The sequence below is a fragment of the Microbispora sp. NPDC046933 genome (assembly GCF_040644635.1).
Taxonomy (GTDB): domain Bacteria; phylum Actinomycetota; class Actinomycetes; order Streptosporangiales; family Streptosporangiaceae; genus Microbispora.
Genome location: NZ_JBEYWW010000008.1, coordinates 1 through 111,025 on the forward strand (window position 1 = coordinate 1; position 111,025 = coordinate 111,025).

The window sequence follows — 111,025 nt, forward strand, 5'->3', positions numbered from 1 at the left end:
CAGGCCGCGAGGAAGGACCCGCTGGCGGCGCTGTCGGACCAGGAGCGGCAGATCCTGGAGCTGATCGGCGAGGGCCTGACCAACCGCCAGATCGGCGAGCGGATGTTCCTGGCCGAGAAGACGGTCAAGAACTACGTGTCCAACCTGCTGAGCAAGCTCGACATGCAGCGCCGCACCCAGGCCGCCGCGCTCGCCGCCCGCCTCAAGGCCGGACGGGAGCCCGGATGGGAGCCCGGACAGGAGCACTGAGCCGGGTCGATCGACGTCGACGACGGGACCTTCGTCCCTAACCCGCGTGGCGGTCGATCCCTCAGGCTTGCAGACATGAAGCTCGACTCGGCCGGCCTGGAGATCCTCAGCGGAGGGGAATGCCTGGACCTGCTGGCCTCCGCCCCCATCGGCAGGATCGTCTTCACCGATCGTGCCCTCCCCGCCGTCCAGCCGGTCAACTTCTGCCTGTTCGACGGGAACATCGTCATCCGCACCGCCCCCGGTTCCAAGCTCGCCGCCGCGGCGCGCAACGCCATCGTGGCCTTCGAGGCCGACGACTTCGACGCGGCGTTCCGTACGGGCTGGTCGGTGACCGCCGTGGGCCGCGCCCGCGCGGTCTCCGAACCGGAGGAGATCGCCCGCCTGTCGGCGCTGCCGCTCACCCCGTGGGTGCCCGGCACCCGCGACCACTTCATCGTGATGGCCCCCGAGCAGATCTCCGGCCGCAGGCTCAACCGCTGACCGTCAGGCGGCGGCGGAACACCCAGTACGTCCACGCCTGGTAGGCGAGGACCACGGGAGTGAAGATCGCCGCGACCCAGGTCATGACGCCCAGCGTGTACGGCGTGGACGCCGCGTTGTGGACGGTCAGGCTGTTGGCGGGGTCGAGCGCGGGCATGACGTCCGGCCACAGGCCGCCGAAGAGCGTGACGGTGACCGCGACGATGGCGGCGGCGTTGGCCGCGAAGGCCCAGCCGTCCCGGCCGCGCAGCGTCGCGACCAGCGCGCCGGCGATCCCGGCCGCGGCGACCGCCACGCTCGCCCAGGTGCCCGCGGTGCCGGTCATGAGCTGCGTGACCAGCAGGAACGCGCCGCCCAGCACGAGGGCGGCCAGACCGGTCCACCGGGCGGCCGTCCTGGCCCGTTCCCTCAGCTCGCCGGTGGTCTTGAGCGCGGTGAACACGGCGCCGTGCAGGGTGAACACCGCCAGCGTGGCCACGCCGCCCAGCAGCGCGTACGGGTTGAGCAGGTCGAGCAGGCCTCCGGTGTACTCGTGCCGGGCGTCCAGGGGGACGCCGCGCACGATGTTGGCGAAGGCCACGCCCCACAGGAAGGCCGGGCCGAGCGAACCCCAGAAGAACGCGCGGTCCCAGCCCCGGGTGCTGTCGCTCTTCGAGCGATACTCCAGCGCCACCCCGCGCACGATCAGGGCCAGCAGGATCAGGAAGAGCGGCAGGTAGAAGCCGCTGAACAGGGTGGCGTACCACTCGGGGAAGGCGGCGAACGTGGCGCCGCCCGCGACCAGCAGCCAGACCTCGTTGCCGTCCCAGACCGGGCCGATGGCGCGCACGAGCGTGCCGCGCTCGGCCTCGTCGCGGCCGAGGAACGGCAGCAGGACGCCGACGCCGAAGTCGAACCCCTCCAGCACGAAGTAGCCCGTCCACAGGACGGCGATGAGCAGGAACCAGACGGTGGTGAGTTCCATGACGGCGTTCCTCTAGTAGGAGAGAGCGGGGAGAGCGGGCTCGTCCTGGTGGACCGCGTCCTCGGGCTCCGGCCCCTTGCGGATGAACTTCAGCAGCAGGCGGACCTCGATGACCGCCAGCACGGCGTAGACCAGCGTGAACCCGGCCAGGGTGGTGGCGACCTCGCCGACGTCGGAGCCGGGCGAGACGGCCGCGGCGGTCCGCATGATGCCGAACACGGTCCACGGCTGGCGGCCCATCTCGGTGAAGATCCACCCGAGCGTGTTGGCCAGGAACGGCAGCCCGATGCCGAGCACGCCGATCCGGTAGAACCAGGGGTTGGCCGGCAGCCTGCGGCGGCGGGTCAGCCACAGCCCGGCCAGCGCCAGCAGCCCGGCCAGCGCGCCGAAGCCGATCATCAGACGGAACGACCAGTACGCGAGGCCGACGACGGGCCGGTAGTCGCCGGGACCGTACGTCTTCTCGTACCGCGCCTGGATGTCGTTGATGCCCTCGACCTTCCCGTCCAGGGTGTTGGTGGACAGCAGGCTCAGGCCGTAGGGGATCTGGATGTTGAGGTGGTTGCGGCCGTTCTCCACGTCGCCCACCGCGAAGATCGAGAAGCCCGCGGAGGTCTCGTCCTCCCACAGGGCCTCGGCGGCGGCCATCTTCATCGGCTGCTGCCGTGTCATCAGCTGCGCCTGCCAGTGGCCGCTCAGCATCACCCCGGCCGACGCGACCAGCGTGACCGCCAGGGCGGCGCGGGCCGAGGCGCGGAACAGGTCCACCTCACGCCCGCGCGCGAGCTGCCAGGCGCTCACGCCGATGACGAACGCCCCGGCCGTCACGAACGCGCCGAAGATGACGTGGGGAAACGCCGCGAGCGTGGTCGAGTTGGTCAGCACGGCCCAGATGTCGGTGAGCTCGGCTCGGCCGGTGAGCGGGTTGAGCCGGTAGCCGACCGGGTGCTGCATCCAGGAGTTGGCGGCGAGGATGAAGTACGCCGAGATGTTCGTGCCGATCGCGGCCAGCCAGATGGTCGCCAGGTGGACCTTCGGCGGGAGCCTGTCCCAGCCGAATATCCACAGGCCAAGGAAGGTGGACTCCAGGAAGAAGGCCATCAGTCCCTCCATCGCGAGCGGCGCGCCGAACACGTCGCCGACGAACCGCGAGTAGGCGCTCCAGTTCATCCCGAACTGGAACTCCTGGACGATGCCGGTGACCACGCCCATCGCGAAGTTGATCAGGAACAGGCGGCCCCAGAACCTCGTCATCCGCAGGTACGCCGCGTCGCCCGTACGGTGCCAGGCCGTCTGGAACCCGGCCACGAGAACCGACAGGCCGATCGTGAGCGGCACGAACAGGAAGTGGTAGACGGTCGTGATGCCGAACTGCCACCGGGACAGATCCAGGACGTCCATGGGGGCTCCACACGCTGATGAGGGACGTCTGAAGCCTGGCCCAGCCCGGATCACGGTCCCAGGGCTACCTGACCCGCCCCGAAGGGACCTTGGTCACTCGGTGGTCACTCGGTGGGAAATGATGGGGGCGTGCGTGCCCGTCCCGTCTCCCCGTCCCTGCTCGTGGAGGAACTCGCCGACCTGATCGCCGATCGGCCGCGCGACGCGTGGGCGCGCGTGGCCGTGGACGGCGCCCCGGCCGCCGAACCGGGACGGCTGGCCGACGACCTGGTGGAGCCGCTGCGCCTGCGCGGCCGGGAGGTCCTGCGGGTGCCCGCGGCCGGGTTCCTGCGCCCGGCCTCGCTCCGGCTGGAGTTCGGCCGGACCGATCCCGACGTGTTCCACGACGAGTGGCTGGACGTGGGCGGCCTCATCCGCGAGGTGCTCGGGCCGCTGGAGCCGGGCCGTACGGGCAGGCGTACGGGCAGGGTGCTGCCCTCGCTGTGGGACAGCGTGCGCGACCGGGCCACCCGCGCGGACTACGTGACGCTGAAGCCGGGCGGGGTCGTGCTGCTCGACGGCGCGCTGCTGCTCGGGCGCGGCCTGCCGTTCGACCTGACCGTCCACCTGTCCATGTCGGCCGCGGCGCTGGCCCGCCGTACGCCGCCGGAGGAGCGGTGGACGCTGCCCGCCTACGAACGGTACGAGCGCGAGACCGGACCGGTGCGGGCCGCCGACGTGGCCGTCCGCGTCGAGGACCCGCGCCACCCGGCGGTGATCAGCCTCTAGAGCCCGTACGCCTCCAGGAGGCGCAGCCACACCTCGCTGACGGTCGGGTACGAGGGAACGGCGTGCCACAGGTCGTCCAGGGTCACCCCGGCGGTGACCGCGATCGTCGCGGCGTGCAGCAGCTCGGCCGCCCCGGGCGCCACGAAGGTCACGCCCAGCAGCACCCGGCGGCGCTCGTCGACCACGGCCTTGGCCCTGCCGCCGTAGCCGTCGCCGAGCAGGTAGCCGCCCGCCACCTGGCCCATGTCGTACTCGACGACCCGCACGTCGAAGCCCTCGGCGCGGGCCTGTGCCTCCGTACGGCCCACCGCACACACCTGCGGATCGGTGAAGATGACCTGCGGCACGCCGGCGGCGTCCGCGCGGTCGCGCATCGAGGGCCGGTCGTCCGCCTCGCCCCGGGCACGGGCGGCGATCACGTCCGAGGCCACCCGCGCCTGGTATTTGCCCATGTGCGTGAGGAGGGCGAGCCCGTTGACGTCACCCACCGCGTAGAGCCAGCCGTCCGCCACGCCGGTGGCCCGCATGCTCTCGTCCACCCGCACCGGGCCGGTCTCCGGCAGGCCGACCGACACCAGGCCGAGGTCGTCGACGGCGGCCCGGCGACCGGCGGCGACCAGGATCTCGTCGGCCGTGACCGTCCCCCCGCTCGCGAGCCGCACCGTGACCTCGCCGCCCGGCTCCGGCCGCTCGACCTTCTCCGCGCTCTCGTGCGTGCGGATGTCGATCCCCTGGTCCGTCAGCGACCGGGCGACCATCTCCCCGGCGAAGGGCTCCAGCCTCGTCAGCAGCTCGCCGCCCCGGACGAGCATCGTGACCTCCCGGGCGCCGAGCCCGCGCATGGCCTGGGCCATCTCGCACGCGACCACGCCGCCGCCGATCACCACGAGCCGGTCCGGTACGGCACGCACGCCGGTCGCCTCACGGTTCGTCCACGGTTCGGCCGCGGCGAGACCGGCCACGGGCGGGATCACCGGGCGGCTTCCGGTGGCCAGCACGACGGCGTGGTTCGCGGTGAGCGTGCGGGTCCCGCCGTCGGCCGTCGCGACCTCGACCCGCCGGGGGCCGGTGAGCCGGCCCGCGCCGCGCACGAGCGTCACCCCCGCCGAGTCGAGCCACCGGGCCTGCCCGCTGTCGTCGTAGTTCGAGACCATGGAGTCGCGCCACGCCAGCACCGCGGCGGCGTCGACCGGCCCGCCCTCGGCTGTGCCGTCGAGCCGCAGCCCCGGCACCCGGCCCACCTCTCCCACGAGGTCCACGGGCCGCAGCAGCGCCTTGCTCGGCATGCAGGCCCAGTAGGAGCACTCCCCTCCCGCCAGCTCGCTCTCCACGATGACGGTGCTCAGACCGGCCGCCGCCACCCGCCCGGCGACGACCTCCCCGGCCGGGCCCGCCCCCACCACGATCACGTCGAAGACTTCCACGGGCTCCACCCTGTCACGGGTGCGGCCGTGACGTGGAGACGAGCCCCCCTTCGTAGGCGGCGATGACCAGCTGGGCCCGGTCGCGCGCGCCGAGCTTGGCGAGCAGGTGGCCGATGTGGGTCTTCACGGTGGCCGTGCTGACGTGCAGGCTCGCGGCGATCTCCTGGTTGGACAGGCCGCGTGCGACGAGCGTGAGCACCTCGCGCTCCCGGGCGGTGAGGCCGTCGAGCATGGGGCCGGATCGAGGCCGGTCCGTGGCGGTCGGGGCGAACTGTGTGAACTGGGCGAACTGGGCGATCAGCCGCCGCGTCACGCTCGGCGCCAGCAGCCCCTCGCCCGCGGCGATGACGCGGATCGCCGCCAGCAGGTCCGCGGGCGGCGTGTTCTTCAGCAGGAACCCGCTCGCCCCGGCCCGCAGTCCCGCGTAGACGTACTCGTCGAGGTCGAACGTGGTGAGGATCAGCACCTTCACGCCGCACGGCTCGCCACAGATCCTCCGGGTCGCCTCGATGCCGTCCATGCCGGGCATCCGCACGTCCATCAGCACGACGTCGGGACGCTCGGAGCGGGCCAGTTCGACGGCCCGCGCCCCGGTGCCCGCCTCACCGACCGCGACCAGCCCCGGCGTGCTGTCGACCAGCAGGCGCAGGCTGCCGCGCAGCAGTTCCTGGTCGTCGGCGAGCAGCACCCGGATCGGATCGGGCTCGTTCACGTCCCCTCCCCTTCCAGCGGCAGGCGGGCGAGCACGCGGAAACCACCGCCGGGCAGCGGACCGGCCGTGAAGACCCCGCCGTACGCGGTGACGCGCTCACGCATGCCGATCAGACCGTGCCCAACCCCACTGTGCCCGACCCCACTGTGCCCGACCCCACCGTGTCCGGGCGGGCCGGTGGGCAGGACCCGGCGGCCGGGCCCGTCGTCGGTCACCTCGATCCGCACCTGTCCTCCCTTGCCTCCCCGCTCGCCTGCCTCCTCGTGGGCCACCACGACCCGGCAGGCCGCCGGGGCCGCGTGCCTGACCACGTTGGTGACGGCCTCCTGGACGATCCGGTGGACCGCCAGTTCGAGCCCCTCGGACAGTCCGCCCGTCACCCGCACGTCCAGATCCACCCGTATGCCCGCGGCCGCCGCCCGCTCGGCGATGTCCGGCAGCGCCGCGAGGCCGGGCGCCGGGGACAACGCGCCGGTGACAGCTCCGGTGTCAGCTCCGGTGACAGCTCCGGTGTCAGCTCCGGGTGCCGTACGCAGCACGCCGAGCATGTGCCGCATCTCGGTCAGCGCCTGCCTGCTCGTGGTCTCGATGACCCGCAGCGCCTCCAGCGCCTCCTCCGGCCGCCGGTCCGCCAGATGCACGGCGACCCCGGCCTTGACCCCGATGAGGCTGAGCGTGTGGGAGACCACGTCGTGCATCTCCCGCGCGATGCGCAGCCGCTCCTCGGTGACGGCGTGCTCGGCGGCCTGCTCGGCCCGGCGCGCGGCGTACGCCCGGCGCTCCCGCACCGCCCGGCCGATCGTCCAGGCCCCGCCCAGCGCGAGCGAGCCGAGCACGACGGTCTCCACGATCCGCCTGACCTCCGGTTCGGCCGCCACGCCGCCGAACGCCGCCAGCAGCAGCGCACCGACGGTCAGGGCGCCGATCGCCGCCGTCGGCTCCCACCGGCGCCGCCGCGTCGTGAGCGCGACCGGGTAGAGCGCGTACGCCGCGGCGGCCAGCGGTTCCCGCACGACGCCGAGCCCCATGGCCGCCACGGACGCGACAGAGACGACGCAGAAGACCGGCAGCGGCCACCGGCGCCTGGCCGCGAGCGGCAGCGTCATCGCGGCGATCAGGGCCCAACCCCCCACGCTGTGCCGTTCTGCGGAGTTGACGACCAGCACGAACGCGTAACCCAGCCCGGCCAGCACGTCGAGCGCGACCAGCTCACGGGGGCGCAGCGGCCGGGGGAACAACGGCCGCACGTCCGGATCGTCCACGCGCCCCACGCTAGCCATAGGTGGTCGCGTTCGCCTCCTGCCCCGGTCTGTCATGCCACGGTCGGAGATGTGTCCGGCGAATCGCACTGCGCTCCGACGCGGGGAACGGGCGGCCCGCGAGACCGTCGAGACATGATCGAAGTCAGAGAGCTGACCAAGCGCTTCGGGCGCACGGTCGCCGTGGACGGGCTGACGTTCCACGTGAAACCAGGCCTGGTGACCGGGTTCCTCGGGCCGAACGGCGCGGGCAAGTCCACGACCATGCGGATCATCCTCGGCCTGGACCGCCCGGCGAGCGGCGAGGCGCTGGTGGGCGGCCGCCGCTACGACCGCCTCCGCCATCCCATGCGGGAGGTGGGCGCGCTCCTGGACGCCGGCGCCGTCCAGGGCGGCCGTACGCCTCTCGGCCACCTGAGCTGGATGGCCCGCGCCAACCGCATCGGCGGGGACCGGGTCGTGTCCGTCATCGAGCAGGTGGGCCTGGCCGGAGTGGCCCGCAAGCGGATCGGGGGCTTCTCGCTCGGCATGCGCCAGCGTCTCGGGATCGCCGCCGCGCTCCTCGGCGACCCCGGCGTGCTGCTGCTCGACGAGCCGGTCAACGGCCTCGACCCGGACGGCGTGCGCTGGATCCGCGAACTGCTCCGCGGCCTCGCCGCCGAGGGACGCACGGTGCTCCTGTCGAGCCATCTGATGAGCGAGATGGAACTCACCGCCGACCACCTGGTCATCATCGGCCGGGGGCGGCTCATCGCGGACACCCCGATGCGAGAGCTGACCGCCGTACGGGACGTGTTCGTCCGCAGCAGCCGCGCCGGTGACCTCGCCGCCGCACTGTCGGCCGCGGGCGGGACGGTCACCGCCGAGAACGGCGGGGGCCTCTCGGTGCGCGGCCTCGATCCGGCGGAGATCGGCGACCTCGCCGCCCGGCACGCGATCCCCCTCCACGAGGTCACCCCGCGCGGCGCCTCCCTGGAGGAGACCTACATGCGGCTCACGGCCGAGCTCACGGGTGGGGGTGCGGACCGGTGATCGACGCCCTCGCCGCCGAATGGCTCAAGCTGCGCACGCTCCGGTCCACCTCCCTCGTCCTCGGCGTCGTCGGCGTCGTCGTCGGTCTCATGGCCCTGCTGGCCTGGTACGCCGCCCACCTGTGGGACGGCCTGCCGCCCGGCCAACGTGATCGCCTCGAGGTGTCGTCGCTGCCGGAGCTGACCAACTGGCTCGCCTCGCTGTGCCTGGCCGTGCTGGGCGTGCTCGCCTTCTCCGGCGAGTACGGCACCGGCATGATCCGCACGACGTTCACCGTGCTGCCGTCGCGCGGGCGGGTGCTCGCGGCCAAGGCGGGCGTCGTCGCGGTCGCCGCCTTCTGCGCGGGGCTCGCGGCGGTGCTCGCGACGTACGCAGTGGGACGGCTGATCATCGGCGACCGCCTGATCCGGGGCCAGTCGACCGAGGCGCTGAGCCGGCAGCTTCCGCTCTTCCTCGCGATGAGCCTGTCCATCGCGATGTTCGCGCTGCTCGGCCTGTGCCTGGCCGCGATCACCCGGTCGGCCGTCGCGGCCGTCGCCGTCCTCATGGCGGTCTGGTATGTGGTCCCGATCATCGTCAACAACATCCCGGCGCCCTGGAACGAGCGCATCGGCTCGATCCTCCCGGGCGCCCTCGCGGGCCAGCTGGCCGGCACCGGCAACCCCCAGTCGGTCGGCGGCGCGCTCCTGTCGCCGCCCGCCGCGCTCGCGGTGATGGTCGCCTGGGTGGCGGTGCCGTACGCGGCGGCCGCCGTCCTGCTGGCCCGCAGGGACGCCTGAGGCTCAGCCGGCGGTCAGCGGCAGGCAGGCACCGGTGGTCGCGGTGGCCGGCTTCGCGGCCGTGCCCACGTTCGCGTCCGCCGCGAGGGACACCTTGGCCGTGAGCGAGAGGGTCAGGGGCAGGGTGAGACCGGGTGAGCAGGCGGGAGCGCACGTCGCGGGCGCCGGCTTCTCGACCGGCTTCGGCGCGGGTGCGGGTGCGGGCTTCACGACGGGCTTCGGCGCAGGCGCCGGGGCCGGGGCCGGGGCGGGCTGCACGACCGGCTTCACGACCGGCTTCACGACCGGCTTGTCGACCGGCTTCACGACGGGCGCGGGCACCGGCTTCTCCACCGGCTTCGGCGCGGGTGCGGGTGCGGGCTTCACAACCGGCTTCACAACCGGCGTCGCGTCGGGCTTCGGCGCGGGCGTGGTGGCCCCGGGGGCATCGGCGAGCCGGTTGCCGGGATCCACGTGTGGCCGGGGCTCCGGTGCGTCCGCCTTCTTCTCCTCCGCCTTGGTCTTCTCCTTGACCTTTTCCTTCGCCTTGATGTCCGCGTCGACGTCGAGATCCAGGTCGCGCTTCTTCACCTGCGGCGCCACCTCCGTCTTGGCGGCGTCCTCCGGTCCCGCGTCGCTGATCTCGACCGACTCGGGCATGTCCTGCAGCGCGGCCAGCTGGTCCTGGTTGGCGTACTGCAGGGCGAAGTTGCTGTCGTTCTGCCAGTTGTACGGCAGCGCGGCGGCGCCCGTCATCTCCTTCTGGAACGGGGTGAGGACCAGCGTGAAGTCACGCAGCAGGAACTGGTGCTGGCGCTGCTGCTCCCGCAGCCGCTGATTGTGCCGGGGCCCGTTCTTGTGGCGGTTGCGCTGACCCCGGGAGTGCGGATGGCCGAGCCTTGTGAGGCCGTGCTGCGCGGACATCGTGGCGGCCCCCGCCGGAGTCGCGACGAGAGGAGCAGCCGCGATCGCGGCGCCCCCGGCGAGGACTGCCCCGATCGCGAGGATCCCGGCGACTCTCGTGCTGTTTGCCATTTCGTTTTCCCCCTAGAACAACCACAGAGCAACCACCGTGCTTACCGATCTCGGGGTTTCCGCCCCGATCATTGGACAAACGGGCTAAGACCCGGTTTTTCCCTTCCCCTGCGCATTGTTGAGGCCGCCGCAGGTTTAAATGTCCGCCTTATGACAGAAATGTCGTGACACCACCCAATGTCACCCGCCATACCGCCGCGAGTGAGGGTGAGGCGGGTCAGGGTACGGCTCAGGCATGACCTCTGCACGGGACGAACTGGCGGGGCTCGACCCCTTCGACATCTTCGACACCGAGGCGGCACGGCTCGACCGCTTCTTCTCCTCCCTCGACGAGGACGGCTGGAACCGCCCCTCCCGGTGCGACGGCTGGACGGTGCGCGACGTGCTCGCCCATCTGGCCGGCGAGGAGCTGTACAACCACGCGTGCCTGGACGACGACATCGACGGGTTCTTCGAGATGCTCGAACACGAGGGCGTGCGCGGCGGCTTCGACGGCTTCAACGAGTGGTGTGTGCGCAAGCGGCACGGCCTGCCGGTGGAGCAGGTGCTCGACGAGTGGCGGACCAAGAACGGGGAGACCCGGAGGCGGATGCGCGCCCTCGGCCGCGACGGCACGCTCCACACGTCGGCCGGCCCCTACCCGGCCGGTCTCCAGACCTTCCACTACGACTCGGAGTACGCCACGCACGCCGACGACGTCGGGGCGCCGGTGACACCGGACGAGACCGGCGACCGCCTCGACTGGCGGGTCCGGGTCGGCATGTTCGTGCTGGAGGAGCAGGGATCCAAGGCGCGGGTCGAACGCGCCTGCGAGCGGTTGCAGGTGCAGGTGGACGACGGCCTGACCGCCGATCTCTCCCCCGAGGAGTTCGTCGAGGCGACGGTCGGCCGTCTGCCCGCCGGGCATCCTCTCGACGCCCACGTCCGGGGCGCCCTGCGCTGCCTCGCCTGAGCTCCGGCTGAGTTTCCGGCTGAGCTCCGGCTGAGTTTCCGGCACAAGGACACGCCGGGCGCCCCTGCGGGCGCCCGGCGTGCGGGACATAACGGGTCGGACCGTGCCCTCGGCACCGGTGGTAATAAGACGGTCGTCTTCCGCCTCGGCGGGACCACCGTCCGCGACCCGGTGCGCCCGGGAGCGGGCCGTACGGGTACGGGCAGGGCCGCACACACGGTCACGGCACTCGTGGTGACGGGCACGGCGGAGCGGCGGCTTCCTGCCCCGCCTCCCACACGGCACCGGTGCGGCAGGCTGACCGGACGCCCGCGGCCGGGCGGCCGGGTGGGCCCTCCGGGACGGCGGTCGACGGCGGCGCGACGGCGCGCCGGATATGGAATGCGTGTCGATAAACGCCTCATGCGAATTCCCCGAATGAAAAATGCGGCCAGGACAGGCCGGTTTTGCCCGGGGGGATCCAGACGTGCGGCGGCCCGTCAACGATGCACCGGGATCGGGCCCAAATCAATCAGGCGCGCCGGAGAGAACGCATTCCGCCCGATTAGACAGGAGATCAGGGCAGTATCAGGGCAGTATCAGGGCAGCCAGGAGACACGGCCGCGCAGCACGCCGTACCCGACGAAGGCGACCACGTCGATCAGCGTGTGCGCGACGATCAGCGGCATGGTCCGCCCCCAGCGCTGGTAGAGCCGGCCGAAGACCACGCCCATCGCGATGTTGCCGACGAAGCCGCCGAAGCCCTGGTAGAGGTGGTAGGAGCCGCGCAGGACGGCCGACACACCCACCGCGCGCCACGGCGACCAGCCGCGCTGCCGCAGCCGGTGCAGCAGGTAACCGGCGACCAGCACCTCCTCCAGCACGCCGTTCTGGGCGGCCTCGGCGACCAGGACCGGGATCCGCCACCAGGTGTCCGGCAGGCTGTCGGGCACGACGTTCAGGTTGAACCCGGACCGGAAGGCGAACAGGTAGAACACCAGCCCGGTGCCGCCGATCACCGCCGCCAGCACGGCGCCGCGCAGCGTGTCGCGGCCCGGCTCGCGCCAGTCGGCCCCGATCGTGCGCATGGACTCGCCCGATCGGGCCAGCAGGTAGGCGACGAGCCCCACCGGCGCCACGTTCACCGCGATCCCCGCGAGGTGCAGCGAGAGATCCAGCCACGGGCGGCCGGGGGCCAGCGAGCCGACGAGCACAGCGTGCTGGTCGCCCAGGTCCTTCGGCGCGGTCAGTGCGCCGATGAGGCGGATGAGCGACAGCAGGGCGCTGGCCCCGAGCGAGACCGCGAAGACCGCGATGATCTCCGGGCCGATCAGCCGCGGCGTGAGACCGCGCAGGGCGGTGGCGTCGGCGGTGGCGTCGTCCATGCAGGCAGGGTAGCCGCCCCCGCACGGTCATCCTCATCCCGTCACTACGTCCATCCCGTCAGTACGGCAGCGCACGGGACGTGAAGGACGGTGCGACGAAGGCCGCCTTGAACTTCGGGAAGGCCACCGTGTTGGGGTTGCCGTCCGAGGTGTAGCGGTCGGTCGGATTGGCCTTCAGCCAGTCGAGCCACGCCATCGAGCAGAACTGCTTGCAGTCGCCGACCTTCTCCTTCGACCTGATCCGCGGGATGCCGACGGGGTCGAAGTCCTTGGTGTACGGCGACGGCGCCGGGGTGTAGCCCGCGAGGAACACGCCCTTGTAGTCGTAGCGGGTGCCGCCCGACGCCCCCTGCAGCGCCCACTTCTTCTCGTGCGGCTGGTTGCCGTACGGCAGGGCGAGCGTGACCGGCGGCGTCTTGATCAGCGAGGTGATCAGCGTCTGCCCGGCCGCGATCTGGTTCTCGACCTGGTCCTTCGGCTTGCCGAGCAGGTTGAGGTGGTCGCGGGTGTGGTTGCCGATGTCGAAGTTGTGGTCCTTGAGCCACTGCAGGACCTGCATCTGCTCTTCCTGGCGGGCCTTGCCGAACAGGTCCTTGATCACATACATGGTCGCCACCGGCCGGAAGCCCGGATGCTTCTTCGCGACGTCCATCAGGATGCCGATCGCGCAGTCCGGCGCCGGATTACCCATGCCGTCGAGCGTGAGCTGGGAGGGCGAGGAGTCGTCGAAGGTCAGCACCACCGGGTGCTTGCCCGCCGGAATGTCGATCTTGCCGGTGACGTACTCCGCCGCGGTGACCGGCACGTAGTCCTCCGCCGCGAGCCGCTCCAGCTCGTCGCGGAAGTCCTTCGGGCTGCGGTCGTCGCCCGGCGGCGGGTTCTTGACGATCCGGTGATACATGAGCACCGGGATCTGGCCCAGCTCGTTGGCCTTCACCTGGGCGGCGGCGGCCGTCTCGGACTTGCGCAGCGCCGCCCCGGCGGCCACGTTGTTCTGCTTGTGACCGGCCGGGCTCGCGTGCGTGACCTGCTTGCCCCCGCCGCTCGCGCAGGCGGAGAGCGCGACCGCCCCCAACGACGCCGCGGCGATGCCGGCAACCCTGAAGCGCCCCATGGATCCCCCTCATCGGGCCGCGCTTGACGATGAGGGGCTCCTACCCGCGGGACGTGTTCACTTCACGCGGCGTAGGACAAACATCACGCTAAGTGAGTCACAGGTGAGGCTCGGCGCAGAAGGCGACACCGTCCCCGCCGATCTCGACGGGTCCCTCGGACGCGGCGGCGAACACCGACTCGCCGGGGCGCAGCTTGATCTCGGATCCGTCGGCGGTGCTCGCGTTCACGACGCCTTCGGTACACAGCACGATCCTGGGCAGGCCTCCAGGGAGCGCATCTCCCCCGCCGGGCGCGATCCTGCGGAGCAGGAACTCCGGGACCGGCGGCACGTACGCGCCGCCGACCGGCTCCACCGGCAGGGGCTGCGCCGCGGGGTCGGTGATCCGCAGCAGCTCCTCCACGTCGATGTGCTTGCCGGTCAGGCCCGCCCGCAGCACGTTGTCGGAGCAGGCCATGATCTCCACGGCGAAGCCGTCGAGGTAGCAGTGCGGCACCCCGGCCCCGAGGAACAGCGCCTCGCCGGGGGCGAGCGTGTGACGGCGCATCAGCAGCGGCGCCAGCACGGCCGGGTCCTCCGGATAACGCCGCGCCAGCCGTCCGATCAGCGCGTAGTCGGGCGTGTGGCAGGCGGAGGCCGCCCACACCACCGACTCGACCAGCTCCCGCCTGGAGCCCGGCCACTCCAGCAGCAGCCGCAGCGCGCCGAGCACGTCACCGTCGCGCAGCGCCGCGACCACCGGCCGCAGCGCGTTCACGTGCAGCCGCTCGACCAGCATGGCCGACTGCTCGGGCGCCCGGAACCCGGCCAGCCCGGTGAACGGCGTGAGCGCGCAGACCAGCTCCGGCTTGTGCCAGGGGTCGGTGTAGTTCGCGTCCCCCCGGGCGTGGCCGTCGGCGGCCTGCTCGGCGTCGGGGTGGACCTGCAGCGACAGCGGCGCGTCCACCGCGATCAGCTTCATCAGGTACGGCAGCCGCCCCCCGAACCGCCCGGCGACCGCCTCCCCGAGCGTCCCCGCCGGGTCGGCCGCGACCGCGTCGGCGAGCGTGGTCTCGACCCCGTCCCTGGTCAGCCGCGAGGACGCGGCCGGGTGGGCGCCCAGCCACATCTCGGCCTCCGGCCCGGAGGCGGGCCGCCCGGTCAGCTCGGCGATGGCCGTACGGGAGCCCCAGGGGTAGTCCTTGATGACATTGGTGAGTAGATCCACGTGGGTCCTTCAGGCGTCGGACGGGGGTGATCCGAGACTAACGGGGTTCGTTGACGCATCGGAGCACCGGGTGACGGACGAGCGCGCCGGGATCCACATCACCACCCGTGACGTGGAAGACCGCGGTCTCCCCCGGCAGCAGCGTGACGAGCTGGTCGTCCACGGTGGCGCGGGGGTCGAGCCGGTCGGGGAAGATCGCCAGCTCGCGCACGATCGTCCGCGCGGTCACCCGCACCCGCAGCCCGCCCTCGATCTCCTCGACCACCGTGTCCATCTCCGCCGGCGGGTAGTCCATGGCCGGGTCCTCGCCCGGGAACCGCAGCGCGCGTACGTCGCCGAGGGTGGCCACCAGCACCTCGCCCGCCGGATTCCCGAACCGCGCCACCCCCTCGGGCAGCTCCACCGACGCCGTGCCGCGCGCCGGAGCCGTCACGTCGATGCGCTCCTTGGCCAGGATCTCCCCGGCCAGGCTGAGCCGTTCGACGGCGAGCTCGCCCGACCACGGCTCGCCGGTGTCGTTCACCACCGCCAGCGCGTCTCCCTGGAAGGTCAGCAACCGCTCGGCGTACGCCCGGCGCAGCGCGTACCACAGCGGCTTGCGCCGCCCGCCGCCGTCCACCGCCGCCCAGGAGGTGACCGGCCAGCAGTCGTTGAGCTGCCACACGATCGTGCCCATGCAGTGGGGCGCGAGCGCCCGGAACCGCTCGATGCCGAACGCCATCGCCCTGGCCTGGTTGACCTGGGTGTAGTAGTGCCAGTCGTCGAACCCGTCCGGCTGGGGCAGGTGCTCGCCGAGGCCGCGCAGCAGCTTGAGGTTGCCGTCGATGGCCTTCTGGTGGTGGGTCACCCCCGGGGAGACCGGCGTCAGCGGGTCGTCGGAGACCGCGGCGCGCAGCGTCGCGTACGTCGGCGGGCCCTGGAAGCCGAACTCGGCCACGAACCTCGGCGTGTAGGTCGCGTAGTGGGTGTAGTCCTGATGGTTCCAGACGGTCCAGATGTGGACCGTGCCCTTGGACGGGTCGTTCGGCGGCAGGTCGGGGGCCCCGGAGTAGGGGCTGCCCGGCCAGTACGGCCGGGTCGGGTCGAGTTCGGCGACGACCCGGGGCAGCACGTCGTAGTAGAAGCCGCCGCCCCAGCTGCGGCCCTCCAGCTCGTCCTGCCAGCCCCAGTCGGCGTGCCCCTCGATGTTCTCGTTGTTGCCGCACCACAGCACGAGGCTCGCGTGGCGGGTCAGGCGGGCGACGTGCTCGCGGGCCTCGGCCTCGACCTCCGCCGTGAAACGGCCCTCCTCCGGGTAGGCCGCGCAGGCGAACGGGAAGTCCTGCCAGACGAGCAGACCCATCTCGTCGGCGAGGTCGTAGAAGTCCTCGCTCTCGTACATTCCGCCGCCCCACACGCGCAGGCAGTTGGCCCCCGCGGCGGCCGCCTGGGCGAACCGCTCGGCCAGCCGCTCCCGGGTGATCCGGCTGGGGAAGCAGTCGTCGGGGATCCAGTTGAAGCCCTTGACGAAGACCGGCTTCCCGTTGACCACGAACGTGAACGCGTCGTCGGTGCGGTCGAGTTCCACCGAGCGGAACCCGATCCTGCCGGTCCATTCGTCGTCTTCGAGCCGGACGGTGAGGTCGTACAGCGGCTGCTCGCCGTACCCGCGCGGCCACCACAGGTCGGCGTCAGGCACGGTCAGCGTGACGACGGCACGGCGCTGCCCGGCGCCGACGATGACGGTCTCGGTCACTCCCCCCACCGAGGCGGTGAGCGTGAGCGGCCGCTCGACGGCCCGCTCGACCGCCACGTGCACCTCGACGGTGCCGTCCGCCGAGGCGAAGGGGCGCACCTCGGCGATCCGTGCGGTGCTCCAGGTCTCGATGCCGATGGGCCGCCAGATCCCGGCGGTGACCACCGTCGGCCCCCAGTCCCAGCCGAAGTTGCAGGCCATCTTCCTGATGAACTGGTACGGCTCGGCGTAGGCGCCGGGACGGTCGCCGAGGGCCGCCTTCCGCGCCTCCGCGTACTCGTACGGCGGGTCGAACAGGATCTTGAGCGTGTTCTCGCCCGCGCGCAGCAGGTGCCGTACGGGGAAGCGGTACGACCGGTGCATGTTGGCCGTCGCGCCGATCTCGACGCCGTTGAGCACGAGCGTGGCGGCCGTGTCGAGTCCCTCACAGACGAGGTCGGCCCGGTCGTCGTCGGCGCCGTCCCCCTTGGGCTCCCACGTGAAGACGGTCTCGTACGACCACGCCGTGCGCCCGATCCAGGTCAGCCGGTCCTCGTTGTCGTCCAGGTACGGGTCCTCGATCAGCCCGGCGGCGAGGAGGTCGGTGTGGACGCAACCGGGAACGGACGCGGGCAGGCCCGCGACCACCGGCCGGAGCTGCCCGGTCGACGACACGGCGGTGACGGTCCACCCGTCGTGCAGGGGACGGTGAGAGCTCACGCTTTCTCCTTAATCTTCTTCTCCTCGATCCCCGAGGCCCCGCAACCGGCGCACGCCACGTAGTGGTCGTCTTCGACCTCGGCCAGCCCCGGACGGGTCCGGCTGTCCTCAGAAGCCTCGTGGTAGGCGCAGGGCACGTCCTCGACCATGTCCTCAGGCACGGCGTCCGTCCATTTGGCGTGCAGCCGGGGGACCGAGGCCAGCAGCGAGCGCGTGTAGGGATGCGCCGGGTTGCCGAAGACGAGGTCCGTCCGCCCCATCTCCACGATCTCCCCGTGCCGCAGCACCACGGTCCGGTCGCTGACGTAGTTGCCGAGCGACAGGTCGTGCGTGACGAACAGGATGCCGAGGCCGCGCGCCCGCAGGTCCGCGAGCAGGTTGAGCACGTCGATGCGGGTGGACGCGTCGAGCATGCTGATGATCTCGTCGGCGACCAGCAGCCGGATGTCGAGGAGCACGGCCCTGGCGATCAGCATGCGCTGGAGCTGGCCGCCGCTGAGCTGGTGGGGATACTTGCCGAGGACGTTGCCGGGGTCGAGCCGCACGCTCTCCAGCGCGCCCTCCACCCGCGTGCGCCACTCGTCCGCACCGACCTGGGGGAAGTACTGCTCCTTGATCATCGCGAACACGCGGTCGGCCCGGAAGACGGGGTTGTAGCAGCTGAAGGGGTCCTGGAAGACGCCCTGCACCTGCCGGTAGTACTCCTTGCGGTCCTTGATCGAGGTGATGTCCCTGCCGTCCAGGGTGATCCGGCCGCCGCTGACCGAGGCGAGGCGCAGGATCATCCGGCCGAGCGTGCTCTTGCCGCTGCCGCTCTCGCCGATGAGCGAGACCACCTCTCCCTCGCCGACCTCGAAGCTGACGTCGGAGACGGCCTTGAACTCGCGCCCACCGAAGGCGCCGACGCGGTAGACCTTGGAGACGCTATCGAGTTTCAGCATTCACTCGGCCTTCCAGCAGGCGACGAAGTGGCCGGGGGCCACCTCGGCGAACGGCGGCTGCTCGGCGCACTGGTCGAACGCGAGCGGGCAGCGGTCCCGGAACCGGCATCCCCCGGGCGGCTTGAGCAGGGACGGCGGATTGCCGGGGATTCCCGTCAGCCGGCGGTCCTCGTAACGCACCCCCACCTCGGGCAGCGCGGAGATGAGCTGCTTGGTGTACGGATGCCTCGGGGCGGTGACGAGCACCTCGGCGGGGGCCTTCTCGGCCAGCCGCCCGGCGTACATCACCATGATCGTGTCGGCGATCTGGTAGACGAGCGAGATGTCGTGGGTGACCACCATCATGCTCGTGACCAGGCCGCGGTCGCGGAACCCGAGCAGCGTCGTGGCCACGGCCTTCTGGCTCGACACGTCGAGCGCGGAGGTGACCTCGTCGGCGATCAGCAGCGAGGGGTTCAGCAGCGTGGAGACGACCATGACCACCCGCTGCTTCATGCCGCCGGACAGCTCGATCGGGTAGCGGTCGAGCACGTCCTTCGACAGGCCCACCAGTTCGAGCCGCCGCTCCAGCTCGGCCCGCTCCAGCCGCTCGCCGCGCGAGTCCAGCAGCTCGCCGACCATCTTGCCGATCTTCCTGGTCGGGTTGAGCGCGCTCATCGAGTACTGCGGGATGAGCGACACCTCGCGGAAGCGGAACCGGTCCATCCCGGCGTCGTCCGACAGCGGCATCGCCTTGCCGTCCAGCTCCACGGTCCCGCCGGCGTGCCGCATGCGGCCGTCCAGCCGGATCAGGCTCTTGGCGAGCGTGGACTTGCCCGAGCCGGACTCCCCCGCCAGGCCCATGATCTCGCCGTCCGCGACGGAGAACGTGACGCCGTCGAGCGCCTTCACCTCGCCGCGCAGCGTCCGGTAGTAGACCCGGAGGTCGGTGACACTCAGCGCCACGTCACATCTCCCTCAGCTTCGGGTTGAACACCTCGTCCAGCCCGACGTTCATGACGTAGAGCGCGCCGACGATCGCCGTGATGCCGGCCCCCGGAGGGATGAACCACCACCACAGGCCGAGCTGGAGCGCGCTCCACCGGGCGGCGTTGTTCAGCATCAGGCCGAGGGAGACGCCCTGGGTCGGGCCGAGGCCGATGAAGTCGAGCGAGGCGGCGATCAGGATCGCGCTGCCGAACAGCAGGATGAACGTCAGGAACAGGTACGAGCTCATGTTCGGCGCGATCTCCCGAAGGATGATCTTCGGGGTGCGCACTCCGCTCAGCCGGGCGAGGTCGACGAAGTCGCGCGAGCGCAGCGAGAACGTCTGCGCCCTGATCGCCCGCGCGGCCCACGGCCACGAGGTCAGCCCGATGAACAGCGCCTGCACGCCGATGCTGCGCACGCCCAGGTAGGCGTTGACGATCAGCAGCACCACCAGCGCGGGCAGCACGAGCACGATGTTGGTGAGCATGTTGAGCAGCTCGTCGACCCACCCGCCGCGGTAGCCCGCGACGAACCCCACGACCATGCCGACGATCGCCGCCAGCACGCCGCCGAGCACGCCCACGAGGAACGTCGAGCGCAGGCCGTACACGAACTGGGCGAAGACGTCCTGGCCGAACGTCGTGGTGCCGAACCAGAACTCCCCGGACGGCGGCGCCATGGCCGGCCCGACGTAGTCGTTCGGCCCATGGTCGAACAGCAGCGGCCCGGCCAGGCCGGCCACGAGGAACACGGCGACGATGACCGTGCCGACGACCAGCTTGCGGTTGCGCAGCGCGAAGTGCAGCGCCTCGCGCCGCGCGGTGGGCACGGCTGTCATGCCGCTCCTCCCATCCCGGTCCTGGTGCGCGGGTCCACCAGGACGTACGCGATGTCGATGACGAAGTTGGCGATCAGCACGCCGATGACGATGAACAGGAAGGTGCCCTGCAGCAGGAAGAAGTCCTGGTTCTGGATGGCCTGGAGGATCAGGTGCCCCAGCCCGGGGTAGCTGAAGACGATTTCGGTGACCAGCGCGCCGGCCACGAGCACGCCGAGTTGCAGGGCCAGGCCGGTCACCTGCGGCAGGATCGCGTTCCTGAAGGCGTAGCGCCGCACCAGCCGCATCGGCGCGCCGAGCGCCCGCAGGTAGTTGACGTAGTCCGCCTCCAGCTCATAGATGATCATGTTGCGCATGCCGATGGCCCAGCCGCCGAACGCGACCAGGAACAGCGAGGCGAACGGGAGGAACCAGTGCTGGGCGAGGCTGCCGAGGAACTCCCACGACCAGGACGGCTGCAGGTCGAAGCCGTAGGCCCCGGCGACCGGGAAGATCCCCGCGACGATGCCGAGCGCCCAGGCCAGCAGGATCGCCAGCCACATGTACGGCGTCGCGGTCAGCACGTAGCCGACGGGAAGCACGCTGTTGTCGAGCCACTTGCGCCGCGCGGCGAAGGCGCCGAACCGGTTGCCCGCGAACCAGCTCAGCAGGATGGACGGGATCAGCAGGCCCAGCGTGTACGGGACCGCCCGGATGATCACGTCGGACACCGGCGTCGGGAACAGCCAGATGCTGATGCCGAGGTCGCCCTTCAGCAGTGAGCCCCAGAAGTTGAGGTACTGCTGCCACAGCGGCAGGTCGAAGCCGAACATCGCGGTGTAGTGCGCCCGCATGGCCTCGACGGCCGCCGGCTGCGCGACGTTGGCCCGCGAGAGCATGCTCTGCACGGGGTCGCCCGGCATGAAGCGCGGGATCATCCAGTTGATGGTCACGGCCACGAAGAACGTCAGGCCGTAGATGAGAAGCTTTCTGCCGAAATAGCGGCGCAATTCGACCTCCCGGTCGCGGAACGGCGCCCCCCTCCCGTACGCAGGGTGGAAGGGGGGCGCGAGAAGATCAGCCTCCGGAGGCCGGCTGGAGTTCGGTGAGCATGAGCGTGCCGCCCATCTCCAGCCAGTTGCGCCACACCGTCGGCGGATACTTCGGCGTGTTCGGCGCGCTGCTGGGCCAGTTCTTCCAGACCGAGTCGGTGGTCTGGGACCACAGGCCGTTGTACCAGAGCGGGATGACCGGCATGTCCTCGAGCTGGATCTTCTGCAGCTGCGAGGTGATCTTCTTCATGCCCTCGACGTCCTCGGGCTTGACCTGGTCGAGCTGCTGCGTGAGCTCCCACGCCCGCTTGTTCTCGTACCGGCCGAAGTTCGTCGTGGTCTGCAGCTTCTGCACCGGCAGGCGGAACAGGTAGTCGTAGTACAGCCACGGGGTGTTCGCGAGCTGCTTGTCGTTGTTGATGACCATGTCGTACTTGCCGGAGTTGCGGACGTCGACAAGCGCGTTGTAGTCGGGGAAGTCGGCCTCGATGTCGATGCCGACGGCCTTGGCGCTGGAGCTGATGACCCGGGCCGCCTCCATCCAGTCGGTCCACCCGGCGGGCACGATCAGCTTCAGCGAGATCTTGGCGCCGCTCGGCGACTCCACCAGCCCGTCGCCGTTGCGGTCCTTGTATCCGGCGTCGGCGAGCAACTGCTTGGCCTTGTCCGGGTTGTAGGAGAAGCCGAGCGTGGAGGTGACGTTCTTGTCGACGTACTTGTCCCACTGCGGCAGCAGGCCGGTCGGGTCGGACGCCTTGACCAGGTTGCCGTACACGCCCTCGACGATCTTCTTGGTGTCGATGGAGTAGGCGACCGCCTTGCGGAACTCCTTGTCGTCCATCGGCTTCTTGGTCGTGTTGAGCCACAGCCACGCCGTGTTCGCCGACAGCATGTACGGCGGCTGGTCGTAGTAGGTCTTGATGCCGAAGGTGCCCTTGACGAGGTTGGCGATGCCCGGCAGGAAGTTCGTGCTGAGGTCGAGGCCCTTCTGCAGCAGCAGGCCCATCGCGACCTCGTTGCTGGAGTTGACGATGTCGACGATGTACTTGGGCTTCACGTCCTTGCCGAGCGCCTTGGTGGCCCACCAGCCGTCGCGCTTGACCCAGACCATGCGGTCCTGGTCGTGCGACTGGTAGGCGTACGGGCCGGTGCCGACGGGCTTCTCGTTGACCCCGTTCATCACCTCGTCCTCGGACCGCCCCTCCCACAGGTGCTTGGGGACGATGGCCCGGCTGTAGAGGTGGTTGGCCCACTCCTGGTGGTTCGCGGTGGTGAAGGTGAACTTGATCGTCTGGTCGTCGACCTTCTCGGCGCTCTTCATCCAGTCCCACAGCGGGTGGTAGGGGACGGTCTCCATCTTGCCGAGCTCGAAGGTGAAGATCACGTCGTCGGCCGTGAACGGCTTGCCGTCCGACCAGGTGATGTCCTTGCGCAGCTTGAGCGTGTATTCCAGGTCACCGGTCCAGTCGCCGCTCTCCGCCAGCCACGGCGTGAACTTGTCGGTGTTCGGGTCGTACATGAACAGCGTCTCGTAGACCAGGCCCTTGGTGCCGGTGGCGAAGTCCCACTCGCGCAGCGGGTTCCAGTTCGCCGGCGGTCCCCACTGGGTGCCGCTGGTGTAGAGGGTCTCGTTGCGCGGGAAGGCCCCGCCGCTGCCGCCCGCCGGGGCGGCCGCGCCGCCTCCCGCCGCGCCGCCCCCGGCCGGGCCGGTCGGCGTGGACGACCCCCCGCCTCCCGAGCAGGCCGCGCTTAACAGGCCGGCTGCCAGCACCGGTATAAGAAACCGCTTTCGGTTTCGCATGGTGACTCTCCTTCCCCCACGCGACACCGCGCGGGGTCCGCACTCCTGCCAGGCCCCGATGATCAGCGGTCCGCACCGCTCGCCTCGCTGCGCCGTAGGTGCTGAACCGGATAAGTACCGAGACCGTAAAATCCGGATGTCGCTGGTGTCAATAGGGGAAGATGTAGGCAAAGTAACGGTAGTAAGGTGAGGTTCACTGGACCGGTTCAGCCGAGGGGACACGTGAGAAGACCGACCATCGCGGACATCGCACGGCAGGCGGGGGTCTCCAAGGGCGCGGTCTCGTACGCCCTGAACGGCCAGCCGGGGGTGTCCGAAGCGACCAGGGCCCGCATCCTGGCCATCGCCAACGAGATCGGCTGGCGGCCGAACATCGCGGCCCGCGCGCTCAACGGCGCCCGCGCGCACGCCGTGGGCCTCGCCCTGTGCCGGCCCGCCCGGTTCCTCGGCGTCGAGCCGTTCTTCATGGAGCTGATCAGCGGCATCGAGGCGGAGCTGTCCGCCCGCTCCTACGCGCTGCTGCTGCAGGTCGTCGGCGACCACGAGGCCGAGATGGGCGTCTACCGCCGCTGGTGGGGGGAGGGCCGGGTGGACGGCGCGATCCTCGTCGACCTCCACCTCGACGACCCCCGCGTGCCGCAGGTGGAGGAGCTGGGCATGCCCGTCGTCGTCCTCGGGCACCCCTCGGCCGCCGGATCGCTCGTGCCGGTCTGGGCCGACGACAGCGCGGCCGTACGCGAGACCGTGGAGTATCTCGTCGCGCTCGGGCACCGGCGGATCGCCCGCGTCGCCGGACTGCCGCGGCTGTCGCACACGGCGATCCGCGACCGGGCGTTCGGCGACGTCTGCGCCGGTCTCGGGCTGGACGCCTGCCCGATCGTGCACACCGACTACACCGGCGAGGAGGGCGCGCGGGCCACGCGGCGGCTGCTCAGCTCACCCGAGCGGCCTACGGCGATCGTCTTCGACAACGACATCATGGCCGTGGCCGGCCTGTCGGTCGCCCAGGAGATGCGGCTCGACGTGCCGGCCGACCTGTCCGTCGTCGCCTGGGACGACTCCCCGCTCTGCCAGGTCGTCCGGCCGCCGCTGACCGTGCTCACCCGGGACATCCCGGCGTACGGCGCGCACGCGGCCCAGCGGCTGCTCGCGCTGATCGACGGCGTGGAGGCCAGGCCGCTGGAGGACGAGGCCCCGCGCCTGACCACCCGCGGCAGCACGGCGCCGCCCGCGTAGCCGCTCAGACCTGCGTGGGGAGCGCGGACCAGTCGATCACCAGGCGCTGCGGGTCCGCGGGGTCGGTCCACACCTGGACCGTCCGGCCCGGCAGGACGGCGCCCGTCAGCAGCCGGGGGAGGATCTGCCGGTGCGCGACCACGTACGGCGCGCCGGAGGCGGGCTGCACCCGCAGGTCGAAGGCCACGACGAGCTGGTCGTTCACCATGGTGCCCGTGTCCCGCATGCTCGCGATCAGGGCGGTGGCCGGCAGGCCGGTACCGACGAGGTCCTGGTTGCCGGTGCCCAGGAAGCTCTTCATCTGACCGAAGACGCCGCCGGACGGCCCGCCGCCGCCGACCAGCCTGGTGGCCAGGATGACGACGTCGCCGATCAGCAGGAACATCCCGACGATGAAGGCGGGCAACCCCCACGACATCGTGGAGATCGAGCCCATCCCGTAGATCCCGGCGAACAGCAGGACGATGCCGGCGCTGGCGCCGACGACGAAGACGTTACGCGACATTGCTCTCAACCCTTCCGATTCCTCGTACGTCCAAAGGGATAGGCGGACGGGCTTGATCAGCACTTGCACAGTGCTTACGGGGTGTTGGAAACGACGCTTACTCGCGCCTCCGGCGCGGTGGTTACCGCGTTTGAAAGGTGACGTTCAGGGGAGATCGCTACACTTGGCCCCGTTTGCCGCTACTGGCTTTCGACCCGGTGCAAAACGCCTGGTCCGACCCTCAGGAGCACGACAGTGGGTCACGTCGACGTCCGTCCCGCGCCCCCGGCGGAGGACCTCCCGGCGCCGCCGCCCCGGACGCCCCCAAAGTGGCGGGCCTGGGTGTGGGTCACGCTGTCGGGAGCGCTGGGCGTGCTCACCGGCGCCGCCACGTTCGCCGTCGGCGGGTACGTCAAGCTGACCGGCAACGTCAAGCACGAGACGGTGACCCAGAAGGATCTCGGGGGCGAGAAGCGCCCACAGAAGATCAGCAAGGCGCTCAACGTGCTGATCGTCGGCTCGGACCAGCGCAACGGCGCCAACGCCAAATACGGCAAGTTCCCCGGCGAGCGTACCGACACGATCATCCTGGCGCACATCTCCCCGAACCGGGACGGCGCGGTCCTGATCAGCTTCCCGCGCGACTCGCTCGTCCGCCTTCCCGCCTGTCCGGCCAAGGGCAACCTGCCGGGCCAGCGGCCACACGTCGGGATGATCAACGAGTCGTTCAACTCCGGCGGCATCGCCTGCACCTGGAGGACGATCGAGGGACTCACCGACATCCGCATCGACCACTTCGTGAAGGTCGACTTCACCGGCTTCAAGGCGATGGTGAACGCGCTGGGCGGCGTGCAGGTCTGCCTGCCGCAGGCCGTCCACGACAAGAAGGCGCTGCTCAACCTGCCCGCCGGCAAGCAGATCCTGAAGGGCGAGCAGGCGCTCGGATACGTCCGTGCCCGCTACTCGCTCGGCGACGGCTCCGACATCGGCCGGATCCAGCGGCAGCAGATGTTCCTCGCCTCGATGGCGAAGAAGGCCATGAGCGGCGAGACGCTGACCAATCCCGCGACGCTGTTCGGGTTCCTCGACGCGGTGACCAAGTCGATCACCACCGACCCCGACCTCACGATCGGCGTCATGAAGGACCTCGCGGTGAGCGCGCAGGGCCTGACCGCCGGGCAGATCCGCTTCGTCACCACGCCCTGGCGCTACTCGATCACCAACCCCGGCCGCGTCGAGTGGGTGCAGCCGCAGGCCGACCGCCTGTTCAGGATGGTCGCCGCCGACCAGATCGCCAAGAACGTCAAGAGCGGCGAGCAGAAGATCCCCAAGTCGCAGATCCACATCCTGGTCCGCAACGGCAGCGGGCAGCAGGGGCTCGGCACGCAGGTGGCCGCCGAACTGGAACAGCGCGGCTACCACATCGTCAAGGTCGAGCAGGCGCCCAAGCCGTACGCCAAGACCGTCATCGCGTATTCGGAGAACGGCGAGAGCCGGGCGTCCCGGCTCTACCGCGAACTCAAGAAGTCGCGCTCCCGCCTGGTGCGCACGGCCACCACGCAGACCCTCGTGCTGGGGATCGGGGCCGACTGGCAGGGGATGAAGCCCCCCAGGACGCTCGACGACGTGGAGGGCTTCGACGCCACCCAGGACAGCTGCACGGCCTCCTGACGGAGAATCAGAGCCGAGGAGCAGAACCGAGAATCAGAACAGCCAGCCGAGCAGGCCGCCGCCGCGGCGCGGCGACTCCTGGGTGGGGGCGGGCGCGCTGGTCGGCTGCCCGGTGTCCGGATCGGAGGTGGGGGCCGTGGCCGCCTGCTCCTCGGACGTCGCGGTGTCTGTCCCTCTGTCCGTCCCCGAGGTCTGCTCGTCGGACCGCTCGTCGGCGGGCGGCCGCTGCTGCGTGTCGACCGGCACGCGGGTCCGCGACGGGCGCGGGGAGGCGGTGCTCCGGGGGCCGGAGTCCCGCGCGCGGGACCGGGGCGTGTGTGTGGGCGCGGACGCGCCGGGCCGGGTCCATGTGGGTTCGGCCGTGGGTTCGGCCGTGGGTCCCGCTGTGGGTTCGGCCCTGGGGGCCTCGCTCGGCACGGCCCCGCTGGGCACGGCGTCAGTGGGCACGGCGTCGGTGGGCACGGCGTCGGTGGGCTCGTCGGTGGGAACCGGCGAGACGGGCGCCGTCGCGGCGGCGCAGCCCGCCCCTCCCTCGCACTCCGCGCCACCGGGGTGCCCGACCCACAGCGCCAGCGCCCAGATCGCGCCCAGGACCCCGGCGGCGATCAGACCGGTCCGCAACAGCATCCCGCCGCGCCGCGAACGCTCGTCCTCGTCCTCGTCGGGGTCGGTGCTGTTGCGCCAGCCCGAGCCGAGGAAGCCGCGCGGATCGGTGTCGCCGTCGCTCACCGGGAGCCGAGCGGTGCGTCCGGCGGCGTAGTCGGCCTGCTCGGCGTGGTCGGCGGGGGTCTGCGCGGGCTGGTCCGGCCGCCAGTCCTCCGAGAGCACGTCGCCCTGGCCGCTCGGCCTGGCGCCGAGAGCTTGCTCGTCCTGGTCCTCGGACCAGAACCGGTCTCCCTCCCCGCCGTGCTGGCCTTCGCCCGCGATGTACGGCCGGATGAACGAGCCGTCCTGCTCGTAGGCGTCCTGCTCGTAGGCGTCCTCGGTGACCGGGTCGCGCATAAAGGTCCTTCCTCAGTGAGCCCTGGGTCGTGTCCCAATAGCGAACGTTCCTAGCACTGGTCGACACGTCCTGTCTGGAAATTTCACAACAATCACAAAAACCCATCAGGGTTGACGGGATTCCTAGAACGGTCTTTAATATCGACTAAACCGACTGACTTGGTAGGAATCTTCCGGAATAGAGGACAGGCATGAGAGTGCGCAGGCTCGGGGCCATCGCAGCCGCCGTCATGGCGACGACCACCCTGGTCACCGCCTGCGGGGGCGACAGCAACGCCGGCGGGGGCGACGGCGGCGGAGACAAGGTCCAGTTGGCGCTGGTCGCCTACTCCACCCCCCAGGCGGCGTTCGAGGACATCATCAAGGCGTTCCAGAAGACGCCCGAGGGCAAGAACATCACCTTCACCCAGTCGTTCGGCGCGTCCGGCGACCAGAGCCGCGCCGTGGCGAACGGCCTCAAGGCGGACATCGTCGAGTTCTCCCTGGAGACCGACATCACCCGGCTCGTGAAGGCCGGCATCGTCGCGCCGGACTGGAACTCCGGCCCCACCAAGGGAATCCTCACCAAGTCCGTCGTGGTGATCGGCACCCGCAAGGGCAACCCGAAGGGCCTCAAGACCTGGGACGACCTCGTCAAGCCCGGCGTCGAGGTCATCACGCCGAACCCCTTCACCTCCGGCGGCGCCCGCTGGAACCTGCTCGCGGGCTACGGCGCCAAGTCGAACAAGGGCGCCGACCAGGCCGCCGGGCTCGCCTACCTGGACGCGCTGCTCAAGAACGTGCCGGTCCAGGACGACAGCGGCCGCAAGTCGCTGCAGACCTTCACCGGCGGCAAGGGCGACGCGATCCTCACGTACGAGAACGAGGCGATCTTCGCTCAGCAGAACAACCAGGAGATCGACTACACGGTCCCGGACTCGACACTCCTCATCGAGAACCCGGTCGCCGTGACGAAGAACACCGCCCACCCCACGGAGGCCGCGGCCTTCCTGAAGTACCTCTACTCGGTCGAGGCCCAGACGATCTTCGCCAAGAACGGCTACCGCCCGGTCGCCGACGGCGTGACCGGCTTCAACTGGCCCGCCCCGCCGCAGCTGTTCACGATCCAGGACCTCGGCGGCTGGGACAAGATCACGACTGACTTCTTCGACTCGAAGACCGGCAAGGTCGCGGAGATCGAGCGCAAGCTCGGCGTGGCGACCGAGAAGTGACGAGAGAAGTGACGCGGAAGTGACCGCGATCACCGTACGCCCCTCCTCGCGCGTGGCCGGCGGCACCGCCGCCGGCCTCGGCACCGCGGTGCTGTACCTGAGCCTGATCGTGCTGATCCCGCTGGCCGCCGTGGTCTGGCGCTCGGCCGACGAGGGGCCCGGGTACTTCTGGCGCTCGGTCACCACCCCCGACGCCTGGGCGGCGCTCACCCTGACCGTGGGCGCCTCGGCGCTCGTCGCCCTGGTCAACCTGGTCGTGGGCACGGTCATCGCCTGGGTGCTGGTCCGCGACCGCTTCCCCGGCCGGGCGGTGCTCGACACGATCATCGACCTGCCGTTCGCGCTGCCGACCATCGTCGCCGGTCTCGTCCTGCTCGCGCTGTACGGCCCGCAGTCCCCGCTCGGGGTCAACCTGGCCTACAGCAGGGCCGGAGTCGTGCTGGCGCTGCTGTTCGTCACGCTGCCGTTCGTCGTCCGTACGGTGCAGCCGGTCCTGCTGGAACTCGACACGGAGATGGAGCAGGCGGCGGCCTCCCTCGGCGCGAGCCCGTTCCAGACCTTCCGCCGGGTCATCCTGCCGAACCTGATCCCCGCGATGCTGTCCGGCACCGCCCTCGCCTTCACCCGGGCGATCGCCGAGTTCGGCTCGACCGTGCTCATCTCGGGCAACCTGCCGTTCAAGACGCAGGTCGCGGCGGTGAACATCTTCAGCCAGATCGAGGGAGACAACACCACCGGCGCGGCCGCGATCTCGACGGTCCTGCTCGTGGTGGCCCTGGTCGCGCTGATCACGCTCGACGTCCTGCAGCGCTGGGGGAGCCGCCGTGGCTAAGCACGTCCTGCGCGTGGTCGCCGTCGTCTACGTCATGCTCCTGCTGGTGCTGCCCGTGGCGCTGATCGTCTGGCGGACCTTCGGAGACGGGCTCGGGCCGTTCGCCGAGGCCCTGACCTCTCCGTCGGCCCTGCACGCGTTCAAGGTCACGGTCGTCGTCGCCGGCTGGGCGGTCCTGGCCAACACGGTCTTCGGGGTCGGCGCCGCACTCCTGCTCGTCCGGCACGAGTTCCCCGGCAAACGGCTGCTGGGGGCGTTCATCGACCTGCCGATGGCCGTCTCGCCGGTCGTCGTCGGGCTCGCGCTCATCCTCGTGTACGGCCGGTTCGCCCCCCTCGGCGGCCTGCTGGAGAGCTGGGGAATCCAAGTGATCTTCTCCACCCCCGGCATGGTGCTGGCCACGGTGTTCGTGTCGCTGCCGCTCGTCGTGCGGGCCGTCGTACCGGTCCTGGAGGAGCTCGGCGACGAGCAGGAGCAGGCCGCGCACACGCTGGGCGCGAGCCGCGTCCAGACGTTCGTCCGCATCACGCTCCCCGGCATCCGCTGGGCTCTCGGCTACGGCGTCGTGCTCTGCCTGGCCCGTTCGCTCGGCGAGTACGGCGCGGTCGCGGTGGTCTCCGGCCGCCTCGTGGACCAGACCCAGACGATGACGCTGTTCGTCGAGGAGCGGTTCCAGAACTTCGACCAGCCGGCCGCGTTCGCCGCCGCCACGGCCCTCGCCCTGATCGCCGTGGTCACCCTGCTGCTCACCAAGCTCCTGCGCCCGAAGGATCGGTCTGATGGCAATTGAGGTACGCGACGTGAACAAGTCGTTCGGGACGACCCCCGTCCTGCGCGACGTTTCGCTTGACGTCGCCGCGGGGTCGCTGACCGCCCTGCTCGGCCCGAGCGGCGGGGGGAAGTCGACGCTGCTGCGGGTGATCGCCGGCCTGGAGCGGCCCGACACCGGCACGGTCCTGATCTCCGGCGCCGACGCCACCCGGCTGTCCCCGCAGCGGCGCAACGTCGGCTTCGTGTTCCAGCACTACGCCGCCTTCAAGCACCTCACGGTCTTCCGCAACGTGGCCTTCGGCCTGGAGATCCGCAAGCGGCCCAAGGACGAGATCCGCAAACGCGTCATGGAACTGCTGGAGCTGGTCCACCTGGAGAAACTGGCCGACCGCTACCCGTCCCAGCTGTCGGGCGGCCAGCGCCAGCGCATGGCCCTGGCCAGGGCCCTCGCGGTGGAGCCCCAGGTGCTGCTGCTGGACGAGCCGTTCGGCGCCCTGGACGCACAGGTGCGCAAGGAGCTGCGGACGTGGCTGCGCCGGCTGCACGACGAGGTCCACGTCACCACCGTGTTCGTCACCCACGACCAGGAGGAGGCCATCGAGGTCGCCGACACGATCGTGGTGCTGGCCGGGGGCGAGGTCGTGCAGGCCGGCAGCCCCGGCGAGGTGTACGACAACCCGGCCAACCCGTTCGTGATGCGCTTCCTCGGCCCGGTCACCGAAATCGGCGGCAGTCTGGTCCGCCCGCACGACCTCGAGCTCAGCCAGGACCCGGTCGAGGGCGGCTCACCCGCCGTGGTCTCCCGCGTCGTACGGCTCGGCTTCGAGGTGCGCGTGGAGGTGGAGATCGGCGGGCACGAGGCGTGGGTCCAGGTGACGCGGGAGCAGGCCGACCGGCTCGGTCTCGGACCGGGCGACACCGTGCACGTCAGGCCCGCACCGGGCGCCCGATCCCTGGCACTCGCGCTGTGACCGACACAGTGACGGACGCAGTTTAAGAAGATGCGGCTTTCCGTACGGACCCAGTACGCCCTGCGCGCCGCCGCCGAACTGGCCGCGGCGGCGCCGGGGCCGGTCCCGGCCGAGCGGATCGCGGCCGCCCAGCGCATTCCCCGGCGGTTCCTCGACAACATCCTGCTGCAGATGCGGCGGGCCGGCCTCATCCACAGCCAGCGCGGGCCTGACGGCGGCTACTGGCTCGCGCGCCCCGCCGAGCAGATCACGCTCGCCGACGTCGTCCTCATCATGGAGGGGGCGCCCCAGGACAGCGAGGGTTTCCACGGGGTCGCCGAGCCGCTCGGCGACGTCTGGACGGCGCTGCGCGACCACGAGCAGGCGACGCTCACCGAGGTCACGCTCGCCCACATCGCGACCGGTTCACTGCCACCCCTCTAATCACCCTTTTGATCCCGGTACTTGATCCCGGTACTTGTGGAAGACTCCACGTTCAGGTGGAACGTGCCGGGGCGTAGAGGCAGGCGGGATGGGTACTGCTGGGCAGCTCATCGTCAGGCGATACCGGCTGGTCCGCGCCCTCGGCCACGGCCGCACCGGGCTGGTGTGGGAGGGCCGCGACACGCTGCTCGACCGGCCCGTCGCGATCCGCGAGGTCCTGCTGCCCCCGAACCTGGGCGAGACCACGCGGCTGCGGCTCGTCCAGCGGATCTCCCGCGAGGTCCACCAGGCCGAGCGGCTGCGCCACCCCCACATCGCCGCCGTCTACGACGTCGCCGAGGAGGGCGACACCCCGTACGTCGTGACGGAGCTGGTCCCCTCGCGCTCGCTCGACGGGATGGTCTCCGGCGACGGACCACTGCCCCCGGCCGAGGCCGCGCGGATCGCCCGCGCGGTGCTGTCCGCGCTCACGCACGCCCACGCCGCCGGCGTACGGCACGGCGACGTCCGGCCCGCCAACGTGCTCCTCGCGCACGACGGGCGGGTGCTGCTCGCCGACTTCGGCGTGTCGGTGCTGGCCGCCGATCCGGCGTACGCCCGCGATCCTGTACCGAGCAGCCCTCCCGTCGGCCGTGGCACCGAGACGTACCTCGCCCCGGAACGGGCCGCCGGCGGGCCGCGTACGGTCGCCGCCGACCTGTGGTCGCTCGGTGCCACCCTCCACCTGGCCGTCACCGGCAGGCCGCCCACGGGCCAGGGGGCGCCGGAGGAGGTGCCCGGGGAGCTCCGCGCGGTGCTCGCCGGGCTGCTGGCCCGGGAGCCCAGGCGGCGGATCGACGCGGAGACCGCCGACCGCCTGCTCGCCGAGATCGAGCCGCCCGCCCCGCCTCGGCCGGTACGCCGGGGCCCCGGCCGCACCCGTCTCGTGATCGGGATCGCGGCGGCCGTGCTGGTCGCCTGTGCTGTGGGAGGTTGGGCTGTCGGAGGTTGGGCGGTGCTGCGGACCGGCGGGGAAAGCCGGGCCGTGGCCCTGGTGGCCTCCCCGTCGGCCCCGGTGTCAGCGTCCCCGTCGGCCTCCTCGTCATCCTCCCCGTCGGCCCCGGTGTCGGCCCCGGTGTCGGCTTCTGCGCAGCCCGCGCGGCGGCTGAAGCTGAAGTGGCACACATCCGACGCCGGCTGGCGGGCCGGCGCGCCCCGGGACTGGACCCGCGAGGAGAGGCCGTACTCGACCTCGTGGCGCTCGCGGGACGGCGGGGCGGCGTTCACGGTCGAGGTGACCGCGCAGCGCGGCACCGATCCCCTGGCGGCTCTCGGCGAGGCGGAGGCGTTCCTCCGCCCTGCCGCCACGACCTATCGCAAGCTTCGGCTCAGGGCCGTGACCGGCGAGCACGGCCCATCGGCCGACTGGGAGTTCATCTGGACCCCGCGCAAGGCGTCGGCTCGAGACCACCTGGCCAAGGGAGTGGAGTATCACCAGTACCGCCGTGTGATCTCCACAGGCACGACGACGAGCGTGCTCACCTGGACCACCCCCGCCGCCGACTGGGACGCCCTGCGGCCCACGCTCGTCAAGGTGCTCTCGCTCTTCCAGCCGCCCTCGGCCGTCCCGACGCCTTCCGCGGCCTGAAATCCACCCCGTGCCCTCCTCGCGTGTGCCATGATGGCGCACAAGTGAAAGTGACAACGGTTTTCATTTCGCCGTTTCGGTGCGGTTTCGTTTTGGTGCGGTTTCGTTTTGGTTTGGGGGCCTTCATGCGAGTGGCGTTCGTCGGCAAGGGCGGAAGCGGCAAGACCACGCTGTCGTCACTGTTCGCGAGGTACGCGGCGCGGAGAGGGCCGGTCGTCGCCATCGACGCCGACATCAACCAGCACCTCGGCCTGGCCCTGGGCCTGCCGGCGGATGCGGATACAGACGCGGCCGAGCACCCGCCCCCGCTGGGCGGGATGCTGACCGAGATCAAGGACTACCTGCGGGGCGAAAACCCGCTGATCCGCGACGCGGCGTCCATGGTCAAGACCACCCCGCCCGGGCGCGGCTCGCGGCTTGTCCGGCTGGACGACCCGTTCTTCCCGTCCCGTCCCGTCGAGGGCGTCTCGCTCATGGTCACCGGCCCGTTCGAGGAGGACGATCTCGGCGTCGCCTGCTACCACTCGAAACTCGGCGCGGTCGAGCTCTACCTCAACCACCTGGTCGACGGCCCCGGTGAGTACGTCGTGGTGGACATGACCGCCGGGGCGGACTCCTTCGCCTCCGGCTTGTTCACCCGCTTCGACCTCACCTTCCTGGTCGCCGAGCCGACCCGTCAGGGCGTGGGCGTCTACCGGCAGTACCGCGACCACGCCGCCGGGTTCGACGTCGAGATCGCTGTCGTGGGCAACAAGGTCCACTCGCCGGAGGACGTCGACTTCCTCCGCGAGCACGTCGGCGACGACCTGCTGACCTGGTTCGGCCACTCCCCCGCCATCCGCGGGATGGAGCAGGGCCGGCCGTTCACGCTCGACGACCTGGAGCCCGCCGGCCACCTGGCCCTCGCCACCATGCTCGACCGGCTCGACGCGCAGCCCAAGGACTGGTCGAAGTTCGGCAGGCAGGCGGCCGAGTTCCACGTCAGGAACGCCCGCGCGTGGGCCAACCGGGCCACGGGACAGGACCTGGTCGCGCAGATCGACCCCGGCTTCGTGTACGGCCCGGCCGTCGCCGCTCCATGAACGTGTCGCCTCCGCGCCAGATGGAGGCCCGGCGCGTTCGATCTACCGTCAACTGCGTTCCCCCTTGTGTGAGACATGCCGGGGAGACGCCGTCGAGAGGAGAACAGCTCATGTCGCTGTCCGTGTCCAACGACCTGCTCGACCAGGCTCGCGCCGGCGAGGTGGACGACGCGGCCTTCGTCGCCTGCGTCCGCGACTCGCTGCCGTACGCCTGGGCGACGATCACCGCGCTGGTCGAGCGGCGGGACCGGTCCGGCGCCGACTTCGCCGACAACCAGGTGCCGCCGCCCGACGAGGCCGCTCGCGGTCAGTTGCTGCGCTGCCTGGCCAGCGACGCGATGCGCGGCGCCCTCGAAAGGCACTTCGGCGTACGCCTGGCCTTCCAGAACTGCCACCGCGTCGCGGTGTTCCGCCCGGAGGCCACCGAGGCCTACCGGGAGTTCGTCACCCCCCGCGCGCAGATCCTGAACCAGAGCCCGGAACTGGTCGACTGCTGACCTGATGTTCGGCTGGGGGGGCGGCGCTCGGTTCACGCCGTCCCCCTTCCCGTCCCCCTCCCGTCGCCATTCCGCCGCACTGCCGGAAGCACCTCCGCGCCGAGGCGTGCGATGTTCTCCAGCGTCCGCGCGCGGTCTCCGGCGCCCTCGACCATCAGGATGAGGTGCCGCAGCCCGGTCCGCGCCGCCGTGGTCGTGATCTTCTCCACACAGTGCTCCGCCGAGCCCACCGGATGGATCCGGCACAGCAGGTCCACGTACTCCGGAATGTTCCGCCGCGGCGGCGGCCGGCCGTCCACGGGGATGTACCCGGCGAGTCCCGGCCCGAGCCAGCGCGGCAGCGACTCCCGCATCTCCCGTACGGCCTGCTCGGTGGTGTCCGCCACGTAACCGAGCGCGGCCCCGATGTGCGCCGCCGGGGCCGCGGCGTACGTCTCGTAGGCGGCAATCATCTTCGCCTTCTCGTCGTCGCCGATGTGCATGCCGAGGAGCATGGGCAGCCCCCGTTCGGCGGCGAGCCGGACCGTGCCGTCCGACGTGCAGGCGACGACCGGCGACATACGGGCCTGCGGGACCATCGTGACCTCCCGGAAGCGGAAGAACTCGCCGTCCGCCGCCACCTGCCCGCTGTCTGTCTCACTGGCCAGTGCCGAGCACAGCAGATCGAGCGATTCGGGGAATCCCCGCTCGAACCTCTCCGTCCCGGTGCCGAAGACCTCCAGTTCCAGCCACGGCCCCCCACGCCCCACGCCAAGCCGGAACCTGCCGTCCGACACGTGATGGAGGATCGCCGCCTGCTCCGCCAGCGCGACCGGATGCTGCGCGGACAGCACGCTGACCGCCGTCCCCACCGTGATCCGCGAGGTCCGGCCCAGCGCGACGGCCGCCAGCGTCACCGCCGACGGGCAGACGCCGTACGACATGAAGTGGTGCTCGGCGATCCAGGCGTCGTCGAATCCGGCCCGCTCGGCGGCCTCGATCGCCTCCACCGTGCCACGCAGCACGTCCCCGGGCGCCATGCCCGGGAACCCTGCCGCGACGAGGAAGATTCCGATCCTCATGCGTGCGGCCGCGCCCCTACCGAGGGCCGCCGTTGACGTAGAGCGTCTGGCCGGTGACGTACGACGCGTCGTCGGAGGCGAAGAAGGCCACCACTGACGCGATCTCGGTCGGCTGGCCGACACGCCGCAACGGCACGGCCTGCGCCATGGTGGCCTGGTGCTCCTCCGGGGTCACCCCCAGCCGAACGGCCGTCGCCTCGGTCATCGGCGTCGCGACGTAGCCGGGCGCGACCGCGTTCACCCGGACGCCGAACGGGCCCAACTCGATCGCCATGGTCGCGGTGAGCCCCTGGATCCCCGCCTTGGCCGCCGAGTAGTTGGCCTGCCCCCGGTTTCCCAGCGCCGACCGGCTCGACAGGTTGACGATCGCCCCCGACCGCTGCTCCACCATGTGCTTCTGGACGGCCCGGCTCACGAGGAAGACGCCCTTGAGGTTCACATCGACGACCTTGTCCCAGTCTTCCTCCGACATACGGAACAGCAGGTTGTCGCGGGTCAGCCCGGCGTTGTTCACCAGCACGTCGATCCGCCCGAACTCCGCCATCACCCCCGGCACCAGCGCCTCGACCTGACCGCTGTCGGAGACGTCACAGCCGAACGCGACCGCCCTGCCCCCGGTGACGGTGATCTCGTCCACGATCGAGGCGCATCGGTCCGCGGTGAGGTCCACGCAGGCCACCGCCGCACCTTCCGCCGACAACCGGCGTGCGATCGCCGCACCGATCCCCCGTGCCGCGCCGGTGACGACCGCGAACTTTCCGATGAACCGTGACATCGCAAGCCTCCTCACCCGGATTCGATCACAGCAACTTACTCCGAGTCATTCTCCCGGCCACACCACAAACCGCCGTCACCCCGGTCATGCGGCGCGTCGGCACGTGCTCGCCTAGATCTGCAGTCGTCTGGCTCCCGGGAGCCGGTGGTAGGTGAAGGCCCAGCGGTCGGTGCCTTCCTTGCGGCGGGTGTAGCGGCCGGGGTGGCGGTAGCGGTCGCGGTTGTGGAACTGGCAGGCCGGGCCGAGCAGTTTCAGGTCGGTCAGGCCGCCGCTGCTCCAGTTGTCGGCGTGGTCGATCTGGCACATCGCGGCGGGCAGGGGGCAGCCGTCGATCCAGCAGGTGGCGTAGCGGGCGAAGATCGCCCGCCGCTGGGTGGGGGTGGCCAGGCGGACCTTGCGGCCCATGTCCAGCACCTGCCCCTCGGCGTCCATCACCAGCCGCACCAGGGCGCTGGTGCGCGCCAGGCGGTGCACGCCGGAGACCGGCAGCACCTGCCCGGTCACCAGCAACAACCCCGGCGCCGTCCCCAACAGCGCCCCCGACAGCACTCCCGGCGGCGCTCCCTGCGCCGTTCCGGGCGCTGTTCCCAGTGGCGTCCCCGGTGGTGTCTCCGGCTCCGGTACCGGCACGTCCGGCGTCCCTGGCGCTGCGGACGAGCACCACGCTTCCCCGCCGCACTCGCATGCGCCCTCGCCGCACCCCCGGTGCTCGTGGCCGTGGTCCTCACGCGTGCCCTGCCCATACCGGCAGTCCCCCGCAGGCCGATGCCTCGCGTGGGTGTGCTGCCCAGGTGGGTCCTCGGGAGGAGGATCCAGCTGCGCTGCATGCGGAGGCGCTGTGTGCGGAGGCGCTGTGTGCGGAGGCGCTGTGTGCGGAGGCGCGCCACCGCCGCCGGGGAACTCGGCGTCGGCCGTCTGGTCAGGACACCCAGGGCCGGTGCCTTCCGCCTCACCAGCGACGCTGTCCTCCACCTCGGCAAAGGCGCCGTCGTCCCCCGTCACGGGCGCCCGGTTCTGCCCCTCGGCACGGGCGCAGTCCTCGCCCTTTGCGCGTGCGGTGTCGCCGCACTCGGCAGAGGCCGTGCTCACGGCGTCGCCCGGCCCGCGCCCACCAGCCCGCTGCTGACCGGCCCCGCAGCCGCCGGCCTTCTCACCGCACAGGCTGGTGGCAGCAAGGTCGGCACTCTCGGCAGCCGCGTCCACGGCCGCACCGGCCCCGGACTCTGCACCGGCACCGCCCGGGTCGTCGGCGCTTCCGGTGTCGCGGAGGGCGCAGTCACCGTTGTCTTCGGGGGCGCTGGCGCCGTTGTCCTCGGTATCGCCGCTGTCCTTGATGTCGCCGGGATCGGCGTCGCCTGGGTCGCTGGTGTCGGCGTGGGTGCTGTCGGCGGGAGTGACGTCCTCGGGATCGGCGGGGAGGGATTCGGCGTTGACCAGCACCAGAAGCTCGGCGGCGATCTTCTGCTCCAGCAGCGCGATCAGCGCGTCGGCCTGGCGGACCTGCAACGACCGGTCATCCCCCTCGGCCCTGGGTTTGGCGTAGGCGTCCAACAGGGCACGCAGCCGGGCGGCCGCCTCACGGGGCAGGTAGAACTCCCCCTCCAGCCCACCCCCCTTGCCCGGGCGGACCCTCAAAAACCGCCGCCCGTAATCGGCCTGCTCATCACGCTCCTCCCCATCCGGGTCCAGCACCGCACGCAGATAACGGCCCGCTTTGGCCACCTCCGCCGGGCCCGCCCTCCCAGCCAGCTCCAGCAAAATCGGCTCAACCAACCCGGCCTGCTCATCAGTCAGGTCGGCGGTGGCGGTGCAGATCGCCTCCACCACCCCCGCGGACAATCTCCCGGCCGCGAACGCCTCCCGCACCCCCGGCAGACGGGCCAACTCCACCCCCAGGGTCAGCAGGCGCCCCGCCCCCGCCCCACTCATCCCCCCGGCCGTACGCAGCCAACTACGGGTAGAGGCATGCCCATGCTGCCTGGCCTGCCCCGCCCGATGCACCCGCCCCACCCGCTCCGCCAACGCACACGTGATCCGATCCCGCGCGAACATCAACTCCTCAGCCTCGCCCAGACAGACGTCCACATCCTCCGGAAGCGGCGTCAGCGCCAGCGCCTGCGCCGACTCACGAAGAGAACCCACCAGCACCCACGACGACCGGCCCCGACCAGCCCCGCCGGAACGCACCCCATCGGCACCGGCCCTCGCAGCGCTGTCGCCGGCAGCACCCTCGCCGGCAGCGCTGCCGGCACTGCCACTCGCGGCACAGCCACTCGCGGCACAGCTGTCACTGGCCCCGTCATTCTGCGCATCGGCTGGACCGTCATCGCCTGAGCCGTCATTGCCTGAGCGGTCATTAACTGGGCCGTCATTGCCAACCGGGAAAGACCCAATGGCGCAATCGTCGCGGGCGAGCGAACCTTCGGAGGCCCACAAAGGGGAATCGGCGATCAACCGATCCCACCAGTCGCCGTCGGCATTATTCGAACGACGAGGGTGCTCAGCATCTGATCCGAACAGATCCATCACACCCCCTCAAGTGATTCGAAAACCTGTATGAATTCTGTCACCCCACGATCAGCCCCAGCAACCGCCGGAAGCGAATAGTTGGAGCAGCAGGTCAACCCGAAAAGGGGCGATAAGGGTTATTCAGAAGGCGGCGACGGCGCGTTCGACGGCTTCCAAAGCGCGGTCGAGCAGGGCGATGCGGTCGGCGAGCACGTCCTGCATGGGATCACCGGCGCGGATCCTGTCGATGCTGGTGATGTACACGGCACGGTAGGCGGCGACCACCAGGGCGGCCGCGAGCCTCGGGGCCGGCTCGGCCCGGCCGGTTCCGGCCGCCTCGGCGAACAGGCCGGCGAGCACTCCCTCGAACTCCTCGACCAGTTCCCTCGCCCGGGCCCTGAGCGCGGGCGAGTCCAGGATCACCTGCCAGAACACCTGATATCCGGGGGCGATCCCGCCGAGCGGGTGGCCTTCCCGGAGCATGCCGAGGAACAGCCGACGCAGCGCGGCGAGCGGGGTCTCCCCTTCGGCGCGTTCCCGTACGGCCCGGGTGACCAGCTCGACCGCCTCGGGAAAGCGGTCGAGGAACAGGTCCTCCTTGCGGGGGAAGTAGTTGAAGACGGTCTTGGTCGAGACGCCGGCCGCCTCGGCGACCTCGGCGACCGTGACGTTGTCGAACCCACGCTGCATGAACAGGCCCGAGGCCACGTCCGAGATCAGCGACCGGGTCTGCCGCTTCTTCCGCTCCCGCAGTCCCAACCTCTCCGTCACCCGCCTCACTCTAGTTGCTAAAAACTTATAGTGACAGTAAGTTTTTAGCGACAGTAACAACGGGGGAGGGTGCATGTCGTACGACGTCGTGGTGGTCGGCGGGGGACCGGTCGGCCTGATGCTGGCCTGCGAACTGCGGCTGGGCGGAGCGTCGGTCGTGGTGCTCGAACGGCTGACCGAGATCGACCCGACGCTCAAAGCGGGCTCGCTCAACACGCCCAGCGTGGAGGCGCTCTACCGGCGGGGCCTGCTGCCCGCGCTGAGGGAGGCGCAGGAGCGGGCGATGGAGCTCGTGAAGGCCTTCATGCGCGGACAGGCCGCCGCGGAAGGGCCGCGCCGGACTCCGCCCAGGTTCGCCGGCCACTTCGCCGGGATGATGCTGAGCGCCGAGCGGATGGACGCCGACGACCCGGACCTGGCCGACCGGGGACCGGCCGCCGAGATCGGCCTGGTGTCCCAGCAGCAGCTCGAACAGATCCTCGCCGTACGCGCGGCCGAGCTGGGGATCGAGGTGCGGCGCGGGGTGGAGGTGACCGGCTTCACCGACGACGGCGAGCGGGTCACGGTCACCACGACCGGCGGCCCGGTGCACGGCCGCTGGCTGGTCGGCTGTGACGGCGGCAGGAGCACGGTACGCAAACTGGCCGGCTTCGAGTTTCCCGGGACGCATCCGGAGATCACGGCCTACCAGGCCGTCGCGGAGATGGAGGGCACCGAGCACCTGGGCGTGGGCTGGCAGGCCACCCCGACCGGGGTCTACTCCCACGGGCCGGTGCCGGGCCGCGTCCTCGTCGCGCGCTTCGACAGCGGCCCACGCGGCAGAGCCGACAGGACCACGCCGGTGACCGCCGAGGAGCTGCAGGACGCGGTCAGGCACGTCACGGGCTCCGACGTGGTCGTCAAGGAGATCACATCGGTCACCCGGTTCACGGACAACGCCCGGCAGGCGACGACCTACCGGCTCGGCCGGGTGCTGCTGGCCGGCGACGCCGCGCACGTCCACTCGCCGTTCGGCGGCCAGGGGCTGAACCTGGGGCTTGGCGACGCCGTGAACCTCGGCTGGAAGCTCGCGGCCGTCGTACGAGGCCAGGCACCGGAAGATCTTCTCGACACCTACACGCGGGAGCGGCACCCGATCGGCGCCTGGGTGCTCGACTGGACGCGCGCCCAGATCGCCCTGATGCGTCCCGACGCCCACGCGCGGGCGGCACGGGCGGTGGTCGCCGACCTGATCGAGACGGTCGCCGGCACCACCTACTTCGTGAAGAAGATCTCGGGCGTCTGGCAGCGGTATGACATGCCCGGCGACAGCGGGCACCCGCTGGTGGGACGCAGCGTGCCCGACTACGAGTTCGAGGACGGCTCACGGCTCGCCGATCACCTTCACGACGCACGGGGCCTGCTCGTCCGCCAGAGCGGATCCCGGCTCGGCGGCACGGCGGCGGACGGCTACGGAGACCGGGTCACCACCGTCACGACGGCGATACGCGACCCGCACGCTCCCGGCGCGCTTCTCGTGCGGCCGGACGGGTTCGTCGCCTGGACGGAGGACCCGGACGACACCGATCCGAACACCGATCCGAACACCGATGCCGAGGGGCTCGCGGACGCGCTGGAGACCTGGTTCGGCACGCCCGCGGACGTCCCCGCCGCCCTCCGCTGAACCGTTCGCCGGACGCCGTGGATCTTTGGCCAAATCTTTACCCTGGGTGCCCGCCACACGAGACCCGGATCAAGGCTCTGACCTGCGGTTTCTCCTCCGGGCACACCCCTTAACCCATCCCCCGCCAAGATGTCTCGTGTCATTTGGTATCAGCCGTGGTCAGCAGCCCCCATCATGTGCTCATGCCCGCTTTTGTCACCCTGTCCGGGCGCTTCGTGCGCCTGGAACCGCTCAGCCTCGCGGTGCTCGACGACCTCGTCGCCGCGGCGAGTGAAGACCGTTCGACGTACGCCTTCACTCGCGTTCCCGCTGGCCGGGATGAGATGGTCTCCTACGTGGAGGCCGCCTTGGCTGAGCAGGCGGAGGGCCGCACGATGCCCTTCGCCATCCGGTGGCTGCACACCGACCGCGTGGTCGGTGCCACCCGTCTGATGAACCTGGAGTACTGGCAGGGCCCGATGCCCTGGCCGCCGGGTACGAAGGGCGCGGTGGGCGAGGTCCCGTCCGTCGCGGACATCGGGTACACCTGGCTCGCCGCGTCGGCCCAGGGCACCGGTGTCAACAGGGAGAGCAAGTATCTGATGCTCTCCCTGGCCTTCGAGACCTGGCAGGTTCACCGGATCACCCTCAAGGCAGACGTACGCAACACCCGATCCCGGGCCGCCATCGAGGCCCTCGGCGCACACCTCGACGGTGTGCGACGAGCGGACAGCCGAGGCGCCGACGACACGGTCCGAGATACCGCGTACTACTCGATCCTGAGTCCCGAGTGGCCCGCCGTACGCGATCGTCTCCGCGCGCGGCTGGGCCTCCTGGAAACGGCGTCGGAAGCAGCGTGATCAAGCCATAGGAAAACGGCCCGTCCCGGAAGGGACGGGCCGCGTCATGCCCGGGGGACAGACGGTCAGGCGTCGTAGCCGAAGTCGTCCTCGTAGGCGTTGTAGAGGTCGCGCCAGTAGCCGCACTTGACCGGCTGGTTGCTGTACAGACCGATCTGGCAGACCCTCGCCTGCACCTGGGCGACGTCGTAGCGCCAGAAGTTGATCTGCTTGTAGCCGCCGGCGCCGCAGTACTTGTACGACTTGAAGCTGGAGGACCAGTCGTCCTCGCCGTCGTCCCAGGACGACACGCGGAACTGGATGAACGCGCACTTGCCGCCCTCACGGTAGGTGCGGTGGTCGTTGTCCCAGAGCTTGCCGGTGATGTGGACCCGGTTCGACTCCTCGTCGTCGTAGTTCACGTCGACGTAGCCCTTGGCCTTGGCCAGGTGGTTCGACGACCAGTAGGTGCCCCACCAGCCGTCGTAGTCCCAGTCGTCGTGGTGGGAGGCGGAGGCGGCGGAGGTGGCGGAGGCGGGGGCGGCGTTGGCGGCGGTCGCGAGGGCCGGCAGCCCGAGGGCGGCGACGGTGGTGGCTGCGGCGAGACCGAGGGTGATGGAGCGTCGCATTTCGGTTCTCCTGTTCGAGGACGATCCCCCGATGCGGGGTGCTGTCGGGGTTGCACCTCAGTGATAGGCCCGCCCGCCTGCAACCCGCTTTCAGCGCTCTCACCGTGGTTTGCAGGCCGCTTTCAAGCACCTGAACGCACACTGAACCAGCGCGCTCGGTCCTACTGCCACCGCGCGACACGATCTATCATTTGGTCGAAAATCTTGCCATTGGGGGACAGGGCACATGCCTGATCACGCCGCCGCGGACGGCCTGCGCTTCGCCGTGCTGGGACCCGTCCTGGCGTGGTGCGACGGCGTCGAACTCGACCTCGGCACCCCCTTGCAACGCTCCATCCTCGCGATGCTCCTGCTCCGGGAGGGGCACGCGGTCACCCCGGACGAGATGATCGACGGCGTGTGGGGCGAGGACGCGCCCCCACGCGCGCTCGGCGCGCTGCGCACCTATGTCTCCCGGCTGCGCACCGTCCTGGAACCGGACCGCTCCCCGAGGACGCCGCCGCGGCTGCTGACCTCAGTGGGCCGGGGATACGCGCTGCGGCTCGACCCCGCCCGCTTCGACCTCGCCGTGTTCGAGCGCGAGTGCGCCGCCGCCGAGTCCGACCGCCGTACGGGCCGGGCCGGGGAGGCCGCCCGGCGGCTGCGCGGGGCCCTGCGCCTGTGGTCGGGCGAGCCGCTGGCCGGCGCGGTCGGCCCGTATGCCGAGCACCAGCGCGACCGGCTGGCCGAGCGCCGGATGAGCGCGGTCGAGACGCTCATGGAGCTCGACCTGGAGCTGGGCCGGCACGCGGAGATCGTCTCCGAGCTGGTCGCGCTCGCCGCCGAACACCCGCTGCGCGAGCGGTTGCGCGCCCAGCTCATGCTGGCCTACTACCGGTGCGGCAGGCAGGCCGAGGCGCTGTCGGTCTTCACCGACACCCGGCAGGCGCTCGTGGAGGAGCTCGGCATCGAGCCCGGGGCCGAGCTGGCCGACCTGCACCGGCGGATCCTCGCCGCCGACCCCTCCCTCGCCCCCGCACCCCCTCCCGTACGGCTCTCGCATCCGGACGTCCACGATGACGCCGCGACGGCCGAGCCCGGACCGGCGATCGAGATGCCGAGACCGGCGCAACTCCCGGCGGCCGTCTCCGACTTCACCGGACGTACCGGCCTGGTGCGGAGGCTGCTCGCGCTGCTCCGCGGAGAAGGGGCGGGAGAGGGCGTGCCGGTCGCGGCGATGTCGGGCATCGGCGGCGTGGGCAAGACGACTCTGGCCGTCCATGTGGCCCACCTCGCCGAGGACCTTTTCCCCGACGGGCAGCTCTACGCCGACCTGCGGGGGTACGGCGCCGAGCCCACCGCGCCCGAGACGGCGCTGGTCGCGTTCCTGCGCGCCCTCGGCATCCCGATGGACGTGATCCCCGACGGCCTGGCCGAGCGCTCCGCGCTGTTCCGTTCGCTGCTCGCCGACCGCAGGATGCTGGTGCTGCTCGACAACGCCCGCGACGCCGAGCAGGTCGAGCACCTGCTGCCGGGCTCGGCCGGCTGCGCCGCGATCATCACCAGCAGGGGCAAGCTGGCCGACCTGCCCGCGGCCCGGCTCGTCGATCTCGACGTGATGGAGCCCGAGGAGGCGCTGTCGCTGCTCGCGGCGGTCGCGGGACCCGAGCGGGTGGCGGCGGAGCGGGCCGCCGCCATGGACGTGGTCGCCGCCTGCGGCTTCCTGCCGCTGGCGGTGCGGATCGTCGCGGCCAGGCTCGCCTCCCGCCCGTCGTGGACGGTGGCCTCGCTCGTCCCCCGGCTCGCCGACGAGCGCCGCCGCCTCGACGAGATGAAGATCGGCAACCTGGCGGTCTCGGCCACGTTCGCCCTCGGGTACGGCCAGCTCGACGCCCGGCAGGCGCGGGCGTTCCGGCTGCTGTCGCTGCCGGCGGGCTCGGGCATCTCGGTCTTCGCGGCGGCGGCCGTGCTCGACCTCACCCCGGCCGAGGCCGAGGACGTGATCGAGTCGCTGGTCGACGCCAGCCTGATGGAGGCCCCCGCGCCGGGCCGCTACCGCTTCCACGACCTGCTCAAGCTGTTCGCCCGGCGGCAGGCGGAGGACGGTGAGGAGCCCGTCGCCCGCGCGCTCGCCCTGCGGCGGCTGCTGGGCTTCTACCTCGCGTCGGCGGGCGCGGCCCACCGGCTGGCGTACGAGGGCAGCGCGATCGCCGACACCCTCACCGACCTGGGCGTGCGCGGCCATTCCTTCTCCTCGGCCGACGCGGCGGTGGCCTGGTTGTCGGCGGAGGCCGAGGACATGTTCGGAGCGGTCGCCCAGGTGGCCGTGGCTCAGGATGCGTCCGGCGAGGACCTGCTCGCGGCGGCCGACCTGCTGCTGGCGATGGAGCCGCTGCTGGAGTCGGGCACCAACCAGCGTGACTTCGAGCAGCGCACCTCGGCCCTGCTGACGGCGACACGCCGGGCCGGGGAACGGCGCGGCGAGATGCGCTGCGGCTACGTCCTGGGCCGGGTCCTGTTCGGCGCGAACCGGCTGGCCGAGGCCGAGGCCCATTTCCTTACCGCGCGGACGCTGGGCGAGGAGACCGGCGACCACATCGTGCTGGGCGAGACGTGCAACGCGCTGGCGGTCGTCGCCGGCCGGCGGCGCCGCCACACCGAGGCGCTCGAATGGTTCGACCGGGCGACGGCGGTCCACCGGGAGACGGGCAATCCCGCGGGCGAGGCGCTGGCGTCGTGCTACTCCGCCCGCGACCACCTGGGCCTCGGACGGCCGGACGACGCCATCGCCGCGGCCGAGCGCGGGCTGGCGGTCTTCTCCGAGATCGGCAGCGGCGCGGGGATGGCCCGGGCCCGCTATCACCTCGGCAACGTGCTGTCCCATGTCGGGCGGCTCAACGAGGCCGTCGTCCACCACGCCGAGTGCCTGGCCTTCTTCCGCGCGAGCAACCAGCGGGTCTGGGAGCAGCGGGTCTGCTACCGGCTGGCCGCCACCTTCATCGCCGCCGGGCGGTTCGCCGAGGCGGCCCGGCACGCCGAGCAGGCGCTGACCGTGAGCCGCGAGATCACCCACCCGTACGGCGAGGCGCAGTCACTGGCCGCCCTCGGCAAGGCCCTCGGCGGCCTCGGGGAGACCGGCCGGGGCAGGGATGCCCTGGTCAAGTCCCTCGACATCTTTACCCGGCTCGGCTCGCCCGAGGCCGACGACATCCGCGCGCTCCTGCGCGAACAGGTCGAGACGTAGGTCGAGTCGCAAGTCGTCGTCCAGCCGGCTCATCCGGACGTGGTTGATCACATCGATCACCGATTCTCACTGAAGGAGGGCGTGAACCGCCCGGCCGGCCGCCCGTCGCCCTTGGGGCGCGCAGGGGCCCGGATCCTTCCGGTGCGCTCCGTGGCGACTCGCCGCCTCACGATGACGACCGGCCGGGCTTCCGCGCGGGCTTCGAACCCCCCCGAAGCCCGCGCAGGACCACTGTCGCCCGGCCCGTTCAAACTCCGATCAACGGAGACTTGCAACCGTGCTTGTGACGCTCAGGAAACCGTCCGCGATCAGCGGGCGCAGCGCCGCGGGGGCGTCGCGGAGCACCGCGGCCGGGTCCTCACCGGTCAGCTCGGCGATCGCGGCGAGCAGCGGGCGCGTGGGCAGGTCGCCGTCGCACACCCCCGCCAGGGCCGCCTCCACCGTCCCCACGGCGACCGTACGGCGGGCGCCCCGGGTCTGCCGCAGGGTGATGCGGGAGGGGTCGTCGGCGCCGGGCGGGCCGACGCGCTCCTCCACGACGCCCTCGGCCACCTTCAGCCGCGCGTCGAGCAGGTCCTCGTCGGACAGCTCGTGGGCGGTGCGCGCCGCGCGCAGGACCTCCTCGACCAGCGCGCCGGCCGGCGGCTCGACCGGCTGCGTCATCTCCTCCACCCGCACGAGCGGGCTCAGCGAACCGGAGTCGTGCAGGGCGATCCAGCCGAATCCGACGCCGGTCACGTTCATCGACTCGAACCAGCCGAGCCACTCGTCGTAGCGCTCCCGGTAGGCCGACGTGCCGTGTTCCGCGGAGTCCCGCAGCCACAGCTCGACGTACTCGGCGGGGTCCTGCACGTCGCGCTGCACGGCCCAGCCGTCGCAGCCGGTCTCGGCGAGCCAGCCGCCCACTCTGTCCTGCCAGTCCTCGCCCTTGACGTGCAGCCAGTTGGCGAGGAAACGCGCCTGGCCGCCCTGGGCGAGGTGCCGGGGCGTGCGCCGTACGAGGTCGCGGCAGAACTCGTCGCCGCGCCGCCCGGCCTCCCGGTAGGTGTACCTGGCCTCGGGCGCGATGACGAACGGCGGGTTGGACACCACGAGGTCGAACCGCTCGCCGTCCACCGGGTCGTACATCGAGCCCTCGCGTGCCTCTACCCCGGTCACGCCGGAAAGGCCCCAGCTGAGGCGGGCCAGCCGCAGGGCCCTGCGGTTCACGTCGGTCGCGACCACGTGCTCCGCCCTGGGCGCCAGGTGCAGCACCTGCACGCCGCAGCCGGTGCCGAGGTCGAGCGCCCGGCCGACCGGGGCGGCCCAGCCGAGCTGGGCGAGGTTGGCCGACGCGCCACCCGCTCCCACCACGTGATCGGGCCGCAGGGAGGGGTCGCCGGGCCGCACCTTGCGGTCGGACACGACGTACGCCGGGTCGCCCGTTCCTGTAGCCCCCGTCCCTATATCCCAGGGCTGGAGGTGCACGGTGGCCTGCACGGAGTCGCCCAGGCGCACCAGCAGCCCGGCCTCGATGAGGTCCTGCAACGGGAGGTCGGCGGCGGCCATGCTGACCGGGGCGCCCAGCCACCACAGGCGGATCAGCACGGCGAGGGGGTCGGCGTCCCTGGTGGCGCGCAGCGCGGGCACGATCTCCTCGCGGGCCAGGGCGGAGGCGGCCATGTCGCCCAGCCGGTCGCGCACGCCGTCGATCGTGTATCCGGTCTCCACGAATCTGTCGCGAAGCCGCCGGACCAGGTCAGAAGGGGCGTCCACAGATCGAATCTATCGCGGGACTACGGCATCTTGAGGCTGTTCCAGGCGGCCTCGCCCAGCTCGCGGATCTCCTCCTGGGTGGGCTGGTGCGCGCCGCTGAACCACAGGCGGCACATCTCCTGCGCCGGGCCGAGCCACAGCACGTAGCACATGGTGGCGGGGACGGGGCGGAGCACGCCGTCCTTCATGTGCGGCCGCCACCAGTCGGCGACCTTCCGGAAGAACTCGCGCCTCGACTCGGCGACCTCCGGCCCGCCGGGCTCGTTGCGCCGGGGCGGGCGCTCGCTGATCAGCAGGCGGGCGCGCTCGGGGTGCTCGCCGCACCACGCCATGTGCATCGCGACGATGGCCTCGATGCCGGCCCGGGCGTCCTCGTGGCGGACGAGCTCCCCGACGAAGGCGTCCTGGTACATGTCCAGGATCTCGGCGTAGAGCACGCCGAAGACGTGTTCCTTGCTCGTGAAGTGGTGATAGAAGCTGCCGACGCTGACGCCGCTCTCCTGCCGGAGACTGGCCAGCGTGGTGGCCGACACCCCGCTCTGGCTGAACCTGCGCAGGGCGCCCTCGATGATCCTGGCCCTGCCGTCTCGTCCGCTCTTCGCGTTCTTCACATAGTCAATGGTGAACCAACAGAACCTTGTTCTGCAAATGCGAGGGGCGCTTTGATCTCGACGGATGTGCCGTGTGTGTCGATTGTGGCAGAGGGCCAGGCCCTGCGCACCATGGCCAGAACGCGCCGGTTCTCGGTCATGACATCCATGCCGACGACGACCGCGCCGCGTACGGACGCCCGCCGCAGGAGGGTGCGCACGAGCCGCGAGCCCACGCCGAGGTTCTGCCACCGGTCGTCAACCACGACCGCGATCTCCACCTCGCCCTCCGCCAGGTGACCCATGGCGTGCCCGATCACGGTGTCGCCGCGCACGGCGAGCAGCGCGTCCCTCCTGTCGTCGCACGCGACCATCGCGCGGATCAGGCTCGCACTCGGGCGGCCGAGGCCGACGAAGAAGCGGTGCGTCAGCGTCGCCTGCGACAGGCCCTCCACGAAGAGCCGCACCCGTTCCTCGTCGTCGCCCGGACGCGCCACACGGATGTCCACAGCAGGCCTGGCCTGAGTTCCCAACATGGACTCAGCCTTCCCTGAGCCTGCTGAGTCTGTCAAGTAGACTTAGATGCCGGGAGGATGTTGTGGTTACGATGCGCGACATGCGGCGTTATCGGGTGGACAACTGCTCCATCGAGCGAACCCTCGCCGTGCTCGGCGAGAAGTGGACGTTCCTGGTCCTCCGGGAGGCGTTCAACGGCGTCCGGCGGTTCGCCGACCTCCAGACGCGCACCGGCGCGCCCCGGCAGGTGCTGAGCGCGCGGCTGTCCCGGCTCGTCGACGAGGGCCTGCTGCGCAAGGTGCCCTACCAGGAGCCCGGTCAGCGGCAGCGCGACGAGTACCGGCTCACCCAGAAGGGCCTCGACCTCTACCCGATCATGATCGCGCTCATGCACTGGGGCGACCGCTATCAGGCCGACCCCGAGGGGCCGCCTGTCGTGGTGACCCACCGCGACTGCGGCGCGCCCGTCGCGCTGCACCTGGTGTGCGAGGAGGGCCACGAGGTCGGCGGGCCGCGCGAGGTGACCCCCCGCCCCGGCCCCGGCGCCCGCCTCAGCACCCCTGCTTGAAACACAGCCTGAAGGTAAGACCGGTCATGGCGCTGCCTAGGCTGGTGACGTGTACCGGTTCCTCCTCTCGCGCCGCTGGGTCGGGCTGCACCTGCTCGTGCTCGTGCTGATCCCCGCCTTCTTCTTCCTCGGGAAGTGGCAGTGGGGGCGGTTCGAGGAGCGGTCGGCCGACAGCGCGAGGATCACCGCCAACCTCGCCGCCGCCCCCGTGCCGCTCGACCGGCTGGACCGGACCGGCGCGTCGGTGCCGGAGAGGGACAGGTATCGCCGCGTCACCGCCACCGGACGGTACGACGCCGCGCACGAGCTCGTGGTGCGCCGGCGCACCCTCAACAGCCGCTTCGGGTTCTACGTGGTCACCCCGCTCGTCACGCCCCAGGGCGCCGTGCTGGTGAACCGGGGCTGGGTTCCGGCCGGGGCGAGCGCGGACGCGCCGCCACAGGTGCCCGCGCCGCCCACGGGAGAGGTGACGATCACCGGACGGCTCCGCCCGGCAGAGACGCAGGACAACACCGGCATCAGGAACCGGTCCGGGCTGCCGTCCGGCCAGATCCTGCTGATCGACACGCCCGGCATCGCCAAGGGCCTGCCGTACGCCGTCTTCGGCGGGTTCGTGGAGCTCACCGCGCAGCAGCCGCAGGGCGGCCCGGCGCCCGAACTCCTGCCCCCGCCCGACGTTGGCGCCGGAGGCGGGCTCAACCTGGCGTACGCCGTGCAGTGGTGGCTGTTCATCGGGATCGCGGTGGGCGGCTGGGTGCTGCTGGTGCGCAGGGAGGCCCGCGACCTCCGGGCGGACCAGACGTCACCCGGCGTGACCGTACGCGCCGCAAGGTGAGCGAACGGATACCAACCGGAGACCTCGCAGCTTGTACGGTGTTATCCCTTGGCCCTACCGTTTACTACCGTGACTACGCCGCTGCATCCCGACCCAGAGCCGAGGCGGCGGGACTACGTGATCATCTCGGTCGATGATCACCTGATCGAGCCGGCCGACCTCTTCGAAGACCGCCTCCCGGAGAAGTACAAGGACCTCGCGCCCAAGGTCGTGGAGACCGACTCGGGCCACCAGGTGTGGCGGTACGGCGGCGCCACCTATCCCTGCGCGGGGCTGGACGTGGGCGCCGGCCTCCCCAAGGAGCAGTGGACGCTCGACCCCGTCCGTTTCGAGGACATGCGGCCGGGCTGCTACGACATCGAGGCCCGGATCGGCGACATGGACCGGGCCGGGATCTGGGCGGCCCTGTGCTTCCCCGGCATGCTGGCGAGCCAGGCGGGGGTGGCGTTCGGCCGCACGCGCGACCAGGACCTCGGGCTCGCGCTCGTACGGGCCTGGAACGACTGGCACGTCGACGTGTGGGCCGGCACCTATCCCGAGCGCATGATCGCGCTCCAGCTTCCCTGGCTCCCCGACCCCGAGATCGCGGCGAAGGAGATCAGGGCCAACGCGTCACGCGGTTTCAAGGCCGTCGTGTTCCCCGAGTTCCCCACCCGGCTGCGGCTGCCGTCCATCCACAGCCGCCACTGGGACCCGTTCTTCGCCGCCTGCGAGGAGACCGGGACGGTCGTGTGCCTGCACACCGGCGCGTCCTCATGGGCGCCCGTGCCCTCGCCGGACACCCCGGTCGAGGCGATCACCACGCTGATCCCGGCGAGCGCGATGTTCGCCTGCGCCGACTGGCTGTGGTCGGGTGTCGCGCTGCGCTTCCCCAAGCTGCGCATCCTCATCGTGGAGGGCGGCGTCGGGTGGCTGCCGATGCTGGCAGAGCGGGCCGACTACGCGCTCGATCACCCGGTCGCCGGCGAGCCGAGCTGGGAGGGCGGCCTGAAGCCCAGCGAGGTGCTGCGGCGCAACTTCTTCTTCGGCACGCTCGACGACAGCGCGCTGAGCTCGGTGCGGCTCGCCGTCGGCATGGAGCGCGTGCTGCTGGAGACCGGCTACCCGCGCGCCGAGTCCACCTGGCCCGACACCCAGCGCGCGGTGGCCCGCAACCTCGGCAGCCTGCCGCCGGCCGACATCGCCAGGGTCTCGTACGGCAACGCCGCCCGCCTGTTCGGCCACCCCCTGCCCTCGCGGGCGTGGCTGCGCCAGGAGCAGCTCTAGGGTCGGGGCGTCAGGAGTTCGACGAGGATGTCCACCAGTTCGGGCCGGTTGAACGGGCCGACGTGAGGGGCGGCGACGCTGCGTACGTCGGTCGGGTTGCCGGGGGGTGAGGCGGTCGGCCTCGGCGATGAAGCGGTCCTGCAGGGCCGGCGGGATCAGCCGGTCCTGCGTGAAGCGGATGTAGGTGCGGGGGATCCGGCCCCACGTGTGCGCTTCGCCCCGGGCGTCGGCCATAGGGATGCTGACGGGTTCGTCCGGCTGGAACGTGTTGAGCAGCCGGGTCATGGCCTCGTCGGTGAAGTCACCGGCCAGGCACTCCCTGATGCCGTCGATGAGCGCCGGATCGGCCGTGCGCCAGTTGACCCTGGCCACCCCCAGGACCGCAGGATCGCCGACCATCGCGGCGGTCACCTGCGGGAGCAGGCTGCCGGCGTTCTCCTGGGTGGAGAGGTAGGCGCTCAGGTTGGGCAGGTCCACGCAGCAGTACGCGGCGGTGTAGATCACGCGGTCGAGCAGGTCGGGGATCGCGTTGCCGACTCTGCTCACCACGACGCCGCCCTGGCTGGCGCCGGCCAGGATCACGGGGCCGTGGCGGCGGGCGCGGCGCACCACGTCCACGGCGCGTTCGACGTAGTCGTCGATGGTGAGCTTGGCGAGCGGGGACGGCTCGGTGGCCAGGGCCTCCAGATCCTGCGGGGCCTGGTAGGCGCGGGGGTAGAACGCGTCGTCACCGTGTCCGGGGAGATCGACGGCCACCGCGCGGTGTCCGCGCAGGGTGAGCTCGGTGATCAAACCGGAGGCGAGGTACGACGACGAGTGGGTGCCGTGGACGAACACCAGGGTCAGCTGTGCTTCACGCGTCCGCACGGTTGCGTACGCCGTATCAACTGTCATGCGTACAGCGTATGGAGAATGGCTGATGAAATGCCGCTATGGCCGGAAGAAGTGTACTGGCCGACATCGAAAGTGAACTAGTACACTTTACTCTCATGCCGTCCGCGATCCCGCCCTATCAGCACATCGTCACCGAGATCCGCACCCGGATCCTGACCGGCGAGCTGCGTCCCGGCGAACGCATGCCCTCCATCCGTCAGATCGCCGCGCGTTGGGGCGTGGCGGTCGCGACCGCGACGAAGGTGATGGCGGCCCTTCGCGACGAAGGGCTGGTAGAAACGAAGGTCGGCGCCGGCGCGGTCGTCACCGCCGGCCGCGGGCAACCGGCCGCGCGGCAGCGGCAGGCGGGCGCCGGCATCCCCAAGCAGGCGCTGAACCGCAAGCACACTCTCCGCACCGCCATCGCGATCGCCGACAGAGAGGGGCTCGACGCCGTCTCCATGCGCCGGATCGCCGCCGAGATGGGCGTCGGCCCGATGTCGCTGTACCGGCATGTGGCGGGCAAGGACGAGCTGGTCATGCAGATGACCGACGAGGTGTTCGGCGAGGCGGAACTGCCCGACCCGGGGCCGGACGGCTGGCGGGCCAAGCTCGAACTGATCTCCCGCCGGCAGTGGGAGCTGTGCCGCAGGCACCTCTGGCTGCCCAGGGCGGTCTCGTTCACGCGCCCGCTGCTGGCGCCCAACATCATGGAGCACACAGAGTGGACGCTGCGCGCCCTCGACGGACTCGGGCTGCCCATGACGACCCGGATCCGCGAAGCGCTCGCCCTGCACGCCCTGGTCGTCTCCGCCGCGCTGTCCATGGCGCAGGAGGCCGAAGCCGAGCAGGAGACCGGCGTGACGCTCGACCGGTGGTGGCTGGCCCAGCAGGAGCGAGCCGACGCGCTCCTCGGCACCGGGCGGTTCCCGCTGCTGGCCGCCATCCCGGAGGAGACGGTGACGGACATGGACGGACTGTTCGAGTACAGCCTGGCCCGCCATCTCGACGGGTTCGCCGTCATGCTGCGAAACAGACCTTAGGGCCGGGGCAGCCGGGGGACGCTGTCGATCAGCCGTCGCGTGTAGGCGTGCCGGGGCGCGCCGAGCACCTGCGCGGCGTCTCCCCGCTCGACGATCCGGCCCCGCTCCAGCACGGCCACCTCGTGGCAGAGGGCGGCCACCACGGCCAGGTCGTGCGACACCATCACGACCGTCAGCGCGCGGGTCTCCCGAAGCTCGTGCAGCAGGTCGACGACGCGTACGCGGGTGGAGACGTCGAGCGCGCTGACCGGCTCGTCCGCGAGCAGCACGCGGGGCTCGCACACGATCGCCCGCGCGATGGCGATGCGCTGCCGCTGCCCTCCCGAGAACTCCTGTGGATAGCGGCTCGCGGCGTCCTCCGGCAGCCCGACGGCGTCCAGGGCGGCCGCGACACGCGCGGTCATGTCCTCCCTGAGGCCCAGCGAGCGGAGGGGTTCCGACACGATCCTGCCCACCCGCTGCCGGGGGTCGAGCGACGAGTACGGGTCCTGGAACACCGTCTGCACGCTGCGCCGGAAGTCCCGCATCAGGGCCCGGTCACGCGGCGCGAGGTCCTTCCCCTCGAAGAGAACCCGTCCGCTCGTCGGCCGGACCAGCCCGAGCAGCAGGCGCAGCAGCGTGGTCTTGCCCGCACCCGACTCTCCCACCAGCGCGAGGCTGCGTCCGGGAGTGACGGAGACCGAGACGTCCGTGAGCACGGGGGCCGAGCGGCCGTAGGCGAAGCCGGCGCTCCGCACCTCCAGAACGGGCCGGGTCATGGCGTCCTCCCGTCGAGCAGACTGTCGAGGACGCTGTCGAGGCGTCGCGCGCTGCCCACCAGATCCCTCGTGTACGGGTGGCGCGGGGCGTTGACCACCTCGTCGACGCTCCCGGACTCCACCGCCGTGCCGTTCTTCAGGACGATGACGCGCTCGGCGATCCGCGAGACGACCGCCAGGTCGTGGCTGATGAACAGCAGCGCCATCCCCCGCTCCTTCACCAGGCCGTCGAGCAGCGTGAGGACGTCGGCCTGCACGGTGACGTCCAGGGCGGTCGTGGGCTCGTCCGCGATGAGCAGAGCGGGGTCGCAGGCGAGGGCCATGGCGATCGCCACCCGCTGACGCTGGCCGCCGGAGATCTCGTGGGGGTAGGCCCGGGCGATCCGCTCGGGATCGGCGAGCCGCACCTCCTCCAGCGCGGCCGTCACCGCCGCGTCCAGGGCCCGCCCGCGCAGCCCCCTCCTGCGCCGGAGCGGCTCGGCCACCTGACGGCCCACCCGCATGAGCGGGTCGAGGGCGGTGAGCGGCTCCTGGAAGACCACGCTCGTCACCCGCCCGCGCAGCGAGGTGAGCCGCCGCTCCGCCGCTCCCACGACCTCCGTACGGCCCGGGCCGGGCGCGTCGAACACGACGCTGCCCGAGACGGTCATCCCGGGAGGCGTGAGACCCATGATCGCCAGGGCGGTCATCGACTTGCCCGACCCCGACTCCCCGATCAGGCCCAGCCGCTCGCCCGCGTCGAGCGTGAACGACACGTCCGAGACGAGGTCGCGGCCCTCGGGGCTCCGCACGTGCAGCCCCGCCACGGCCAGAAGGGTCACCTGGTCCTCCTCCGGGTCGGGTCGGCCACGTCGCGCACGCCGTCGGCGATGAGGTTGACCCCGACGACGAGCACGACGAGCAGGACGCCGGGGGCGATCACCCCCGCCGGGGCGATGAACACGCTCGCCTGGGCCTCCTGGAGCATCCGCCCCCAGGAGGCGTTCGGGGGCGGCGCGCCCAGACCGAGATAGGACAGGCTCGCCTCCGCCAGGACGGCCAGCCCGAACTGCAGGGCCAGGTTGACCGACAGCGTCGGCCAGATGTTCGGCAGGACGTGTTCGAGGATGATCCGCGGCCAGGACGTCCCCGAGGTGCGCGAGGCCGTGATGAAGTCCTGGCCCAGGACGCGCTTGACCAGCACCCGGGTGAGCCGGGCCACGATCGCCGACATCGCCAGCCCGATCGCGATGACCGCCGAGCCGAGCGACGCCTCTCGCGCGGCGGTCACGAGCATGGCCAGGAGCACGGTCGGGAAGGCGATGAGGATGTCCAGGAGCGCCGAGATCGTGTCGTCGAGCCAGCGCGTGGCGAAGCCGGCGGCGAGGCCGCCCGCGAGGCCCAGGAGCCCGCCGATCAGCACCGACCCCGCTCCGGCCTCCAGGGCGACCCTCGCACCGATCATGAGCTGGGTGAGCAGGTCCCTGCCGAGCTTGTCGGTCCCGAGCAGGTGAGGCAGGCCCGGGGGCATCAACCGGTCGCCCGAGGTGTCGTCCGGCGCATAGGGCAGCCAGAAGAACGACAGGACGGCCACGGCGAGGACGAGACCGGCGAGGACGCAGCCGGCGATCAGCGTCGCCGACCGGGGGACGCGGCGGCGCGTGGTCATGCGCCGTCCCCGGAGAGGTTCCCGCCGAGCGAGCGGCGCAGCCGCGGATCGATGAGCCGCTGGACGAGGTCGGCCGCGAACCCGATGAGCAGCACGGCGAACGTGCTGACCACCAGGATCCCCTGGATGACCGGGTAGTCGTGCTGCGCGAAGCCCTTGACGAGCATGCCGCCGAGCCCCGGCAGCGCGAACACGCTCTCCACCACGACCGCGCCGAGGAAGGTGGTGGCGAGTTCGATGCCCAGGATCGAGACGACCGGGACCACCGCGTTGCGCAGGCCGTGCCGCCACATCGCCCCGATGAACGACGAGCCCAGTGCCCGCGCCGTACGCAGGTAGTCGCTGCCGAGCACGTCGAGGGTGGCCGACCGGACGTAGCGGATCAGGGAGGCCGACATGACGAGGGCGATCGTGACGACCGGCAGCGTCAGCGAGGTGAGCGCGTCGCCCGGGTTCGCCCAGTCGTCCTGGGGAAACCCCCCGGCCGGCAGCATGCCGAGGTGGAGCGAGAACACCGTGATCAGCAGCATGCCGACCCAGAAGACGGGCACCGCGATGCCGAGCTGCGACAGCGCGCTGAGCACCGAGCCATACCAGGTGCCCGCCCGGTAGGCCGCGACGAAACCGACCGGCACGGCGATCACGACGGCCAGGAGGAAGGCGAGCAGGGTCAGCGGAACCGTCACCACGAGGCGGGCGGCGATCTCTGGGCCGACGGGAAGCGTGCTGACGAACGAGGTGCCGAGGTCCAGCCTCGACATCTCGCCGAGCCACGAGACGAACTGCACCGGCAGCGGCCGGTCCGTCCCGATCTGGTGACGGGCGGCCGCGACCTGCTCCGGGCTCGCCCCGACCGACAGCAGCGCGTTGGCGGGGTCGCCCGGAAGCAGGCGCAGCAGCAGGAACAGCACCACGGCGGCCAGGAACAGCGAGACGACGAGGAACGCCGTCCGGCGCAGCAGGTAGACGGTCATGAGGACGTCGCGGACGCGGGCGTCAGCCCCGGCCGCCGCTCTTCTTGATGCCGTAGGCGTAGAACTGGGAGTTCAGGCCGTTGACGGGGTAGCCCGACAGCGACGAGGACGCCACGACGATCTGCGGGTAGAGGTAGAGCCAGTCGCTGGCCGCGTCGGCGGCGATCTGCTGGTTGACCTTCTTCAGCAGGGCCGTCTGCCCGTCGGCCGTGTCGGACTGCTCGGCCTGCTCGACCCACTTGGTGACCTGCGGGTTGTCGTAGCCCCAGTAGAAGTCGGGGTTGCCGTACCAGACCACGTCGCGGTCGTTGACGTGCTCCTGCAGCGTCGCCGCGAAGTCGCGGTTCTTGTAGACCTTGGTGTACCACTCGTCCGCCGTGATCACGTTGATGTTCACGGTGATCCCGACCTTCGCCAGTTCCGACTTCACGAACGTCGCGACGGTCGGGTGGGGGTCGTAGTTCGGCGTGTCGAGCGTGAAGGAGAAGCCGTTCCCGTAGCCCGCCTCGGCGAGCTCCTTCTTCGCCAGGTTGGGGTCGTACGGGTTGACCGTGGTGAGGTCCTCGTACCAGGGGTCGGTGGGCGGCACCATCGAGCCGATCAGCGTGCCGTACTTGCCCCAGATCGAGCTGAGCAGCTTCTTGTTGTCGATCGCCGAGGTGATCGCCTTGCGGACGAGCACCTTGTCGAACGGCGCCTTGCGGTCGTTGAACGCCAGCAGCAGCTTGGTCGTCGACTGGCCGTTGTTGACCTTGTAGTCCCCGCTGTTCTCGAAGTTCGCCAGCGCGTCGGGGCTCTGCTCGCTGGTCACGACGTCGACCGCCTTGGTCAGCAGGGCGTTGTTCAGCGCGGTCGCGTCGGTGAAGTAGTGGAACACGACCTGCTTGTTGGTCGCGGGGGTGCCCCAGTAGCCGGGGAAGCGCTCAAGGGTGAGCGAGGAGCCGCGCTTCCACGCCCCCAGCGTGTAGGGGCCGGTGCCGTCCTCGGTGGTCGTCAGGCTCTTGGCCTGGGAGTTGACGATCCACACGTAGCTGAGGTTGTAGACGAGCGAGATCGACTTGCTGGAGAGCTTCACCGTGACCGTGGAGTCGTCCGGCGTGTCGATGCTCTTGATCACACTGAGGCTGCTCTTGCGGGCCGACTGGGAGTCGGGGCCGGTGACCTTCTCGATGCTGTACTTGACGTCGGCCGAGGTGAGTGGCTTGCCCGAGTGGAACTTCACGCCGCTCCTCAGCGTGAACGTGTACGTGAGGCCGTCCTTGCTCACCGTGTGGTCCTTCGCCAGCAGGCTCTCGACCTTGCCGTCGTCGGTGAGCCGGAACAGCCCCTCGTAGACGTTGCCGTTGAACGCCTCCGTCGTGCCCTGTCCGCCCCCGGCCGTGTTGTCGAGGTTCTGCGGCTCGTAGAGCGACCCGATCTCGATCGTCGCGTCCGGGTCGTACGCCGCGGTCGCCCCGGCGCCGCCGGTGGAGCCGGAGGACCCCGCGGAGCCGGAGGACCCCGACCCGCACCCGGCGAGGGCGAGCGCGAGGACGAGTGCGGCGCCGATCAGCGACGTCGTCTTGCTGTTCACTGTTTCTCCTGGTCGGCGGCCATGCGGCCACCTGGTTGGTGCTGTGGGTGAGGCGGGGAGGGGAGGGGGGCGGGAGGGAAATCAGTACGGCCGGAAGCCGTCGCGGAAGACGGGGAGCTTCTCTCCCGCCTCGACGGGCACGTCCAGCCGGTTCCGCTGCGGGGGCAGCGGACAGTTGAAGAAGGGAGAGAAGGCGCACGGCGGCGCGAAGGCGCGGTTGAAGTCGAGGACGACGCGGCCGCCGGGCTCGGGCTCCACCGTCAGGAAGCGCCCGCCGCCGTACGTCGCCGAGCCGTTGGTGCGGTCGCCCACGACCAGGAGCAGCGTTCCCTCGTCGTCGAAGGCGGCCAGGTTGTACGGCGTGCCGTCGAGCGTGAAGGTGATGTCGCCGGGAACGACGTGGTCACGGGTGCCGCCGGCGTCCCGGGCGTGCTCGAAGGGCAGCAGGCGCGCATCGGACACCGGCGTGAAGACGGCCTCGATCACCCACTCGGGAGCGAACGGGAAGACGTCGATGGTCTCGAAGTGACGGACGGCGGGCGCGTCCGCGTCCCACAGCCGGATGCCGTGCTCGGGCTCGCCGGTCGCGATGTGGGGCCGCTCGATCCGCGTCGCCGTGACACTCGGCGGCCGGCCGGCGAGTGCCTCCTCCAGCGACTCCTCCTCGCCCGGGGCCGGCCACCGGGTTTCCACCAGGGCCAGGTTGCCCCGGGGGGCCCGCACGGAGGCCAGCCGCTCCGCCCGCCACGCGTCCCATCCGGCACGGGCGGCTTCGATCGTGGCTGCGGAGGCACGTGGAGACATGGCGGTAACGCTCGTTTCGGGTAAGATCAGCACCATTGGCGATGTTTGAGCATTACCCTACAGATTAGGTAGGATTTGCGCCAATCGATCACGTCACCGGGAAGTCGCCCGCGGGTCCCTCTCCCACTCCACGTACTGGCCGCTCTCGCCGAGCAGCGCGGTCGCCAGCCACAGGAACACCCCGAAGTCGTCCACCACGCCCAGGCCGAGGAGGAAGTCGGGGACCACGTCGATGGGCGACACGATGTACGCCACGGCCATGCCGAGCATGGCGATCTTGCCCTTGGTCAGGCCCGGGTAGTCGCCCTTCACCGCGGCGCGGAGCATCCGGGGCACGGCCCGCAGCCGGGCCCCGAGTCCCGGCGAGCCGGGCTTGGAGACCTCGCGGTAGGCGCGCCAGGTGGCCGCCGCACGTCCTGCCTTCACCATGAGGACACCTCCAGGGGGACACCTCTGCCCGCTTTGCCCTCTGGTTAACGTACGGCGGGGCCGCCCCGTTCCGTCAGGCGTTCGGCGCGAGCGCCCGTACGGCGTCCGCGAGCGGCAGGTCGCCGCCTGTCGAATCACGCACGGGCAGCGGGGCGAGCACGGGCGTGTCCAGCCCGGCGGCCACGTACTCCCGCACCCGGGCCCGGCAGGTCGCCGCGTCGCCGTGCACGACGAGGTCGTCCACCACCTCGTCCGGGATCGCCTTCAGCGCGGCCTTCCGGTCTCCGGCCGCCCACGCCTCCCGCATGGGCCGCAGCAGCTCTCCCCGGCCCAGCCACTCGTGGAACGCCGCGTACACCGGCACGGTGAGGTAGGCGGCCAGCAGTCTGCGGCCGATCTCGCGCGCCTTCGCCGCGTCCTCGGTCACCACGACGAACAGCCGCGCGATCAGCTCGGTCTCCGGCCCCAGCTCGGCCCGCACCTTCCGTACGTCCCCGGGCGACAGCCAGTTGGTGATGGCGCCGTCGGCCTCGCGGGCGGCCAGGCGGAGCATCCCGGGCCGCAGCGCGGCGAGCACGATCTTCGGCGGCGTCGCGGGGGCCTTCTCCAGCCGGAAGCCCTTCACGGCGAAGGTCTCGTAGCTCTCGGTGACCTTCTCCCCCGCCAGCGCGGGCCGCAGGAAACGCAGGGTGTCGCGGACCCGCGCGTACGGCTTGTCGAACTCGCCGGCGTTCCAGTTGCCCACGATCACGGGGGACGACGCGCCGATGCCCAGCACGAACCGGCCGGGGGCGAGGTCCGCCAGGGTGGCCGCCGACATGGCCAGCAGGGCCGGGCCGCGGGTGTAGACGGGGACGATCGCGGTGCCCAGGCGCAGGGACGGCGCCCACTCGGCCGCGAGGGCCAGCGGGACGAACCCGTCCGTGCCGCCCACCTCGGCCGACCACGCGTCGGTGTAGCCCAGCGCGGGCAACGCGGCGACGAGCTCCCTCGACTCGACCGGCGTCTGCCCGAAGAACGGAATCGTCATGCCCCAGCGGTCCACGGCCACCCCTTTCGGTTCGTGGCCTCACCATACCAACCGGACGGTATGGAGTCGGGGTCACGCCCGGAGTTCGTGCACCACCTCGATGACCTCCCTGGCCACGCCCCTGATGCCGGGCAGATGCGACAGGCCGACCAGCCGGTCGACGAGCGGGACGACCCGGTCGATCAGCCGGTAGGTGCGCGCGCAGCCGGGCGAGCTGTCGTGGACCCAGAACAACACGACCCCCATCCACAGCAGCCACAGCAGTTCGGGAAGCTCCTCGCGCAGTTCGTCGTCCATGCGCCCGGCCGATCCCTCGACCACCTCCCGGTAGAGCGCGATGGCCGACTCGCGGGCGGGCGCCGACTCGGCGCTGAACGGGCTCAGGGGGTTGCTGGGCTCCGCCGCGTGCTTGAAGAACTTCACCGCGAACTCGTGGTAGGGCTCGGAGATCCGCACCCACTCCCGCAGCACTCCTCCGAGCCGCCCGGCGAACGACCGCTCGGCGGCGAACACCTCACGGCACGCCGCCTCGTGCGTCTCCTGCGCCCGGTCGTAGTACGCCTGGATCAGCTGCTCTTTGGACCTGAAGTAGTAGTAGGCGTTGCCCACCGACACGCCCGCCTCCGCGGCGATGGCACGCATCGTGGTCGCCTCGTACCCCCGATCCCTGAACAGCCGGAGGGCCGTCTCGACGATCAGCTCCCGTGTCTTCTCGGCCACGCTCGTCACTGTACGGCTCGGGCCCTCATCCGGTCATGAACCGACAAGATGATCCACGGGTCGCGGCAAACCGCCTCGTGGCAGCGGGCCGACCGGCCGCCTCGTGTGGCATTGAAGACCTCAGCCCCCGTCGTCGATCGAGGAAACGAGGCACTTGGACGTCCGCGCGTCATGGCGGGGGCTGGCCGGCATCGGCACCGCCGTCCTGATCTCCCTGCCCATGCAGAACAACAGGAACCCCGTCCCGCCCCCGTCACCTCCGCCCGCGGCCGATCCCGGCGTCGAGGTGAAGGGTGAGGTCTCCCTTCCGCCGCTGCTGGCCGGCACGTTCGTCGCCACGGTGAAGACCTGGGACACCGCGGCGGCCGACGAGCGGATCGGCCACGCGCGGGCGTCCGGCCTGCTGCTCGACGCCGGGGTGCGGTGGAAGTCGAGCGGGGACTGCGACGACCGTCACCGGCCCTCCTGCACCTCGCTGGAGGCCATCCGGTATGGCACGCTGATGCGCACCATCGACCTGCGGCGGGCCAGCGGCTGCCCGGTGACGGTCACCGGCGGCACCGAGACCGGGCACGCCGGCGGCCGCTACAGCCACGGCAACGGCTACAAGGTGGACCTCGCCCACAACCGGTGCCTCGACGAGTACGTCAGGCGGACCTACCGCTACTGGCGCACGCGCGGGGACGGAGCCGCGCTGTATCGCCCGCCGTCGTCGGACCCGGACCCGGACCCGGACCCGGACCAGCCGGCCGGGCCCGACGCGTGGTTCGCCGTGTGGGCGGACGAGCCCACCCACTGGGACGTGCTGTTCAGGTGATCCTTACGCGAACTCGGTCGCGACCAGCGCGGCGATCTCGGCGGTGTTGAGCGCGGCGCCCTTGCGCAGGTTGTCGCCGCACAGGAACAGGTCGAGAGTGTTCGGGAAGTCGAGCGCCTGGCGGATCCGGCCGACGTAGGTCGGGTCGGTGCCCACGACGTCCGCCGGCGTGGGGAACACGCCGTTCGCGGGGTCGTCGAGCACCACGACGGTCGGCGCGGCGTCCAGGATCGCCCGGGCGCCCTCGACCGTGACCTCGCGCTCGAACGTCGCGTGGACGGCCAGCGAGTGGGTGGTCACCACCGGGACGCGGACGCAGGTCGCCGAGACCTTCAGGCCGGGGATGCCGAGGATCTTGCGCGACTCGTTGCGGACCTTCAGCTCCTCCGAGGTCCAGCCGCCGTCCTTGAGCGAGCCCGCCAGCGGCACCACGTTGAGCGCCAACGGGGCAGGGAACGGCGAGTCGGCCAGGTCGGGCACGGCCTTGCGCACGTCGCCCGCCACGGTGCCCATCGTCCGGTCGCCCGCGACGGCCTCGATCTCGGCGTACAGCCGCTCGGGCCCGGCCACCCCGGCGCCGGACACCGCCTGGTAGGAGGCGACGACCAGCTCGCGCAGGCCCCACTCGCGGTGCAGGGCGCCCATCGCGGCCATCATCGACAGCGTGGTGCAGTTGGGGTTCGAGATGATCCCCTTGGGCCGGTTGCGGGCCTGCTCGGGGTTGCACTCGGGCACCACGAGCGGCACGTCCGGGTCCATCCGGAAGGCGCCGGAGTTGTCCACGGCCACCGCGCCGCGCTCGGCGGCGATCGGCGCCCACTTGGCGGAGACCTCGTCAGGCACGTCGAACATCGCGATGTCGACGCCGTCGAACGCCTCCGGCGACAGCGCCTGGACGACGACGTCCTCGCCGCGCACGCTCAGCACCTTGCCCGCCGAGCGCGGCGAGGCGATCAGCCGGATCTCGCCGTACGCGTCGGACAGGTCGCGGCGGTTGGTCAGGATCTCGAGCATGACCGTGCCGACGGCACCGGTCGCGCCGACGACGGCGAGAGTGGGCTTGCGGCTCATCGTCCGGTACCTCCGTACACAACGGCCTCGACCTGGTCGGCGTCGAGGTCGAACGCGCGGTGGGCGGCGGCGACCGCGGTGTCCACCTCGTTCTGTCCCACGACGACGGAGATGCGGATCTCCGAGGTCGAGATCATCTCGATGTTCACCCCGGCGTCGGCCAGCGCGCCGAAGAACTTGGCGGTGACGCCCGGGTGCGAGCGCATGCCCGCGCCGATCAGGGAGACCTTGCCGATCTGGTCGTCGTACAGCAGCGACTCGAAGGCGACCTGGTTCTGGATCTTCTTCAGCGCCGTGAGGGCCGTCTGGCTGTCGTTGGCCGGGAGCGTGAAGGAGATGTCCGTTCGCCCGGTCGCCGCGGCCGACACGTTCTGCACGATCATGTCGATGTTGATCTCCGCGTCCGCCAGCGTGCGGAAGATGGCGGCGGCCTCGCCGACCTTGTCGGGCACCCCGACCACAGTGATCTTGGCCTCGCTCCGGTCGTGCGCGACCCCGGAGATGATGGGCTGCTCCACTTCGGTTCCTTCGCTGTAGGGGTCGGAGACGACCCAGGTGCCTTCCCTCGTGCTGAACGAGCTTCTGACGTGGATGGGCAGGTCGAACCTGCGGGCGTACTCCACGCAGCGCAGATGCAGGATCTTCGCCCCGCAGGCCGCCATCTCCATGGCCTCCTCGTAGGAGATCCGCGGGATCTGCCGTGCCGTACGGACGATGCGGGGATCGGCGGTGTAGATGCCGTCCACGTCGGTGTAGATCTCGCAGACGTCCGCGCCGAGCGCCGCCGCGAGAGCGACGGCCGTGGTGTCCGAACCACCCCGGCCCAGCGTCGTGATGTCCTTGCTGTCCTGGGAGACGCCCTGGAAGCCGGCCACGATCGCGATCTGGCCGGAGGCGACGGCCTCCTGGATGCGGCCGGGCGTCACGTCGATGATGCGCGCCTTGCCGTGCGTCGAGTCGGTGATGACACCGGCCTGCGAGCCGGTGAAGCTGCGCGCCTCGTGACCGAGGTTGGCGATCGCCATCGCGAGCAGCGCCATCGAGATCCGCTCACCCGAGGTCAGCAGCATGTCGAGCTCGCGGCCGGGCGGCAGCGGCGACACCTGCTGGGCCAGGTCGAGCAGCTCGTCGGTGGTGTCGCCCATCGCGGAGACCACCACCACGACGTCGTTGCCCGCTTTTTTCGTCGCGACGATCCGCTGGGCGACCCGCTTGATGCAGGACGCGTCGGCTACGGAGGAACCACCGTACTTTTGCACAACGAGCGCCACTGGAATCTCCAACGAATCAGGACGTGGAGCTCACAGTGTACTTGGACGCCCCAAACCGAGACCGGCACCGACCAGCATGTGGACGGTCAGACGGCCGTGCCCTCCTCGACCACGTCGAGCCGGGTGTGCGCGACCAGCGCCTGCAGGGCCCGCAGGGCCGCGCCGGCGTGATTGCCCCAGGTGTTGAAGTAGGAGTACTGCCACCACCACAGCGCCTCGAGCGGACGGCCCGCCCGGTAGTGCCGCAGCCCGTGGATGAGGTCGGCCGCCACCGCCGTGAGGTCGTCCGACAGCCGATAAGGGGTGACCACGGTGTCCTTGTAGGGGTCGAACACCTCGGCGTAGTCGTCCACCGGGCCGAGCCGGGCGGCGAGAGCCGTACGAAGGGGGTCGATGTCGGGGTCGTCGCTCAGCGCGGGCTCGACGTTGCCCTGCAGGATCACGTCCTGGGCGGCCCCGAGCTGGGTGCCCGCGAGGCTGACCTGGGCCACCTCCACCAGGAGCAGCGGCAGCGTCGCGTCGCCGCCCTCACCGCCCGCCAGGCGGGTGAGGCCGTCGATGAAGTTCTGCGCGTGTCCGGCGACGCGTGCGGCCAGGTCGTTCCACTCGTCAGACATCCAGCAGCCTCCGTCCTTCGAAAGCGCGGCCCAAGGTGACCTCGTCGGCGTACTCGAGATCACCGCCCACAGGCAGACCGCTGGCCAGTCGGGTCACTTTCAATCCCAGGGGCTTGACGAGCCTGGCCAGATAGGTGGCCGTCGCCTCGCCCTCCAGGTTCGGGTCGGTCGCGAGGATCAGCTCGGTCACCTGGCCGTCGGCCAGCCGGGTCATCAGCTCGCGAATCTTCAGGTCGTCCGGGCCGATGCCGTCGATCGGGCTGATCGCCCCGCCGAGCACGTGGTAGCGACCGCGGAACTCGCGGGTCCGCTCGATCGCCACCACGTCCTTCGACTCCTCGACCACGCAGATGACGTGCGGATCACGCCGCTGGTCCCGGCAGATCCGGCACTCCTCCTCCTCGGCCACGTTTCCGCACACGCGGCAGAAGCGCACCTTCTCCTTCACTTCGAGCAGCGCGTGCGCGAGCCGCTTGACGTCGGCCGGGTCGGCCGCGAGGAGATGGAACGCGATCCGCTGCGCGCTCTTGGGACCGACGCCGGGCAGCAGCCCGAGCTCGTCGATCAGGTTCTGGACGACCCCTTCGTACATGCTCTAGAACCCCGGCAGCTGGCCGCCGAGGCCGCCCCCGAGTCCCTGCGCGAGCGGGCCCAGCTTCTCCTGCTGCAGCTCCCCTGCGGCGCGTACGGCGTCCCGCACGGCGGCGAGCACGAGGTCCGCGATCGTCTGCGCGGTCTCCTCCGGGTCGCTCGCGTCGATGGCCAGCGGGCTGATCTCGAGCTCGAGAAGCTCGCCGCTGCCGTTCACGGTGGCGACGACCAGGCCGCCCCCGGCGCTGCCCTCGACCTCGGCGTCGCTGAGCTCCTGCTGCGCGGTGACGAGCTGCTGCTGCATCAGCTGAGCCTGCTCCAGCAACTGCTGGAGGTTGACATCCCCTGGATTCACGATGGTTGCGCTCCTCAGCGTCCAGCGACATGTTCGTCGCGACGAGCCTACGGCGTCCGCCCCGGTTTCCGCACCGGCGCGCGTGCGTGTTCCGCGCGGGTCTCCGGCCGGTCGCGGGTGGACGGACACCGGTTACCCCACCAGTCTCCGTCCATGCGGCGGCCGTCCCTCGGGCGGGGAAGGCGCTCAGGAGTGATCGATTTCCTCGATGATGCGGCCGCCCAGCTCACGCTGGATCAGGGCCATCCCGGAAAGCTCGCTGACGTCCGCGTCGTCGTCGTTGAGCGGGTCCACGTCGTCGTCCGGACGGGAGGCCCCGCCCGTACGGCCGGGCACCGTCTCCGGCCAGGCCTGCCGGGGGCCGGTCTGGGCAGCGGCCCGGGCCGCCGAGCGCGCCGCGGCCAGGCCCGGGCTCGGCGTGGATCGCGGAGCCGGGGACGGCGCGTCGTAGTCGTCGGACGGCGCGTCCGGCCACGACTCGTCGGTCGTCCCGGCGGGCGACACCGCGGGCGCGGCGGCCTTCCGCTCCGGAGCGGGCGCGGCCTTGGGAGCGGCCGAGGCCGGGGCGGGCGTGGCCCCCGCGGGCGGCATGGCAGGAGGAGCCGACGCGGCGGGCGCGGCCGGCGGAGCCGTGGGCGTGGGAGGCGGCGTGGGCGCCTGCGGGCCCGACGGGCCGCGGGTGGCGGGGCCGGCCGGGCCGGGGCCCGAGCCGCCGACCACGACCTCGACGCGCCAGGTGCCGCCGAGCACGTCGCCGAGCGCGGCGGCCACCACCTCGTCGCGCTTGCCCTTGAGGAAGCCCTGCACGTCGCCCGGCTTCTCGAAGCCGACGGTCACGACGTTGCCCTCGACGCCGAGCAGCCTGCCCTGGGCGTTGAGGATCATCCAGGCCACCCGCTGGCGGTTCTTGATCGCTTCGAGCACCTGCGGCCAGGCCTGCTGCACCGGCCCCCCGCCCACGGCGGGCGCCTGTGCCTGCTGCGCCTGCGGGGGCGGCGGCGCCGCCCCCGAGCCGGGCCGTACGGGGGTGGGCCAGTCGTCGGCGCTCCGCTCGGCCGCCGGGGCGGCCTGAACCTGCGGGGCCTGAGCCTGCGGGGCCTGAACCTGCGGGGCCGGAGCGGCGGGCGCGGGCTGGGGAACTGCGTGAGCCTGAGGAACAGTGGGAGCCTGCGGCGCGGCGGTGTGGGTCCCGGCCGCGACGCCGCGCTCCAGCCGCTCGAGCCGGGTCAGCAGCGCGGCCTCGCCCTGGTCGGCCCCGGGCAGCAGCACGCGGGCGCACATCAGTTCCAGCAGCAGGCGGGGGGAGGTCGCGCCGCGCATCTCGGTCAGCCCGGCGTTGAACACCTCGGCCGCCCGGGTCAGCTCGGCCGGGCCCATGGACGCCGCCTGCGCCTGGAGACGCTCCAGTTCGTCGGCCGGCCGGTCGAGCAGGCCGCTGCCCGCGGCCTCGGGGACGTTGGAGAGGATCACCAGGTCGCGGAAGCGTTCGAGCAGGTCCGTGGCGAAGCGGCGGGGGTCGTGGCCACCCTCGATCACCCGGTGCACCGCCTGGAACACGGCGGCGCCGTCCCGCTTGGCGAACGCGTCGACCACCTCGTCCAGCAGGTCGCCGTCGGTGTAGCCGAGCAGGGACACCGCCCGCTGGTAGGTGATGCCGGACTCGTCGGCGCCCGCGAGAAGCTGGTCGAGGATCGACAGGGTGTCCCGGGCCGATCCCGCGCCCGCCCGTACGACCAGCGGTAACGCGGCCGGCTCGTACGGCACGGACTCGGAGTCGAGGATCTCCTCCATGAGCCGGCGCAGGGTCGCGGGCGGCATCAGCCGGAAGGGGTAGTGGTGGGTGCGGGACTTGATCGTCCCGATGACCTTCTCCGGCTCGGTGGTGGCGAAGACGAACTTGAGGTGCGGCGGCGGCTCCTCCACCAGCTTCAGCAGCGCGTTGAAGCCCTCACGGGTGACCATGTGGGCCTCGTCGATGATGTAGATCTTGTAGCGCGCGGAGACGGGGGCGAAGAAGGCCCGCTCCCGCAGATCGCGGGCGTCGTCCACGCCGCCGTGCGACGCGGCGTCGATCTCGATGACGTCGAGGTGGCCCGGCCCGGTGGGGGCCAGCGCGACGCAGGACTCGCACTCCCCGCAGGGGTCGGGCGTCGGGCCCTTCTCGCAGTTGAGGGACCGGGCGAGGATGCGGGCGCTGGAGGTCTTGCCGCAGCCGCGCGGGCCGCTGAAGAGATAGGCGTGGTGGATCCGGCCGCTGCGCAACGCCTGGCGCAACGGGTCGGTGACGTGCTCCTGCCCCTTGACCTCGGCGAATGTCCCGGGCCTGTACTTGCGGTACAGCGCAAGACTCATGCCGCCTCCTCGGAGGGTCGACCCGGCCGGCGTACCCGCTAACTGAGAGACCCCTCGCACACCCGCCAGAGCCCGCTTATCCTTGCTGCCTTCCGGCCCTGGGGAGGTTCACAGGATGACGCCGCGCGAGGGGTCCGCAGGACAGTCTAGCCACTCGACGGGTGTGCGCGGGCCGCTGTGACAACACGTCGAAACCACAGCGGAAAGTGAGCTAAGCTGTCCGACGGAGGATTCGCCTAGTTGGCCTAGGGCGCACGCTTGGAAAGCGTGTTGGGGGCAACCCCTCAGGAGTTCGAATCTCCTATCCTCCGCGCATGGTTGAGCAGCAAGAACGCGAAAGGCCCGGTCCATCCAGCCGGGCCTTTCGCGCGTCTAGGGTCTCAGTTTTGGTCTCAGTTGACCTCTGGAGAGGCTTCCTCGGGGCCGTCCGTGGACTCCCACAGCAGCCCGTCAACCTGCTGCGCTACGGTGTGCCGGATGGTGTCGGTGACGTGCTGGTAGCGGCGGGCCATACCCGTGCTCGACCAGCCCATGATGGCCATGACGGTACGTTCCGGGACTCCCAGGATCAGGAGCACCGTCGCGGCCGTGTGCCGCCACCGTCCAGCGCTGCTGTCCCGGCTGGCGGACTGTGCCGCTGTCCCGCTCCTTCTCAAGTGCGCGGACCTTCCGGATCACCTCGGCTTCGGTCTTGGCCTTGACGTGGCGGCGGTCCGGGCGCCCGTCGTCCTTGACGCCCACGGACACGCGGCCGTGCCAGTAACCGTCTTTACCCAGGTAGATGCTTGACGCACCGTTCGGCCTACGGCCCCCCATTCAGCCCTCCCCCTCGGTGATCAGCCTGGTCACGTACTCCTGAAGGCATTCGGTGGGGACGCGCCGGAGCCGTCCGACATAAACGGCCCTGACGGTCCCGCTCCTCATGAGGTCGTACATCCGGGTACAGCCGATTCGGAGCCTTCTCGCCGCTTCCTCCACCGTCAGGAGAAGGGGCGTGTCGGCCGTCTCCTCGTGCGAGTCGAGCCGGACCCTGTCCGGCGCTGTCGTGGTCATGACAGGGCGTTCTCCTCATCAGCGGTGACAGGCAGGGGGACAGCGGGGACGCCCGGCAGAGTCGGGTGTCCCTCGTGATCGCGTGCGTTGGTGCTGGTCATGCCGGGCCCGGGGACACCAGGGACGGCGGGGACGCTCGTCCCCGGAAGCCGGTAGCGCCCGGCGGCGTCCACGCAGAGCTGGCCGTCGCTGGCCATGCGCTGGCAGGTCTTCTTGACGTTGTCGTAGCCGAGCCCGATGGCGTCTGCGATGGCCTTGGGTGTGTCGCCGGGGTTGGCGCGGACGTGCCGCAGGATGGCGGCGCGGGTGTCGGACAGGGTGTGGTCTTCGGGCAGGCCGTCGAGGAGGTGCCAGATGCCGGCGGCGGGCTGGAAGCTCATGGCGTACTCGGCTTCTTCCACGTCGCGCCCGGTGACGTGCAGCATGCCGTCCGCGGTTCCTCGGGCGCGTTTGAGCACGAGCGTGGCGTCGGCGGCAGCGGCCAGGCCGTTGGTGCCGGAGACCTCGGCCAGGAAGTCGTCAGAGCCCATCTTGCGGACGTGATGCACAAGCACCACGGCCACGCCGTAGCTGTCGGCGAGGCGCTTGGCGCGGCCCATCGCGGCGTAGTCCGCATCGTAGGCTGACAGGCCCGGCGCGGTGGTTCCGCGTACCTTGGCGAACACGTCGATGACGACCATGCGCGCGCCGGGGTTGCGCTCCAGCCACCGGGCGATGGCCTCTTCCCCGCCCTGCGGGAGTGTCGGGCACGAGGTGGCCAGGGTCAGGTCACGCGGTGCGGGGTTGTTGTTCAGGATCTTGCGCATGCGGGACTGGAGACGGCGCGGGGTGTCTTCCAGCGCGAGGTAGAGCACCGGCCCGGGCTCGACCGGGATGGCCTCCAGCGCCTTCCCGCCGCCTGCTACGGCGATGGCCGTTGCCAGGGACAGCCAGGACTTGCCGACCTTCGGTGGCCCGGCAAGCAGGTTGCGCCCTTCGGCGATGACGCCGGGAACAGCCCACCGGGTTTCGGGGAAGGTCATGGCCATCAGCTCGTCAGCGGTCCACGAGGTGCGGAACGGCGCGGACGTGCCAGGCGGGGCGCCGGGCACGTGGACGGCATCACCGGCGACCAGGCGCAGGTGGGCAGGACGCTCGCCGTTCATGCGGCGACCGTTCGCGGGCGGCGGGCACCGGCCTGAAGCCCTGACGCGATGGTGCGGGTCGCTTCGCCGTAGGGCTGGCCGACCTGCTGGGCGGCATCGGTGAGCCAGGCGGTCACGTCGGCCTCGGCCAGCTCGCCACCGGCCACGAGCTGGCCCAGCGCCACGGACGCCCGGTAAAGCGCGATGTTGTGGCCGTGGGGCGGTGAGCTGGTGACCCGCTCAAGCTCGGCCAGCACGGCGGCCCGAAGGTAGGAACCGCGCCGGTCGCTGGCGACCAGCGGCACCGTGACCGGGCGCTGTGGCGGCAGCGGCGCAGGGGTGAGCCGTTCGGCCAGCCAGCCGGGCAGGGGCGCGGCCGGGCAGGGGTTGATGACCTCGTAGGTTCCCGTGCCGCCGGGCAGGTCCACGATGCTGCCGGGGCCGACGACGTAGCCACCGGATGCGCGGGTGTCGATCAGCCAGCCGAGCCCGCCACGCGCGCCTTGGGTGTTGCCCAGGACCGGCCCATCGGTCGGGGCGGTGAAGTACAGGTGCAGGCCGCCGCGTCCGGTGCGGACGGTGAAGGTGTCGAACGGCAAAGGCTGTCCGGCTTGCTCGCACAGCACGGCCAGCACGTCGGCGCCGTCGTTGACGCCGGGCAGGTCGAACGGCGGGGGCGATGTCTCGCCGTTCTTCGGCGTGTCGAGATCGACCACCACGAGGCGGGAGGGGCCGGTGGCAATGCCGACGTTGTACGGCTGGCGTGCCCACAACCGGCGGATGGCCTCGGGGCGGTGGTGTTGTGTTCCTTCCACGGCCAGCCCTTGAGCGGAACCTTGCCGCGCGGGGTGAGCGGGAAGACGTGCCAGCCGCGGGCGGCGGCGGCCAGCGCGTAGCGGGTGCGATCGGCGGTCATCGAGAGCCTCCGTTCAGCGGCAGGGGCGGAAGGGTCCTCATCGAGCGGTGTCCCGGTACAGGCGGCGCAGGTAGTTGAAGAGACGGCGGCCCCAGCGCAGGCGTAGGCCGGTGGCGTCGCAGTGCCCGCACCAGCGCCGGACGCGCCCGTTGGGCTTGATGGTCTTGCCGTGTCCGTCGCAGCGGCGGCGCCGGGCGAAGGGGGCGGCGGCGCATGCGGCGGCGTAGCCGAGCGCCCAGACGAGGGCGGCCAGGATGAGCCAGGCGAGGATCACCGGCATGGCGGGCAGGGTGTCGGGGAGGGTCGCGGTGGTGGTCGCGTGGTGGGTGGTCGCGGTCGCGGCCAGATGGGTCATGGGAGGGCTCCAGAGGCGGTTTTCAGGCGTGGTGAGCCGAGCCCGCTACCCGCGACCTGCGGATATCCGGGCTGGTCAGAGGCGATGTGGGCGGTCGCGGGGCGGGTCGCGCCGCCGCGACCGGTCGCGGGTGAGTCGCGACCCGGCGAACCCCTCTCGCGGGTCCGCCGGGCGGATGCCGGGCCTATCCGGTGGTGGCTTCCCGGCGGTTGATCGCGGCGGTGACGGCGGCCTTCTTGGCACCCTTGAGCGCCTTGCCGTCCCGCTTGATGTCCACGCTCGGCACGCCCAGGGCGCGCAGCTGAGCGGAGATCGCATCCGGGGTCACGTCGGCGTAGTGCTCGGGGATGCGCTCGGCCAGCCGGGCGGCGATCAGCGCCCACGGAAGGCCAGTCTCCGAACCCTGGAAGACGCTCGCCGCGTCGGCCAGCACGTCGCGCACCTCACGGATGGCGGCCTGCCCGGCGTAGCCGGACAGAGTGCCGGCGCGCTCACGGAGCTTGCGGGCGACCTGAAGGATCTTCTCGGCGTCTTCGGCATCGGCCAGGTAGAACCGCACGGTCGGGGTATCGTCCCCGGCGCCGCGCAGCAGGCCAACGCCCTTGTAGGAGGGCAGCAGGGCGGAGGAGTCGAACCCTTCGGAGTAGGCACCGGAGCCCAGCACGAGGTCAGAAACCTGCCATGAGCCGGTGCGCAGGGCGATGCGGACCTGGTGGTTGTCGCGGAAGCTGGTGAAGGCGGTGGCGGTGTCGCCGGTCCCGACTCCGCCGGGCTTCTGCGTGGCGTCGAGCACGATCACTCCGGCGGCAGGGGCGACCTTGACCAGGTACACCAGCAGGGTGACAACCACCCGGACGACGCGCCCGGCCAGCCGGAGACGGCGGGCGGGCAGGTCGTCCCGCTGGACGAGCGCCGCCGCGCCCGGCAGGCCAGCACGGACCAGCCCGCCGAGGGTGCCGCGTCGGTCGCCCGGCGGACCGCCGCCCGCGACATCTCCTACGAAATCGAGCTGGACGAGGCCCCGCCCGCCGACGTCGCGCCGGTCCCGGCCTGCACATTGCCTTGGCGGCGGCCTCTCGGGCCTGCCGCTCGTCGTCGGGTAGCAACAACTCCGTTGCTGCTGTCAGCGCCTTCCTCTCGGCTCATGGGCTCCTGCCGGTGGTCAGCTATATCTCGGCACGCGCAGACGCGGACCCAACGCTCATGAAGCCACATCCGCACCTTGTACGGCGGGCACTGGTGGAGCTGGCGGCAGTAGCAGAGCGAACAGTGCTGGTTGGCGACTCTCTCAGCGATATCGAGGCGGCCAAGGCCGCCGCAGTTCTCTCGGTTGGCTACGCCAACAAACCCGGCAAAGCCGAGCGCTTCCCCGCTGTCGGGGCCGATGTGGTTGTGACTCGGATGTCGGATCTAATCTCCGCCCTATAGATGTCCCCACTGTCGCTCGTGTCCCCAGACGTCAGGTGAGCTGGAAAAACACGCACGACCAAGGGGGGCTAGCCGGGGACATCCGTCTGCACAGCGTCCCTCGACGGACGTCTGGGCGCTCTGAGGGTGTGCTGAAGGACGACGGCCTCCTTCGAGCGAACCTGCCACAACTCTTATCTGAACTAGATAAGATAAGCCGCATGAGTGGTCTGACAAGAGTGACAGGCCCACTGCTCGACGTCCTGGAGGTACTGCTCACAGCGTACGTGGTAGGCAACGGCGAAGTGCATGGGTGGGAGATCATGAAGACCACCAAACGCACTGGACCCACAACCTATGGCGTGCTTGATCGCCTAGAGCAGGCAGAGTGGATCGTCGGCCGGTGGGAGGAAAAGGAGAGCGAGGATGGGAAACCTCGACGACGGTACTACCGCCTCACTCCAGATGGTTTCGCGGGTGCGCAGAAACTTTTGACAGAACGGCGCCCTGGATGGGAGACCCCACACCTCACACCGAAGCCGGGACTAGCTCTCTTCCGCACGAGTGAGGCCCGGTGACGACCGCAGAGATTGTTTTTGCCGTCTTATCTGGACTACTGATCAATGAGGGCTGCGAAGTCTCACCATGGCTCGCAAAGAAACTAACCGTGCGGGCCGCAAGACGCGCATACGCAGATTCTGAGAAGGCAGAGGTCCGCGCAGAGGAATGGTCTGCAGTAATCGATGAACGTCCGGGAAAACTATTCAAGTTGTGCACGGGAGTCTGGTTCTACACAGGCGCACTCTCTATCACAGCCCGCCACAAGACCGGACGCCTAATTACCAGAGGGGCAATCATCGCAGGCGATCAACTGACGAAGGCCGCTCTGCTCGTCAGTCGCACTCCTGAACTCTACATTCCCCTCCTGCGACTCGCCGCAAGGTTAGGATCAAAAGAAGCTCTCCTCCTTCTTGCCGGGGCGCTAGAAAGGCAAGGGAGAATAGCGGAGGCGATGAGTCATCTCAAAGTTCTGCACTACACTAAAAGATGGTCACTCGCTTGGATAAGGCTAGGGGCACTACTAGAAGCCACGGGCCAAATCGACGCCGCCATCGACGTATACCGCACCAGCCTCACATTCGGTGGCACATATGCCCGTGCCGAGCTAGTCCGCTTGCTGATCTCCAAGGATCGGACAGAAGAAGCGATCGATCTCGGCGTGACACTACTCAACGGGCAAGACGAGGCGACTATAGCTTGCAAGCAAATGGAGTCTTCGCTACTTCCGATTGTGCGCCAGGAGCCCAGGACACTAAATGCTATAACCAGGGGCGCGAGGGCTGCCCAGAAGCTAACTTATAAGGAGATCGACCTCGCGACGCGCCTTTGGCTAGGCGGCCTCCTTGAGATGGAAGGACAGATTGACCAAGCTATCCACGTCTACGAGCCAGTCGCGGGGCAGGACAAACTTGCAGCACTACGGCTTGCGAGGTTGAGAGAAGGCGACACCTCCATACCCCTCACTCCTATACCTGTTCCTCATCTGGTTCACCAAGTGAACACCGAGGGCCAGCCCTCGCAGATTTAGTTCTGCCTTGTCAAGTCGTCTTCCGGAATACTAGAGAGGAGAGAGCTGCAACATTTTTGGGAATGTTGCAGCCCTCTCCTCGGGTCTCAGTTTGGGTCTCAGTTCACCCTCGTACGGCCACGTTCACGGGCGTACACCGTGGGCCCGGCTCCCTGGTCAAGGCCAGCTTCGGACAGCTGCGTACGAAGATCCGCAGACTTGGAAAGCGTGTTGGGGGCAACCCCTCAGGAGTTCGAATCTCCTATCCTCCGCGCATGGTTGAGCAGCAGAGCTGAGCAGCAAGAACACGTAGGGCCCGGTCGATCCAGCCGGGCCTTTCGTGTGTCCGGGCTTTTCCTGGTCCGAGCCTCACTCGTTGTCCTCGTGGAGCTCCCGGATGAGGCGCAGCAGGGCCTGCCGTACGGGCTCCGGTGAAAGGACGCGCAGAGGTGTCGCCAGGCCGATGAGATACCTGGCGAGCCCGTCCGCGTCGGGACCGCCGACCTCGACGGCGCCGACAGCGCGGCCTGATCTCCGCCGACGGCGCCGCTCAGCGCCGCCTCGCGCAGCCCGACGGCCACGGCGAGCGCCTCCTCGTCGTCGAGGATCAGCGGCGGCACCCGGGATCCGGCCCGCAGGTGGTAACCATCCCATGGCCCGGGATCGGATTCGACGGCATAGCCGAGTTCCCGGAGCTTGGCGATGTCCCGCCGCACGGTGCGCTCGGTGACCGCGGTCCGCTGGGCCAGCTCGGCGCAGGTCCACGAGGGCCGGGGTTCCATGCGACCAGGACCGGATCTGTCCTGGTCACGTCGTAGCGTCTCCTTCATGGAAAGCACCTCCGCCCCCGCGTTCCGCTACTCCGCCGTCACCTTCGATTGCCCCGACCCCGCCGACCTGGCCCGCTTCTACGGCGAGGCCCTCGGCCTGCCCGTGGTCTTCTCCACCGACGACTTCGTCCTGCTGGGCCAGGAGGGCGCGGCCGGGCTGGGGTTCAACCGGCTGGCCGACTACCGCCGTCCCACCTGGCCGGATCCCGCGCAGGAGAAGCAGGCCCACATCGAACTGGGCGTCGACGACCTGGACGCCGCACAGGCCCGGCTGCTCGCCCTGGGGGCCGTCAAGCCCGATTTCCAGCCGGACCCGGACCGGTGGCGGGTCCTGCTGGACCCCGCGGGCCACCCGTTCTGCATCTCCACCCTCGTCTGAGCGCTCACCGTCGTCGAAGGACAAGCCACATGACATCCGCCATCCCCGACCCGTCGGTGCTGCACCCGCTGCCTCAGCACGAACGGGTGGTGTTCCTCAAGCCCCTGGTGACCGACCCGCGCATCGAGGTCGGGGATTTCACCTATTACGACGACCCGGAGACCGCCCGCGAGTTCGAGCAGCGCAACGTGCTGTACGCGTACGGCCCGGAGCGCCTGGTGATCGGCAAGTACTGCGCGATCGCCACCGGCACCCGCTTCCTGATGGCCGGTGCCGAGCATCCCACCTTGGGCGTCTCCACTTTTCCCTTCACGATGTTCGGAGGCGTGTGGGCCGAGCGCACTCTCGACATCGTCACGGCCATGCCCAGCCGGGGCGACACCGCGGTCGGCAACGACGTGTGGTTCGGCCGGGGCGTCACCGTCATGCCGGGTGTGACGATCGGCGACGGGGCGATCATCGCCACGGGCGCCGTGGTCACCGCCGACGTGCCGCCCTACACGATCGTCGGTGGCAACCCGGCGCGCGCCATCCGCCGCCGCTACGAGGACGCCGACGTCGAAAGGCTGCTGCGCGCGGCCTGGTGGGACTGGCCTGTCGAACTGGTCACCGAGCACGTACGCACAATCATGACCGGTTCCCCGGCCGACATCGAGGCCGTCGCCATCGAGGCCGGACGCCTGTGATGCCGCCCGGAACGCCGTGTGTCACCAGGGCACCACCCCGGCGTCGTCGAAGAACCCGCCGGTCGGGCCGTCGTCGGGCAGGGTCGCGAGCCGGATCGCGATCGCCGCGCCCTGCTCCGGGGTGCGGACGCCGCGGAAGCCGTTGAGGTCGGTCGCGCAGAAACCGGGACAGCCGGCGTTGATCAGGATGTTCGTGTCGCGCAGCTCCTTGGCGTACTGCACGGTGACGGCGTTGAGGAACGTCTTCGACGGCGCGTACGCGGCGGAGATCGGGCCGGTTTCGGCGCCGGGAGTGGTCTGCCGGGTGAGAGAGCCGACGGTGCTGGACATGTTCACGATGCGCGGCGACGCCGAGCGGCGCAGCAACGGCAGCATCGCGTTGGTGACGCGGATGACGCCGATCACGTTGGTCTCCACGGCCGCCCGCATCGTCGCGGGGTCGACCGTCGTGGGCGTCTGCGGCATGCCCCCGGTCACCCCCGCGTTGTTGACGAGCACGTCGAGGCGTCCCGCGCGCTCCTCGATCAGCCCCGCGGCGGCGGCCACGCTCGCGTCGTCGGTCACGTCGAGCGGCACGCCGAACGCGTCGACGCCGGCCGCGCGCAGCTTCTCCACCGCGGCTTCCCCGCGCTCCTCGTCCCTGGCGCCGACGCCGACGCTCCAGCCGAGGGCGCCCAGGCCGGCGGCGATCTCGTATCCGATCCCCTTGTTCGCGCCGGTGACCAGCGCGATCGTCCGTTCGCTCATGCGTTTCATCCTGTCCGCACCCACGGCGGGACTTCCAACACCGTTTGGGTGGGCGGCGATACCTCCCGAGTATCGATCCGGGCGTCCCGGGGTACCGTGGCGGCATGGAGACGCGGGAGCTGCGCTACTTCGTCGCCGTCGCAGAGGAGCTGCACTTCGGGCGGGCCGCGCAACGGCTCGGGATCGCGCAGCCGCCGCTGTCGCGGGCGATCGGGCAGCTCGAACGGCGGCTCGGGGTGACGCTGCTGGAACGCACGAGCCGCTCGGTCACCCTGACCGAGGCCGGGGCGGTGCTGCTGCGCGAGGGCCAGGCGGCCCTCGACGCGGTCGAGGCCGCCGAGCGCCGCACCCGCCGCGCCGCCCTCGCCGCGACCGGCCGGCCCGGCCTGGTCCTCGTCACGAAGGCCGGAGCATCCGGCGAGCTGCTGCCGAAGCTGCTCGACGCGTACGCCGCCGAGCCCGGCGCGGTCGCCGTCGACGTGCTCCTGTGCGGGATCGGCGAGCAGGAGCGGCTGCTGCGCGACGGGCGGGCCGACGTGGCGCTGCTGCACCGGCCGTTCGACTCGACGGCCGGGTTCGACGTCGAGGAGCTGTGCACGGAGGGGCAGGTCGTGGTCCTGCCGGCCGGGCACCCTCTCACCGCACGGGCCCACCTGCGGATGGCCGACGTCACCGCGCTGCCCGGCCTGCCGATGCCGCGCTGGCCCGGCCGGGACGGCACGTACCCGGACGGCCCAGGTCCGCAGGTCCGGGACCACGCGCAGCTACTGCAGTTGATCGCGCTCGGCCGGGCCTCGGCGGTCCTGCCTGAGTCGTGCCGGGCCCATCTGCGGAGCGACCTCGCCGCCGTGCCGGTGCTGGACGCGCCGTCGGTGACGACGGTGATCGCGTGGCCGCCGCACAGCCGGTCCCGGGCGCTCGCGGGGCTGGTCCGGGTCGCGACCCGGCTCTAGTTCAGATCCAGCTGCGCAGCAGCATGCGGCTCAGCCAGACGTCGTACGGCACGGGCACGGCGGTGAGCACGGGCGACAGCCACCAGAAGTTCACCAGCGCCAGCAGCGTGAACGCGCCTGCCACCGCCGCCCCCGTGGAGCGCCGCGCGGCCGACGCGCCCGGCGGCCCGAGGACGAGCCCGCATGCCAGCACGATCGCGAGGATCATGAACGGCACCGCCGGGAGCGCGTAGAACAGGTACATCGTGCGGTCGTCGGCCAATGCGAAGTAGAACCACGGCAGCCATCCCGCGGCGTAGGCGAGCAGCACGGCCCCCGCCCGCCAGTCGCGGGTCGCCGGATACCAGACCACCATCGCGAGCAGCGCGAGCAGCCCGCCGTACCAGATCACCGGGGTACCGGTCCCGAGGATCGCCTGCGAGCAGGAGGGTGCGCCGCACGTGCCGCGGGGCGACTGGTAGAAGAACAGGACCGGCCGCAGCAGCAGGGGCCATCCCCAGGGGTCCGACTGGTAGTCGTGGTGCGCGCTCAGCCCCTGGTGGGAGCCGAACACCTGGCTCTGGTAGTCCACCAGCGAGCGTAGCGAGTCGAAGACGAAGTAGGCCCAGCCGTTCGTGGTCGCGCGGTCCCAGTTGCGGCCCCACCCGCCTGCCGAGGCGAGCCACCCGGCGAACGACACGACGTACACGACGGGCGGTACGGCGCCGAGCCAGGCGAGGCCCAGCGGCCAGTCGAGGCGGGCCGCCTGCCGGTACGGCCGGCGCAGGCCGACGGCGCGCCTGGCCCCGCAGTCCCAGACGAGTGTCATGATCCCGAAAGCCACGACGAACAGCAGGCCGGTCCACTTGGTCGCCGTCGCCGCGCCCAGGCACAGCCCGGCCGCCAGCCGCCAGGGCCGCGGACCGAGCCGGGGGGCGGGCCCGTCCAGCGCGGAGGTGCGATACCACTCCGCCAGGCGGGTGCGGGCCGCGTCGCGGTCCGTGACCAGGCAGGCGAAGCCCGCGAGCACCCAGAACGTGAGGAAGACGTCGAGCAGCGCCGAGCGCGACAGCACGAGGTGCAGGCCGTCCAGGGCCAGCAGCAGACCGGCGAGGCAGCCGAGGAGGGTCGAGCGGGTCATCCGCCGGGCGGTCCGCGCCAGGACCAGCACGCTGAGCGTGCCCGCGAGCGCGGCGACGCACCGCCACCCGAAGGGCGTGAGGCCGAAAAGCCACTCTCCCGCGCCGATCAGCCATTTGCCGAGCGGGGGGTGGACGACGTAGGCGGCGCACTCCTCGACCGTCCCGCACGTCTTGAACACGTCCGTGCCGCCACGCAGGATGACCTGTTCCGCGCCGTCGGCGAACTGCCGCTCGACGCCGTACGTGATCAGCGAGTAGGCGTCCTTGGCGTAGTAGAGCTCGTCGAAGACGAACGCGTGCGGCGCATTGAGACGATCGAACCGGAGGAACCCTCCGAAAGCGGCCACGGCGATCGGGCCGAGCCACCCCCGCCCGCCCGGCATCGGCGGCACCAGCCGGGGTAACGCGCTCCGAGGCACGCGATGATCCTAACCCGGCAAAACGCGAAGATCAGGCCAAGACAGATCCGGCATGGCGGGCCGTCAAGCATGATCACCGCCATCCAGGGCAGTAGCCCCGCCAAGCAACCGGCAACGCCATCGGGAGCGTCGCAGATGGATTTCGATGACCGAGCGCAACTCGACGCCTCACAGGTCGAGGACGTCGGTGGTGGAGGCGGGTTCCGCGGCGGAGGTCTGGCCATCGGCGGCGGAGCCGCCGGCATCATCGCCCTCATCGTGGCCCTGATCTTCGGCGTCAACCCCGGCGACATCACGGGCGGCGGCGACGAGCCCGCCGGCCTGCAGCCCACCAGCGACCTGAGCGCGCAGTGCAAGACCGGCGCCGACGCCGACCAGTCGGAGAAGTGCCGGGTCGTGGGCGTCGTCAACAGCATCCAGAAGTACTGGAGCGAGCAGATCCAGGGCTACACCGGCGCGAAGACCACCCTGTTCTCCGGCGGGGTGCAGACGGGCTGCGGCGCGGCGGACTCCTCGGTCGGCCCCTTCTACTGCCCTCGCGACAAGCACGTCTACCTGGATCTGTCGTTCTTCGACGAGCTGCAGTCGCGGTTCGGGGCCAAGGGCGGCCCGTTCGCCCAGGCGTACGTGATCGCCCACGAGTACGGCCACCACGCGCAGGACCTGCTCGGCACGATGAACAGGGTCGGCCAGGACCAGGGGGCGGAGAGCGGCTCGGTGCGGCTCGAACTCCAGGCCGACTGCTACGCGGGCGTGTGGGCCAAGAACGCGGTGGACACCGGCTTCTACGCCAAGCCGTTCACGGATGCCGACATCCAGGAGGCGCTCGACGCCGCCGCGGCGGTCGGCGACGACCACATCCAGGAGCAGGCCCAGGGCAGGGTCAACCCGGAGGCGTTCACCCACGGCACCTCCGCCCAGCGGATGAAGTGGTTCACGAACGGCTACTCGTCGGGCGACCCGGCACGCTGCGACACCTTCTCCGGAAGCGTCTGAGACCCCTGGCGGAGCCTCCGATGCCAAAGGATTGCATCGTCTTTTAGACTACGTACCGTGATCTTCAAGTTGGTCGGTGACGGACGGCCCTACCCCGAACACGGACTGTCGTCCCGCGAGTGGGCGCAGATCCCGCCCCGGCAGGTCCGGCTCGACACGCTGATCACCACGAAGGCGGTGCTGGACCTGCACTCGTTGCTCGCCAAGGACTCGACCTTCTACGGCGACCTGTTCCCGCACGTGGTGCAGTGGAAGGGCGAGCTGTACCTGGAGGACGGCCTGCACCGCGCCCTGCGCGCCGCCCTCCACCAGCGCTCGGTGCTGCACGCCCGCGTGCTGGAGCTGCAGGACTAGGCGCTCCCCAGGCGAGATCGTCTGTCTGACTGCTTCGGTAGCCTTACGGTCATTTGACTTGACCAGCCTTCGACAGAAGGGAACCGGGCAGTGCTCGACGACGCCGGACTCCACGCTCTCCGCGAGGCGGCTCGGCTGTCTCCGGACAACCTTCCCCTGCGGCGCCATCTCGCCGAGCAGCTTCTGACCAAGGGTTACCTCGCCGAGGCCGAGGCCGAGTTCCGCGCCGCCCTCGTGCTGTCGCCCCAGGACCCGGACGTCGTCGCAGGTCTCGCGGAGGCCTTCGTGCGGCAGAGCGCCTACGGTGCCGCGCTGTCGGCGCTGGAACCGCTCCTGACGGCTCCCGGCCACCCGCCGCGCGTCGGGTTGCTCGCCGCCAGAGCGCTGCTGGGCGAGGGCGACGTGGCCGGGGCGGCGCGCCGCTACCACGACGCGGTCGCCCGCGATCCCTCGCTGGCCGACCCCGGCCTTGCCGCCCGGCTGGCGCCGCAACCCGCCACGCCCCACCCGCCGCAGCCCGCTCCTTCCGGCACGCCGTACTCGCCCGGAGCGCACCCCGACGCCACCGACGCCACCGACGCTCCCGAGGCCGCGCGCTCCCGCGTCACGTTCGCCGACGTGGCCGGCATGGAGGCGGTCAAGGAGGCGTTGCGGATGAAGCTCCTGCTCCCCGTCCAGCAGCCCGAGCTGTTCGCCGCGTTCGGCAAGCGCGCGGGCGGCGGAGTGCTGCTGTACGGCCCTCCGGGCGCGGGCAAGACCCACCTGGCCAGGGCCGCGGCGGGCGAGCTCGGCGCGGCGTTCGTCAGCGTCGGGCTGGCCGACATCCTGGACATGTACATCGGCTCCAGCGAGCGCAACCTGCGGGCCACGTTCGAGATGGCCCGCCGCAACCGGCCGTGCGTGCTCTTCTTCGACGAGGTCGACGCGCTGGCGGCGCGCCGCTCCGACATGCGGCAGGCGCACACCCGGCAGCTGGTCAACCAGTTCCTCGCCGAGCTCGACGGCGTGGACGAGGACGCCAACGAGGGCGTCCTGGTGCTGGCCGCAACCAACGCGCCCTGGTACATCGACGTGGCGTTCCGGCGTCCCGGGCGGTTCGACCAGATGGTGTTCGTGCCTCCGCCGGACGCCGCGGCCCGCGCCGCCATCCTGCGCATTCTGTGCCGCGACAAGCCGCTGGCCGAGATGGACTTCGACGCGGTGGCGAAGGTGACGGACGGGTTCGTGGGAGCCGACCTCAAGGGCGTGGTCGACCGCGCGGTGGAGACCAAGCTCCACCAGTCCATCAGCGCGGGCCGTCCCCTCCCGCTGACGACCCACGACCTGCTCGCGGTGGCCCAGGCGACGAGGCCGACGGCCGTGAAGGAGTGGCTGGGGACGGCGCGCAACTACGTCCTGCACGCCAACGACTCCGGCGCCTGGGACGAGCTGATGCCCTGGATCGACGGCAAGAAGGTCGGCAAGGGCAGATGGTGACCGCCGCGGCGCCGATCGAGCGGGCGCGGACGCTGCTGGAGCTGCGCCGCCCGGAGGAGGCCGAGCGAGAGCTGCGCGGCCTGCTCGCCCAGGACCCCCAGAACGTCGACGGGCACGCCTTCCTCGCGGTCGCGCTGACGGGGCAGCGGAGGCCGGTCGAGGCGATCGGCGAGGCCGTGGAAGCGGTACGGCTCGCGCCGGACCACTGGTTCCCGCACTACGTGGCCGGTCAGGCGTACTACGGGGCGGGGCGGCCACGGGAGGCCGCCGACGCCGCACAGGCGTGCCTGGAGCTCGCCCCCGAGCACGCACCGGCCTGGGAGCTGCTGGCCCGGGTGCACGTCTACGTCGAGCACTGGCCGCGGGCGGCCGACGCGGCGCGCCACGGGCTCGCCCTCGCGCCCGAGGACGCCGACCTGGCAGGCCTGCTCGCCGTGGCCCTCACCATGCTCGGCGACGCCGCCGGGGCGAAGGAGGCCGCCGCGCGGGCCGTGGGGCTGGCCCCCGAGAGCGCCCTGGCCCATCTGGCGTACGGGCGCGCGCAGCTCGCCTTCGGCTCACCCGGCGAGGCCGCCCGCGCGTTCCGCGAGGTGCTCCGCCTGTCTCCGGGGTTCGACCAGGCCAGGGACCTCCTGGTGGCGGCGCTCAAGCGGCGCAACCCCGTCTACCGCCTGCTCGCGCGGCTGCGCGGCACGTTCTTCGGCGGGTGGCGGATGCTGTTCCTGCTGCCGGTCATGCCTCCGGTCATCGCCCTGTTCGTCCTCATCGCGCTCCTGCACTGGGCGGCCTGGGTCGCCGAGGCGGTCACCACCCTGCGCCTGGCCCGCGCCAGGGCCACCCGGTTGCTCTTCGAGGGCGCGGAGGCGCGGGTGGCCCTCGTGTGCTGCTGCCTGCTGGCCGCCGGCACGGCGCTGCTCGTCACGGGCGTGGCGGCCGCCCAGGAGGCGGTGGGAGTGGCCGGCGCGGCGGTCATGACGTTGATCACCCCCGTGCAGGAGGCGGCGCACACCAGCGCGCCCCGCGGCCGCGCCCTCCTGTACGGCTGGGCGATCCTCCTGGGACTGGCGGCCGCCCTGGCGGTGCTCCTGTCCTCCCCCGCTGCCGCGCTGCTCGCCGCCTACGCCGGGCTGGCCGGCATCTGGGTGGCCGCGGGCGTGCGGCGGCTGGCCGGGACCAGGACGACGAACGCCCTCTGACCGGCATCAGACGCGAAAGAGCCGCCGACCCGTTTGATCAACCATGTGATCGGGATCGGCGGCTCATTCCTCGAGCGGTGGAGGTGGGATTTGAACCCACGGTAGGTTGCCCTACACACGCTTTCGAGGCGTGCGCCCTCGGCCACTAGGCGACTCCACCGCGCAGCAGCTTACCGGACGAACACCACTGCGCGCGCATCCGTTTCCGTCCGCCCGCCCGGTCAGGCGCGACGGCCCGAGAAGAACTCGGTCAGCACGGCCGCGCACTCGTCGGCCAGCACGCCCATGACCACCTCGGGCCGGTGGTTGAGCCTGCGGTCCCGCAGGACGTCCCACAGCGATCCGGCGGCCCCGGCCTTCTCGTCCACCGCGCCGTACACCACGCGGTCCACCCGGGCGAGGACCGCGGCGCCGGCGCACATCGTGCAGGGTTCCAGCGTGACGACGAGAGTGCAGCCCGTCAGCCGCCAGTCGCCGATCTCCGCCGCCGCCGCTCGCAGGGCGAGCACCTCGGCGTGAGCGGTGGGGTCGGCGCTGGCCTCGCGGTCGTTGCCCGCCGCCGCCAGCACCTCTCCCGGCACCACCGAGCCCGGCCGTGACACTCCGGGCCGTGACATTCCGGGCGGCGACACTCCCGATTGGGGCGGGCCGAGCACGACGGCGCCGACCGGCACCTCGCCGCGCCCGCCCGCCCGTACGGCCTCCGCCAGCGCCAGCCGCATGGCGGCCTCGTACATGTCCGGCGGCGGCGAGCCGGTCACCGCAGGCGGTCGAGCTCGTCGGCGAAGCCGAGCCGTTCGGCGATGAGGGAGAGGATGTCGGCGGGCAGCACGCCCTCCTCCATGCTGAGCTCCACGAGCTCCTCCGCGCTCAGCGAGAAGTCGCCGAGCAGCTCCAGGTCGCCCACCGGACGGATGCCGAGGTCGGGCGCGTCCTTGTCCACCACGACGCCGGCCAGCTCGGCGAAGATCTCGCCGAGCGGGTCGTTCTGCACGGAGTGCGCGTCGGAGATGAACACGCGGGGGTCGAGGTCGTCCTCATAACGGATGATCGCGAACCACTCGTCCTCGACCTCGACGCAGAGCAGGGCGAGCTCGTCGCCGCTGAGCCCGAGCGCCTCCTGCAGGGCGTCGCTCAGGTCGTCGGCGATCTCGGCCTCGCCGAGGTCGACCTCGGCGCCGGCCCAGCGGCCGTCGATGCGGGCGAAACCGGCGGAGAAAAGGTTCGATCTGGAGGGCATTGCCGTCTCCCCAGGTCAGCCGATGGCGGCGTCGACGGCGCGTTCGAATGGCTGGGAGAAGCCCAGCCGCGCGGCGATGCTGGACAGGACCTCGTCGGGCAGCAGGTCGAGGTCGCCGGACAGCGCGCCCAGCTCCATCTCGTCGAGCCCGAGGTCGGCGAAGATGGACAGGTCTCCGGCGGGGAGCACGCTGTCGAGCTCCTCCTCCTCGGGCACGGGCACGTCGAGGTATTCGAGGACCTGCTGCGCCAGCGGCCACTCCCAGGCGGCCGTGATGTCCGAGAGGAAGACGTCCACCTGCTCGCCGAAGACCCGTAACGCCACGAAGAAGTCATCCCCTACGGCGACCATGCCAATCGTGGTCCCCATGCTGGGAGTCTGGCGGAGGGCGTGAATGAGGCCGTCCAGGTCGGAGGTCAGCGCCACCGGGAGCATCTCCGCCTCCCAGCGGTCCTCCTCGCGATAGACAACGATGGCGAAGTCAAGAGTGTCCACGTCTGTCATCGTCTTCCCCACCGCACGGTCTTCACGCAGGCAATGGTCGCAGAATCGGAGTCGTACCGTACCGTGCTCACTCCAAATCGTGATCAAAGACTCAGCCGACGTCGAGGGTTTGCCCAGGAGACGGTAACTTCTCCTCCCATGGAGACCCTCGTCGTCGACCACCCGCTCGTCGCCCACAAGCTCACCACTCTCCGCGACGTGCGGACCGACTCGCCGACGTTCCGCCGCCTGGCCGACGAGCTGGTCACGCTGCTCGCCTACGAGGCCACCAGGGACGTGCGGGTCACCGACGTGACGGTCGACACTCCGCTCGCCCCCGCCAACGGCGTACGGCTGGCGCGCCCCGCGCCCCTCGTGGTGCCGATCCTGCGCGCCGGGCTGGGGATGCTCGACGGGATGACCCGGCTCCTGCCGACCGCCGAGGTGGGCTTCCTCGGGATGATCCGCGACGAGTCCACGCTCAAGGCCCAGACCTACGCCACCCGGCTGCCCGAGGACCTGTCCGGCCGCCAGTGCTACGTGCTCGACCCGATGCTCGCGACGGGCGGCACCCTCGCCGCGGCGATCCACTTCCTGTTCGACCGCGGCGCCCGGGACGTCACCGCGATCTGCCTGCTGGCCTCCCCCGAGGGCCTCGCCTACCTGGACGAGGCGTTCCGGGGCGGTGACCGGCCGATCCGGGTGGTGACGGCCGCCCTCGACGAGCGGCTGAACGAGAACGGCTACATCGTGCCCGGACTCGGAGACGCCGGTGACCGCCTGTACGGCGTCGTCTGATTTCCCCGAGGTCTGATTTCCCCGAGGTCTGATTTCCCTTCCTTTCCGCGTTGTCCGTCCGTATCTCACCTCTGGTTACACTGCGCGCCCGATAGGGTACGCAGTGTGATGACGACGTCACCTCGCTCTCTCGCGAGCGGCGCGCCACCAGGGAGAGCGATGATCCAGCATCCGGCCGGCGAGCACTACGAACAGCTCGAGGCCCTGCTCAGGGACGAGTTCGCGGGGGTGCATCCTCCCGCGACGGTGACCCGGTGCGTTCAGGCCGCCCACCACGGCGCCATCGAGGTCACCGGACACGCGCACCCCGCACTGGTCGAGCGCATCGCACGCAAGCACCTGCGGGTCCTGGCGACCGCCGCGGCGGAGCGGGGCTGACGCCGTCGATCATCGAACCCGTTCGCGGTTAGCCGCTTTACCAAACGGGGCGTCTGGGTAATGTATTGGTCATGGGAGTGGTGACGGCGGTGCAAGCGAAGAAAGTCATCAAGTGGACGCTCATCGTGTCGGCAGGCTTCTACCTGCTCACGAGACCGACTGACGCGGCCCACACGGTCCACGGGGCCTTCAACGGAATCGTCAGCGCGGCCGACTCGATGGCGCAGTTCTTCGCCACCCTGACATGAGACTTGTGACCCACGGGGACTCAGCCCCGTCGTCGGTCAACCGTTACCTCCTCCCCCACGAACACCAAGTCATCATGGTCCGGCGCCATCCCGCCGTGCTCCTGCGCCCGGTCGCCGAGATCTTCGGTGGGCTCATCCTCGCCGGAGTCCTCAGCAAGTTCCTGAGCGACAACGGTGCGAGCCAGGCCCTCGCCCTCGTCTGGTGGGCCTGGCTCCTCCTGCTGGTTCGATTCGTCTGGAAGGTCGCGGAGTGGTCGGTCGACTACTTCGTCGTCACCTCCCAGCGCATGCTTCTCACCACGGGCCTCATCACGCGCAAGGTCGCGATGATGCCCCTGAGCAAGGTCACCGACATGAGCTTCCAGCGCTCGCTCCTCGGCCGCATGCTCGGCTACGGCGAGTTCGTGATGGAGTCGGCCGGCCAGGATCAGGCGCTGCGTACCGTCCCCCACATCCCCTATCCGGAGACCTTGTACCTCGAGGTCTGCCAGATGATCTTCCCCAGCAAGGACGGGGACGACGACTGACCGGCGGCCCCCGTCCGCTATCTAGACGCCGTGATCGAACCTTCATCGTCGTGATTCTTGACGGAGGGTTACACGATTCGGTCGCTTCGTGCCATTATGGCGACACTATTGACCCTTCCCCCGCCCTGAGAGATCAGATGCCGAGTCAGGGAACCATCGGTGACCGCGTCCGCGGATTGCGGTTGAGCAGGCGAATGTCTCAGGCCCAGTTGGCCGGACCCGACCTGTCCGACAGTTACGTCTCCCTCATCGAGTCCGGAAAGCGGACACCCACTCCGGTCGTCGCCCGGCTGCTCGCCGAGCGGCTCGGTTGCACCACCGAGTTCCTGCTCCACGGGATAGAACCCCGGCAGCGCATCGACACCGAGCTCGGCCTCCGACATGCCGAGCTCGAGCTGTATCACGGCGATCCCGCCGTGGCGGCCGACCGCTTCGGCGAGATCGTCAAGGCGGCGGGTGAGGACAACGCGATGCTGGCCGCCCACGCGCGGCTCGGTGTGGCGCGGGCGCTGGAGGCCCAGGGCCGCGTCGGTCGGGCCGTCGAGGCGTACGAGCGGCTGCGCCGCGAGGCCACCGCGCACCCCGAGCGCCTCGCCGACCTGCCGCTGACCGTCGCGCTGTGCCGCTGCTACCAGCGGGCCGGCGACCGGCTGCGGGCGCGGGACCTCGGCGCCCACGCGCTCGGCCAGATCGACCGGCTCGGAGTGACCGAGGGCGAGCTGGCCGTCGAGCTGGCGCTGGCGCTGGTGGAAACCGAGACCGGCCTGCCGTACGTCGAGCGGGTGCTGTCGACCGCGGGCCCGGCGCGAGCGGGCGACCGCAGCGCGGAGATCCTCGCACTGTGGCAGGCCAGCGTCACGGCGGCCGAAGGCGAGGACTCGGCGCTGGCCGTGCAGCTCGCCGAGGACGCCCTCGCGGCGGGCCGCCCGGCCCGGATCGCCGTACGCCGCGCCCGCATCGCGATGCACTGGGCTCGCATCACCGCGGCGGATCCCGAAGGCGCGGATTTGGATCGAGCCAACGATCTCGCGAGGTCCGCGGCGGACGTCTTCGCGGAGTTTCCGGCCGAACGGCAGGAGCACGCGCGGAGCCTCGTGGTGCTGAGTTTCGTACGGTTCCGGACCGGAGACGCGGAATCCGCAGTCGAACTCGCCGATCAGGCACTGGATCTGTTGGGGGTCCCCAAGGGGACCACCGCGGCCACCGCGAACATGGTCCTGGCCGAGGTCGCGTTGGCACGGTCCGAAGATCCGGTGCCCGCGCTGGACCGAGCGCACGACCTGCTGGACGGCGAGGCGCCCGACCGGGAGACCGCCCGGGCCTGGCGCATGCTCGGCGACCTGTGGGGCCAGGCCGGTGCCCTCGACCGGCAGGCAGGGGCATATCGTAGAGCCCTGGAAGCGGTCGGAATCCGCGTGAACATACCGGGCTCCATGACCACCTCGACGGTGCTCGCTCGATAGCCTCCTGGGGCTCCGGACTTGTTCTGGAGGCTCTGGAATAATGAGGGTCTACCACTCATTCCATCATCGGATGATTGGCAACCCTAAGGAGGCTGACGTGAGCCTGCGGACGGCGCAGCGGGCGTCTCTCGTGGATCAGGTGATCGACCAGCTCAAGGAGCAGATCACCTCCGGCTCCTGGCAGATGAATGCCAAGATTCCCACCGAGACGGTGCTCGCCGAGCACCTCGGAGTCGGCAGGAACACGGTCCGGGAGGCGGTCCGCGCGCTGACCCACGCCGGACTGCTGGAGTGCCGCCAGGGCGACGGCACGTACGTGCGGGCCACCAGCGAGCTGTCGGGCGCGATGGCCAGGCGACTGCGCGCGGCCGAGCAACTGGAGATCCTGGAGGTCCGGCGCGCCCTGGAGGTCGAGGCGGCCCGGCTCGCGGCGACGAGGCGGACCGACGAGGACGTCACGTCGATCGAAGCGGCGCTGGCCGCCCGCGAGAAGGCATGGTCGGACGGCGACCCCGAGGCGTTCGTCGAGGCCGACCTCGCCTTCCACGTGGCGGTCGTCGAGGCCACGCACAACCGGGTGCTGATCGACCTCTACGTCGACTTCTCCGCGGCGCTGCGGGCGAGCATCGCGGCGGCCGGCGGCTCCCTGGAGCAGAACTACATCCCCCACGACGCGATCGTGCGCGCGATCGCCGCCGGCGACGCCACCGCGGCCGAGCGGGCCGGTCATGCGTGCATGGAGCACATCCTCATCGCCCTCACCGACTCCGCCAGCCTCACCTCCTGAGCCCCCAACCGCCCGGCGGGTCCGTCCGAACGGCACCCGCGGGGCCCGATCAGGTGAGCATCAGGTGAGCACAGTCAGCCGAGCCGCAGGGACATGACGAGGTAGCGGAAGCCGGGGTCCTCACCCTCGTCGGTGATCAGCGCGGGACGGGTCGGCGAGTCCATGTGGATGCGCGCCCGCTCGGTCGTGACGCCCGCCAGCCCGTCGAGCAGGAAGTGGGGCTGGAAGGCGATCTGGATGTCCGGACCCTCCAGCTCGGCGTCGACGACCTCCGCGCCCCTGCCGATGTCGCCGCCCCCGGCCTGGATCAGCACCTGTCCCTGGGAGAACGACAGCCGGACCGCGGCGTTGCGCTCGGCGACCAGCACGACGCGCCTGACGGCCTCCACGAACGGTCCCACCGCCACGTCGGCGTGGATCGTCCACTGCTCGGTCAACCGGGACCGGTAGTCGATGAACTGGTCGTCCAGCAGCCGCACCGTTGTGGTGCGCCCCTGACTCTCGAAACCCGCGACGTTGTCGCCCAGGCCGATCGCCACCTCGCCGCCGCGCAGCGATCGGGCCACCTCGACCAGCACCCGCGCCGGCACGACCACGCCGTGCCGCGCGTCCTGCCGTTCCGGATGCCACAGGAACTCGCCGGCGGCGATGCGGTAGCGGTCGGTGGCCGCCATCGACACCCGCACGCCCTCGATGTCCACGCGGATGCCCGTCAGCATGGGCAGCGTGTCGTCTCGGCTCGCGGCGGCGGCCACCTGCCCGACCACGGTGGCGAAGGCGCCGCCGCCCACGGCGCCGACCTTCGGCGGCATCGGCGGCATCGCGGGGAAGTCCTCGTCCGGCATCGTGATCAGCCCGAACTCCGCGCTGCCGCAGGTGAGCACCACTTCCGACCCGCTTCTGACGATCTCGACGGGCCGGGCGGGCAGGCTCCGGGTGATCTCGGCCAGGACCTTCCCGGGGATCAGCACCCGCCCCGGCTCGGCGACGTCGGCCTCGACGTCGGCACGGGCCGACACGTCGTAGTCGAAAGCGGAAATCCGCAGGTCGTCTCCCGCCTCCAGCAGCAGGCCCGCGAGGACGGGCACGGCGGGCCGGGCGGGCAGCACCCGGGCCGCCCACGCCACCGCGTCGGCCAGAACGTCGCGGTTAACCTGGAATTTCATCCCGACCTCCTGCCTGCGCCACGACTCGACCCCAAAAGTAGCGCCCGGCACCGACAATCCCGGCGGACCCTACTTGCTGTTGAGGAAGGCGAGCACGGCGAGGACGCGCCGGTTGTCGTCGTCCGAGGGCGCCAGGCCGAGCTTGGTGAAGATGCTCGCCGTGTGCTTGCCCACCGCGCTGTCGCTGAGGAACAGCCGCTGCCCGATCGCGGCGTTCGACCTGCCCTCGGCCATCAGTTCGAGCACCTCGCGCTCCCGGGGGGTGAGCCGGCCGAGCGGTTCGTTGCGCGCGTTGCTCGCCAGGAGCCGGGCGATCACCTCGGGGTCCATGGCCGTCCCGCCGGCCGCGACCCGGCGTACGGCGTCGACGAACTGCTCGCCGTTGAACACCCGGTCCTTCAGCAGGTAACCCACGCCGCCGGACCCGTCGGCCAGCAACTCCCTGGCGTACAGCTGCTCGACGTGCTGGGAGAGCACGAGGACCGGCAGGCCGGGCATCCGCCGACGCGCGGCCAGGGCGGCCTGCAGCCCCTCGTCGGTGAAGGTCGGCGGGAGCCGCACGTCCACGACGGCCACGTCGGGACGCTCGCCGACCAGGGCGGCGAGCAACTCCGGGCCGGACTCGACCGCCGCGACCACCTCGAAGCCGTGTGCGCGCAGCAGGGCGACCAGGCCCTCTCGCAGCAGGTGCAGGTCTTCGGCCAGCACTACCCGCACGCGCCGCCCTCCGCTTCCCTGGTCCGCGCCGTCGTCGCCAGCGCGACGGCCAGCAGGCCGCCGCCGAGCGCAATCATGCCCACGATGACCGGCCACTGGAAGGGCTCGGGCACGTGCAGGCCGAGGAACCAGGACTTCACCGGCGATCCCACCAGCTTCAGCACCATCGCGACCAGCCCCTGCGGGAACAGCGCGATCGGCCACAGCCCCCAGCACAGGCGGCCGAAGTAGCGCCACGGGGTCGTCGGCGCCGGCCGCACCCGGAACGCCCGGGGCAGCTCGATGACGGCAGTGGTCGGGCCGCCCGCGGGGCTGTTCACCGCGAGGACGCCGTCGAAGGCTCCGAGCCTGCGCTCGATGCCGCGCAGGCCGGTGCCCTGCTCGGGGTCCGCGCCGCCGTGGCCGTCGTCGGTCACCGTCACGCGCAGCGCCGGACCCTGCGTGCTCACGTCCACCCACGCCTCGGTCGCGTCGCCGTGGCGGGCGGCGTTGGCAAGCAGCTCGCTGACCGCGAAGTACGCCGCGGACTCCAGCGGCGCGGAGGCACGCTCGGGCAGGTCGACCGTGACGTGGGTGCGCAGCGGGCTGTCCAGGGCGAGGGCGCGTACGGCGTCGCCGAGACCGCGCTCGGCCAGCACCGGGGGATGGATGCCGCGCACCAGTCGCCGGATCTCCTGCAGCGCGGTCGCCGAGGCCTCCCTCGCCTTGCCGAGCAGCGCCCGGGCGGCCTGCGGGTCGCTTTCCAGCAGTTGCTCGGCCGCGCCGATGGTCATGCCGATCGCCACCAGACGGGCCTGGGCGCCGTCGTGCAGGTCGCGCTCGATCCGGCGCAGCTCGGCGGCCTGGGAGTCGACGGCCTCGGTGCGGGCGGCGTCGAGGCGGCTGACCCGCTGGGCCAGCCTGGCCTTCTCGGTGGGCCCCAGCAACGCGGCGGCGACCCGGCCGTGAAGCCGCACGGCCCACGGCGCGTACCAGCGCACGACGATCAGCGCGAGCAGGATCCACACCGCGCCCACCGGGTCGCCCGCGACCAGGCGGACGACGCCGTACGCGGTCGCGAGCAGCGGCGCGGCGGCCACGAGCCCGCTCGTCAGCGGCGCGGCGAGCAGATAGGCGAAGTCGCGCCAGGTGGCCGGGTCCTTCGTCATCCAGTGCCACCGCAGGTTGAAGGCCGGGATCGTCGGCCGCTTGTACAGCGTGCGGCCGTCGCGGTACCACCCGTCGCGCTGCGGCACCGGCGGGGGCGGCTCGGGCCGGTACGGCTCGTCGACCGGTATGCCCGACCAGCGCGCGGCCAGCCGGCGTTGCAGCCGGGTCACGACCCGCGCGAGCCGTACGGCCGGGGGAAAGACGATCACCAGGCCGACCGCGAAGGTGAGCAGCACCGCCGCCAGCATCGCCAGGCCGGCGGCCAGGCCCAGCAGGGCGAGGCCGGCGAGGGCGGTGCTCCGTGCCAGGGCGGTGAGGGCCGAGCGAGCCGAGGTCATGGGTTCAGTCTGGAGGCTGCCGCCGGACCGGCACAGTGGCCCGAGCCGCCCGATGGGGGTGGGGAAAAGTGCACCCCCGCCGGGTCCGCAGCCGCATTCCGGGCCGCCCGCCCGGTTCCTAGCGTCGTCGGCATGGCAATCATCACCGTGAACCACCTCCGCAAGACGTACGGAACGCGGGTCGCGGTCGAGGACGTGTCGTTCTCCGTGGAGGAGGGCGAGGTCTTCGGCATCGTGGGCCGCAACGGGGCGGGCAAGACGACGACGGTCGAGTGCGTCGCCGGGCTGCGCACGCCCACCGCGGGCACCGTCACCGTGGACGCGGACCTGAAGGAACAGGTCGGCGTGCAGCTCCAGGAGTGCTCGCTGCCCGACAAGATCCGGGTCGGGGAGGCGCTGGCGCTCTACGCCTCGTTCTACTCCCGCCCGGCCGGCTGGCGGGCCCTGGCCGAGGAGGCCGGGCTCGACCTCCGCGCGCCCTTCGGCAAGCTGTCGGGCGGGCAGCGCCAGCGGCTGTCGGTCGCGCTCGCGCTGGTCGGAAGCCCGCGCGTCGCGATACTCGACGAGCTCACCACCGGCCTCGACCCGCGGGCCCGCCGCGAGACGTGGGACCAGGTCGTCCGGATCAGGGAGCGCGGCGTGACCGTCCTGCTCGTGACCCACTTCATGGAGGAGGTGGAGCGCCTGTGCGACCGGGTCGCGGTCGTCTCCCGGGGGCGTGTGCGGGCGGTCGACACCCCCGCCGGGCTGGTCGCCCGCGCCGGCGGCGAGCAGCGCCTGGTCTTCCACACCGACGATCCCGTCGACGGCCTGCGGGCGCTGCCCGAGGTGGCGTCCGTCACCACGAGCGGCTCGGAGGTCACCGTCACCGGCACGGGCGACCTGCTGAGCGCCGTCGCCGCAGTGCTGCCCCCGTCCAGGACGCGGGGCCTGCGCATGGAGCGCACCACCCTCGACGACGCGTTCCTCGTTCTCACCGCCGAATCCCTCGCCGGCACCCAGGAGGAGTCATGACGAAGGCCTTCGGAAAACTCGCGGCCGTGGAGGCCCGGCTCTTCCTCCGCGAGCCGATGGCGGTGTTCTTCGCGATCGTGCTGCCGGTGGGGCTGCTGCTGGCGCTGGGCACGACGATCCCCGGCTTCCGCGACGCGGATCCGTCGCTGGGCGGCCAGCGGTTCGTGGACGCGCCCTTCACGGCGATGATGGTGCTGCTGTCGATCGTGACGCTCGGGCTGAGCGTGCTGCCGGGCAGCCTGGTGATCTACCGGGAACGCGGCGTGCTGCGGCGGCTGTCCACCACGCCGGTGCGGCCGGGCGCGCTGCTGGCGGCCCAACTGCTGATCAACGTGGTCGTGTCCGTGGTCGCCACCACGCTGACGCTGGTGCTGGGCCACCTGATCCTCGGGGTGCCGCTGCCCGGTTCGCCCTGGGCGTTCGCGGCGGTCTTCGTCCTCGGCACGCTCACCATGCTCGCCATCGGGCTGCTGCTGGCCGCCGTGGCGCCGAACGCCCGGGTCGTCCAGGGAGCGGGCTCGGCCCTCATGTTCCCCCTGCTGTTCCTCGCCGGGATGTGGCTGCCCCGGCCCGCCATGCCCGAACTCCTGGGGCGGATCAGCGACTTCACGCCCACGGGCGCCTTCGGGCAGGGGCTGATGGACACGCTGGGCGGGCACGTCCCCCAGCCGCTCCACCTCGCCGTACTGGCAGGCTGGGCGCTGGCCGCCGGTCTCGCCGCGGCCCGGCTGTTCCGCTGGGAGTAGTCGGTGCGGCCCGAGGGGCCCGGCGCCTACCTCCGGGGTAATCGCCGGGCCGATCGGCGACCGGATAGCGTCGGGGACGTGACCGTCGCCATGCTTCACCAGCGGCCGTTCGGCGAGCTCCTGCGCCAGTGGCGCGAGCACCGGCGGCTGAGCCAGCTCGAACTGTCCAACCAGGCCGAGATCTCCACCCGGCACATCAGCTTTCTGGAAACCGGCCGGGCCACGCCGAGCCGCGACATGGTGCTCCACCTCTCCGAGCATCTGGACCTTCCGCTCCGCGAGCGCAACCACCTGCTGCTGGCCGCCGGATACGCCCCCGTCTACACCGAGTCGCCGCTCGACTCGCCGGGGATGGCGGCGGTGTGCGAGGCGATCCGGCGGCTGCTGTCGGCCCACGACCCCTATCCGGCTGTGGTGGTGGACCGCACCTGGGAGCTCGTCGACGCCAACGAGGGCATCGCGCTGCTGGCCGAGGGCGTGGACCCCGACCTGCTGAGCAACGTGCTGCGGGCGAGCCTGCACCCCGAAGGGCTCGCCCCGCACATCCTGAACCTGGGCGAGTGGCGGGCACACCTGCTCGGACGGCTGCGCCGGCAGATCACGCTCACCGCCGACCCGCAGCTCACCGAGCTGTACACCGAGCTGCGCGACTACCCCTGCGACCAGCCGGAACCCGAGGTGGAGCTGCCCGGCCCCGGGGACATCCTCGTGCCGCTGCGGGTGCGGCGGGCCGGGCGGGAGCTGACGTTCTTCAGCATCGTGGCGACCTTCGGCACCCCGCTCGACATCACGGTCTCCGAGCTGGCCATCGAGTCGTTCTACCCCGCCGATCCCGCGACGGCGGCCTTCCTCCGCGACACCTCTTCGTGATCATCCGGCGTCCGCACGGCGATACGGCCCTGCCACAATTCCCTCAATCATGATCAGGGGGAGGAGGCCGGGGTGCCCGCACGGGTGCTGACCAACACGTTCCACGTGGACGCCGCGCCGGAGGAGGTCTTCGAGCACCTCACGACGCCCGAGAGTTACATCGGCCTGTCACCGCTCGTGGTCGCCGTGCGGGACGTCGACCGGTCCGAGCCGGGGGTGGTGCGTTACACCTCGGTCGAGCGGTTCCGCTTCCTCGGCCTGAAGTACGACAACCCCATCGCGGTCACGCTGCTGACCGAGCGCCTGGCCGAGAGACTGTCCGTACGGGGACAGGTGCGCAGCCCCGGCGGCGTCCGGATGGGCTACCGCTTCGACCTGTCCCCGGAGGCCGGCGGCACGCGGGTGGACGACCGGCTGGACCTGAGCGCACCGTGGCTCGTCATGGGATTCGCGGCGGGCCAGGCGCGGAAGGTGCAGCTCGCCAGGGCCCGGATCCTCGCCGAACGGCTGTCCGGGCGGCCTACGCGCGGTTGGTGAGCGACTCCGGCGACTCCGGCGACTCCGGCGACTCCGGGCGACTCGGCGTACGTCGCGGTCGCGAGCGCCGGGTCGAGGGCGGCGACCCCGCGAACCGGTGCGGGCCTCGGCGGTGACCTCGGTGTCCGGCCGCGGCAAACCCCTGTCATGGTCTCATCGAGACGCACCTCACACCCTGCGTGAGAAGCTGGAGCTCCCCACATCGCCCCGGAGGTATCACATGCTCGTGCTGGCGCATGTCAGCGACATCCACATCGACGGAAGCGAGCGGAACACCTCGCGCGCCGCCCGCGCGCTCACCCACGCGCGGTCGCTGCGGCCCGACGCGATCGTGCTGACCGGCGACCTGGCGGACCACGGCGCGGTGGAGGAGTACGAGATCGTCCGCGAGCTGATCGCCGGTGACGACGTGCCGCTCGTGCTGTGCCCGGGCAACCACGACGCGCGCGGCAACCTCCGCAAGGTCCTGCTGGAGCAGGACGGCGACCACCCGGTCAACCAGGCGCTCAACCTCGACCACGCCACGATCGCGCTGTGCGACTCCAGCATCCCCGGCCGCCCGGACGGCGAGCTGAGCGACGACACCCTGGCCTGGCTCGACTCCGTGCTCGCCGCCACCCCCGGCGTGCCGGCCTTCGTCGGCATGCACCACCCCGCCGTCCCGCTCGGCATCCCGTACGTGGACGAAATTCGGCTCGGGCGGCCGGAGGGGCTGGCGGAGGTCCTGGGCCGCCACCCGCACGCCATCGCGGTGCTGGCCGGGCACGCCCACACGGCGGCGGCGACGACGTTCGCCGGGCTGCCGCTGCTGGTCGCGCCGGGAGTGGTGAGCACCGCGCTGCTGCCGTCCGAGACCTCGGCGCGCCCTCCGGTCGACCACGACCTGCCGCCGGCCATCGCCCTGCACGTGCTCGACGACGGCCGGGTCACCACGCACTACCGCCCTGTGCCCTAGACCTTCGTGACGCCGACCCCTGTGGGTGATCGTGGCCAGGAGGGTGCGCGAGGAGCCCCGTATGAGTCTCCCCCTCGCCCGACCAGCCGCACTCGCCGCCTCCGCCCTCGCCGCCCTCCTCGTCCTCTGCGGCCTCGCCGTACGGCCCGCCGCGGCGGCCGGGCCCGTCCCGCTCCCCGCGGCGTTCGACCGCGCCGCCGCCGCGCACGACGTGCCGCGCGACCTGCTGGTCGCCGTGGCCTACGCCGAGACCCACCTGGACGACCACGGAGGCAAGCCGAGCACGAGCGGCGGCTACGGCGTCATGCACCTGGTCAGCAACCCCACGGTCCACGCCCTGGAGAAGGCCACCGAGCTGACCGGGCTGCCGGTCGAGACGCTGCGCTCCGGCACCGAGGCCAACGTCATGGGCGGCGCGGCCCTGCTGCGCGCCCACGCCGACGCGCTGCCGCGGGAGGTCGCCGCGGACCGCGGCGGCTACGCGCAGGTCCGCGACCTGAACTCACCGGTGGAGACGCTCAGCACCGACTACGGCCCCGCCGCGTGGGTGCCGGCCGGCTCCGCCAACTACACCGCCTCGAGCCGCCCGTCGAGCTACGCCATCGACCGGGTGGTCATCCACGTGACCCAGGGCTCGTACGCCGGCACGATCTCCTGGTTCCAGAACTCCGCCGCCCAGGTCTCGGCGCACTACGTGGTCAAGTCGTCGAACGGCGAGATCACGCAGACGGTGCGGGAGAAGGACGTCGCCTGGCACGCGGGCAACTGGCCACCCGCTCCATCGGGATCGAGCACGAGGGCTACATCAGCGACGCCTCGTGGTTCACCGACGCCATGTATCGCGCCTCGGCCGCGCTGACCCGCGCCATATGCGACAAGTACGGCATCCCGAAGGACCGCGCGCACATCATCGGCCACAACGAGGTGCCGGGCGCCACCCACACCGACCCCGGCTCCTACTGGAACTGGACGACGTACATGAACTACGTGACCGGCGGCGGCACCCCGTTTCCTCCGGCACGGGCTACGTCGTGGCCGACGCCGTCCGCGTCACCAGGGTCTGATCCCCCGATGAGCGTCCGTACGGCTCACGCGTCCGGGAGCTCGTCCGGGATCCACGAGCCGTGGAATCCCGCCGGCACCCGGCGCGGCAGCCGTACGGACGCCACCTGGGCCAGGTCCGACGCGTCGAGCACGAGCAGCTCGGCGCCGTGCTCGGTGCCCGCGATCGACAGCAGCCAGCCCTCGTCCTCGGCCTTCGCACCCGAACCGGGGACGAACACGGCCTCGCCCGGCGAGCGCTCGCCCGTCTGGTGCGCCCGGCTCGTGCCGTTCGCGGTGTCGTACTTCACGATCGCGCCCTGGCTGACCGCGTAGATGTAGCGGCTGGTCAGGCCGGTGCGCGTCTCGTTGATCGTGGGGAACTCGACGTCCAGGTCGTCGAGCGGCACGTCCTTGGCGGCGCCGGTGGCCGGGTCGAGCGTCCAGCGGTGCAGGGCCGCGCCCCCGGTGTGGGCGGCCGGGTTGGCGGCGCCGCCGATGGTCGGCCAGAAGCCGCAGAACGCCCCCGGCGAGTAGCGCACCGCGTCGACGACGACGCGCCCGTGCTCGTCCTCGCTCGCGTTGCCCACGTGGAAGACGTAGCAGGGGTCGATCTCGAACCACCGCACGTCGCCGGTCTCACGGCTCATCACGCCCAGCCGAGCGCCGTACGCGTCGTCCCACCGGTACGGCATGCCGCGGCCGACCAGGGCGAGATCGAAGACGACCGGCAGGTCGAGCCACACCACGTGGTGCTCGGTGATCGCGAAGTCGTGGGCCATGGTGGGCCCCGGCACGTCCACCGTCCGGCTCTCCACCAGCTCGCCGTCGGCCGACAGGCGATGGTAGGTGAGGTAGGGCGCGGCCCAGCCGTACCCGAAGAAGTGCAGCTCCCCGGTGATCGGGTCCTCCTTGGGGTGCGCGGTCATCGCCGTGGCCAGCCGCCCGCCGAAGTCGCAGGCGCCGACCGTGTCGAGCTCCGGCGTCATCTCGTACGGCAGGCCGTTCTCCACGAGCGCGAGGATCTTGTCGGCGTGCCGGATCACGTGGGTGTTGGCGGGGACGGCCGCGAGGTCCACGCCGCGCTCGTGCACGTACGGCGCGCTGGCGAAGCGGGTGGTGCGGACCCAGCGGTTGCGGTACCACTCCGCCCGCCCGTCGCGCAGCCGGATGCCGTGGATCATGCCGTGGCCGACGAACCAGTGCCCGCCGTCCTCCCCGGGCCGGGGGTTGGGGCCGTTGCGGAAGTAGCGGCCGGTGAGTTCGGGCGGCAGCGAGCCCTCGACCGGCAGGTCGATCGCGTCGATCTCGTCGGGCACGGGGGCGAGGCGGCCGGTCAGGTAGGAGGCGGTCATGTCGGTGATTCCCTTCAGGCGGCGTAGCGGGCGCGGACGATCTGGGGGTAGCGGACGGTGAACAGGGCGGGGAGCGCGAAGCCGCAGACCTTCACCGCGATGATCGCTGCGGTGGCGTGCGGGGCGAACGCGAGCAGCAGGGCGAGGCCGATCGCGTTGAGGGTGAAGCCCACCGCCCACACGGCGGTGATGACGGCGTTGACGCGGTAGAACAGCGGGGTCGCCTGCACCTCGGCCGGGGTCGTCCGGCGGGCGATGCCCAGTGTGAACGGCTTGCGGATGGCCAGCGACCCCCAGGCGGTGAGGGCCAGCCACGCCACCGAGACGGCCGGGCCGTACTCGCCGAAGGGCGCCGGCGAGACCGTGAACGCGGCGAGCGTGAGACCGGCGAAGAAGACCCCCGAGCTGAGCTCGATGACCATCTCGTCCCAGCCGCGCCCCGCCCGGCGGTCGACGGCGAGCAGCACGAGCGAGACGAGGAGCGCGGCCGCGGCTCCGAACCTGGCCTCACCGTTCGTGCTGAGGACGGCGAAGGCGATCCAGGGGAGAAAGGTCAGGACGTAACGGAGCACGGGGGTTCCTCAGATTCGACATTCCATGAGTGACATGTCGAAAGTAGAACCTCCACTCGCGACATGTCAACACAGGAATGTACGATCGGACCCATGAGCCTTCGTCATGCCATGCTCGGCCTCCTGTCGGCCGGGCCCGCCAGCGGATACGACCTGCTGAAGACCTTCGAGCTGTCCCTGGAGAACGTCTGGCCCGCCACGCAGAGCCAGCTCTACGCCGAGCTCGGCCGGCTGGCCAAGGAAGGCCTGGTGCGAGTCGTGGCGGAGGGCCCGCGCGGGCGCAAGGAATACGAGATCACCGAGGAGGGGCACGCGGAGCTGCGTCACTGGCTGGTCGAGGTGCCGCCCAACCTGGGCCGGCGCAGCGACATGCTGCTGCGGGTCTTCTTCCTCGACCAGGTCGGCGCCGTCGCCGCCCGCGGCTACCTGGAGCGGCTGGCCGAGCGGGCCGTCCACGAGCACGACCAGCTCCGCGGCATCCGCGAGTTCGTGACCAGCCAGGGCGACGACGCGCTGCGGCTGTACGGCGACATCGCGCTGGAGTGGGGCCTGCGCCTGACCGCCGCGCAGCGCGACTGGGCCGAGTGGGCCGCCGGCCGGGTGGCGGCACTGGAACAGGAGAAGACACTGGAGCAGGAGAAGGCCGGGCAGGCCGGAGCCGGGTGACAGCTTGCGGGGGCCCGGCGGCATCCGACGACCCGAGCCACCCTCGGCCCCTTGGAGGAACTCCATGCGCGCCCGCCGACTCCACCTGCCTCCCCTCCGCCTCGGGGAAGCGGCAGCGGCTCAGGAGCCGAGGTAGCGCAGCACGGCCAGGACGCGGCGGCTGTATCCGGTGGTGTGCGACAGCGCGAGCTTGTCGAACAGCGCGTTGACGTGCTTTTCCACCGCACTCTGCGACACGTGCAGGGATTGGGCGATCGAGGCGTTGGTCAGGCCCTGGGCCATGAGCTCCAGCACCTGGCGCTCGCGGGCGGTGAGCTGGGCCAGCGGGTCGGCGTGGCTGGTGCGCGCGAGCAACTGGCGCACCACCTCCGGGTCGAAGGCCGTCCCGCCCGCCCCCACCCGCTCCAGCGCGTCCAGGAAGTCGCCGACCTGGGCCACGCGGTCCTTGAGCAGATAGCCGACCCCGTCGATGCTGCCGCTCATCAGCTCGGTGGCGTACTTCTTCTCGACGTACTGCGACAGCACCAGCACTTTGACCTCCGGCCATCGTCGCCGGATCTCCAGCGCGGCGCGCAGGCCCTCGTCCGTGTGGGTGGGCGGCATCCGTACGTCGACCACCACCGCGTCGGGTCTGTCGCCGTCCACGGCCTCCAGGAGCGCGTGGGCGTCGCCCACCGCCGCCAGGACGTCGTGGCCTTCCTCCTTCAACAGCCGCACCAGGCCCTCGCGCAACAGGGCCGAGTCCTCGGCCAGCATCACCCGCACGGCAGCTCCGTTTCGATCACGCTCGGCCGGCCGCCGGTGGCATCGGCTCCGCCCATGCCGTCGTCCTCCACTCGCACGATGACCATGCTGCCTTCCTGACGTACCCCGATGGTGACCAGGGCGGGTTCCAGCGCTCGGCGCGATCGCGATCCCGGCTCCCGGCGCCACTACGTCACGCGTCCGAGGCTAGGAACGATCAGGACATGCCCACCATGAGGCGCGTGGCCGTTCAGGGGTGGGGAAAACCACAGCCGCCGCGCGTACGCGTAGTCGGCGTGATTTAGAGGGGTGTGCGGGGAGCCAGGCCCTGGAGCAGGGCGTCGAGCGCACGGTCGAAGCGCTCCTGATGGTCCTCGGGGGTGCCGAGCCCGGCGCGCAGCGCCTCGACCAGGACGGGGTGCTCCCCCGGGTCCAGGCCTCCCATCACACCTGCGACGTCCGGCTCGTCGTGACCCGGCGTCCGCCCTGCCTCGGCCAGCGTGTGCCCGACGACGAACGTGGCCACCGCGTTGATGAGCTGGAGCCCCTCCAGCGCGCCGAACCCCTCGGCCCGCAGCGCGGCCGCCATCCGCTCCACGGCCGCCAGGCCGCCGGGCGCCAGCACCGGCCGGGTGGCGACCAGCGGCAGCAGGGCGGGATGCGCGAGCAGCTCCCGCCGGATCGCGACTGCGAAGGCGCGCAGCCACTCCCTCCACGGGCCCACCGGCTCCACCGTGATCCGCGAGACCGCCATGTCGATGAGCCCGTCCAGGACGGCGTCCTTGTTCGGCACGTAGTAGTAGAGCGTCATCGCCTCCACGCCCAGCTCGGCGCCCAGTTTGCGCATCGACAGCGCCGCGATGCCCTCCCTGTCGACCAGGGCCAGCGCGGCGGCGAGCACCTTCTCCCGGGACAGTCCCGCTCTCGGCATCGATCCTCCACTTGACGTCTCTTACGCCGTAAGAATATCGTCTCTTACGCCGTAAGAAACGAAAGGGGCAATCATGACCGCCGCCGCGAAGACCGTCGTCCAAGGGCTGTTCGACGCCATCAACGACCGGAGACTGGGCGACCTGCGCCGCTACATGGCCGACGACGTCGTCGACCACAACAAGGTGATCCACGGGGAGCCGGACGAGCCTGGCGCCGCGTTCGACGCCATCGCCCAGCAGCTCGACGCGTTCGAGCCGTTCCACCTGAAGGTCGAGGAGATGATCGGCGAGGGCGACCGGGTGGCCGTACGGCTGACGATGTCGGGGGTGAACTCCGGCTCTCACCCGCGCATGCCGGAGCCCACCCACCGTTCGTTCACGGTCGAGGCGATCTTCATCCTCACCCTGCGGGACGGGAAGATCTCCGAGATGCGCGCGGTGAGCGACCGCCTGGGCATGTTCCTCCAGCTCGCCTGGGACTGGCCTCAGGTTGACTGACCTCTGCGGGGCCTTCTCAGCGCGTCGGCCGCCCGGTCGAACGCGTGCCCGCCACACCAGATCGCCGTGATCCGCCTGGTCGCGGTGATGTCCGCCAGCGGGTCACCGTCGAGCAACACGAGGTCGGCCCGGCGGCCCTTACAAATGATCAAGCGGTCAGTGAGTGGCCATGTCCACGAAGCGGCTGTAGTGGCCCTGGAAGGCCACCGTGACCGTGGCCGTGGGGCCGTTTCGGTGCTTGGCCACGATCAGGTCGGCTTCACCCGCGCGCGGCGACTCCCGCTCGTACGCGTCCTCCCGGTGCAGCAGGATGACCATGTCGGCGTCCTGCTCGATGGAGCCCGATTCGCGGAGGTCTGACACCTGTGGGCGCTTGTCCGTACGCTGCTCGGGACCACGGTTGAGCTGGGAGATCGCGATGACCGGCACCTCCAGCTCCTTGGCCAGCAGCTTCAGGGCCCGGGACAGCTCCGAGACCTCCTGCTGGCGGCTCTCGGTCTTCTTGGGCGAGCTCATGAGCTGGAGATAGTCGACGATCACGAAGCGCAGGTCGTGCCGCTGCTTGAGGCGGCGGCACTTGGCCCGGATCTCCATCATCGACATGTTCGGCGAGTCGTCGATGAACAGCGGCGCCTCGGCGACCTCGCCCATCCGGCGGGCCATCCGCGTCCAGTCGTCGTCGCTCATCAGGCCCGAGCGCATCGTGTGCAGCGCCACCCGCGCCTCGGCGGACAGCAGGCGCATGGTGATCTCGTTGCGCGACATCTCCAGCGAGAAGATGACCGTGGTCAACCCATGCTTGATCGCCGCGGATCGGGCGAAATCCAGGCCAAGAGTCGAGTTGTGCGTGGGGATCCATGTCCGCCCCGCCAGGTACATGTGATCGGCGTTGTCCACCTCCACGCAACGCACCGGCACCGATGCAACCGGACGGACGTCGACGATGTTGCGGTACGTCGTCTTGGTGTGGGTGTTGGTGTTCACACGGGCGTTCTTACGGACCAGCCGGAAGACCTTGTCGGATGGCGTGAACGTGATCACATAGCTGGTTGAGCCGGCTTCGGTGCGTCCCGGCACCGCCTCGGACGTCCAGGTCGCTTTGTATCCCAGGCTCAGGATCAGTTCCCAGGCGTCCTCTGCCAGGCGGCGGTTCGTGACCGCGAACCGGACTGTCCCGGCGTCGCTGATGTAGCCGTCGGTGTCCAGCAGCCCGGCCAGGAGCGCCCTGCGCTGCGCCTCAGACGCACGCAGGTATTCGCGCGGGATGTGCTTGTTGCCCAGCACACCCAGCTTCCTCAATCGGGCGTTCATGGTGCCGTGGTCGTCGCGACACTTCTGGCACTGGCGAAGCCCGCTGGACGGGCCGCCGCAGTCGGGGCACCTGGGCGGCTGCGAGGGGCCGTGTTCGGAATTCCCCGACCGGCCTCCGCATACCCTGCCGCAGGTGCGCACCTGCGCGGTCATGGGCGTGAACAGCTTTCCGCACACGATGCACGGTCGTTCGGCGATCGTCTCCGGCTCGGGCAGCAGCATCGCGTACATCAGCCCGCCGCGGTGCTCCACCCGGAGACCTTCTGCGGCGACATGGTCGGCGATCTCCGGATCACCCGTGGTGAACCGCGCGCTGCCGGAGTGGCCGTCTCCGAGCCAGACGCCCAGCGCGTACGGAGGGACCAGCAGGTCACGATCGGGCAGGTCCAACGGCTGGGCGTTGACGACAGTGTGATTGAGCCGCTTGTCCGCGGTGTCGCACCACAGCGTCGCGGCGATCTCCTCCGTTGTGCGCACCTCAGCGAACGTCTTCTGATTCCGGCACCCGTTGTAGCCGGACGCGGCCGCCTGAGCCGCTTCGCGGGACGCGTGCGTGTCGGTGAGCCACTGGTGCTGAGCGTCAGCCACGATCACGGTGCCGTCGCTGAACTCCACCTCGTAGCACGGGCGGTCGTACATCACTTCGGTGGCGGCCACCACGCGGGTCGGCTTACCATCCGCGCCGATCAGGTAGTCGCCGACCTCCACCTTCCCCATCGTGGTCCATCCGTCGGGCGTGGGCAGGGGCGTGTCGAGCGCGAGGGCCTTGCCGATCGCGGGGCGGGCGGCGACGACGATCATCTGCCCGGGGTGGAGGCCGTTGGTCAGGGCGTCGAGGTCCTGGAAGCCGGTCGGGACGCCGACCATCTGGCCGCCGCGGCTGCCGATGGCCTCGATCTCGTCCAGCGCCGACGGCATGATCTCCGACAGCGGGAGGTAGTCCTCGGACGTGCGGCGCTCGGTGACCTTGTAGATCTCGGCCTGCGCGCGGTCGACCAGGTCGTCGACCTCCTCGCCCTGGCCGCCGTACCCGTAGGAGACGATGCGGGTGCCGGCCTCGATGAGGCGGCGCAGGACGGCCTGCTCCCGGACGATCTTGGCGTAGTAGCCGGCGTTCGCGGCGGTGGGCACGATCGCGGTCAGCGTGTGCAGGTACGCGCCGCCGCCGACCCGGGCGACCTCGCCGCGCTTCTGCAACTCGTCGAAGACGGTCACCGAGTCGGCGGGCTCGCCCCGGCCGTACAGGTCGGTGATCACCTCGAAGACGATCTGGTGGGCGGGCCGGTAGAAGTCGTCGGCGCGCAGCACCTCGATGACGTCGGCGATGGCATCCTTGGACAGCAGCATGCCGCCCAGCACCGACTGCTCGGCCTCGATGTTGTGCGGCGGCGTCCGCTCGAACATCGACTCAGAGCCTCCCGGTCCCCCCGGGAAGTCGAGCACGCTCACCCTCACACCCCCAGCCCAGCGGTCACAGCATCCCCAACCCGGTGCGCAAGTCTCCCCAACCTCAGGGCCGGGCGGCAACTTGACCAGTGGACAACCCTGTGGACAACGTGTGCAGTCCGCTCCCGTGACATGTGAAAACCCTGGGGACGACCCTGTGGACAGTGATGTGACCGCACTGCGGAAGACCGCTCCCACCTGGGATTTCGATATCCACGGCCTGTGGAGGAAAGAAAGTCACGGGAGATTCGCGATACCGATCGAGCATGGCTGCGTAAGCCGCAAAATAGGCTTATGCCACTTACCTCCGGAACGGGACACGGCCGTGCCCACGACAGGGAGATCCTCAGGCTCGCGATCCCGGCGTTCGGGGCACTGGTGGCCGAGCCGCTCTTCCTGCTCACCGACTCCGTCATCGTCGGCCACCTCCCCGATCCTGCGCTCGGCGCTCTCGGCGTGGCCAGCGCGGCCCTGTCGGCTCTCGTCGGGCTGTGCGTGTTCCTCGCGTACGCCACCACGGCCGCCGTCGCGCGGAGGCTGGGGGCGGGGGACGTCAGGCAGGCGATGCGCCAGGGGATGGACGGCCTGTGGCTGGCCGCGATCATCGGCCTGGCCGTCAGCGTGGCGTGCTGGCCTCTTGCACCGTTTATCGTACACCTGTTCGGAGCCACGGGCCAGCTCGCCGCGCAGGCCGTCACCTATCTGCGCATCAGCCTCCTCGGCACCCCCGGGATGCTGCTGGTTCTCGCCGGCACCGGCGTCCTGCGCGGCCTTCAGGACACCCGCACGCCGCTGGCCGTGTCCGTCGGGTCGTTCGCGCTGAACGGGCTGCTCAACATCTGGTTCGTGCTCGGCCTCGGCTGGGGGATCGCCGGGTCGGCCTGGGGCACGGTCGTCGCGCAGTCCCTGGCCGCCGCGACCTACCTCGCGCTGGTCGTGCGTACCGCCCGCGCGCACGGCGCCTCGCTGCTGCCCGACCTCGCCGGGGTGCGGGCCGCCGGCGCCGCCGGGTTCGCCCTGGTCGTCCGTACGGCATGCCTGCAGGCCGTGCTGCTCGTCGCCACCTCGATCGCCACCCGGATGGGCGACGACCAGATCGGCGCGCACACGATCGCCGCCCGGATCTGGACGTTCCTCGCGTTCGCCCTCGACGCCATCGCGATCGCGGGGCAGGCCATCACGGGCCGCGCGCTGGGCGGGGGCGACACCGCGGGCACCCGGGCGGCCACCAGGCGCATGGTGATGTGGGGCGTCGGGTGCGGCGTCGTGTTCTGTGCGGCCGTCCTGCTCGCGCGCCCGCTGGTGCCGGCCCTGTTCGACGTGCGGGGCGAGGCGGCCGCCGAGCTGCTCGCCGTGCTGTGGCCGGTCGCGCTCCTGCAGCCGGTCGCGGGTGTCGTGTTCGTGCTCGACGGGGTCCTCATCGGGGCAGGCGACCAGCGCTACCTCGCCTGGGCGGGGCTGTGGACGACGCTGGCCTACCTGCCGTTCGCCGCCGTCGCGGGCACCCTGGTCGCCCTGTGGCTCGCGCTCGGCGCCTGGATGGCCGCCCGGCTCGTCACGCTCGCCCTCCGGGCGTACGGCACCGCCTGGATGGTCACCGGCGGGACGGCAGCCTGACTCACATGCGGCGGGCCTCCAGCACGCGCTGAAGGAACGCCTGAGTGCGTGGATGCTCCGGCGCGCTGAAGATCTGCTCGGGCGGGCCGCTCTCCAGCAGCACGCCGCCCTCCAGGAAGCACACGGTGTCGGCGATGTCGCGGGCGAAACCCATCTCGTGGGTGGCCAGGATCATCGTCATCCCGGTCTCCTTGAGCTCGCGGATCACCCCGAGAACCTCGGTGACCAGCGTGGGGTCGAGCGCCGAGGTGACCTCGTCGAGCAGGAGCAGGCGGGGGTTGGTCGCGACCGCTCGGATCACGGCGACCCGCTGCTGCTGGCCGCCGGACAGCCGGTCGGGGTACTCCCCCGCCTTGTCGGCCAGCCCGAACCGGTCGAGCAGCTCCCGTGCCCGCGCCTCGGCCTCCTCCGGCCGCACGCCGTGCACCTTGCGCGGCGCGAGCGTGATGTTGTCGAGCACGGTCATGTGCGGGAACAGGTTGTACGCCTGGAACACCATGCCGATGCGACGGCGCACGTCGTCCGCGTCGGCCCGCACGTCGGTGATCTCCACGCCGTCGAGGTGGATCGCGCCGTCGTCGATCGTCTCCAGCAGGTTGACGCAGCGCAGCAGCGTCGACTTGCCCGAGCCGGACGCCCCGATCAGGCAGACCACCTCGTGCGGGGCGACCTCCAGGTCTATCCCGCGCAGCACGCTCTGCCCGTGGTAGTGCTTCCAGACGCCCTCGATCGTCAGCAGACTCATGCCGTGCCGCCTCCCGTCTGGCGCCGGGCGGCCCGCGCGGCGAGATGGTCGGTGAACCGGGCCAGCGGCAACGTCAGCAGGATGAACAGCAGCGCGGCGACCAGGTAGGGCGTGAAGTTGAAGTCGAGGTCCTTGTGGATCTGCGCCTGCCGCAGCGCCTCCAGCGGGCCGAGCACGGAGACCAGCGCGGTGTCCTTCTGCAGCGAGACGAAGTCGTTGAGCAGCGGCGGGACCACCCTGCGGACGGCCTGCGGCAGCACCACGTAGCGCATGGTCTGCCCCTGCGTCAGCGCCAGCGACCGCGCCGCCGCCCGCTGACTGGGGTGCACCGACTCGATCCCCGCCCGGAACACCTCCGCGACGTACGCCCCGTAGGACAGCACGAGCGCGATGATGCCGAGCGTGACGGGGTCGCTCGGCGCACCCTGCAACTGGAGCGCGGGAATGCCGAACCCGACCAGATAGATCAGCAGGATGGTCGGGATGCCGCGGAAGACGTCGGTGTAGAGCACGGCCAGCGCGCGCAGCGGGAAGAACGCCGGCGCGCGCAGCCCGCGCACCAGCGCGACAAGGAGGCCCACCACCAGGATGAACACCTCGGCGATGAGGAACATCTCGATGTTCAGCAGGAAGCCGCGCAGCACGTCGGGCAGCGCGGCGACGAACGCCTTGGGGCTGAAGAAGAACTCCTGGACCCGCGGCCACCCCGGCGATGAGGTGATGCCGGCAATCAGGGCGACCACCACGACGATCGTGGACGCGGTGGCGACCGAGATCGACCGCCGCCCGCGGGCACGCAGCTCCGCCTCCCGGCGACGCTGCCGCTCGCTCTTCACCCACACGGGCGACTCGGCGTGCTCCGGCATCCCCGGTGACGCGGCGGCCTCCCCGTCGGTCACTTCAGCTCCGGGGCGCCCGCGGCGGCGGTCAGCCACTGGCTCTCGATCTGCGCCAGCTCACCGGACGACTTCAGCTCGCCGAGCGCCTTGTCGACGCAGCTCACCAGCGGGCTGCCCTTCTGGAACAGCAGGCCGAACTCCTCCGGCTCGCCGCTGTTCGCGGCGAACTGGCCGACGATTTTGGACTTCTCCACCTGGGCGGCGGTGACGTAGAAGGCCGTCGGCAGGTCGACGACGATGGCGTCGATCTGCTTGTTCTTCAGCGCGTTGACCGCGTCGACCTGCTGGTTGAACACGCTCGGGTCGTTGCTGGGCTGGATGACCGAGCGCACCGCCTCCAGTGCTGTCGTGCCGGCCTGGACGCCGATCTTGGCGTCCTTGAGCTCGGCGAGGCTCGTGGCGGAGGCGAACTTCGTGCCGTCGAGGGCCACCACGCCCTGCTTGACGGTGTAGTAGCCCTGGCTGAAGTCGACGGCCTTGGCCCGGCTGGGGGTGATGGAGATCTGGTTGATGTCGAAGTCGAACTGCTTGGGCCCGGGGGCGAACGACGAGTCGAACGGAACGACCGCCCAGGCGACCTCGTCCTTGGTGAAGCCCATCTTCCCGGCCACCGCGTAGGCGACCGCGCTCTCGAACCCCTGGCCGTTGGAGGGGTCGTCGTTCTTGAACCACGGCTCGTACGCCGGCTTGTCGGTGCCGATCGTGAGCTTGCCGGGGGTGGTGAGCTTCAGGCTCTCCTTCGCGCACGCGTTCGCGGCGGCGGAACCGGCCGGGCTCGCGGCGGCACTCGCGGTGGTGGAGGTGTCGTTCGCCGGAGCGCAGGCGGCGGCCGCCAGCACGAGGGCGCCGGACGCCAGCAGGAGAGTAGGACGGCGCATCACAGCCTCCGTTGAGGGGTCTTTCCACGAAATCCGCCGAAAACGGACGGCAAGATACTAGCGTTTCGTATAACCCTTGTTCACCTGAAGGGAATCAGCTTGTCGCCGGCGTCGGAAGAACGGCGAAGGGCCCCTCTCCGACGGACGGAGAAGGGCCCTCGACGGACTGCTACGGGTGTCAGCCCGCGACCACCTCGACGTCGAGGGTGGCGGCGACCTCCGGGTGCAGCCGGACGCTCACCTTGTGGGTGCCGACGCTCTTGATCGCGTTGCCGATCTCGATGCGACGGCGGTCGAGCTGCGGACCGCCGGCGGCCTTGACGGCCTCGGCGATGTCGCCGGTCGTGACCGAGCCGAACAGCCGGCCCGACTCGCCCGCGCGGGTCTTGAGCCGCACCTTGAGGGCGCCGAGCTGGCCGGCGACCTCCTTGGCGGAGCCCAGGTCGCGGATCTCGCGAGCGGCACGCGCCTTCTTCAGCGAGGCGATCTGCGACTCGGCGCCGCGGGTCCAGCGGATGGCGAAGCCACGGGGAATGAGGTAGTTGCGGCCGTAGCCGTCCTTGACCTCGACGACGTCGCCGGGAGCGCCGAGGCCGGAGACCTCAGTGGTGAGGATGAGCTTCATTTGTCCTGAGTCTCCTTTCTCAGCGCGCGGTGCTCGTGTACGGCAGCAGGGCCATCTCACGGGCGTTCTTGATAGCGGTCGCCACGTCGCGCTGGTGCTGGGTGCAGTTGCCCGTCACCCGGCGGGCACGGATCTTGCCGCGGTCGGAGATGAACTTCCGCAGCAGCCCCGTGTCCTTGTAGTCGACGTAGGAGATCTTGTCGTGGCAGAAAAGGCAAACCTTCTTCTTGGGCTTGCGGACTGCCGGCTTCGCC

At 71.0% G+C, this 111,025-nt stretch carries 112 protein-coding genes, 2 tRNA genes, 1 other RNA gene and 4 pseudogenes (1 of these 119 cut by a window edge); 50 read left to right on the forward strand and 69 right to left on the reverse strand.

Translation table 11 applies throughout. The features are described 5' to 3' along the window. Both ABZ857_RS12570 and ABZ857_RS12575 read left to right on the forward strand, forming a co-directional pair. Window positions 1-249: LuxR C-terminal-related transcriptional regulator (locus ABZ857_RS12570; protein ID WP_357041888.1), on the forward strand; the 249-nt coding region annotated here is incomplete at its 5' end. A gap of 75 nt (window positions 250-324) precedes the next feature. After that, window positions 325-732, forward strand: coding sequence for a pyridoxamine 5'-phosphate oxidase family protein (locus tag ABZ857_RS12575; protein WP_357041891.1), 408 nt, complete (start codon window positions 325-327; stop codon window positions 730-732). On the opposite strand, the gene cydB is transcribed toward ABZ857_RS12575, so the two are convergent. After that, window positions 722-1,696, reverse strand: coding sequence for a cytochrome d ubiquinol oxidase subunit II (cydB, locus tag ABZ857_RS12580; RefSeq protein ID WP_357041894.1), 975 nt, complete (start codon window positions 1,694-1,696; stop codon window positions 722-724). The two genes, ABZ857_RS12575 and cydB, sit on opposite strands and share 11 nt — an antisense overlap. 12 nt (window positions 1,697-1,708) lie before the next feature. Next, window positions 1,709-3,097: a cytochrome ubiquinol oxidase subunit I gene (locus tag ABZ857_RS12585; protein WP_357041897.1), complete on the reverse strand. Its 1,389-nt coding sequence runs from the start codon at window positions 3,095-3,097 to the stop codon at window positions 1,709-1,711. 129 nt (window positions 3,098-3,226) lie between these two features. On the opposite strand from ABZ857_RS12585, the gene ABZ857_RS12590 reads away from it, so the two are divergent. After that, on the forward strand, window positions 3,227-3,865 hold the full coding sequence (locus tag ABZ857_RS12590) for a uridine kinase (protein WP_357041900.1): 639 nt from the start codon (window positions 3,227-3,229) through the stop codon (window positions 3,863-3,865). Here ABZ857_RS12590 and ABZ857_RS12595 read toward each other — a convergent pair. From ABZ857_RS12595 to ABZ857_RS12605, 3 genes are read right to left on the reverse strand one after another with little or no spacing between them, the layout of a single operon-like run. Beyond that, window positions 3,862-5,289 carry an NAD(P)/FAD-dependent oxidoreductase gene (locus ABZ857_RS12595; protein ID WP_357041903.1) on the reverse strand — a complete coding sequence of 476 codons (1,428 nt, stop codon included), beginning with the start codon at window positions 5,287-5,289 and terminating at the stop codon, window positions 3,862-3,864. The two genes, ABZ857_RS12590 and ABZ857_RS12595, sit on opposite strands and share 4 nt — an antisense overlap. Window positions 5,290-5,302: 13 nt before the next feature. After that, window positions 5,303-6,001: a response regulator transcription factor gene (locus ABZ857_RS12600; protein ID WP_357041906.1), complete on the reverse strand. Its 699-nt coding sequence runs from the start codon at window positions 5,999-6,001 to the stop codon at window positions 5,303-5,305. Next, entirely contained in the window at window positions 5,998-7,263 is a 1,266-nt protein-coding gene (locus ABZ857_RS12605) for a histidine kinase (RefSeq protein ID WP_357041909.1), read from the reverse strand. Before ABZ857_RS12605 ends, ABZ857_RS12600 begins: the two co-directional genes overlap by 4 nt. Window positions 7,264-7,395: 132 nt before the next feature. Here ABZ857_RS12605 and ABZ857_RS12610 point away from each other — a divergent pair, with 132 nt between their 5' ends. Further along, window positions 7,396-8,292, forward strand: coding sequence for an ATP-binding cassette domain-containing protein (locus tag ABZ857_RS12610; protein ID WP_357041912.1), 897 nt, complete (start codon window positions 7,396-7,398; stop codon window positions 8,290-8,292). Then, on the forward strand, window positions 8,289-9,071 hold the full coding sequence (locus ABZ857_RS12615; protein ID WP_357041915.1) for an ABC transporter permease subunit: 783 nt from the start codon (window positions 8,289-8,291) through the stop codon (window positions 9,069-9,071). Before ABZ857_RS12610 ends, ABZ857_RS12615 begins: the two co-directional genes overlap by 4 nt. Before the next feature lie 3 nt (window positions 9,072-9,074). On the opposite strand, the gene ABZ857_RS12620 is transcribed toward ABZ857_RS12615, so the two are convergent. After that, window positions 9,075-10,085: a hypothetical protein gene (locus ABZ857_RS12620; RefSeq protein WP_357041918.1), complete on the reverse strand. Its 1,011-nt coding sequence runs from the start codon at window positions 10,083-10,085 to the stop codon at window positions 9,075-9,077. 235 nt (window positions 10,086-10,320) lie between these two features. Here ABZ857_RS12620 and ABZ857_RS12625 point away from each other — a divergent pair, with 235 nt between their 5' ends. Then, entirely contained in the window at window positions 10,321-11,037 is a 717-nt protein-coding gene (locus tag ABZ857_RS12625) for a maleylpyruvate isomerase family mycothiol-dependent enzyme (RefSeq protein ID WP_357041921.1), read from the forward strand. A 578-nt stretch (window positions 11,038-11,615) separates the two neighbouring features. Here ABZ857_RS12625 and ABZ857_RS12630 read toward each other — a convergent pair. The 9 genes from ABZ857_RS12630 to ABZ857_RS12670 form a co-directional block, all read right to left on the reverse strand. Then, complete coding sequence (locus ABZ857_RS12630; RefSeq protein ID WP_357041924.1) at window positions 11,616-12,401, reverse strand: CPBP family intramembrane glutamic endopeptidase; 786 nt, start codon at window positions 12,399-12,401, stop codon at window positions 11,616-11,618. A 58-nt stretch (window positions 12,402-12,459) separates the two neighbouring features. Further along, the gene (locus tag ABZ857_RS12635; RefSeq protein ID WP_357041927.1) at window positions 12,460-13,515 is read right to left on the reverse strand and encodes a polysaccharide deacetylase family protein; all 1,056 of its coding nucleotides are present in this window, start codon (window positions 13,513-13,515) and stop codon (window positions 12,460-12,462) included. 97 nt (window positions 13,516-13,612) lie between these two features. After that, entirely contained in the window at window positions 13,613-14,722 is a 1,110-nt protein-coding gene (gene manA / locus ABZ857_RS12640; protein ID WP_357041930.1) for a mannose-6-phosphate isomerase, class I, read from the reverse strand. Between the two features lie 37 nt (window positions 14,723-14,759). Further along, window positions 14,760-17,156 carry a glycoside hydrolase family 2 TIM barrel-domain containing protein gene (locus ABZ857_RS12645; protein WP_357041933.1) on the reverse strand — a complete coding sequence of 799 codons (2,397 nt, stop codon included), beginning with the start codon at window positions 17,154-17,156 and terminating at the stop codon, window positions 14,760-14,762. Then, complete coding sequence (locus ABZ857_RS12650) at window positions 17,153-18,097, reverse strand: ATP-binding cassette domain-containing protein (RefSeq protein ID WP_357041936.1); 945 nt, start codon at window positions 18,095-18,097, stop codon at window positions 17,153-17,155. The genes ABZ857_RS12645 and ABZ857_RS12650 overlap by 4 nt, the downstream gene beginning before the upstream one ends. Next, entirely contained in the window at window positions 18,098-19,042 is a 945-nt protein-coding gene (locus ABZ857_RS12655; protein ID WP_357041939.1) for an ABC transporter ATP-binding protein, read from the reverse strand. 1 nt (window position 19,043) lies between these two features. After that, window positions 19,044-19,904 (reverse strand): ABC transporter permease, encoded by an 861-nt coding sequence (locus tag ABZ857_RS12660; protein WP_357041942.1) that lies wholly within the window; start codon window positions 19,902-19,904, stop codon window positions 19,044-19,046. Further along, a complete protein-coding gene (locus ABZ857_RS12665) occupies window positions 19,901-20,893 on the reverse strand; it encodes an ABC transporter permease (protein WP_357041945.1) in 993 nt (330 codons plus the stop codon). The genes ABZ857_RS12660 and ABZ857_RS12665 overlap by 4 nt, the downstream gene beginning before the upstream one ends. 67 nt (window positions 20,894-20,960) lie before the next feature. Then, window positions 20,961-22,706 carry an ABC transporter substrate-binding protein gene (locus ABZ857_RS12670; protein ID WP_357041948.1) on the reverse strand — a complete coding sequence of 582 codons (1,746 nt, stop codon included), beginning with the start codon at window positions 22,704-22,706 and terminating at the stop codon, window positions 20,961-20,963. 252 nt (window positions 22,707-22,958) lie between these two features. Between ABZ857_RS12670 and ABZ857_RS12675 the strand changes: the two genes are divergently transcribed. Next, window positions 22,959-23,972, forward strand: coding sequence for a LacI family DNA-binding transcriptional regulator (locus tag ABZ857_RS12675; RefSeq protein ID WP_357041951.1), 1,014 nt, complete (start codon window positions 22,959-22,961; stop codon window positions 23,970-23,972). Window positions 23,973-23,976: 4 nt separating this feature from the next. Here ABZ857_RS12675 and ABZ857_RS12680 read toward each other — a convergent pair whose 3' ends face one another. Then, a complete protein-coding gene (locus ABZ857_RS12680) occupies window positions 23,977-24,477 on the reverse strand; it encodes a hypothetical protein (protein WP_357041954.1) in 501 nt (166 codons plus the stop codon). A 234-nt stretch (window positions 24,478-24,711) separates the two neighbouring features. On the opposite strand from ABZ857_RS12680, the gene ABZ857_RS12685 reads away from it, so the two are divergent. After that, on the forward strand, window positions 24,712-26,127 hold the full coding sequence (locus ABZ857_RS12685) for an LCP family protein (RefSeq protein WP_357041957.1): 1,416 nt from the start codon (window positions 24,712-24,714) through the stop codon (window positions 26,125-26,127). 33 nt (window positions 26,128-26,160) lie between these two features. On the opposite strand, the gene ABZ857_RS12690 is transcribed toward ABZ857_RS12685, so the two are convergent. Further along, entirely contained in the window at window positions 26,161-27,129 is a 969-nt protein-coding gene (locus ABZ857_RS12690) for a hypothetical protein (protein ID WP_357041960.1), read from the reverse strand. A gap of 191 nt (window positions 27,130-27,320) precedes the next feature. On the opposite strand from ABZ857_RS12690, the gene ABZ857_RS12695 reads away from it, so the two are divergent. From ABZ857_RS12695 to ABZ857_RS12730, 8 genes are all read left to right on the forward strand, one after another. Beyond that, window positions 27,321-28,340, forward strand: a complete 1,020-nt coding sequence (locus tag ABZ857_RS12695; protein ID WP_357041963.1) for a sulfate ABC transporter substrate-binding protein — start codon at window positions 27,321-27,323, stop codon at window positions 28,338-28,340. A 19-nt stretch (window positions 28,341-28,359) separates the two neighbouring features. Next, on the forward strand, window positions 28,360-29,172 hold the full coding sequence (gene cysT, locus ABZ857_RS12700) for a sulfate ABC transporter permease subunit CysT (RefSeq protein ID WP_193203994.1): 813 nt from the start codon (window positions 28,360-28,362) through the stop codon (window positions 29,170-29,172). After that, window positions 29,165-29,962 (forward strand): sulfate ABC transporter permease subunit, encoded by a 798-nt coding sequence (locus ABZ857_RS12705; RefSeq protein WP_357041966.1) that lies wholly within the window; start codon window positions 29,165-29,167, stop codon window positions 29,960-29,962. Before cysT ends, ABZ857_RS12705 begins: the two co-directional genes overlap by 8 nt. Continuing rightward, complete coding sequence (locus tag ABZ857_RS12710; protein WP_357041969.1) at window positions 29,952-30,914, forward strand: sulfate ABC transporter ATP-binding protein; 963 nt, start codon at window positions 29,952-29,954, stop codon at window positions 30,912-30,914. Before ABZ857_RS12705 ends, ABZ857_RS12710 begins: the two co-directional genes overlap by 11 nt. 30 nt (window positions 30,915-30,944) lie before the next feature. Continuing rightward, complete coding sequence (locus ABZ857_RS12715) at window positions 30,945-31,337, forward strand: Rrf2 family transcriptional regulator (protein WP_139575537.1); 393 nt, start codon at window positions 30,945-30,947, stop codon at window positions 31,335-31,337. Between the two features lie 88 nt (window positions 31,338-31,425). Then, window positions 31,426-32,964, forward strand: a complete 1,539-nt coding sequence (locus ABZ857_RS12720; RefSeq protein WP_357041972.1) for a serine/threonine-protein kinase — start codon at window positions 31,426-31,428, stop codon at window positions 32,962-32,964. Between the two features lie 125 nt (window positions 32,965-33,089). Next, window positions 33,090-34,046: an ATP-binding protein gene (locus tag ABZ857_RS12725; protein WP_357041975.1), complete on the forward strand. Its 957-nt coding sequence runs from the start codon at window positions 33,090-33,092 to the stop codon at window positions 34,044-34,046. A 110-nt stretch (window positions 34,047-34,156) separates the two neighbouring features. Continuing rightward, on the forward strand, window positions 34,157-34,543 hold the full coding sequence (locus tag ABZ857_RS12730; protein WP_079320359.1) for an SCO5389 family protein: 387 nt from the start codon (window positions 34,157-34,159) through the stop codon (window positions 34,541-34,543). 32 nt (window positions 34,544-34,575) lie between these two features. Here the strand turns inward: ABZ857_RS12730 and ABZ857_RS12735 are convergent, their stop codons facing one another. The 4 genes from ABZ857_RS12735 to ABZ857_RS12750 all read right to left on the reverse strand — a co-directional run bounded on the left by ABZ857_RS12735 (window position 34,576) and on the right by ABZ857_RS12750 (window position 39,658). Then, complete coding sequence (locus tag ABZ857_RS12735; protein ID WP_357041978.1) at window positions 34,576-35,604, reverse strand: LLM class flavin-dependent oxidoreductase; 1,029 nt, start codon at window positions 35,602-35,604, stop codon at window positions 34,576-34,578. A gap of 16 nt (window positions 35,605-35,620) precedes the next feature. Continuing rightward, window positions 35,621-36,379 carry a glucose 1-dehydrogenase gene (locus ABZ857_RS12740; RefSeq protein WP_357041981.1) on the reverse strand — a complete coding sequence of 253 codons (759 nt, stop codon included), beginning with the start codon at window positions 36,377-36,379 and terminating at the stop codon, window positions 35,621-35,623. Between the two features lie 111 nt (window positions 36,380-36,490). After that, window positions 36,491-38,521: a DUF222 domain-containing protein gene (locus ABZ857_RS12745; RefSeq protein ID WP_357041983.1), complete on the reverse strand. Its 2,031-nt coding sequence runs from the start codon at window positions 38,519-38,521 to the stop codon at window positions 36,491-36,493. Between the two features lie 507 nt (window positions 38,522-39,028). Next, window positions 39,029-39,658 carry a TetR family transcriptional regulator gene (locus tag ABZ857_RS12750; protein WP_357041986.1) on the reverse strand — a complete coding sequence of 210 codons (630 nt, stop codon included), beginning with the start codon at window positions 39,656-39,658 and terminating at the stop codon, window positions 39,029-39,031. A 73-nt stretch (window positions 39,659-39,731) separates the two neighbouring features. Here ABZ857_RS12750 and ABZ857_RS12755 point away from each other — a divergent pair, with 73 nt between their 5' ends. Continuing rightward, window positions 39,732-41,321, forward strand: coding sequence for an FAD-dependent oxidoreductase (locus ABZ857_RS12755; RefSeq protein WP_357041989.1), 1,590 nt, complete (start codon window positions 39,732-39,734; stop codon window positions 41,319-41,321). A gap of 182 nt (window positions 41,322-41,503) precedes the next feature. Next, window positions 41,504-42,160 carry a GNAT family protein gene (locus tag ABZ857_RS12760; RefSeq protein WP_357041992.1) on the forward strand — a complete coding sequence of 219 codons (657 nt, stop codon included), beginning with the start codon at window positions 41,504-41,506 and terminating at the stop codon, window positions 42,158-42,160. 65 nt (window positions 42,161-42,225) lie between these two features. Here ABZ857_RS12760 and ABZ857_RS12765 read toward each other — a convergent pair whose 3' ends face one another. Continuing rightward, window positions 42,226-42,768, reverse strand: coding sequence for a hypothetical protein (locus tag ABZ857_RS12765; protein WP_357041995.1), 543 nt, complete (start codon window positions 42,766-42,768; stop codon window positions 42,226-42,228). A gap of 226 nt (window positions 42,769-42,994) precedes the next feature. On the opposite strand from ABZ857_RS12765, the gene ABZ857_RS12770 reads away from it, so the two are divergent. Further along, entirely contained in the window at window positions 42,995-45,991 is a 2,997-nt protein-coding gene (locus tag ABZ857_RS12770) for a BTAD domain-containing putative transcriptional regulator (RefSeq protein ID WP_357041998.1), read from the forward strand. A 258-nt stretch (window positions 45,992-46,249) separates the two neighbouring features. On the opposite strand, the gene ABZ857_RS12775 is transcribed toward ABZ857_RS12770, so the two are convergent. From ABZ857_RS12775 to ABZ857_RS12785, 3 genes are read right to left on the reverse strand one after another with little or no spacing between them, the layout of a single operon-like run. After that, window positions 46,250-47,746, reverse strand: a complete 1,497-nt coding sequence (locus ABZ857_RS12775; protein ID WP_357042000.1) for a methyltransferase — start codon at window positions 47,744-47,746, stop codon at window positions 46,250-46,252. Window positions 47,747-47,766: 20 nt separating this feature from the next. Then, window positions 47,767-48,357: a TetR/AcrR family transcriptional regulator gene (locus ABZ857_RS12780; RefSeq protein WP_357042003.1), complete on the reverse strand. Its 591-nt coding sequence runs from the start codon at window positions 48,355-48,357 to the stop codon at window positions 47,767-47,769. Beyond that, window positions 48,354-48,803: a GNAT family N-acetyltransferase gene (locus ABZ857_RS12785; RefSeq protein ID WP_357042006.1), complete on the reverse strand. Its 450-nt coding sequence runs from the start codon at window positions 48,801-48,803 to the stop codon at window positions 48,354-48,356. Before ABZ857_RS12785 ends, ABZ857_RS12780 begins: the two co-directional genes overlap by 4 nt. Window positions 48,804-48,952: 149 nt before the next feature. Here ABZ857_RS12785 and ABZ857_RS12790 point away from each other — a divergent pair, with 149 nt between their 5' ends. The 3 genes from ABZ857_RS12790 to ABZ857_RS12800 all read left to right on the forward strand — a co-directional run bounded on the left by ABZ857_RS12790 (window position 48,953) and on the right by ABZ857_RS12800 (window position 51,521). Beyond that, window positions 48,953-49,420, forward strand: a complete 468-nt coding sequence (locus ABZ857_RS12790) for a helix-turn-helix domain-containing protein (protein ID WP_357042008.1) — start codon at window positions 48,953-48,955, stop codon at window positions 49,418-49,420. A gap of 49 nt (window positions 49,421-49,469) precedes the next feature. After that, window positions 49,470-50,255: an SURF1 family protein gene (locus ABZ857_RS12795; RefSeq protein WP_357042011.1), complete on the forward strand. Its 786-nt coding sequence runs from the start codon at window positions 49,470-49,472 to the stop codon at window positions 50,253-50,255. Window positions 50,256-50,324: 69 nt separating this feature from the next. Beyond that, entirely contained in the window at window positions 50,325-51,521 is a 1,197-nt protein-coding gene (locus tag ABZ857_RS12800; RefSeq protein ID WP_357042014.1) for an amidohydrolase family protein, read from the forward strand. A 177-nt stretch (window positions 51,522-51,698) separates the two neighbouring features. On the opposite strand, the pseudogene ABZ857_RS12805 reads toward ABZ857_RS12800, so the two are convergent. Beyond that, window positions 51,699-52,415 (reverse strand): annotated as a pseudogene (locus tag ABZ857_RS12805) (alpha/beta fold hydrolase); the annotation flags it as partial. A gap of 95 nt (window positions 52,416-52,510) precedes the next feature. Between ABZ857_RS12805 and ABZ857_RS12810 the strand changes: the two are divergent. Further along, window positions 52,511-53,437, forward strand: a complete 927-nt coding sequence (locus ABZ857_RS12810; RefSeq protein ID WP_357042017.1) for a TetR/AcrR family transcriptional regulator C-terminal domain-containing protein — start codon at window positions 52,511-52,513, stop codon at window positions 53,435-53,437. Here the strand turns inward: ABZ857_RS12810 and ABZ857_RS12815 are convergent. From ABZ857_RS12815 to ABZ857_RS12855, 9 genes are all read right to left on the reverse strand, one after another. Further along, the gene (locus ABZ857_RS12815; RefSeq protein ID WP_357042020.1) at window positions 53,434-54,195 is read right to left on the reverse strand and encodes an ABC transporter ATP-binding protein; all 762 of its coding nucleotides are present in this window, start codon (window positions 54,193-54,195) and stop codon (window positions 53,434-53,436) included. The genes ABZ857_RS12810 and ABZ857_RS12815 overlap by 4 nt on opposite strands. Next, a complete protein-coding gene (locus ABZ857_RS12820) occupies window positions 54,192-55,016 on the reverse strand; it encodes an ABC transporter ATP-binding protein (protein ID WP_357042023.1) in 825 nt (274 codons plus the stop codon). Before ABZ857_RS12820 ends, ABZ857_RS12815 begins: the two co-directional genes overlap by 4 nt. After that, window positions 55,013-55,843, reverse strand: coding sequence for an ABC transporter permease (locus ABZ857_RS12825; RefSeq protein WP_357042026.1), 831 nt, complete (start codon window positions 55,841-55,843; stop codon window positions 55,013-55,015). The genes ABZ857_RS12820 and ABZ857_RS12825 overlap by 4 nt, the downstream gene beginning before the upstream one ends. Beyond that, window positions 55,840-56,817 carry an ABC transporter permease gene (locus tag ABZ857_RS12830; protein WP_357042029.1) on the reverse strand — a complete coding sequence of 326 codons (978 nt, stop codon included), beginning with the start codon at window positions 56,815-56,817 and terminating at the stop codon, window positions 55,840-55,842. The genes ABZ857_RS12825 and ABZ857_RS12830 overlap by 4 nt, the downstream gene beginning before the upstream one ends. 22 nt (window positions 56,818-56,839) lie before the next feature. Further along, window positions 56,840-58,390 carry an ABC transporter substrate-binding protein gene (locus ABZ857_RS12835; protein ID WP_357042032.1) on the reverse strand — a complete coding sequence of 517 codons (1,551 nt, stop codon included), beginning with the start codon at window positions 58,388-58,390 and terminating at the stop codon, window positions 56,840-56,842. Window positions 58,391-58,471: 81 nt separating this feature from the next. Next, window positions 58,472-59,194 (reverse strand): DUF1684 domain-containing protein, encoded by a 723-nt coding sequence (locus ABZ857_RS12840; RefSeq protein ID WP_357042035.1) that lies wholly within the window; start codon window positions 59,192-59,194, stop codon window positions 58,472-58,474. A 93-nt stretch (window positions 59,195-59,287) separates the two neighbouring features. Then, window positions 59,288-59,623, reverse strand: a complete 336-nt coding sequence (locus ABZ857_RS12845) for a YkvA family protein (RefSeq protein WP_357042038.1) — start codon at window positions 59,621-59,623, stop codon at window positions 59,288-59,290. A gap of 73 nt (window positions 59,624-59,696) precedes the next feature. After that, window positions 59,697-60,653, reverse strand: coding sequence for an LLM class F420-dependent oxidoreductase (locus tag ABZ857_RS12850; RefSeq protein ID WP_357042545.1), 957 nt, complete (start codon window positions 60,651-60,653; stop codon window positions 59,697-59,699). Between the two features lie 72 nt (window positions 60,654-60,725). Next, a complete protein-coding gene (locus ABZ857_RS12855) occupies window positions 60,726-61,373 on the reverse strand; it encodes a TetR family transcriptional regulator (protein ID WP_357042040.1) in 648 nt (215 codons plus the stop codon). 154 nt (window positions 61,374-61,527) lie between these two features. On the opposite strand from ABZ857_RS12855, the gene ABZ857_RS12860 reads away from it, so the two are divergent. Further along, complete coding sequence (locus tag ABZ857_RS12860; protein ID WP_357042041.1) at window positions 61,528-62,190, forward strand: hypothetical protein; 663 nt, start codon at window positions 61,528-61,530, stop codon at window positions 62,188-62,190. A 3-nt stretch (window positions 62,191-62,193) separates the two neighbouring features. On the opposite strand, the gene ABZ857_RS12865 is transcribed toward ABZ857_RS12860, so the two are convergent. The 7 genes from ABZ857_RS12865 to ffs form a co-directional block, all read right to left on the reverse strand. Next, the gene (locus ABZ857_RS12865; RefSeq protein ID WP_357042044.1) at window positions 62,194-63,261 is read right to left on the reverse strand and encodes an aspartate-semialdehyde dehydrogenase; all 1,068 of its coding nucleotides are present in this window, start codon (window positions 63,259-63,261) and stop codon (window positions 62,194-62,196) included. Then, window positions 63,258-64,532, reverse strand: a complete 1,275-nt coding sequence (locus ABZ857_RS12870) for an aspartate kinase (protein ID WP_142652216.1) — start codon at window positions 64,530-64,532, stop codon at window positions 63,258-63,260. The genes ABZ857_RS12865 and ABZ857_RS12870 overlap by 4 nt, the downstream gene beginning before the upstream one ends. An 86-nt stretch (window positions 64,533-64,618) precedes the next feature. Beyond that, on the reverse strand, window positions 64,619-65,149 hold the full coding sequence (locus tag ABZ857_RS12875) for a DUF5063 domain-containing protein (protein WP_346223673.1): 531 nt from the start codon (window positions 65,147-65,149) through the stop codon (window positions 64,619-64,621). Beyond that, window positions 65,142-65,741, reverse strand: coding sequence for a recombination mediator RecR (gene recR, locus ABZ857_RS12880; protein WP_357042049.1), 600 nt, complete (start codon window positions 65,739-65,741; stop codon window positions 65,142-65,144). The genes ABZ857_RS12875 and recR overlap by 8 nt, the downstream gene beginning before the upstream one ends. A 3-nt stretch (window positions 65,742-65,744) precedes the next feature. Continuing rightward, entirely contained in the window at window positions 65,745-66,095 is a 351-nt protein-coding gene (locus ABZ857_RS12885) for a YbaB/EbfC family nucleoid-associated protein (RefSeq protein ID WP_079320096.1), read from the reverse strand. A 186-nt stretch (window positions 66,096-66,281) separates the two neighbouring features. After that, window positions 66,282-68,447, reverse strand: coding sequence for a DNA polymerase III subunit gamma and tau (locus ABZ857_RS12890; protein WP_357042052.1), 2,166 nt, complete (start codon window positions 68,445-68,447; stop codon window positions 66,282-66,284). A gap of 42 nt (window positions 68,448-68,489) precedes the next feature. Continuing rightward, an RNA gene (ffs, locus tag ABZ857_RS12895) (signal recognition particle sRNA small type) lies at window positions 68,490-68,585 on the reverse strand. An 87-nt stretch (window positions 68,586-68,672) separates the two neighbouring features. On the opposite strand from ffs, the gene ABZ857_RS12900 reads away from it, so the two are divergent. Beyond that, window positions 68,673-68,758, forward strand: a tRNA-Ser gene (locus ABZ857_RS12900). An 81-nt stretch (window positions 68,759-68,839) separates the two neighbouring features. Here the strand turns inward: ABZ857_RS12900 and ABZ857_RS12905 are convergent. From ABZ857_RS12905 to ABZ857_RS12935, 7 genes and pseudogenes are all read right to left on the reverse strand, one after another. Next, entirely contained in the window at window positions 68,840-68,989 is a 150-nt protein-coding gene (locus tag ABZ857_RS12905) for a hypothetical protein (protein ID WP_357042577.1), read from the reverse strand. A 274-nt stretch (window positions 68,990-69,263) separates the two neighbouring features. Then, window positions 69,264-69,500 (reverse strand): helix-turn-helix domain-containing protein, encoded by a 237-nt coding sequence (locus ABZ857_RS12910; protein WP_357042055.1) that lies wholly within the window; start codon window positions 69,498-69,500, stop codon window positions 69,264-69,266. Continuing rightward, window positions 69,497-70,645, reverse strand: a complete 1,149-nt coding sequence (locus tag ABZ857_RS12915; RefSeq protein ID WP_357042058.1) for an AAA family ATPase — start codon at window positions 70,643-70,645, stop codon at window positions 69,497-69,499. Before ABZ857_RS12915 ends, ABZ857_RS12910 begins: the two co-directional genes overlap by 4 nt. Further along, window positions 70,642-71,493 carry a bifunctional DNA primase/polymerase gene (locus ABZ857_RS12920; protein WP_357042548.1) on the reverse strand — a complete coding sequence of 284 codons (852 nt, stop codon included), beginning with the start codon at window positions 71,491-71,493 and terminating at the stop codon, window positions 70,642-70,644. The genes ABZ857_RS12915 and ABZ857_RS12920 overlap by 4 nt, the downstream gene beginning before the upstream one ends. Then, a pseudogene (locus ABZ857_RS12925) lies at window positions 71,457-71,540 on the reverse strand (hypothetical protein); the annotation flags it as partial. The pseudogene ABZ857_RS12925 and the gene ABZ857_RS12920, both read right to left, overlap by 37 nt. A 37-nt stretch (window positions 71,541-71,577) precedes the next feature. Further along, the gene (locus tag ABZ857_RS12930) at window positions 71,578-71,895 is read right to left on the reverse strand and encodes a hypothetical protein (RefSeq protein WP_357042061.1); all 318 of its coding nucleotides are present in this window, start codon (window positions 71,893-71,895) and stop codon (window positions 71,578-71,580) included. 184 nt (window positions 71,896-72,079) lie between these two features. Continuing rightward, window positions 72,080-72,745: a hypothetical protein gene (locus ABZ857_RS12935; RefSeq protein ID WP_357042064.1), complete on the reverse strand. Its 666-nt coding sequence runs from the start codon at window positions 72,743-72,745 to the stop codon at window positions 72,080-72,082. A 212-nt stretch (window positions 72,746-72,957) separates the two neighbouring features. Here ABZ857_RS12935 and ABZ857_RS12940 point away from each other — a divergent pair, with 212 nt between their 5' ends. From ABZ857_RS12940 to ABZ857_RS12950, 3 genes are all read left to right on the forward strand, one after another. Next, entirely contained in the window at window positions 72,958-73,323 is a 366-nt protein-coding gene (locus ABZ857_RS12940; protein ID WP_357042067.1) for an HAD hydrolase-like protein, read from the forward strand. 200 nt (window positions 73,324-73,523) lie between these two features. Beyond that, on the forward strand, window positions 73,524-73,880 hold the full coding sequence (locus ABZ857_RS12945; protein WP_357042070.1) for a PadR family transcriptional regulator: 357 nt from the start codon (window positions 73,524-73,526) through the stop codon (window positions 73,878-73,880). Beyond that, entirely contained in the window at window positions 73,877-74,890 is a 1,014-nt protein-coding gene (locus tag ABZ857_RS12950) for a hypothetical protein (protein WP_357042073.1), read from the forward strand. Before ABZ857_RS12945 ends, ABZ857_RS12950 begins: the two co-directional genes overlap by 4 nt. Window positions 74,891-75,402: 512 nt before the next feature. Here ABZ857_RS12950 and ABZ857_RS12955 read toward each other — a convergent pair. Next, a pseudogene (locus tag ABZ857_RS12955) lies at window positions 75,403-75,651 on the reverse strand (HTH domain-containing protein); the annotation flags it as partial. A 46-nt stretch (window positions 75,652-75,697) separates the two neighbouring features. On the opposite strand from ABZ857_RS12955, the gene ABZ857_RS12960 reads away from it, so the two are divergent. Both ABZ857_RS12960 and ABZ857_RS12965 read left to right on the forward strand, forming a co-directional pair. Continuing rightward, window positions 75,698-76,078, forward strand: coding sequence for a VOC family protein (locus ABZ857_RS12960; protein WP_357042076.1), 381 nt, complete (start codon window positions 75,698-75,700; stop codon window positions 76,076-76,078). 29 nt (window positions 76,079-76,107) lie between these two features. Then, window positions 76,108-76,764, forward strand: a complete 657-nt coding sequence (locus tag ABZ857_RS12965; protein ID WP_357042079.1) for a CatB-related O-acetyltransferase — start codon at window positions 76,108-76,110, stop codon at window positions 76,762-76,764. A 21-nt stretch (window positions 76,765-76,785) separates the two neighbouring features. Here the strand turns inward: ABZ857_RS12965 and ABZ857_RS12970 are convergent, their stop codons facing one another. Continuing rightward, the gene (locus tag ABZ857_RS12970) at window positions 76,786-77,511 is read right to left on the reverse strand and encodes an SDR family oxidoreductase (protein WP_357042082.1); all 726 of its coding nucleotides are present in this window, start codon (window positions 77,509-77,511) and stop codon (window positions 76,786-76,788) included. A 104-nt stretch (window positions 77,512-77,615) separates the two neighbouring features. Here ABZ857_RS12970 and ABZ857_RS12975 point away from each other — a divergent pair, with 104 nt between their 5' ends. Continuing rightward, on the forward strand, window positions 77,616-78,464 hold the full coding sequence (locus tag ABZ857_RS12975) for a LysR family transcriptional regulator (RefSeq protein ID WP_357042084.1): 849 nt from the start codon (window positions 77,616-77,618) through the stop codon (window positions 78,462-78,464). Window position 78,465: 1 nt separating this feature from the next. Here ABZ857_RS12975 and ABZ857_RS12980 read toward each other — a convergent pair whose 3' ends face one another. Then, the gene (locus ABZ857_RS12980) at window positions 78,466-80,004 is read right to left on the reverse strand and encodes a phospholipid carrier-dependent glycosyltransferase (RefSeq protein WP_357042087.1); all 1,539 of its coding nucleotides are present in this window, start codon (window positions 80,002-80,004) and stop codon (window positions 78,466-78,468) included. Between the two features lie 135 nt (window positions 80,005-80,139). Here ABZ857_RS12980 and ABZ857_RS12985 point away from each other — a divergent pair, with 135 nt between their 5' ends. The 4 genes from ABZ857_RS12985 (at window position 80,140) to ABZ857_RS13000 (ending at window position 84,026) form a co-directional block, all read left to right on the forward strand. Continuing rightward, entirely contained in the window at window positions 80,140-81,000 is an 861-nt protein-coding gene (locus ABZ857_RS12985; RefSeq protein WP_357042090.1) for a neutral zinc metallopeptidase, read from the forward strand. Between the two features lie 57 nt (window positions 81,001-81,057). Beyond that, window positions 81,058-81,354: a type II toxin-antitoxin system VapB family antitoxin gene (locus ABZ857_RS12990; RefSeq protein ID WP_079320148.1), complete on the forward strand. Its 297-nt coding sequence runs from the start codon at window positions 81,058-81,060 to the stop codon at window positions 81,352-81,354. A 90-nt stretch (window positions 81,355-81,444) separates the two neighbouring features. After that, complete coding sequence (locus ABZ857_RS12995) at window positions 81,445-82,830, forward strand: ATP-binding protein (protein ID WP_357042095.1); 1,386 nt, start codon at window positions 81,445-81,447, stop codon at window positions 82,828-82,830. Continuing rightward, window positions 82,824-84,026 carry a tetratricopeptide repeat protein gene (locus ABZ857_RS13000; protein WP_357042098.1) on the forward strand — a complete coding sequence of 401 codons (1,203 nt, stop codon included), beginning with the start codon at window positions 82,824-82,826 and terminating at the stop codon, window positions 84,024-84,026. The genes ABZ857_RS12995 and ABZ857_RS13000 overlap by 7 nt, the downstream gene beginning before the upstream one ends. 75 nt (window positions 84,027-84,101) lie before the next feature. Here ABZ857_RS13000 and ABZ857_RS13005 read toward each other — a convergent pair. From ABZ857_RS13005 to ABZ857_RS13020, 4 genes are all read right to left on the reverse strand, one after another. Next, window positions 84,102-84,186 (reverse strand) — tRNA-Ser (locus ABZ857_RS13005). A gap of 61 nt (window positions 84,187-84,247) precedes the next feature. Then, window positions 84,248-84,763, reverse strand: a complete 516-nt coding sequence (locus ABZ857_RS13010; RefSeq protein ID WP_357042551.1) for a nucleoside deaminase — start codon at window positions 84,761-84,763, stop codon at window positions 84,248-84,250. Window positions 84,764-84,783: 20 nt separating this feature from the next. Next, window positions 84,784-85,266, reverse strand: a complete 483-nt coding sequence (locus ABZ857_RS13015) for a tRNA adenosine deaminase-associated protein (RefSeq protein ID WP_357042101.1) — start codon at window positions 85,264-85,266, stop codon at window positions 84,784-84,786. A 15-nt stretch (window positions 85,267-85,281) separates the two neighbouring features. Beyond that, window positions 85,282-85,770: a tRNA adenosine deaminase-associated protein gene (locus ABZ857_RS13020; protein WP_030508646.1), complete on the reverse strand. Its 489-nt coding sequence runs from the start codon at window positions 85,768-85,770 to the stop codon at window positions 85,282-85,284. A 138-nt stretch (window positions 85,771-85,908) separates the two neighbouring features. Here ABZ857_RS13020 and upp point away from each other — a divergent pair, with 138 nt between their 5' ends. From upp to ABZ857_RS13050, 6 genes are all read left to right on the forward strand, one after another. Beyond that, window positions 85,909-86,547 (forward strand): uracil phosphoribosyltransferase, encoded by a 639-nt coding sequence (gene upp, locus ABZ857_RS13025; RefSeq protein ID WP_357042104.1) that lies wholly within the window; start codon window positions 85,909-85,911, stop codon window positions 86,545-86,547. 159 nt (window positions 86,548-86,706) lie between these two features. Beyond that, entirely contained in the window at window positions 86,707-86,925 is a 219-nt protein-coding gene (locus ABZ857_RS13030; RefSeq protein ID WP_079314255.1) for a hypothetical protein, read from the forward strand. A gap of 71 nt (window positions 86,926-86,996) precedes the next feature. Further along, complete coding sequence (locus tag ABZ857_RS13035) at window positions 86,997-87,173, forward strand: hypothetical protein (RefSeq protein ID WP_179155058.1); 177 nt, start codon at window positions 86,997-86,999, stop codon at window positions 87,171-87,173. After that, on the forward strand, window positions 87,170-87,700 hold the full coding sequence (locus ABZ857_RS13040) for a PH domain-containing protein (RefSeq protein ID WP_079314254.1): 531 nt from the start codon (window positions 87,170-87,172) through the stop codon (window positions 87,698-87,700). The genes ABZ857_RS13035 and ABZ857_RS13040 overlap by 4 nt, the downstream gene beginning before the upstream one ends. A 137-nt stretch (window positions 87,701-87,837) precedes the next feature. Next, the gene (locus ABZ857_RS13045) at window positions 87,838-89,163 is read left to right on the forward strand and encodes a helix-turn-helix transcriptional regulator (RefSeq protein WP_357042109.1); all 1,326 of its coding nucleotides are present in this window, start codon (window positions 87,838-87,840) and stop codon (window positions 89,161-89,163) included. Between the two features lie 97 nt (window positions 89,164-89,260). Next, the gene (locus ABZ857_RS13050; RefSeq protein WP_357042111.1) at window positions 89,261-89,950 is read left to right on the forward strand and encodes a FadR/GntR family transcriptional regulator; all 690 of its coding nucleotides are present in this window, start codon (window positions 89,261-89,263) and stop codon (window positions 89,948-89,950) included. A 74-nt stretch (window positions 89,951-90,024) separates the two neighbouring features. Here ABZ857_RS13050 and dnaN read toward each other — a convergent pair whose 3' ends face one another. The 3 genes from dnaN to ABZ857_RS13065 all read right to left on the reverse strand — a co-directional run bounded on the left by dnaN (window position 90,025) and on the right by ABZ857_RS13065 (window position 93,320). Beyond that, window positions 90,025-91,116 carry a DNA polymerase III subunit beta gene (dnaN, locus tag ABZ857_RS13055; RefSeq protein ID WP_357042115.1) on the reverse strand — a complete coding sequence of 364 codons (1,092 nt, stop codon included), beginning with the start codon at window positions 91,114-91,116 and terminating at the stop codon, window positions 90,025-90,027. A 69-nt stretch (window positions 91,117-91,185) separates the two neighbouring features. Then, the gene (locus ABZ857_RS13060; protein ID WP_357042119.1) at window positions 91,186-91,833 is read right to left on the reverse strand and encodes a response regulator transcription factor; all 648 of its coding nucleotides are present in this window, start codon (window positions 91,831-91,833) and stop codon (window positions 91,186-91,188) included. Further along, window positions 91,824-93,320 carry a sensor histidine kinase gene (locus ABZ857_RS13065; RefSeq protein WP_357042122.1) on the reverse strand — a complete coding sequence of 499 codons (1,497 nt, stop codon included), beginning with the start codon at window positions 93,318-93,320 and terminating at the stop codon, window positions 91,824-91,826. The genes ABZ857_RS13060 and ABZ857_RS13065 overlap by 10 nt, the downstream gene beginning before the upstream one ends. 132 nt (window positions 93,321-93,452) lie before the next feature. Here ABZ857_RS13065 and ABZ857_RS13070 point away from each other — a divergent pair, with 132 nt between their 5' ends. The 6 genes and pseudogenes from ABZ857_RS13070 to ABZ857_RS13095 all read left to right on the forward strand — a co-directional run. Beyond that, a complete protein-coding gene (locus ABZ857_RS13070; RefSeq protein WP_357042125.1) occupies window positions 93,453-94,334 on the forward strand; it encodes an ABC transporter ATP-binding protein in 882 nt (293 codons plus the stop codon). Further along, window positions 94,331-95,080 carry an ABC transporter permease gene (locus tag ABZ857_RS13075; protein ID WP_357042128.1) on the forward strand — a complete coding sequence of 250 codons (750 nt, stop codon included), beginning with the start codon at window positions 94,331-94,333 and terminating at the stop codon, window positions 95,078-95,080. The genes ABZ857_RS13070 and ABZ857_RS13075 overlap by 4 nt, the downstream gene beginning before the upstream one ends. Window positions 95,081-95,158: 78 nt before the next feature. Further along, window positions 95,159-95,950: a helix-turn-helix transcriptional regulator gene (locus tag ABZ857_RS13080; protein WP_357042131.1), complete on the forward strand. Its 792-nt coding sequence runs from the start codon at window positions 95,159-95,161 to the stop codon at window positions 95,948-95,950. Window positions 95,951-96,022: 72 nt separating this feature from the next. Next, on the forward strand, window positions 96,023-96,487 hold the full coding sequence (locus ABZ857_RS13085; RefSeq protein WP_357042134.1) for an SRPBCC family protein: 465 nt from the start codon (window positions 96,023-96,025) through the stop codon (window positions 96,485-96,487). Window positions 96,488-96,707: 220 nt separating this feature from the next. Beyond that, complete coding sequence (locus ABZ857_RS13090) at window positions 96,708-97,442, forward strand: metallophosphoesterase (RefSeq protein ID WP_357042136.1); 735 nt, start codon at window positions 96,708-96,710, stop codon at window positions 97,440-97,442. A 406-nt stretch (window positions 97,443-97,848) separates the two neighbouring features. Beyond that, window positions 97,849-98,336: pseudogene (locus ABZ857_RS13095) on the forward strand (peptidoglycan recognition family protein); the annotation flags it as partial. Between the two features lie 194 nt (window positions 98,337-98,530). On the opposite strand, the gene ABZ857_RS13100 reads toward ABZ857_RS13095, so the two are convergent. Both ABZ857_RS13100 and ABZ857_RS13105 read right to left on the reverse strand, forming a co-directional pair. Then, on the reverse strand, window positions 98,531-99,838 hold the full coding sequence (locus ABZ857_RS13100) for a carotenoid oxygenase family protein (RefSeq protein WP_357042139.1): 1,308 nt from the start codon (window positions 99,836-99,838) through the stop codon (window positions 98,531-98,533). A gap of 14 nt (window positions 99,839-99,852) precedes the next feature. Next, window positions 99,853-100,410 carry a hypothetical protein gene (locus ABZ857_RS13105; RefSeq protein ID WP_357042142.1) on the reverse strand — a complete coding sequence of 186 codons (558 nt, stop codon included), beginning with the start codon at window positions 100,408-100,410 and terminating at the stop codon, window positions 99,853-99,855. Between the two features lie 93 nt (window positions 100,411-100,503). Here ABZ857_RS13105 and ABZ857_RS13110 point away from each other — a divergent pair, with 93 nt between their 5' ends. Continuing rightward, window positions 100,504-101,076: a PadR family transcriptional regulator gene (locus ABZ857_RS13110; protein WP_357042145.1), complete on the forward strand. Its 573-nt coding sequence runs from the start codon at window positions 100,504-100,506 to the stop codon at window positions 101,074-101,076. A 120-nt stretch (window positions 101,077-101,196) separates the two neighbouring features. Here ABZ857_RS13110 and ABZ857_RS13115 read toward each other — a convergent pair whose 3' ends face one another. Both ABZ857_RS13115 and ABZ857_RS13120 read right to left on the reverse strand, forming a co-directional pair. Next, entirely contained in the window at window positions 101,197-101,841 is a 645-nt protein-coding gene (locus ABZ857_RS13115; RefSeq protein WP_357042148.1) for a response regulator transcription factor, read from the reverse strand. A 280-nt stretch (window positions 101,842-102,121) separates the two neighbouring features. After that, window positions 102,122-102,751 (reverse strand): TetR/AcrR family transcriptional regulator C-terminal domain-containing protein, encoded by a 630-nt coding sequence (locus ABZ857_RS13120; RefSeq protein ID WP_357042151.1) that lies wholly within the window; start codon window positions 102,749-102,751, stop codon window positions 102,122-102,124. A gap of 73 nt (window positions 102,752-102,824) precedes the next feature. Here ABZ857_RS13120 and ABZ857_RS13125 point away from each other — a divergent pair, with 73 nt between their 5' ends. Then, window positions 102,825-103,250 (forward strand): ester cyclase, encoded by a 426-nt coding sequence (locus tag ABZ857_RS13125; protein WP_357042154.1) that lies wholly within the window; start codon window positions 102,825-102,827, stop codon window positions 103,248-103,250. 156 nt (window positions 103,251-103,406) lie between these two features. Here the strand turns inward: ABZ857_RS13125 and dnaB are convergent, their stop codons facing one another. Next, window positions 103,407-105,965 carry a replicative DNA helicase gene (gene dnaB / locus ABZ857_RS13130; protein ID WP_357042553.1) on the reverse strand — a complete coding sequence of 853 codons (2,559 nt, stop codon included), beginning with the start codon at window positions 105,963-105,965 and terminating at the stop codon, window positions 103,407-103,409. Window positions 105,966-106,301: 336 nt separating this feature from the next. Between dnaB and ABZ857_RS13135 the strand changes: the two genes are divergently transcribed. Continuing rightward, window positions 106,302-107,624, forward strand: a complete 1,323-nt coding sequence (locus tag ABZ857_RS13135) for an MATE family efflux transporter (protein WP_357042157.1) — start codon at window positions 106,302-106,304, stop codon at window positions 107,622-107,624. Window position 107,625: 1 nt separating this feature from the next. Here the strand turns inward: ABZ857_RS13135 and ABZ857_RS13140 are convergent, their stop codons facing one another. The 5 genes from ABZ857_RS13140 to rpsR all read right to left on the reverse strand — a co-directional run. Continuing rightward, entirely contained in the window at window positions 107,626-108,369 is a 744-nt protein-coding gene (locus ABZ857_RS13140) for an amino acid ABC transporter ATP-binding protein (protein WP_193203931.1), read from the reverse strand. Continuing rightward, on the reverse strand, window positions 108,366-109,268 hold the full coding sequence (locus ABZ857_RS13145; RefSeq protein WP_357042160.1) for an amino acid ABC transporter permease: 903 nt from the start codon (window positions 109,266-109,268) through the stop codon (window positions 108,366-108,368). Before ABZ857_RS13145 ends, ABZ857_RS13140 begins: the two co-directional genes overlap by 4 nt. Next, window positions 109,265-110,146 (reverse strand): ABC transporter substrate-binding protein, encoded by an 882-nt coding sequence (locus ABZ857_RS13150; RefSeq protein ID WP_357042163.1) that lies wholly within the window; start codon window positions 110,144-110,146, stop codon window positions 109,265-109,267. Before ABZ857_RS13150 ends, ABZ857_RS13145 begins: the two co-directional genes overlap by 4 nt. Window positions 110,147-110,324: 178 nt before the next feature. Then, window positions 110,325-110,771 carry a 50S ribosomal protein L9 gene (rplI, locus tag ABZ857_RS13155; RefSeq protein ID WP_357042166.1) on the reverse strand — a complete coding sequence of 149 codons (447 nt, stop codon included), beginning with the start codon at window positions 110,769-110,771 and terminating at the stop codon, window positions 110,325-110,327. 19 nt (window positions 110,772-110,790) lie between these two features. After that, a protein-coding gene (rpsR, locus tag ABZ857_RS13160) for a 30S ribosomal protein S18 (protein WP_076439843.1) crosses the window boundary here: on the reverse strand, window positions 110,791-111,025 show its 3' portion. It continues 2 nt past the right edge of the window; 235 of the gene's 237 nt are visible here — the last part of the coding sequence; only part of the start codon is in view: it crosses the right edge, with 1 base visible at window position 111,025; it ends in the stop codon at window positions 110,791-110,793.

Coding starts and splice junctions, on each gene's coding strand:
- ABZ857_RS12575 (WP_357041891.1), top strand. CDS start 325: ATGAAGCTCGACTCGGCCGGCCTGGAGATCCTCAGCGGAGGGGAATGC.
- cydB (WP_357041894.1), bottom strand. CDS start 1,696: ATGGAACTCACCACCGTCTGGTTCCTGCTCATCGCCGTCCTGTGGACG.
- ABZ857_RS12585 (WP_357041897.1), bottom strand. CDS start 3,097: ATGGACGTCCTGGATCTGTCCCGGTGGCAGTTCGGCATCACGACCGTC.
- ABZ857_RS12610 (WP_357041912.1), top strand. CDS start 7,396: ATGATCGAAGTCAGAGAGCTGACCAAGCGCTTCGGGCGCACGGTCGCC.
- ABZ857_RS12620 (WP_357041918.1), bottom strand. CDS start 10,085: ATGGCAAACAGCACGAGAGTCGCCGGGATCCTCGCGATCGGGGCAGTC.
- ABZ857_RS12625 (WP_357041921.1), top strand. CDS start 10,321: ATGACCTCTGCACGGGACGAACTGGCGGGGCTCGACCCCTTCGACATC.
- ABZ857_RS12630 (WP_357041924.1), bottom strand. CDS start 12,401: ATGGACGACGCCACCGCCGACGCCACCGCCCTGCGCGGTCTCACGCCG.
- ABZ857_RS12635 (WP_357041927.1), bottom strand. CDS start 13,515: ATGGGGCGCTTCAGGGTTGCCGGCATCGCCGCGGCGTCGTTGGGGGCG.
- ABZ857_RS12650 (WP_357041936.1), bottom strand. CDS start 18,097: ATGCTGAAACTCGATAGCGTCTCCAAGGTCTACCGCGTCGGCGCCTTC.
- ABZ857_RS12660 (WP_357041942.1), bottom strand. CDS start 19,904: ATGACAGCCGTGCCCACCGCGCGGCGCGAGGCGCTGCACTTCGCGCTG.
- ABZ857_RS12680 (WP_357041954.1), bottom strand. CDS start 24,477: ATGTCGCGTAACGTCTTCGTCGTCGGCGCCAGCGCCGGCATCGTCCTG.
- ABZ857_RS12690 (WP_357041960.1), bottom strand. CDS start 27,129: ATGCGCGACCCGGTCACCGAGGACGCCTACGAGCAGGACGCCTACGAG.
- ABZ857_RS12695 (WP_357041963.1), top strand. CDS start 27,321: ATGAGAGTGCGCAGGCTCGGGGCCATCGCAGCCGCCGTCATGGCGACG.
- ABZ857_RS12710 (WP_357041969.1), top strand. CDS start 29,952: ATGGCAATTGAGGTACGCGACGTGAACAAGTCGTTCGGGACGACCCCC.
- ABZ857_RS12715 (WP_139575537.1), top strand. CDS start 30,945: ATGCGGCTTTCCGTACGGACCCAGTACGCCCTGCGCGCCGCCGCCGAA.
- ABZ857_RS12720 (WP_357041972.1), top strand. CDS start 31,426: ATGGGTACTGCTGGGCAGCTCATCGTCAGGCGATACCGGCTGGTCCGC.
- ABZ857_RS12725 (WP_357041975.1), top strand. CDS start 33,090: ATGCGAGTGGCGTTCGTCGGCAAGGGCGGAAGCGGCAAGACCACGCTG.
- ABZ857_RS12730 (WP_079320359.1), top strand. CDS start 34,157: ATGTCGCTGTCCGTGTCCAACGACCTGCTCGACCAGGCTCGCGCCGGC.
- ABZ857_RS12735 (WP_357041978.1), bottom strand. CDS start 35,604: ATGAGGATCGGAATCTTCCTCGTCGCGGCAGGGTTCCCGGGCATGGCG.
- ABZ857_RS12740 (WP_357041981.1), bottom strand. CDS start 36,379: ATGTCACGGTTCATCGGAAAGTTCGCGGTCGTCACCGGCGCGGCACGG.
- ABZ857_RS12755 (WP_357041989.1), top strand. CDS start 39,732: ATGTCGTACGACGTCGTGGTGGTCGGCGGGGGACCGGTCGGCCTGATG.
- ABZ857_RS12760 (WP_357041992.1), top strand. CDS start 41,504: ATGCCCGCTTTTGTCACCCTGTCCGGGCGCTTCGTGCGCCTGGAACCG.
- ABZ857_RS12765 (WP_357041995.1), bottom strand. CDS start 42,768: ATGCGACGCTCCATCACCCTCGGTCTCGCCGCAGCCACCACCGTCGCC.
- ABZ857_RS12770 (WP_357041998.1), top strand. CDS start 42,995: ATGCCTGATCACGCCGCCGCGGACGGCCTGCGCTTCGCCGTGCTGGGA.
- ABZ857_RS12790 (WP_357042008.1), top strand. CDS start 48,953: ATGCGGCGTTATCGGGTGGACAACTGCTCCATCGAGCGAACCCTCGCC.
- ABZ857_RS12810 (WP_357042017.1), top strand. CDS start 52,511: ATGCCGTCCGCGATCCCGCCCTATCAGCACATCGTCACCGAGATCCGC.
- ABZ857_RS12815 (WP_357042020.1), bottom strand. CDS start 54,195: ATGACCCGGCCCGTTCTGGAGGTGCGGAGCGCCGGCTTCGCCTACGGC.
- ABZ857_RS12825 (WP_357042026.1), bottom strand. CDS start 55,843: ATGACCACGCGCCGCCGCGTCCCCCGGTCGGCGACGCTGATCGCCGGC.
- ABZ857_RS12830 (WP_357042029.1), bottom strand. CDS start 56,817: ATGACCGTCTACCTGCTGCGCCGGACGGCGTTCCTCGTCGTCTCGCTG.
- ABZ857_RS12840 (WP_357042035.1), bottom strand. CDS start 59,194: ATGTCTCCACGTGCCTCCGCAGCCACGATCGAAGCCGCCCGTGCCGGA.
- ABZ857_RS12845 (WP_357042038.1), bottom strand. CDS start 59,623: ATGGTGAAGGCAGGACGTGCGGCGGCCACCTGGCGCGCCTACCGCGAG.
- ABZ857_RS12850 (WP_357042545.1), bottom strand. CDS start 60,653: ATGACGATTCCGTTCTTCGGGCAGACGCCGGTCGAGTCGAGGGAGCTC.
- ABZ857_RS12865 (WP_357042044.1), bottom strand. CDS start 63,261: ATGAGCCGCAAGCCCACTCTCGCCGTCGTCGGCGCGACCGGTGCCGTC.
- ABZ857_RS12875 (WP_346223673.1), bottom strand. CDS start 65,149: ATGTCTGACGAGTGGAACGACCTGGCCGCACGCGTCGCCGGACACGCG.
- recR (WP_357042049.1), bottom strand. CDS start 65,741: ATGTACGAAGGGGTCGTCCAGAACCTGATCGACGAGCTCGGGCTGCTG.
- ABZ857_RS12890 (WP_357042052.1), bottom strand. CDS start 68,447: ATGAGTCTTGCGCTGTACCGCAAGTACAGGCCCGGGACATTCGCCGAG.
- ABZ857_RS12905 (WP_357042577.1), bottom strand. CDS start 68,989: ATGGCCATCATGGGCTGGTCGAGCACGGGTATGGCCCGCCGCTACCAG.
- ABZ857_RS12910 (WP_357042055.1), bottom strand. CDS start 69,500: ATGACCACGACAGCGCCGGACAGGGTCCGGCTCGACTCGCACGAGGAG.
- ABZ857_RS12915 (WP_357042058.1), bottom strand. CDS start 70,645: ATGAACGGCGAGCGTCCTGCCCACCTGCGCCTGGTCGCCGGTGATGCC.
- ABZ857_RS12930 (WP_357042061.1), bottom strand. CDS start 71,895: ATGACCCATCTGGCCGCGACCGCGACCACCCACCACGCGACCACCACC.
- ABZ857_RS12945 (WP_357042070.1), top strand. CDS start 73,524: ATGAGTGGTCTGACAAGAGTGACAGGCCCACTGCTCGACGTCCTGGAG.
- ABZ857_RS12960 (WP_357042076.1), top strand. CDS start 75,698: ATGGAAAGCACCTCCGCCCCCGCGTTCCGCTACTCCGCCGTCACCTTC.
- ABZ857_RS12965 (WP_357042079.1), top strand. CDS start 76,108: ATGACATCCGCCATCCCCGACCCGTCGGTGCTGCACCCGCTGCCTCAG.
- ABZ857_RS12970 (WP_357042082.1), bottom strand. CDS start 77,511: ATGAGCGAACGGACGATCGCGCTGGTCACCGGCGCGAACAAGGGGATC.
- ABZ857_RS12975 (WP_357042084.1), top strand. CDS start 77,616: ATGGAGACGCGGGAGCTGCGCTACTTCGTCGCCGTCGCAGAGGAGCTG.
- ABZ857_RS12985 (WP_357042090.1), top strand. CDS start 80,140: ATGGATTTCGATGACCGAGCGCAACTCGACGCCTCACAGGTCGAGGAC.
- ABZ857_RS13000 (WP_357042098.1), top strand. CDS start 82,824: ATGGTGACCGCCGCGGCGCCGATCGAGCGGGCGCGGACGCTGCTGGAG.
- ABZ857_RS13010 (WP_357042551.1), bottom strand. CDS start 84,763: ATGTACGAGGCCGCCATGCGGCTGGCGCTGGCGGAGGCCGTACGGGCG.
- ABZ857_RS13015 (WP_357042101.1), bottom strand. CDS start 85,266: ATGCCCTCCAGATCGAACCTTTTCTCCGCCGGTTTCGCCCGCATCGAC.
- ABZ857_RS13020 (WP_030508646.1), bottom strand. CDS start 85,770: ATGACAGACGTGGACACTCTTGACTTCGCCATCGTTGTCTATCGCGAG.
- upp (WP_357042104.1), top strand. CDS start 85,909: ATGGAGACCCTCGTCGTCGACCACCCGCTCGTCGCCCACAAGCTCACC.
- ABZ857_RS13030 (WP_079314255.1), top strand. CDS start 86,707: ATGATCCAGCATCCGGCCGGCGAGCACTACGAACAGCTCGAGGCCCTG.
- ABZ857_RS13035 (WP_179155058.1), top strand. CDS start 86,997: ATGGGAGTGGTGACGGCGGTGCAAGCGAAGAAAGTCATCAAGTGGACG.
- ABZ857_RS13040 (WP_079314254.1), top strand. CDS start 87,170: ATGAGACTTGTGACCCACGGGGACTCAGCCCCGTCGTCGGTCAACCGT.
- ABZ857_RS13045 (WP_357042109.1), top strand. CDS start 87,838: ATGCCGAGTCAGGGAACCATCGGTGACCGCGTCCGCGGATTGCGGTTG.
- dnaN (WP_357042115.1), bottom strand. CDS start 91,116: ATGAAATTCCAGGTTAACCGCGACGTTCTGGCCGACGCGGTGGCGTGG.
- ABZ857_RS13065 (WP_357042122.1), bottom strand. CDS start 93,320: ATGACCTCGGCTCGCTCGGCCCTCACCGCCCTGGCACGGAGCACCGCC.
- ABZ857_RS13070 (WP_357042125.1), top strand. CDS start 93,453: ATGGCAATCATCACCGTGAACCACCTCCGCAAGACGTACGGAACGCGG.
- ABZ857_RS13075 (WP_357042128.1), top strand. CDS start 94,331: ATGACGAAGGCCTTCGGAAAACTCGCGGCCGTGGAGGCCCGGCTCTTC.
- ABZ857_RS13090 (WP_357042136.1), top strand. CDS start 96,708: ATGCTCGTGCTGGCGCATGTCAGCGACATCCACATCGACGGAAGCGAG.
- ABZ857_RS13100 (WP_357042139.1), bottom strand. CDS start 99,838: ATGACCGCCTCCTACCTGACCGGCCGCCTCGCCCCCGTGCCCGACGAG.
- ABZ857_RS13110 (WP_357042145.1), top strand. CDS start 100,504: ATGAGCCTTCGTCATGCCATGCTCGGCCTCCTGTCGGCCGGGCCCGCC.
- ABZ857_RS13120 (WP_357042151.1), bottom strand. CDS start 102,751: ATGCCGAGAGCGGGACTGTCCCGGGAGAAGGTGCTCGCCGCCGCGCTG.
- ABZ857_RS13125 (WP_357042154.1), top strand. CDS start 102,825: ATGACCGCCGCCGCGAAGACCGTCGTCCAAGGGCTGTTCGACGCCATC.
- dnaB (WP_357042553.1), bottom strand. CDS start 105,965: ATGTTCGAGCGGACGCCGCCGCACAACATCGAGGCCGAGCAGTCGGTG.
- ABZ857_RS13135 (WP_357042157.1), top strand. CDS start 106,302: ATGCCACTTACCTCCGGAACGGGACACGGCCGTGCCCACGACAGGGAG.
- ABZ857_RS13140 (WP_193203931.1), bottom strand. CDS start 108,369: ATGAGTCTGCTGACGATCGAGGGCGTCTGGAAGCACTACCACGGGCAG.
- ABZ857_RS13150 (WP_357042163.1), bottom strand. CDS start 110,146: ATGCGCCGTCCTACTCTCCTGCTGGCGTCCGGCGCCCTCGTGCTGGCG.
- rplI (WP_357042166.1), bottom strand. CDS start 110,771: ATGAAGCTCATCCTCACCACTGAGGTCTCCGGCCTCGGCGCTCCCGGC.